The organism is Amycolatopsis sp. NPDC049691 (assembly GCF_040675005.1).
Classification (GTDB): domain Bacteria; phylum Actinomycetota; class Actinomycetes; order Mycobacteriales; family Pseudonocardiaceae; genus Amycolatopsis.
The window spans coordinates 1-115,343 of record NZ_JBFANX010000027.1 but is presented as its reverse complement, the minus strand read 5'-3'; the positions used below and the strand labels follow the sequence as shown (position 1 = coordinate 115,343).

Below are 115,343 nucleotides of genomic sequence, written 5' to 3'. Positions count from 1 at the left end.
GCAGGTCGTGCCGGACACCACCTTCGCCGCCGTGGTGGTCACCGGGGCCGGGCCGCAGGGCGCGGCGGCCCCGTCGGCCGGGCACGGCTGGGACTCCGCCGCGCTGGCTCCCTATTCCCTGGTGGACGGCGCGCAGCCGCGGGCGACCGGCCAGGTCGTCCTGGACGAAGCTTCGGCCGCGGCGGCCGGGGTGCGGGCCGGCGGCCAGGTGCCGATCGCCGTGAACGGCGCGGCGCCCCGGGACTTCGTGGTCACCGGGATCGTGCACGCGGACACGGCCGTGCCCGCGCTGTTCTTCTCACCCGCCGACGCCCAGCAGTTCTCGGTGCACCCCGGCACGGTCGACCTGGCCGGCGTCTTCCCCGCCGACGGGGTCGACGCCGGCGAGCTCGCCGCCCGGATCGCCGAGCAGGTGCCCGGCCTCACCGTGCTGACCGGCGCGGACCGCGGAGCCGCGGAGTTCCCCGGCATCGACGGCGCCCAGCTGCCGCTGATCCTGCTCGCCGGCGTGTTCGGCGGAATGGTCCTGGTGGTGATGGCGCTGGTGGTGTCGGCGACGATCAGCCTCACCGTGCGGCAGCGGCAGCAGGAGCTCGCGCTGCTGCGGGCCACCGGCGCGGTCCCGCGCCAGGTGCACCGCATGGTGCTCGCCGAGACGATGGTCGTGGCGGCGCTCGGTGCGCTCGCCGGGCTGGCCGGCGGTCGCTTCGTCGGCACGGAGATCTTCGGCTTCACCACGGGACACGGGATGCTGCCGCCCCAGCTGGAGTTCCAGCAGGGGATCATCGCCTTCGGCGGCGGCCTGGTGCTGTCGCTCGCGATCTCGTTCGCCGCCGCGTGGTTCGCCGCGCTGCCGGCGGCGCGGGCCCGGCCGCTGCAGGCGCTGGCCGAGGCGGCCATCCCGCCCGCGAAGGTCGGCGACGTGCGCCGCTTCGGCGCGAAGGTGCTGGCGGGCGCCACCGTGGTGCTGGCCGTCGCGAGCCTGTTCACGCCGGTGGACATCACCTCGGCCGTGTGCGGTGCCGCCGTGCTCACCGGCTCGATCGCCGTCGCGCTGATCGGCCCGGAGCTGCTGGCGTTCGTCGCCACCCGGTTCGGCCCGCTGATCCGGCGGGTCGGCGGGCGCGACGCGGTCCTCGCGGTGATCAACTCGCGGACCCGGGCGGTGGCGTTCGCCGCGGTGCTGACGCCGATCACGCTCGCCACCGCGGTCGCGCTCGGCAACGTGTACGCCGAAACCACGCAGCAGCGGGCCATCGTCGACGCCTACGCCGGCCAGCTGCGGGCCGACGCCGTGGTGACCAGCGGGACCGGTGCGGTCTCGCCCGCGCTGGCCGAGGCCGTCCGGCAGGCGCCGGGCGTCGGGTCGGTGTCGCCGCTGGTGACCAGCCAGGGCTGGATCGAAGAGCCCTACGACGGCAACGGCAGCGACCCGGGCCGGCTGCTCGGCCTCGACGTCCGGGACGCGAACGGGGTACTGGCGACGCCGGTGACGTCCGGTTCGCTCGGGGACCTCACCGGCGACACGGTCGCGCTGCCCGAAGGCGTCGCGGACGACCTCGACCTGAAGCTCGGCGACGGGATCACCCTGCGGCTCGGCGACGGCGCGCAGGCGAAGGTGAAGATCGTCGCGTTGCTGGACAGCCCGTCGGGCTACCCCAGCATCGTGCTGCCGGCCGCGCTGCTCGCCCCGCACACGACACCGGGCGTGGCGAACCGGCTGCTGGTGCGGGCGGCGGACGGCCAGGACGCGGACGCCGTCGTCTCGGCGGTCACGACGGCGACGGCGAACTGGCCGGGTGCCGTCGTCGGCGGCTCCGACGCGGTGAAGGAGAGCTTCGCGGCCATCGCCGACATGGAGGCGATGATCCACTACCTACTGGCCGTGCTCGCCATCGCCTACGCGGCGATCGCGGCGGTGAACACGCTCGCCGTGGCGGTGCTTTCGCGGCGCCGTGAGTTCGGCGTGCAGCGGCTCGCGGGCGCGCGGCGGGGACAGGTCCGGTCGATGCTGCTGATCGAGGGCGGCATCCTCGCCGTGCTCGGCCTGGTGCTCGGCACGGCGATTTCGTTGTTCACCATCATTCCCATGGCGATCTCGTCCGGCACGATCGTGCCGGTGGGCCCGGTGTGGGTGTTCCTCGCGGTCGTCGCCGCGGTGTTCCTGATCGTCTGGCCGGTCACCGTGCTCTCCGCGCGGCTGGCGATGCGGCGCAGCCCGATCGAAGCGGTGACATTGCCGGGGCAGTAGCGATTTGTAGGGGTTCGCGGGCCGGACCGGTGTGGATAGTGTCGAATTCGACTATCCGCACCGGGCCGGCCCGGTTTCCTTTTCTGGAGTGGATCCCATGCGCGTACTCCTGGCCGCCCCGTCGTCCCCCGCGCGGCTGCACAACCTGGTCCCGCTGGCGTGGGCGCTGCGGACCGCGGGCCACGACGTGAAGATCGCCGGCGAGCCGTCGTTCGTCGGCGAGATCCTCACGACCGGCTGCGTGGCGGCCGACCTCGGCCTGGCGGAGTTCGCCGAACTGTGGCGGCCCGCGGTGGTGGTGTCCGACGCGACGGTCCCGGCGGGGACCGACGCGGTCCGGCTGCGGGGCCCGCTGGACGAGCCCGGCCCGGGCTTCGACACGGTGCCGCCGTCGCTGCGGGATCCCGTGGCCGATGCCCGCCCGATCCGGCACGTGCCGTACTTCGGGCCGGTCGAGGTGCCGGGGTGGTTGCGGCGCAAGGCAAGGCGGAGCCGGGTACTGCTGTCGCTGACGGACGCGACACCGGCCGGGCCGGTGTTCGAGGCGGTCGCGGGGCTGGACGCGGAGGTCGTGTGGGCGACGGACCCGGCGGGCATCCCGGCGGGGGTGACGATGCCGCCGAACGTGCGCCTGGTCGACGCGGCCCCACCGGCGGCGGTCCTGCCGACGTGCGCGGCGGTCGTCCACGACGGTGACGCTTCGCTCGCCCTCGCGGCAGCGAGTTTCGGCCTGCCGCAGCTGTCCCTGACGGAGACGCCGATCGGCGCGCGCATCGCGGCGGTGGGGGCCGGGCGGGTGGGACCGGCTTCGGCCGTTGCCGAGCTGGCTTCGTTGCGAGGGGCGGCGGAGGCGCTGCGGGAGGAGATCGCGGCGCTGCCGGCACCCCGCGACGTGGTGGCGGAGCTGACCCGCGCGTAGCGAGCCTGCCGCGGCCGCTGGTGGTCCGGTGATTGTGGGGCCGTTAGGGGTGGGTTGGCCGAAAGTCCGTCGGTAGCGTTTTCGGCGTGGCACCTTCCACCCCTTTCGCGGTTAGGTGGTCGATTACGTGAGTACCGTTTTTCCTGCCATTTCCCGGCTGCGCGCCGGAACGGGGGTAATGGCGTGAGCGCCGAAAACGAGCGGAAACTGCTCGACTACCTCAAGCGCGCCACCGCCGACCTGCGCGAGGCCAAGGGTGCCCTGCAGGAGGTCCGGCGGCGTGACACCGAGCCCATCGCGATCGTCGGCATGGACTGCCGCTATCCCGGTGGCGTCGAGAGCCCCGAGGACCTCTGGGAGCTCGTCCGCACCGGGACCGACGGCATCGGCGCCTTCCCGGCCGACCGCGGCTGGCCGCTCGACCGGCTCTACGACCCGGCGGGGGAGAAGCCCGGCACCACCAACACCCGCGAAGGCGGCTTCCTCTACGACGCCGCGGAGTTCGACCCGGAGTTCTTCGGGATCTCGCCCCGCGAAGCGCTCTCCATGGACGCCCAGCAGCGGCTCCTGCTGCAGACGTCGTGGACCGCGCTCGAGCGCGCCGGCATCGTGCCCGAGACCCTGCGGGGCAGCAGCACCGGGGTTTTCGCCGGTGTCATGTACCACGACTACCTCGGCCACGCGGCCGCCGGCAGTGTCGTCTCCGGCCGGGTCGCCTACGCGCTCGGGCTGGAAGGCCCGGCCGTCAGCGTCGACACCGCGTGCTCGTCCTCGCTCGTCGCCCTGCACTGGGCCGCGCAGGCGCTGCGCCGCGGCGACTGCTCGCTGGCCCTCGTCGGCGGCGTCACGGTCATGGCGACGCCCGAGACCTTCGTCTACTTCACCGAGCAGCGCGGCCTGTCCGACGACGGCCGCTGCAAGGCCTTCGCGGCCGGTGCCGACGGCACGGGCTGGGGCGAAGGCGTCGGCGTCCTCGTCGTCGAACGCCTGTCCGACGCCCAGCGCCTGGGGCACAACGTGCTCGCGGTCGTGCGCGGCAGCGCGGTCAACTCCGACGGTGCCTCCAGCGGTCTCACCGTCCCCAATGGACCCGCGCAGCAGCGGGTGATCCGCCAGGCCCTCGCCACCGCCGGACTGTCCACAACGGACGTCGACCTGGTCGAAGGCCACGGCACCGGCACGAAGCTCGGCGACCCGATCGAAGCGCAGGCCCTGCTCGCGACCTACGGGCAGAACCGGGAAGAGCCGCTGTGGCTCGGCTCGCTCAAGTCCAACATCGGGCACACCCAGGCCGCGGCCGGGGTCGGCGGTGTGATCAAGGTCGTGCAGGCCATCCGGCACGGCGTGCTGCCGAAGACCCTGCACGTCGACACGCCGTCGCCGCACGTCGACTGGTCGGCCGGGGCCGTCGAGCTGCTCACCGAGGCCCGCGACTGGCCCGAAACCGACCGGCCCCGCCGCGGTGCGGTGTCGTCGTTCGGCATCAGCGGCACCAACGCCCACGTCATCGTCGAACAGGCCGAGCCCGCCCCCGAAGAGCCCGCCGTTCAGGTTCCCGTGGTCGCGTGGCCGGTCTCGGCGGACGCAGCGGACGCCGTCGCTGCGCAGGCGCAGCGGCTCCTGGACCACGACGGGAACCCGACCGACCTCGGGTTTTCGCTGGCCACGACCCGCTCGGCGCTGGACCACCGTGCCGTCGTCGTCGGCACCGGGCTCGCGGAGCTGCGGGCCGGCGTGCAAGCACTCGCGAACAACGAGGACGCGCCGAACCTCGTCCGTGACCGCCGCGGCACCGGCCGCACGGCCTTCCTCTTCACCGGCCAGGGCGCCCAGCGCGCCGGGATGGGCCGCGCGCTGGCGAAGTACCCGGTGTTCGCCGAAACCCTCGACGCCGCGTGCACCCGGCTCGGCCTCGACCGCGCCGTCCTGGACGACGCCGATGCCCTGGCGCAGACCGGAAACACGCAACCCGCGCTGTTCGCCTTCGAGGTCGCGCTGTACCGGCTCCTCGAGTCGTGGGGCCTGACACCCGACCACCTGCTGGGCCACTCGATCGGCGAGCTGGCCGCGGCGCACGTCGCCGGCGTCCTCTCGCTCGACGACGCCTGCATGCTCGTCGCCGCCCGCGCCCGGCTCATGCAGGCCCTGCCCGCGGGCGGGGCGATGGTCGCCATCCCGGCCGGCGAGGCCGAGGTGACGCCGCTGCTGACGCCGGACGTGAGCATCGCCGCGATCAACGGCCCGGCATCACTGGTCGTCTCCGGTACCGAGGACGCCGTCGCCGCCGTCGCCGCGCACTTCGAGCGCGCCAAGAAGCTGCGTGTCTCGCACGCCTTCCACTCGCCGCTGATGGAGCCGATGCTCGCCGAGTTCGCGGCCGTGGCGAAGAAGCTCACCTACGCGAAGCCCGAAATCCCCATCATGTCCACTGTGGACGCGGGCGCCGACCTGACCTCGCCGGAGTACTGGGTCGAGCAGGTCCGCGCGACCGTCCGGTTCGACGACGGCGTCCGCGCCCTCGCCGAGGACGGCGTCCGGACCTTCGTCGAGATCGGCCCGGCCCCGGTCCTGACGGCGGCCGCGAGCACCGCGCTGGACGACGACACGCTCGCGTTCATCCCGGCGGTGCGTCCGGACCGCGACGAAGCCCAAGCCGTCGTCACCGCGGTCGCGGCCCTGCACGCTCGCGGGATTACCGTGGACTGGCCGGCGTTCTACCCCGGCGCGCGACGCGTCGAGGTGCCGACCTACGCCTTCCGCCGCACCCGCTACTGGCTGCCCGCCACCACCGTGACCGGCGACGCCGGCGACCACGGCCAGCAGGCCGCCACCCACCCGATGCTCAGCGCCGTCGTCCGGGTTCCGGAGACCGACACGATCGTCCTCACCGGCCGCCTGTCGACGGACACCGTGCCGTGGCTGGCCGACCACGTCGTGCTCGGCACGGTCCTGGTCCCCGGCACGGCGTTCGTCGAGCTGGCCCGCGCCGCCGCCGACGAGATCGGCTACGCCGGGCTCGACGAGCTGACGCTGCACGCCCCGCTCGCCCTCACCACGGGTGCGGCACTCCAGGTCACCCTCGAATCCGAAGAGGACGGACGCCGTCGGCTGACCGTCCACTCGCGACCCGACGGCGACGACGCGTGGACCCGCCATGCCGAAGGATTCATCACGACCGAGGCGGCCACGCCGGCGTTCGACCTCACCGAATGGCCGCCCGCCGGAGCCACCGAGGTTCGCCTGGGAGACCCGTACGCGCAGCTCGCGGACCTGGGCTACGACTACGGCCCGGCCTTCCAGGGCCTGCGTGCGATGTGGCGGCGCGGTGACGACGTCTACGCGGAGGTCGAGGTCTCGGAAGACGCCCGTGACTACGGCCTGCACCCGGCGCTGTTCGACGCCGCGATGCACGCCCAGCTGCTCGGCCCCGCGCCCGAGGACGGCGACGCGAAGCCGATGCTGCCGTTCGCGTTCAGCGGCACGACCTGGCACGCCGCCGGAACCGGCGCGGTCCGCGTCCACGTGTCGCCGACCGGCCCGGACACCATCACGCTGCGGATCGCCGACACCACCGGGCTCCCGGTGCTGACCGTCGATTCCCTGGCGGCGCGGCCGATCTCCCTCGACAAGCTGGCCCCGAGTTCACTCTTCCGCATCGCCTGGGAACCCGCTACCGGCCGGGAAGAAACCACAGCGACCGTCCTGGAAGTGTCCAGTGTGGACGGCACAGTGCCGGAACGGGCCCGCGCGGCCACGCGCCAGGTGCTCGCGGCCATCCGGGCCGCCGACGACCGCCTGGCCGTCGTCACCAGTGGCGCGGTCTCGGTCGACGGCGAGGACGTCGACCCGGCTCTCGCGGCGGTGTGGGGACTCGTCCGCGCGGCCGAGGCCGAGAACCCGGGCCGGTTCGTGCTCATCGACGGCGACGACGTCGAAACCGCGCTGGCGACCGGCGAACCCGAGGTGGCCGTTCGCGACGGAAAGGCCTACGTCCCCAGGCTGGTCGCGGCGACACCGTCCGGCGAGCTGGGCTGGAACCCCGACGGTACGGTCCTGATCACCGGCGGCACGGGCGGTCTCGGCGCAGTCGTGGCCAAGCACCTGGTGACGAACCACGGTATCCGCCACCTGCTGCTCTCCAGCCGTCGCGGCGCCGACGCGCCTGGGGCAGCCGAGCTGCACGACGAGCTGACGCGACTCGGCGCCGAGGTCACCATCGCGAGCTGCGACGTCACCGACCGCGCGTCGGTGGCCAAGCTGGTCAAAGGCGTTCCGCTGACCGCGGTGGTGCACGCCGCCGGCGTCCCGTCGGCCGGCCGCGTCGAGAACCTCACCGACGAGGAACTCGAGCGCGTCTTCGCCCCGAAGGTCGACGGCGCCTGGCACCTCCACGAGCTGACCGAAGGCCTCGACGCGTTCATCCTGTTCTCCTCCGCCGCGAGCACCGTGCTGGCCGCCGGGCAGGCCGGGTACGCCGCGGCCAACGCCTTCCTCGACGAACTGGCCCGGCACCGCCAGGCCCACGGCCTCCCGGCGACCTCCCTCGATTGGGGCGCGTGGGCCGACGACGGCGGCATGGCCGGCGAGCTGACCGAAGCCGACTTCCGCCGCCTCCGCCGCCTCGGCACCCCGCCGATGGCGACCGCGGACGCCCTCGCGCTGCTCGACGCGTGCCTCGTCGCCGACGACGCCGTCCTCGCGCCGGTGAAACTGGACCTCGCGGCCCTGCGGTCCCGCGCGGATTCGCTCCCGCCGGTCCTGCGCGGCATGGTCCGCCAGGCGCCGCGCCGCGCGGCGGCGAAGACCGACGGCGCGGTCGCGGCCCGGCTGGCCGCGCTGCCGGAGCCCGAGCGCGAGGCGTACCTCCTCGAAGTCGTGTCCGGGCAGGTCAAAGCCGTGCTGGGCCTCGGGTTCGTCGAGCCGGAGCGCGCGTTCCAGGAGATGGGCTTCGACTCGCTGACGTCGGTGGAGCTGCGCAACCAGCTGGGCGCACTGACCGGCCTGAAGCTGACGGCGACGATCGTGTTCGACCACCCGACCCCGGCGGCGCTGGCCAAACGGCTGCACGCCCTGCTGGGCCCGGCCCGCGGCGCGGCGGACTCCCTGCTGGCCGAGATCGACCGCCTGGAGACGCTCCTGGCGGCCGCGGGCTCACTGAACGGCTCGACGGCGAAGGTCACGGCCCGGCTGGACGCGTTGCTGCGCAAGTGGACCGAGGCGAACACGACCAGCACCGAGTCCGCCGACCTGGACGAAGCCACCGACGACGAGCTCTTCGCCGTGCTCGATGAAGAACTGGGGATCTCATGAGCAACGAAGACAAGCTCCGCGACTACCTGAAGCGCGCGACGGCGGACCTGCAGGCGGCGCGCCGCCGGGTGCAGGAGCTGGAGAGCCGCCACACCGAACCCATCGCCATCATCGGCATGAGCTGCCGCTACCCCGGGGGCGTCCGGACGCCGGACGACCTGTGGGACCTGGTCGACCAGGGCCGGGACGTCATCGGCGAGTTCCCCGCCGACCGCGGGTGGGACCTCGAGGGCATCTACGACCCCACGCCCGACCGGCCCGGCAAGACCTACACGCGCCACGGCGGTTTCCTCTACGACGCCCCGGGTTTCGACGCCGAGTTCTTCGGCATCAGCCCGCGGGACGCCCGCCGGTCCGACCCGCAGCAGCGGATCCTCCTGGAGGCCTCCTGGGAGGCGTTCGAACGCGCCGGGCTCGACCCGCACTCGCTCAAGGGCAGCCCGACCGGTGTCTACGCCGGCGTGATGTACCACGACTACAGCGGCGGCAGCCCCGACGGCAGCCTCGTCTCCGGTCAGGTCTCCTACACCCTCGGCCTCGAAGGCCCGTCCGTCTCGGTCGACACGGCGTGCTCGTCGTCGCTGGTCGCGTTGCACATGGCCGCCCAAGGTCTCCGCGACGGCGACTGCACCCTCGCGCTCGCCGGCGGGGTCGCCGTCATGGGCACCCCCGAGATGTTCGTCGACTTCAGCGGCCGCCGCGGTCTCTCGGCCGACGGCCGCAGCAAGTCCTTTTCGGACGACGCCGACGGGACGTCGTGGGCCGAGGGCGTCGGCGTCCTCGTGCTGGAGAAGCTCTCCGACGCGCGCCGCAACGGCCACCGGGTTCTCGCCCTCCTGCGCGGTTCCGCGATCAACCAGGACGGCGCCAGCAACGGCTTCTCCGCACCCAACGGCCCCTCGCAGGTCCGGGTGATCGAGGCCGCGCTGGCCGACGCCGGGCTGTCGCGGTCCGATGTGGACGTCGTCGAGGCGCACGGCACCGGCACCGCGCTCGGCGACCCGATCGAAGCGCAGTCGCTGATGGAGACCTACGGGCAGCGCACCACGGGCGAACCGCTGCTGCTCGGCTCGATCAAGTCCAACATGGGCCACCCGCAGGCCGCGGCCGGGGTCGCCGGCGTGATCAAGATGGTGCAGGCGCTGCGGCACGGCAAGGCGCCGCGCACCCTGCACGTCGGCACGCCTTCGACGCACGTCGACTGGACGGCGGGCGCGGTCGAGTTGCTCACCGAGCCGCGCGACTGGCCCGAGGTCGGCCGCCCGCGCCGGGCCGCGGTGTCGTCGTTCGGCGTCAGCGGCACCAACGCGCACGTCATTCTGGAGCAGGCACCCGAGACCGACGCCGTCGAGCCGCCGCTGCCCGCGGTCCACCCGCTGGTCCTGTCGGCGAAGACCCCGGCCGCGCTCGCCGAGGCCGCCGGGCAGCTCGCGTCCCACGTGGACGGCAACCTCGTCGACGTCGCCCACACCCTCGCCACCGGCCGCGCACAGCTCGACCACCGCGCGGTGGTGCTGTCGGCCGACCCGAAGCAGGCCTTGGAGACGTTGGCCGCGGGCGGCTCGCGCCCCGACGTCGTCACCGGCACCGCGGACGTCCGCGGCAAGACCGTGTTCGTCTTCCCCGGCCAGGGCGCGCAGTGGACCGGCATGGCGACCGAGCTGCTCACGCAGTCGCCGGCGTTCGCCGCCCGGATGGCCGAGTGCGACGCCGCGCTGCACGAGTTCACCGGCTGGTCGGTCATCGACGTCCTGCACGGCGAGCCGGGCACCCCGCCCGCCGACCGGGTCGACGTCGTCCAGCCGATGCTGTGGGCCGTGATGGTCTCGCTGGCCGCGCTGTGGCGCGCGCACGGCGTCGAGCCGGACATGGTGATCGGCCACTCGCAGGGCGAGATCGCCGCCGCCAGCGTCTCGGGCGCACTGTCTCTTCAGGACGGTGCTCGGGTGGTCGCCCTGCGGAGCAAGGCGATCGGCGACGTCCTCGGCGGCCGCGGCGGTGGCATGCTCGCCGCCGCCCTGCCCGCCGCCGAACTGCTGACCCGCCTCGACGCCTGGGACGGCCGCATCTCGCTGGCCGCCGACAACGGCGCCACCTCGGCCGTGCTGTCCGGCGACGGCGACGCCCTCGACGAACTGCGCGACCGGCTGCTGAAGGAAGGCTTCCGGGCCAAGCGCGTACCGGTCGACTACGCGTCGCACTCCGCGCACGTCGAGCACCTCGCCGACCGCCTGCTGGCCGACCTCGGCCCGATCACCCCGGGCGCCGGGAGTGTCGCGATGACCTCCACGGTGACCGAGGAGCCCGGGGCCACCATGGACGCTCGGTACTGGTTCACCAACCTGCGCACCACGGTCCGGTTCGCCCCGGTCGTCGCGAAGCTCGCCGAGGCGGGCTACACCCGGTTCATCGAGGTCAGCCCGCACCCGGTGCTCGCGATGAGCATCCAGGAAACCCTCGACGAGGGCGGGCACAGCGGATCCGTCACCGGCACCCTCCGCCGCGACGAAGGCGGCCTGACCCGGTTCGCGACGTCGCTGGCCGAGCACTCGGTCCGCGGCGGCGCGGCCGACTGGGCGTCACTGGTGCCCGGCGGCCGGATCACCGACCTGCCGACCTACCCGTTCCAGCACCAGCGCTTCTGGCTCGAAGAGGAAGCCACCCCGGCACCCGTCCCACAGGCCGACCAAGACTTCTGGCACGACGTCACCACCGGCGACGTTGCCGCCCTCGCCGCCCGGCTCGGCGTCGAGGCCGCTCCGCTGGGTGAAATCGTCCCGGCGCTCGCCGTCTGGCACGGCCGCCGCACCGAGCTGTCCACTGTGGAGTCCTGGCGCTACCGCGTGTCCTGGGCGCCGGTGACCGTCACGGGCGGCCTGGCCGGCACCTGGCTGGTCGTCGTCCCGGCCGGCGTCCCCGAGGCGGCCGAACTGGCCGACGCACTCGCCGAGCAGGGCGATGTCGTCCGCGTGATCGCCGAGCACGGCGAACTGGCCGAGGCGCTCACCGAAGCGACGGCGTTGCGGCCGTTCGACGGCGTGCTGTCGCTGCTGGCCCTCGACACCCGCGAACACCCGGAGCACCCCGCGCTCAGCACCGCGGTCGCCGCCACCATCGCGCTGCTGCAGGTCCTGCGCGACAACGACGCCCCGGTGTGGGTCGTCACCCGCGGCGCGGTCGCCGTGGACGCCTTCTCCGACGCCGACCCGGCCGCCGCGGCGGTCTGGGGCCTCGGCACGGTCGCCGCGCTCGACCAGCCGGCCACCTGGGGTGGCCTGGTCGACGTCGACGGCCCCGCCGACGCCGCCCGCCTCGCCGCGGTCGTGTCCGGTGTGGACGGTGAGGACCAGGTCGCGGTCCGGCCGTCCGGCGTGTTCGCCCGGCGCATGGTCCACGCCCCGCTGACCGGCGCCGCCGAACAGTGGCAACCGCGGGGGACCGTCCTGGTCACCGGCGGCACGGGCGCGGTCGGCGCGCACGTCGCCCGCTGGCTGGCCGGCCGCGGGGCGGAAAAGATCGTGCTCACCAGCCGTCGCGGCCTCGACGCCGAAGGCGCCCGGGAGCTGGTCGACGAACTGGGTGCCACGGTCGTGGCCTGCGACGTTTCCGACAAGCAGCAGGTGCGGGCGCTGCTGGCCGAGCACCCGCCGACCGCGGTCGTGCACGCGGCCGGTGTGCTCACCGCCGAGTCGCCGCTGGCCGAGGTCACGCCCGCCGAGTTCGCCGCGGCCACCCGGGCCAAGGTCACCGGCGCCGCGCTGCTCGATGAGCTGCTCGGCGACACCGAGCTGGACGCCTTCGTGCTGATGTCCTCCGGGGCCGCGGTGTGGGGCACCTCCGGCCAGCCCGCCTACGCCGCGGGCAACGCCTACCTCGACGCGCTCGCCCGCCGCCGCCGCGCGGCCGGCCGGAAGGCGACGGCGATCGCCTGGGGTTCCTGGGGCGGCGGTGGCATGGTCGACGCCGAGGCGAGCGACCTGCTGCACCGCATGGGCCTGGCCGAGATGGCACCGGAACTCGCCGTCGAAGCACTGGGCCAGGCCCTCGACCACGACGAGACCCACCTGGTCGTCGCCGACATCGACTGGGCCGCGTTCGCCCCGGTGTACCAGCTCGCCCGCCCGCGGCCGCTGCTGCGCGCGCTGCCCGAGGTCGCCGAGGACAAGGCGGAAACCCCGGCGGCCACCGGCGACCTGGCGGCGAAGCTGGCCTCGCTCACGCCGGCCGAACAGCAGCGGACGCTGCTGGAGCTGGTCCGCGGTGAAGTCGCCGTGGTCGCCGGCTACGACGGCGGCTCGGCGGTCGATCCCGCCCGCGCCTTCAAGGAACTGGGCTTCGACTCCGTCACCGCGGTCGACCTCCGCAACCGGCTCGGCGCGGCCACCGGCCTGAAGCTGCCGGCGACCGTCGCCTTCGACCACGTCAACCCGCAGGCGCTCGCCGAGCACCTGTGGACCCGGCTCGGCGGCGGCGAGGCCGCGGTCCCGCTCGAGGTCGAGCTGGACCGGCTGGAAGGCATCGCGTCCACATTGGACGCCGCCGAGATCGACCGGTCCCGGATCGTCGCCCGGCTGCAGGCGATGGTGACCACCCTGCACAAGACCCTGTCCGGCACGAAGACCACCGAAGTGCTGGAAACCGCGACCACGGATGAGCTGTTCGCCCTCATCGACAACGAGCTCGGCGCCTGAGAGGTATCCCCACGATGACTGACGAAAGCAAGCTGGTCGACTACCTGAAGCGGGTGACCGCCACCCTGCAGGAGACGCGGGAGCGGCTGCGCGAAGTCGAGGCCGCCGACGCCGAGCCGATCGCCATCGTCGCGATGGGCTGCCGGTACCCGGGCGACGTCCGCTCTCCCGAAGACCTCTGGGAGCTGGTGGCGCGGGGCCGGGACGCGATCGGGCCGTTCCCGACCGACCGCGGCTGGGGCCTGGACACGATGTTCGACGCCGACCCCGACAGCCCCGGCACGAGCTACGTGAGCGAGGGCGGCTTCCTCCACGACGTCGCCCAGTTCGACGCGCCCTTCTTCGGCATCTCGCCGCGCGAGGCGCTGGCCATGGACCCGCAGCAGCGGCTCACGCTGGAACTGGCCTGGGAGACCTTCGAACGCGCCGGCATCGCGCCGCACTCGCTGGCCAAGCAGCAGGTCGGCGTCTTCCTCGGCAGCGGCGACCAGGACTACTACGACGAGCTGCCGCAGGCGGTGCTCGCCGGTGAGGTCCAGGACTACCTGAGCACCGGCAACGCCGGCTCGGTCATCTCCGGCCGGATCGCCTACGCCCTCGGCCTGGAGGGCCCGGCCATCACGATCGACACGGCCTGCTCGTCGTCGCTGGTCGCGCTGCACCTCGCCGTGCAGGCGCTGCGCCAGCGCGACTGCGCCCTGGCACTGGCCGGCGGCGTGATGGTGATGTCGCGACCCGGCCCGTTCGTCGCGTTCAGCCGCCAGCGCGGCCTGGCCGCCGACGGCCGCTGCAAGCCGTTCTCCGACAGCGCCGACGGCACCGGCTGGGCCGAGGGCGCGGGCACGCTCCTGCTGGAGCGGCTGTCCGACGCCCGCCGCAACGGCCACCCGGTCCTCGCCGTCGTGCGCGGCACCGCGGTCAACTCCGACGGCGCGTCCAACGGCCTCACCGCGCCCAACGGCCCGTCCCAGCAGCGCGTCATCCGCCAGGCACTGGCGAACGCGCAGCTCTCGGCGTCCGATGTGGACGCCGTCGAGGGCCACGGCACCGGCACCACGCTCGGCGACCCGATCGAGGCGCAGGCCCTGCTCGCCACCTACGGCCAGGACCGCGACCGCCCGCTGTGGCTCGGCTCGATCAAGTCGAACATCGGCCACGCCCAGGGCGCGGCCGGCGTCGGCGGCGTGATCAAGATGGTGCAGGCCCTGCGCAACGGCGTGCTGCCGAAGACCCTGCACGTCACCGAGCCGAGCACCGAGGTCGACTGGACCGCCGGGAACGTCTCGCTGCTGACGGAGGAGCGCCCGTGGCCGGCGGGGGAGAAGCCGCGCCGCGCGGGTGTCTCGTCGTTCGGCGTCAGCGGGACCAACGCGCACGTGATCGTCGAAGAGGCACCGGCCGTCGAGGTCGAGGAGACCACGCCGAGCTGGCCCGCCGAAGTGCCGGTCCCGTGGCCGCTGTCCGGCCACGGCGCCGCCGCGCTGAAGGCCCAGGCAGCGCGACTGTCCGATGTGGACGCTTCGGCGCTCGACATCGGGTTCTCGTTGGCGACGTCACGCTCGCCGCTGAGCCACCGTGCGGTGGTGTTCGACGGCAAGGCGGGTCTTGGAACCGTGGAAGCCGGCGAGCTGGTCGAAGGGCAGACCGCGTTCCTGTTCTCCGGCCAGGGCGCGCAACGCTCCGGCATGGGGGCCGAGCTGGCCGCCGCGTTCCCGGTGTTCGCCGCCGCGCTGGACGAGGTCTGCGCGGAGCTGGACCAGCACCTCGACCGTCCACTGAAGACGGTCGTCTTCGACAAGCCGCGCCTGATCAACCAGACCGGCTACACCCAGCCCGCCCTGTTCGCGATCGAGGTCGCGCTGTTCCGGCTGCTGTCCTCGTGGGGCATCAAGCCCGACTTCCTGCTCGGTCACTCGGTCGGCGAACTGGCCGCGGCGCACGTCGCCGGGGTGCTGTCCTTGGCCGATGCGGCGAAACTGGTCGCTGCCCGCGCCAAGCTGATGCAGGCGCTGCCGGCCGGCGGCGCGATGGTCGCGATCCAGGCCACCGAGGACGACGTCGCGCAGCACCTGACCGACGGCGTCAGCATCGCCGCCATCAACGGCCCGGACGCCGTCGTGATCTCGGGCGCGGCCGACGCCGTCGCCGAGGTGGCGGCGAAGTTCGAGCGCACCAAGCAGCTGAAGGTCTCGCACGCGTTCCACTCGCCGCTGATGGAGCCGATGCTGGCCGAGTTCGCCGCGATCGCCGGCACGCTCACCTTCGCCCAGCCAGAGATCCCCCTGATTTCGAACGTGTCCGGCACGATCGCCGGACCCGAGGTCGCCACGCCGGAGTACTGGGTCTCGCACGTCCGCGCGGCCGTCCGGTTCCATGACGGCCTCACCGCGCTGAGCGCCCAGGGCGTCTCGCGGTTCGTCGAGGTCGGCCCGGACGGCGTGCTGTCGGCGTTGGCTCGCCAGAGCTTCGACGTGGTCGTCGTGCCGGTGCTGCGCAAGGACCGTCCCGAGCCCGCCACCGCGCTCACCGCGCTGGCCGAGCTGTACGTCAGCGGCGTGAACCCCGACTGGGCCGCGGTGTTCGAAGGCCGCGGTGCCCGGCGCGTCGACCTGCCGACGTACGCCTTCCAGCGCAAGCGCTACTGGATCGACGCCCGCGCCAACCGCGACGAGGTCTCCGCCGCCGGTCTCACCTCCGCCGGGCACCCGCTGCTCGGCGCGGCCGTCGCGCTCGCCGACACCGACGGCGTCGTGCTCACCGGCCGCCTGTCCCTGGAAACCCACGCGTGGCTCGACGAACACCGCCTCGGCGACGTCGCGACCGTGCCCGGCACGGCGTTCCTGGAGCTGGCCATCCGCGCCGGTGACCAGGTCGGCTGCGGCCGCATCGAGGAACTGACGCTCGGCAGCCCGCTGGTCGTCCCGGACCGCAGCGGCGTCCAGGTGCAGGTCACGGTCGGGGCGGCGGGGGAGAACGGCGTCCGCGCCGTCAGCGTCCACTCGCGGCTCGAGGACAGTGACGACCCGTGGACGGCGCACGCCGACGGCACCGTCGCCCCGCAGGCGCACCGCGGCACCGAACTGACCGAGTGGCCGCCGGCCGGCGCCGAGCCCGTCGCCATCGACGGCCTGTACGACGACTTCGCCGGCACCGGCCTCACCTACGGCCCGCTCTTCCGCTCGCTGCGCGCGGTCTGGAGCCGCGGCCGCGAGGTCTTCGCCGAGGTCGCCTTGCCCGAGGACAGCGACGCGGAGCGCTTCGGCCTGCACCCGGCGGCGCTCGACGCCTGCACGCACGCCCTGCGCGTCGCGGGCGGCGGCGACGGCGGCGTCGGCCGGGTCCCGTTCTGCTGGACGGGCGTCGAACTGCACGCCACCGGCGCTTCCGCGCTGCGGGTGAAGTTCACGCCGACCACCGAGGACGGCTTCGCGGTCGCGCTCGCCGACTCCACCGGGGCGCCGGTCGCCACCGTGGCCGAGACCGTGTTCCGCGCGTTCACGGCGCCGGTCGCGGCGGAGGCCCCGCTCTACCGGGTCGAGTGGCAGCGCATCCCGGCCGAGTCCACTGTGGACGTGTCGGCGGTCGAGGTCTTCGAGTGCACGGGCACCGACGCCCACGACCTGACCCACCGCGTGCTCGGCGCGCTCCAGAACTGGCTCGCCACCGACCACCCGGAGGACGCGCGCCTGGTCGTCGTCAGCCGGGGCGCCGTCGCGGCCGCCGGAGGCGTCACGGACCTCGCCGCGGCCGCGGCCTGGGGTCTCGTGCGCTCGGCACAGGAGGAGAACCCGGACACGTTCTTGCTCCTGGACCTCGACGCCGAAAGCACCGCGGCCGAGGTTCTGCCGCAGGTCCTCGCCACCGGCGAGACGCAGGCCGCCGTCCGCTTCGGCGCGGTCCTCGTGCCGCGGCTGGTGCGCACCGCGGCGGCCGCCGAACCGGCGTACTTCCACCCCGGCGGCACCGTGCTGGTCACCGGCGCGTCCGGTGCGATCGGCGGTGCGCTCGTCCGGCACCTCGCCGAAAAGCACGACGTCCGGCGGTTCCTGCTGGTCAGCCGCCGCAGCACGCCCGCGCTGGAGAGCTTGGGCGCCGAGCTGGGCGTGCACGTCGACATCGCGCACTGCGACGTCGCCGACCGCGCCGCGCTGGCCGAGGTGCTGGCCGGGATTCCCGCCGAGCACCCGCTCACGTCGGTGGTGCACGCCGCCGGCGTCCTCGACGACGGCGTGGTCACGGCGCTCACGCCCGAGCGCCTCGACACCGTGCTGCGGCCCAAGGTCGACGGCGCGCTCAACCTGCACGAGCTGACTCGCGACACCGCGCTCTCGGCGTTCGTGCTGTTCTCGTCGGTCTCCGGCGTGCTCGGCGCGCCGGGCCAGGGCGGGTACGCCGCCGCGAACGCGTTCCTCGACGGCCTCGCCGCCCACCGCGTGGCCCACGGCCTGCCCGCGCTGTCCCTGGACTGGGGCCTGTGGGGCGAGATCGGCGGCATGGGCGGCACCCTGACCGAGGCCGAGGTCGCGCGCCTGGCTTCGGGCGGCATCGTGCCATTGTCCACATCGGACGCTCTCGACCTGTTCGACCGCGCGCTGGCTTCACGCCAGGCCGCCGTCGTGCCGGTCAAGCTCGACCTCCCGGCGTTGCGGAAGCTGGACCGGATCCCGAAGACCCTGGAGGAGCTGACCGGACGGCCCACCCGGCGCGTCGCGGCGAGTGCGGCCGCGGCCGCCGAGGACTCCTTCGCCGCCCGCGTCCGCGCCCTGCCGGAAGCCGACCGGGCCGACGCCGTGCTGGACCTGGTCCGCGGGCACGCGGCCACCGTCCTCGGCTACGGCGGCGGGCACGAGATCGAGCCGGCCGCGCAGTTCCAGTCGCTCGGCTTCGACTCGCTCACCGCGATCGAGCTGCGCAACGGCCTCACCGCGGCCACCGGCCAGCGGCTGCCGGCGACACTGATCTTCGACCACCCGACGCCGTCCGCGCTGGCCACGCACCTGCTCACCGAGCTGACCGGCGGGGCGGCGGAGATCGCCACGGCGCCGGCCAAGGCGTCCGACGAGCCCATCGCGATCGTCGGCATGGCCTGCCGGCTGCCCGGCGGGGTCACCTCGCCCGAGCAGCTGTGGGACCTCGTCGCCGGCGGCCGCGACGCCATCGGCGACTTCCCGGCCGACCGCGGCTGGGACGTCGACGGCCTGCTCGACCCGACCGGCCGCCGCCCCGGCACCACCTACGTCGCCCGCGGCGGGTTCGTCCACGACGCCGGCGACTTCGACGCCACCTTCTTCGGGGTCTCGCCGAAGGAAGCCCCGGCCATCGACCCGCAGCAGCGGCTGCTGCTGGAGGCGTGCTGGGAAGCCCTGGAGCGCGCGGGCATCGACCCGACCTCGCTCAAGGGCAGCCCGACCGGCGTCTACGCGGGTGTCCAGTACCACGACTACGTGGGCGCGAACAGTGCCGGCTCGATCGTCACCGGCCGGGTGTCCTACACGCTCGGCCTGGAGGGCCCGGCGGTCAGCGTCGACACGGCGTGCTCGTCTTCGCTGGTCGCGATGCACATGGCGGCCCAGGCCCTGCGCGGCGGCGACTGCTCCCTCGCCCTGGCCGGCGGCGTCACCGTGATGGCGACGCCGGAGACGTTCGTCGAGTTCAGCCGCCAGAAGGGGCTGGCCGCCGACGGCCGCTGCAAGGTGTTCTCCGACGACGCCGACGGCACCACCTGGTCCGAAGGCGTCGGTGTGCTGGTGCTGGAGCGGCTGTCCGAGGCCCGCCGCCTCGGCCACCCGGTGCTCGCCGTGCTCAAGGGCAGCGCGGTCAACCAGGACGGCACGTCCAACGGGCTCACCGCCCCCAACGGCCCGGCCCAGCAGCGCGTGATCCGGGCGGCGCTGGCCGACGCCGGCATCACCGCGGCCGACGTCGACGCCGTCGAGGCGCACGGCACCGGCACCAAGCTGGGCGACCCGATCGAGGTCCAGGCACTGCTGGCCACCTACGGCAAGGAGACCTCCGCCGATCGTCCCCTGTGGATCGGCTCGGTCAAGTCGAACCTCGGCCACACGCAGGCCGCGGCCGGCGCGGCCGGGGTGATCAAGATGGTGATGGCGATGCGCCAGGGCGAGCTGCCCGCGACGCTGCACGTCGGCCGCCCGTCGAGTGAGATCGACTGGTCGTCCGGTGCGGTCCGGCCGCTGGTCGAGCCGGTGAAGTGGCTGCCCAACGGGCACACCCGCCGGGCCGGCGTCTCGTCGTTCGGCGTCAGCGGCACCAACGCCCACGTGATCCTGGAGGAGGGCGACCGCCGCGAGGTCACCGGCGGGCACGACTACGAAGGTCCCGTCGCCTGGCCGGTTTCCGGTCGCGGCGCGGCGGCACTGCGCGCACAGGCCGAGCAGCTGATGTCCTATGTGGACGAGGACCCGGACGGCAGCCTCGCCGACATCGGCTTCTCGCTGGCCACCACCCGCGGCGCGTTCGACCGCCGCGCGGTGCTCATCGGTCAGCGGTCGCCGCAGTTCGTGCGCGGTCTCGCGGCGCTGGTCGACGAAGAGGAGGCGCGCGGGGTCGTCAGCGGCATCGCCACCGCGGGTGGACGTACGGCGTTCCTGTTCGCCGGCCAGGGTTCTCAGCGCGTCGGAATGGGTTCGCGGCTTGCCGAGCAGTTCCCGGCGTTCGCCGCCGCGTACGACGAGGTCTGCACGGAACTCGACCGGCACCTCGACCGCCCGATCCGCTCGGTGGCCGAGGAACTGGACGAGACCCGCTACACCCAGCCCGCGCTGTTCGCGCTCGAAGTCGCGCTGTTCCGCCTGGTGCGGTCGTGGGGCGTCAAGCCGGACGTCCTCATCGGCCACTCGATCGGCGAGATCGCCGCGGCCCACTGCGCGGGCGTGCTCTCCCTGGCGGACGCGGCGAAGCTGGTCGTCGCCCGGGGCGCGCTGATGCAGGCGCTTCCCGAAGGCGGCGCGATGGTGGCGATCGAGGCGACGCCGGACCAGGTGCGCGACGACAGTGTCGACATCGCCGCCGTCAACGGCCCGAACGCCGTCGTGATTTCGGGCGCCGCCGACGCGGTGGCCGAGGTCGCCGCGAAGTTCGAGCGCACCAAGCAGCTGAAGGTGTCGCACGCGTTCCACTCCCGGCTGATGGAGCCGATGCTCGACGAGTTCCGCGCGGTCGCTTCGAAGCTGACGTACGCGTCGCCGCGGATCCCGGTGCTCTCGACGGTCACCGAGTCGGCCGACCTGACGTCGCCGGAGTACTGGGTCCAGCAGGTCCGCGAAGGCGTCCGGTTCCTCGACGCGGTCACCCGCGCCGCGGCCGAGGGCGTCAACCGGTTCCTGGAGCTGGGCCCGGACACGACGCTCACCGCGATGACCGCGGGCTGCCTCGACGAGCGACCCGAGGTACTGGCGTCCCTGCTGCACAAGGAGAACGACGAAGCCGTCGCCGCCCTGACCGGCATCGCGCAGCTGCACGTCAGCGGCGTCGACGTCGACTGGGCCGCGGTGTACGAGCCCACCGGCGCCCGGCCGGTCGCGGTGCCGACCTACCCGTTCCAGCGGCAGCGCTTCTGGCTCGAGAGCACCACCGGCTCGGCGAGCCAGGAAGACCACCCGCTGCTCGGGTCGGCCCTCGAACTGGCCGGCGCCGACGGGCTGCTGTTCTCCGGACGGCTTTCCGTGGGCACCCACCCGTGGCTGGCCGACCACGTCGTCGGCGGCTCGATCCTCTTCCCCGGCACCGGGTTCGTCGAGATGGCGATCCGCGCGGGCGACGAGGCCGGCTGCCCGCGCCTGGACGAGCTGACCCTGGAGTACCCGCTGGTCGTCCCGGAGCGGACGGGCGTCCGCGTCCAGTTCGCCCTCGAGGCTCCCGGCGCCGACGGCAGCCGCGCGTTCAGCGTCCACTCGCGACCCGAGGGCGCGAGCGGCGCGTGGACGCGGCACGCCACCGGCAAGCTGGCCAAGACGGCCCCCAAGGCGGACTTCGACCTGACGGCCTGGCCGCCCGCCGGCGCCGAGCAGGTGAACCTGGACGGCACGTACGAGGAGCTGGCGGCCGACGGGCTGGCCTACGGTCCGGCGTTCCGCGGGCTCGTCGCGGCCTGGAAGCGCGACGGCGAGGCGTTCGCCGAGATCCGGCTCCCGGCTTCGGTGTCCGATGTGGACCGGTACGGCGTCCACCCGGCCGTGCTCGACGCGGCACTGCACACCATCGGCGTCTCCGGCGCGGCGGGCAGCGAACCCGCGCTGCCGTTCGCGTGGGAAGGCGTGCGGCTGCACGCCGTCGGCGCGACGACCCTGCGGGTCCACGTCCGCCCGGCGGGCACCGGCGCGGTCGCGCTGGACGTCGCCGACGGGGCCGGAGCCCCGGTCGCGTCGGTGGAATCCCTGCTGCTGCGCCCGATGTCCGCGGTTCCGCAGGCGGCTCCGACGGGCGGCGGGGACTCGCTGTTCCGGGTTGCGTGGGAACCCACCGAGCTCGACGCGGTCGCCGAGGTCACCGACTGGGCCGTGCTGGGCACCGACGCCTTCGGGCTCACCGAAGCGCTGGGCGCCACGGCCGACGCGGCCGGCCCGGCCGTGCTCCCGGTGGCCGGCGACGACCTGCACGCCGAACTGCACCGCGTGCTCGGCCTGCTGCAGTCCTGGCTGGCCGGACCGGGGGAGTCGCTGATCGTGGTGACCCGCGGCGCGGTGGCGGCCGAAGCGGACGAGAACCCCGACCCGGTCGGCGCCGCGGTGGCCGGCCTGGTCCGCTCGGCGCAGGCCGAGCACCCGGGCCGGCTCACCCTCGTCGACCTCGGCGCGGGGACCCCGGCGGGCCGGACGCTCGCCGCGGTCGCGGCCTCCGACGAGCCTCAGGTGGCCCTGCGGGCGGGTGCGGTGCTGGTGCCGCGGCTGGCCAAGGCGGCCGACGCGGTCGCGGCTCCCGTGTGGGACGCGGACGGCACGGTCCTCGTCACCGGCGCGACCGGTGCGCTGGGCTCGGCCGTGGCGCGGCACCTGGTCGCCGAGCACGGCGTGCGGAACCTGCTCCTGGTCAGCCGCCGGGGTGCCGACGCACCCGGGGCGGCCGAGCTGGCCGCCCTCGACGCCGAGGTCACCATCGCCGCCTGCGACGTCGCCGACCGCGACGCCGTGTCGGCGCTGCTGGCCGGGATCCCGGCGGAGGCACCGCTGCGGGCCGTGGTGCACGCGGCCGGCGTCCTCGACGACGGCGTCCTGACGTCGCTGACCCCGGACCGCCTGGACACGGTGCTGCGGCCGAAGGCCGACGCGGCTTCGGTCCTCGACGAGCTGACCCGCGACCTCGACCTCACGGCGTTCGTGCTGTTCTCCTCGGCCGCGGGCGTCCTCGGCGCTCCGGGGCAGGGCAGCTACGCCGCCGCGAACGCGTTCCTCGACGCACTGGCGGCCAAGCGCAGGGCCGACGGCCTCGCCGGCACGTCGCTGGCGTGGGGCCTCTGGGCCGGCGGCATGGGCGAGGCGCTGGAAGACGCCGACGCCCACCGCATCGGCGAAACCGGCATCACCGCACTGTCCACTGAGGACGGACTGGCGCTGCTGGACTCGGCGGCCGGTGGCACCGAAGCGCTGCTGGTGCCGATCGCGCTGGACACCCGCGTGCTGGCGGCGTCGGGCGACGACGACCTGCCCGCGGTCCTGCGCGGCCTGGCCGGCACCCCCGGCCGCCGGGCGGCGCAGGACGCGGCCGAGGACACCGAGTCCCTCGCCAAGAAGCTCGCCGGGCTGCCGGTGGCCAAGCGCGTCCCGACCGTGCTGACCCTGGTGCGCACCCACGCGGCGACGCTGCTGGGCCACGCCGGGCCGGAGGCGGTGGAACCGGACCGCTCGTTCAACGAGGTCGGCTTCGATTCCCTGTCCGCCACCGGGTTCCGCAACAAGCTCAGCCTCGTCACCGGGCTCAAGCTGCCGGTGAGCCTGATCTTCGACTACCCGACCCCGCGGGTGCTCGCCGAGCACCTGGTCGGCGAACTGGCCCCGGCCGAGGTCGAGGTCGTCGAGGAAACCGTTACCGAACAAGGGGTTCGCGACGCGCTGGCGGCCATCCCGCTGGAGAAGCTGCGGGCCGCCGGGCTCCTGGACGGCCTGCTGGAGCTGGCCGGCGTCCGCCTGCCCGAGGAAACCGTGGAGCCCGAAGCCGTCGAAGAGGCCACGATCGACGACCTCGACACCGACGCGTTGATCAGCATGGCGATCGGTGGTGGTGACGACGACTAGGGGTCGGCCGCTATTGCCCGGCCCGGCGCGGCTGTGGCCCACTGGTCGGGAGAGTTTCCCGTGCTCCACCACGATCTTGACCCGAACGAGGAGAGGTAACCCATGGTCACCGGCTACGCGATCGAAGCACGGGGGCTGCGCAAGTCCTATGGCGACGTGGACGTCCTGGAAAGCGTCGACCTGAGCGTGCGGCGCGGCACGATGTTCGCGCTGCTCGGCCCGAACGGCGCCGGCAAGACCACGACGGTGCGGATCCTCAGCACCCTGCTGGAGGCCGACGGCGGAACCGTGACGATCAACGGCCACGACCTCGCCGGCCCCAAGCGGAAGGTGCGCGAGCAGATCGGCCTCACCGGCCAGAACACCGCGGTCGACGAACTGCTCACCGGCCGCGAGAACCTGGAGATGATGGCGAGGCTGTTCCACCTGGCCACGCCCGCGGCGAAAGCCAGGGCCACCGAGCTGCTCACGCAGTTCGACCTGACCGAAGCCGCCGACCGCCCGGTCAAGACCTACTCCGGCGGCATGCGCCGCCGGCTCGACCTGGCGATCAGCCTGATCACCTCGCCGCCCGTGCTGTTCCTCGACGAGCCGACCACCGGCCTCGACCCGCGCAGCCGCTCGGCGATGTGGGACGCGATCCGCGAGCTGCTCGACGGCGGCACCACGATCCTGCTCACCACGCAGTACCTCGAGGAGGCCGACCAGCTCGCCGACCGGATCGCGGTGATCGACAAGGGCCGCGTCGTCGCCGAGGGCACGGCGGCCGAGCTGAAGCGCAAGGTGGGGACCGAGCGGCTGAAGCTCACCTTCGCCACCGCCGCCGAGGCGGCGAGCGCGCACGGCGTCACCGGCGGCGTGCTGACCGACGAGACGGTCAGCGTCGCGATCGACCAGCCCGCCCAGGTCCGGCGGGTGCTCAACCAGGTCGCCGACGCCGGCCTCGAGACCACCGGGCTGGCGCTCTCCGAGCCGACCCTGGACGACGTTTTCCACACCCTTACCGGAACCGCGGGAGAGAAGCGATGACCCAGACTCTGTCCAGGGAGGTCGAGGGGATGCCGCTCTCCGACACCCCGAGCCGTTCGTCGTTCGCGCTGGCGCTGTCCGACTGCCGTGTCCTGATCGGGCGCAACGTCAAGCACATCGCCCGCAACGCGGAGATGCTGATCCAGGCGGTGTCGCTGCCGGTCGTGCTCCTGCTGCTGTTCCGCTTCATGTTCGGCGGCGCGATCAACCTGCCGGGCATGGCCTACATCGACTACCTGGTGCCCGGCTTGGTGGTCATCAGCATCGGCTTCAACGCGACGTCGACCGTGGTCGGCGTCGCCGCCGACCTCACGCAGGGCCTGGTGGAGCGGTTCCGCTCGATGCCGATGGCCGGCCCGGCCGTGCTCGTGGGCCACGTCGTCTCCGGCGTGCTGCGCAGCATGATCTCGCTCGTGGTGATGGTCGCCGTCGGCCTGGCCGTCGGTTTCCGCCCCACGGCCGGCGTGCTCGGCTGGCTCGGCGCGATCGGCCTGCTCGTGCTCTTCGCCTCCGGCGTGTTCTGGCTCGCCACGCTGCTGGGGTCGATCGCCAAGACCGTCGAGGGCGCGGGCGGCCTGGGCATGATCCTCGTGTTCGTCCCCTACGCCACCAGCGCGCTGGTGCCCACGGCGTCGATGCCGTCGGTGCTGCGGGCCGTCGTCGACAACCAGCCGGTGACGGTGCTGATCGACGCCGTCCGCGGCCTGGTGAACGGCACGGACCTGGGCTCGACCGGCTGGCTGGCCGTGGCCTGGTGGTTCGCCATCACCGCCGGCGCCGCGTACCTCGCGATCCGGAAGTTCCACCAGCGCGCCCGCGGCTGAACCCCGTCGGCACCGAGGCGGCTCGTGCTCCCGGGCACGGGCCGCCTCTCGCGTGCGCAAGGTCGACTTTAGGTGGGTCGGGCACTCTGCGTAGAGAGCATCAGACCAGTCCGTGAAGTGAGGGGGCCCGATGCCGATCCGCATCGCCGAGAACCCGGCCGTGAGCCTCGACGCGTGGTCCGCCCCGCTGGCCGCCGACCCGGCGGGCGCGGCGGCGTTCCTCGCCGAGGTCGCCGACCGGGTGGCCCACCGCGCGCGCGTGCTCGTCCTGAGCGCGGGCCCGGTGGCGGACCAGCTCGCGGAGCTGGGGTACGCCGTCGCGGAAGCGTCCTTCGACAGCCCGCCCGGCGGGCGGTTCGACGTCGTCTACACCGGTTCGGACGCCCTTTCCCGGCTGCTCGTGCAGCGGGAGCAGGTGCGCGTGGTCCGCCGGCTGGCGGCGCTGCTGCGCCCCGGCGGTGCCCTCGTCGTGCAGGGCTACCACCCCGACCCGGCCCGCTGGGCCGGGCACCCGCTGGTGACCGGGCACGACTGCGCGCGCCAGACGCTGTTCCTGGCCGACGCCCGGGTGCCGCTGCGCTATGTGTGGCCGTCGGAGCTGGACCTCATGGCCGAGCTGGCCGAACTGGCGCTCGACAGCCGCTGGGGCGGCTGGTACGGCGAGCCCGCCGTGTGCGGCTCGCCGGTCGTCTCCCTTTACCGCAGCTGAAAAGCACGAGGCCCGGTCCCCGCTGGTGGCGGTGGACCGGGCCGTGGGAAGCCGGACGCGGACCGGATCAGACCGCGTCCGACAGCTCGCCGACGAGGATGCTGTGGTGCAGCTTCCGCAGCGAAGTGCCGGGCTCGATGCCCAGCTGCTGAACCAGGTGCTGCCGGGCGGACGCGAAGGTCTCGAGAGCTTCCGCACGGCGGTTCGAGCGCAGCAGGGCGGTCATCAGGTACTCGTAGAACGTCTCGCGCAGCGTGTGTTCCTTCGCCAGCGCGGACAGCTGACCGACGACCTCGCGGTGCCGTCCGATCAGCAGCTCGGTTTCCATCAGCAGTTCCAGGCACTCCAGCCGGCTTTCCGCCAGCAGCGCGGCGTAGGCCTGGACGTCGGGGGAGTCGGTGAAGCCGCCGAACGCCTCACCGCGCCAGAGGTTCGCGGCTTCGCGCAGGACGGCCGCGGCCTCCTTGTAGTTGCGGTCCCAGTACAGCGCCCGGCCGCGTTCGTAGAGCCGGGTGAAGCGGTCGGCGTCGAGCTCGCCGTCCTTGACGTGCAGTGAATAGCCGCGCGGGCTGGTGACGACGGGGCTGTCGTCGGCGTCGTCGCCCGTGCCGCGCAGCAGCTTCCGCAGCTGCGAAACGTAGACGTACAGCGCGGCGCTCGCCCGGGCCGGCGGGTGCTCTCCCCAGAGCTCGCCGATCAGGTGCTCGGTGGTCGCGACCTGGTTGCGCTTGACCAGCAGCACGGCCAGGAGCGTCTCGATCTTGCGTGCCCGCGGGGCGCTCACGCCGGGCCGCCCCCCGACTCTGATCTGCCCCAGTATCCCGTAGTCCATTTCCAGTGCCCTCCGGTGTCCGCGTCGATCGGATCTGCCCGGCCCGGCGCCCCCAGTGTTGTCCTCCAGCGCCCCAATGCCCGGTCCTGCCAGTGCAGCGTACTAAACCGACCTCCCGGTTTTCAAGACAAAACCGGGAGGTCGGTCGGTTTGTTCTGTCCGGAGGTGACAACTTCCTTGTCTGGCGCGGTTTTCTGGGGTCACCCCAGTTGTAAACCGGGCGGTTGGTATGTAACCATGACCGGGACGCGTAGGACTCCTGCGCCGGACGGCTCGAGCGGAGGGGACCGAAGGTGACCAAGCAGGCACGCTCGGAACAGACGCGGCGCCTGTTGCTGGAGGCCGCGGCCGAGCTGCTGCACCGGGACGGGTACGCGGCCACCAGCATGGTGGGCATCGCGCAGGCGGCGGGGGTCACCAAGGGTGGCCTGTACTTCCACTTCTCGTCGAAGGACGAGATCTGCGACGAGGTCCAGGACGCCGCGACGGCGGTGCTGCGCGAGCACGTGAGCCGGCAGCTGGCGGTCCCGCGCCCGGCGCTGCCGCGGCTGGCGGACCTGAGCCGGGCGCTGATGCACTGGCTCGACACGGACCCCAAGGTGGGCGCGAGCTTTCGCATGGCCCGCGAGATGGGGGCGGCGGACGAGCGGTTCGTGGGGTTTTCCCGGGCGTGGCTGGCGCAGGTGCACGAGTACGTGGCGGAGGCGCTGGCGGGCGGGGAGCTGGGCACGGACGTGCCGATCGAGACCGCGGAGCTGCTGGTGGTCGTGACGTGCGTCGGCCTGGAGTCGGTGGTGTCGAGCCGGATCGTGGTCCCGGACAGCGACCTGCCGGCGATGCTGGGCAAGCTGTGGCGGCTGCTGGAGCTGTCCCACCGGCCGGTGGCGCCCCGCCCGGCGCACACCTGAGCGAGGCCGGCTCGGGCCGGCCCGCTCACGGAACCCTCAGACCGCGGCCGTCACCCGCTGCGTCCCCTCCGGGACGAACCGGTGCAGCCTCCGCGGCGGCACCACCGAGCTCAGGATCGTGGTCCACATGAACGTCACGCGCTCGATCAGGTCCGTCCGGCCGGTCAGCACCTGCGAGCTCAGCTGGATTCCGGTGAACGACGCCTGGATGAACATCGCCAGGTCGTGCGCGTTGATCTCCTTGCGCAGATCGCCCGCGGCCTTCGCCGCCAGCAGGCAGCCGTGGATCGTGTCGATCCAGCGCTTGTACGCGTCGCCGGCCGGGGCGATGAACGATCCCTGCTCGATGACCAGCCGGATGCTCGCCCGGACCCGGACGTCGGACTGCAGGCTGGCCGCCATCCCCTGGGTCAGGTCGATCACCGTCTGCAACCCGGGGTCGTCGATCTCGGCGAGCGGGTCCCAGACCGTGAACTGCTCGTCGATCAGGGCGTCGGCGAGGTCTTCCTTCGACTTGAAGTGGAAGTAAAGCGCACCCTTCGTGACACCCGCCTCCGCGAGGATGTCCGAGAGGCTCGCGCCAAGGAAGCCGACGGCGTCGAACCGCGAGGCGGCCGCCTCGAGGATCGCGTTCCGTGTCTGCTCCGCACGCTCTTGGCGAGCCACGCCCAGCCCCTCTCGCTCCGGCCGATCAGTCCACAGTAGACCATTCGGCGGTACCTCCCGGTCCGGAGGACAGTCTACGTCCTCGGACCTGGGAAAGCCACTTAAAAAAACCGCTCGGTTGGTATGGTTTTAGGTCACTCGTTCCGCTAAAACTGAAGCGGGGGAGTACTGGGGTACTGGGGTTGAACTTTCTAGGAGGACCGTCATGGTCGGCACGCTGCTTCAGGAGTCTGTGCGCGAAATACCGGAAACCAAGATCAACGCGATCCCGTCGGCGACTTCGGTCGACTTCCAGCAGACGATCCCGCGGAGCCTCGTGCACCGCGCGGCCGTCTCGGAAGTCTTCGTCACCGACCTGCACATCCTCGGCGAAGGCCGGTTCGAAGTCGGCGCGCAGTGGCCGCGGCGGCACAGCTTCTTCGGGCCGCGGACGCCGGTGTTCCACGATCCGATGCTCTACGCGGAGACGGTCCGCCAGGCCGCGCTGCTGATCGCGCACCGCGCATACGGCGTTCCGCTCAGCCACAGCTTCCTGTCGGACCACAAGGAGTACGCGGTCGAGCAGACCGGGCTGGCCACGCTGGGCCGCCCGGTCGACGTGGTTCTGCGGGTCACCGCGCACGAGGTCGAGTTCCGGGGCAAGAGCGTCGGCGGCATGCGGCTCGACTTCGAGTGCTTCCGCGACGGGCGGCGGATCGGCACGGCGTCGGAACGCTGGCGCTGCGTGTCCTCGGCCGTCTACCGCCGGGTGCGGGGCGACCACTTCGCGGCGACGCCGTTCCAGGCCGCGGCGCTGGCCGCGGTGGCGCCGGCGTCGGTCGGCCGCGACCGCGCGGAAGACGTCCTGCTGGCGGCGACGCCGACGGACGGCACGTGGGCGCTGCGCTTCGACCCGGACCACGCGGTGCTCTTCGACCACCCGGTCGACCACGTGCCGGGCATGGTGCTCATCGAGGGGGCGCGGCAGGCGGCGCTGCTGGCGATCGGCGACCCGTACGCGCTGCCCGAGCGCGCGGACTTCCGTTTCGACTCGTACGTGGAGTTCGACTCCGAGTGCCTGCTGGTGGTCGAGGCGGCCCCGGCCGGGCCGGGCCGCACCCGCACCGTCCGGGTGGACGTCCGGCAGAAGGGCGCCACGGCCGCGAGCGGCACGCTGGGAATGCACTTGTCGTGAGGGCCGTTGAGCCGGACCTGCTGGTCACCGGCGCGACCGGCTTCGTCGGCACGGCGGTGCTGCGCGAGCTGGTCGCCCGCGGCGAGGGCGCGCGGGTCCGCGTCCTCGCCCGCCGCCCCCTGCCGGGGTGGATGACCGACGCGGGCGTGACGGCCTGGCGCGGCGACGTCACCGACGCCGCCGGCCTGGTGGGGCTGTGCACCGGCATCACGACGCTGGTGCACCTCGCCTCACAGGTGGGGGGCGACGCGGAGCTGTGCACGGCCGTCAACGAGGACGGCACGGCCAAGCTCCTGGCGGAAGCCCGCCGAGCGGGGACGACGGAGGTGCTGTACCTGAGCACGTGCGCGGTGTACCGCGACGGAGTGCACCGGGGGGCACGGGAACCCGCGGGTGAGCTCGGGTCATCGCGCAGCCGGGTCGGGCTCGCGGAAGGCGGAACGGGGATCGGGTCCGCTCTGGGGACGGACCCGGGTTCACCGGCCGGTCGCGGGAGTCGCGGGGGCGAAACCGGTCGCGGCGGCAGGGCGTATCCGGGCTCGCAGGCTGGGCGCGGCGGGCTGAGGGGCGAGTCCGGGCCACAGACCGGCCGCCTTTCCGGCCCGCCGCACGACCCGGCCCGGCAAAGCGGTCGCGCCGAGCCGATCGGCAGGTCAGCCCTCGTGACCGGCCCGGCTTCGGCGACCAGCCGCAGCAGGCTGGCCGGCGAGCGGCTCGTCCTCGCCGCCGGCGGGGTCGTCCTGCGGCCGCACCTGATCCACGGCACCGGTGACCGGCACGTCGTGCCCGCACTGGCTCGCTGGATCAGCGCCGTCCCCGCGTGGGCGGCGGGCGGCGCCGCTCGGACCTCGCTCGTCGCGGTCGCCGACCTGGCCGCCGCGATCGTCGTGCTCGCGCTCAACCCCGGCACCGGCGGGGCGGGTGAGGTCTTCCACGTGGCCGACCCCGACCCGGTCCGGCTGCGCGGGTTCATCACCGCCGTGTGCGAGCTGCTCGGCCTGCCGGTCCCGGTCGCGGACCTCACACTGGCCGAGCACCGGGCCCGCACGCGCGCCGCGCTCCCGGCGCTCACCGACCACCAGTACTCGCTGCTGACGCGGGACCACTGGTACGAGAGCACGCGCATCTGGGAACTGACCGGCGTTTCGCCGGGCCCGGGTTTCGGCCCGGGCCTCGCCGCGGCGGCCGACTGGTACCGCGCGTCGCTGGGCACCCGCTGAGCGAGGTGGACCGTCCACTGAGGACGGTCCACCTCGTCGTCAGCTCAGCGTCACCGCCGTGTCGTCGATGCAGAACGACGTCTGCAGCGACGAGTCTTCGGTGCCGGTGAACGTCAGCGTCACGGTCTGCCCGGCGAACGCCGAGACGTCGACCGTGTGCTGCTGGTAACCGGTCGCCTTGTTCAGGTTCGAATACGTCGCCAGCGTCGTCGACCCGGCCTTGACCGTCAGCTTGTCGTACTGCGCCGTGGTCGTGGTCTCCGCCGAATCGACGTGCAGGTAGTAGCTCAGCGAAGCGTGGCAGCCGCTCGGGATGGTCACCGACTGCGAAAGCGTGTCGGTGTGCGTGCTGCCGTAGCCGTCGAGGTAGGCGAGGTACGTGCCCGCGTGCGGCGCCTCACCGTCGGCGGACGTGGTGATCACGCCGCTGGACGCGGTCCACGCCGTCGCCCCGCTTTCGAAGCCGGGGTTGGCCAGCTTCTGGCCCGAGCAGCCGCCGCCGGGGGACGTGATCGTCCACGTGAACGTCGTGCTGCCGGTGGCGCCGGCGGAGTCCTTGGCGGTGGCGGTCACCGAGTACGTCCCCGCCGTGGTCGGCGTGCCGGAGATCAGCCCCGACGAGCTGATCGACAGCCCGGCGGGCAGGCCGGTGGCGGTCCAGGTGTAGCCGCCGCTGCCGCCGGACGCCGAGAGCTGCAGGCTCGCCGCCGTCCCGGTGACGCCGCTCTGGTTCCCCGGGTTCGCCGCGGTGACGCCGCCGGTGGACGTCCCGGCGGTGAAGGCGGCGGTCCCGTTGGGCGTGCCGAGCCCGGTGGGGCCGTCCCAGCCCGCGCCCGCCTTGCACTGCACGGTGGTCGAGCAGCTGCCGTTGCTGCCGGAGGTGACGTCGTAGAGGTTGCCCGCGTGCGAATAGGGGTACGCGGCCGGTGTGTCGGACGCGCCGGGCGTACCGGCGAGCGCGTAGACCGACGCGATGATCGGGGCGGACGCGCTGGTGCCGCCGTAGACGGCCCACCCGCTGCCGCCGTAGGTCTGGTAGACCGCCACGCCGGTCTGCGGGTCGGCGACCGCGGACACGTCGGCGTTGGCGCGCTTGGCGCAGCCGGTCGTCACGTTCTGGAACGCCGGCTTGGCCACACTGGTCGAGCAGCCGCTGCCCGCGCCGCTCCACGCGGTTTCGGTCCAGCCACGGGTACCGCCGCCCTGGGTGAGGGACGTGCCGCCGACGGCGGTGACGTACTGCGACGACGCCGGGTAGCTGATGCCGTAGCCGTTGTCGCCGGTGCTCGCGGTGATCGCGACGCCCGGGTGGTGGAAGTAGCTGGAGTCGTAGGTGGGTTCGCTGCCGTCCTCACCGCCGCCGTAGCTGTTGGAGACGTACTTGGCGCCCATCGAGACGGCGGTGTTCACCGCGGTGCCGAGGTCTTCCATGCTCGGCTGGTTCGCTTCGACGAGCAGGATGTGGCAGTTGGGGCAGATCGCCGAGACCATGTCGACGTCGAGGGAGATCTCGCCGGCCCAGCCGCTGTCCGCGGCGGGCAACGGGCTGCTCTGCCCGTTTTCGTTGACCTTCTTGAAGCAGCCGTTCGCCGTGGTGCAGGCGGGCAGGCCGTAGGTCGACCGGTAGGTGGCGAGGTCGCTTTCGGCGTTGGGGTCGTCGTTGGAGTCCACAATGGCCACTGTGGCCGACGCGCTGCCGCTCGCCGTGAGGTTGTACGCGGAGCGCAGCCCGGACGGCCCGAACCCGCTCGGCAGGGCGTCCGGGGCGAGCGCGGCGTGCATGGTGTCGGTCTGGCGTTCGGCGAAACACGTTGCCATGCCGGGCTTCGCGGTCTGCGCGCACACGCGGGCCGTCGGGTGCACGGTGGTCGTGGCGGTGGCCGCGGTGGCCGGGAGCGCGGGAGTGGTCAATGCCAAAGCCGCGAAACCGGCGACGGCGAGGATTCTTCGGGGTGGACGGCGCACTGAGCCCTCCTGGAGGAATTCATGCGGACGGTGGGGACCCATGGGTGTCCTGTTTATACAGTCCAGGGCCCGCGGTGACCCCCTTTCCGAAGGGGGATAAGCAATTGATGCCGTCCGCCCGCGCCTCGATTCCGCCGAATGGCCCGCGGACCAATCGGCCAAGGCCTCCCGTTCCCGCCCGATCGGGACGAATCGGCGGGTGCGCCCGCCCGACGAAAGTCGCGAACCGCCCCCGACTTTCGTCGGGCCGGGCGCGATGAACCCCGCGGCGCGGCCGTCCGTGTGAGAAGCGGGGTACGGAGCGGAAGTACGGGAGCCTGGTGTGACTGCCATCGACGAAAAGCGGCGCGAGCGACCGGGCTGGAACGCCGACCCGGTCCTCGTGCTGACCCTGGTGCTGCTGACCGGGTTCCTGGCGCAGGGGCCGGTGCGGCGGCTGCTGGCCACCCCGGTGCTGCAGAGCTGGCTGACGGTGTTCGTGGCGGTGGTCGTGCAGGCGCTGCCCTTCCTGGTCGTCGGCGTGCTGCTGTCGGCCGGGCTCGCGGTCTTCGTCCCGCCGTCGTTCTTCGCCCGCGTGCTGCCGAAACGGCCGGCGTTCGCGGTGCCGGTCGCCGGGGTGGCGGGGGCGGTGCTGCCGGGGTGCGAATGCGCGTCGGTGCCCGTCGCCGGGGCGCTCGTGCGCGGTGGGGTGACGCCGTCGGCCGCGGTCGCGTTCCTGCTGTCGGCACCGGCGATCAACCCGGTGGTGCTGACCGCGACGGCGGTCGCGTTCCCCGGGCAGCCGCGGATGGTCGTCGCCCGGTTCGCGGCGAGCCTCGCGGCGTCCTGCGTGATGGGCTGGCTGTGGCAGCGGCTCGGCCGGCCGGACTGGCTGCGTCCCCGTCCCCACGCGCACGGCGACGGCGAAGGCCGCGCGGAGGCGTTCTGGGGTTCGGTCCGGCACGACGTGCTGCACGCGGGCGGGTTCCTCGTGGGCGGCGCGACGGCCGCCGCCACGCTCAAGGCCGTGGTGCCTTCGAGCTGGCTGTACACCGCGGCCGCCGACCCGGTGGTGGCGGTCCTGGCGCTGGCGGTGCTCGCGGTGCTGCTGTCGATCTGTTCGGAGGCCGACGCGTTCGTCGCGTCGTCCCTGACGCAGTTCTCCCTGACGGCCCGGCTGGCGTTCCTCGTCGTCGGCCCGATGATCGACCTGAAGCTGTTCGGCATGCAGGCCGCGACGTTCGGCCGCGGGTTCGCGCTGCGGTTCGCGCCGGTGACGTTCGCCGTCGCCACCGGGACCGCGGTGCTGACCGGGGCGGTGCTGCTGTGAACCGCACGGTGCAGGCGATCCTGCTCTTCCTCGTCGGCGGTGTCCTGCTCCACGCCGGCGTGACCGGGCTGTACCTGCGTTACGTCAAGGCCGGGCTGCGCCCGCTGGTGCTGGCGGCCGGGGTGGTGCTGGTGGTCGCGGCCGTCGCCACCGTCCGCTACGCGCGGCGCCGCCCGGCCGGGCCGCCGGGCCCGCGGATCTCGTGGCTGCTGGTGCTGCCGGTGTTCGCGCTGGTGCTCGCCGCGCCACCGGCGCTGGGGTCCTACAGCGCGCTGCGCACCGGCACGGCGGTGACCGCGCCGCGGATCGTCGCCCCGCTCCCGGACGGCAACCCGGTCCCGCTGACGGTGATCGGCTACGCCGACCGCGCGGTGTACGACCACGGCCGGTCCCTGGCCGGGCGCACCGTCACGCTCACCGGGTTCGTCGCGTTCGGCGACGACGGCGCGCCCTACCTGATCCGCATGCTGCTCAACTGCTGCGCCGCGGACGCGCAGCCGGTCAAGGTCGGCCTGACCGGCCGGGTGCCCCCGGTGCTGCAGCCCGACTCGTGGCTGGAAGTCACCGGCACCTTCACCCCCGCGCAGGCCAAGGACCCGGTGAACGGCGGCACCATCCCGTTCCTCGACGTCGCTCGGGCCCAGCCCGTGCCGGCTCCGGCCGACCCGTACGAAAGCCTCGGCTGACGGTCGGGCGTGATTGATAATCTCTGTTTATCAATCACCGGAAACCAGGTCTTTGTCTTCGATCAGCGACGTACCTACCGTGAGGAGACGAAGCACCGGGAGGAGGCCCGTCGTGGAACTGCGCCATCTGCGCTACTTCGCCACCGTCGCCCAGATGTGCCACTTCGGCCGCGCCGCCGAGCGGCTGCACATCGCCCAGCCGGCGCTGTCGCACACGATCCGCCAGCTGGAGGACGAACTGGGCGTGGCGCTGCTGGCCCGCACGACCCGGCAGGTCCGGGTCACCCCGGCGGGGGAGTTCTTCCTCGGCGAGGTCCAGCGCGTGCTCGCGGCCGTCGAGGCCGGGGTCCGGGGCGTCCGCCGCATCGGCGACGGCCGGCTCGGCCTCGTCCGCGTCGGCTTCACCGGGACCGCCGCGTTCTCCCACCTGCCGCAGCTGGCCCGCGCGCTGGCGCAGCGGGTCCCGCAGGTCGAGCTGGAGGTCAGCGCCGACCTCCTCACGGCCGAGCAGTGCGCGCAGCTGCGGGACGGTTCGCTCGGCATCGGCGTCCTGCGCCCGCCGGTGACCGGCGACGACATCGACTACCGCGTCATCGAGGTCGAGCCGCTGGTCCTCGCCGTCCCGGCCGACCACCGGCTGGCCGCCGAGCCGGTCGTCGCGGTCGCCGACCTGCGGGCCGAGCCGTTCGTCACCTACGACGGGCGCAACTCGGTCGTCCACGAAGCCGTGCTGCGCAGCTGCCGCGACGCCGGGTTCGCCCCGGACCGCCAGCACGAGGCCCCGGGCACCGCGGCGCTGCTCGCGCTGGTCGCCGGCGGCCTCGGCGTCGGGGTGGTGCCCGCGTCGGCCCGGTCGCTGCCGCTGGCCGGGGTCGTCTTCCGGGACCTGGCCGGCGCGGCGACCGTCGAGCTGGCGCTCGCCTGGCACCGCGAAACGTGCTCGCCCCTGGTCACCACCGTCCTCACGGAGCTCGAGGACGTCTTCCCGTCCGCCCGGCCACCGGCGGAGGTCACCGCTGGATCGAAGGAGGTTTCATGACCACCACCCACGAGACTGCGCGGTTCTGATGCTGTACCACGTCCGGATGGACGTCCACCTGCCCCCGGAGCTGGACGCGGCCACGCGCGCCGAGATCGTGGCGCGCGAGAAGGAGTACAGCCAGAAGCTGCAGCGGGAAGGCAAGTGGCCGCAGCTGTGGCGGATCGCGGGGGAGTACGCGAACTTCTCGATCTTCGACGTCGCCGACCACGACGAACTGCACGCGTTGTTGTCCGGGCTGCCGTTGTTCCCCTACCTGGAGATCCACGTGACGCCGTTGGCCGCGCACCCGTCCAAGATCGCGGGGTGAGCCTCGAACCGCGCCGACGACCGCGAGGGCACGGGAGGCGTGGCGCAGGGCGAGCCCGGCGCGGCCGTTGACGGACTCGACGGTCAGCTCGGCGCCGGCCCCTCGGCCCAGCACCGCGATGACCAGCCGGGCGACCTCGGCCGCGCCCCGCACGGGCTCCGCCGGCGCGGGTACCACGCCACCGCCGTCGCACGGTCACCTCGTGCGGGTCGAACACGGATTCCTCCCGCCGGGGGGGTCAGGCCGGGACCGGCACCGCCTTGTTCTTCTCGGGGTTGACCAGCCACAGCACCTGATCGATGCCGTCGCTGGTGGCGCTGACGGTGAGCAGGCCGTAGACGACGCCGTCCTGGACGAGCACCGCGGAGGTCTGGCCGTTCGTGACGGCCCACCGCACGTCCACGTCGTCCCAGAACCAGCTGGAGATCGCCAGCAGGAACTTCGCCACCCGCGTCGCGCCCACGACCGGCGTGCGGGCGACGCCCTTGCGGCCGTTGCCGTCGGACAGGCTGGTCACGTCCGGTGTGAAGAGCCGTTCCAGCGTGGCCATGTCCCCGGAGCGGGCGGCGGTGAGGAACGCGGTCAGCAGTTCCCGTTGCTCGGCCGCGGGCGCGGGGGCGCGTCGTTCGCCGGCGATGTGCTTGCGGGCCCGGCTGACCAGCTGGCGCACCGCGGGTTCGGTCGAGGACAGGATGTCGGCGATCTGGGTGTAGGAGTAGTCGAACGCTTCCCGTAGCACGTAGGCCGCGCGTTCGTTCGCGGTGAGTTTCTCCATCAGCAGCAGGGCCGCGAACGCCAGTGCTTCCCCGCGTTCGGCGCCCAGGTACGGGTCGGCGGCGGTGTCGACCGGTTCGGGCAGCCACGGCCCGATGTAGGTTTCGCGCCGTTTCCGGGCCGACTGCAGGACGTTGATGGCCAGCCGGGTGGTGGTCGTGGCCAGGAAGGCCTCCGGACTGGCCACTGTGGACCGGTCGTAGGTCTGCCAGCGCCGGCAGCCGTGGCCGCGTCGAGATCGTCCGCTCGGGCACTCATCCCGGAATCTGCCACCAAACGCCTTTCGCCGTCCCGCGAGCCACTCTACGAGATCGGGCTGGTGACAGCCCGGCTGTCACAAACCGCGGTGGTGCCCGGTCCTGGCTGACGACACCGACCCGACGAACCGGAGCACCGCATGGACACGATCGACGATCTCCGCCGCCACCTGCAGTGGGCGATCGAACTCGAGCACGCGACGATTCCCCCGTACCTGTGCGCCTTGTACTCGCTGGACCCGGCCCGCAACCCCGAAGCCACTCAGGTCGTGGGCACGGTCCTCGCGGAGGAGATGATCCACCTGGCGCTGGCGGCGAACCTGCTCAACGCCGTCGGCGGCGCGCCCAAGCTCGACACGCCCGAGCTCCTGCCGCCGTACCCGCACCCGCTGCCGCACGGCGACCGGTCGGTGCACGTCCACCTGGCCCCGTTCGGCCCGGAAGCCCTCGAACTGTTCCTGCGCATCGAGCAACCGGCATCGGCGGACGCGCCACCGCAGACCGACGAGTACCGCACGATCGGCCAGTTCTACGCCGCCATCGAGGCCGGCTTGCGCGCGCTGTGCGACGAGCTGGGCGAAGACCGGGTGTTCACCGGCGACCCGGCCCGCCAGATCGGCGAGTTCCACCTCCGCGGCGGGGGCGGCGAGGTGCTGCCGGTCCACGACCTGAAGTCGGCATCGGCCGCACTGGCGGAAATCGTCGAGCAGGGCGAAGGAGCGGCGCGCACGGACGTGTGGGACGGCGACCACGACGTCTTCCACCCTGACCGGGAAGAGGTCGCGCACTACTACCGGTTCCAGGAGCTGAAACTGGGCCGGCGCTACCGGACGGGCGACACCCCGCAGTCCGGCCCGACCGGCGAAAAGATCGCGATCGACTTCGAGGGTGTGCTGCCGATGCGGCACAACCCGCGGACCGCCGACTATCCGGAGGACAGCCCTATCCGTGTCGCCCAGGAAGAGTTCAACCAGACGTACAGTCTGCTGCTCTACCAGCTGGAAGAGGCGTTCAACGGCAACCCGGGCGGGATGACGGACGCGGTCGGCACGATGTTCGGCCTGCGCAAGCAGGGCCTGGCGCTGATGAAAATGCCGACGGGCGACGGAAAGACGACAGCAGGCCCGACGTTCGAGTACGTGCCGCCCGAGCGGCGGAACTGAAGCACGGAGGCTTGGGCGATGTCACCGCTCGGCGCGCGCCGACATGGCCGCGGCGAGGTCGTACTCGACTTCGCCGAAAAGGGAATCCCGGTACCGGCCGTGGCTGACGGGGACGGTGAAGTCCTTGTCGCGCGGGTCGAAGGAGACGGCGATGAGGCCGTCACCGCTGGCGGATTCGCCGACGGTGTGTTCGGCGATGACGTGCGCGCCGGCGTCGAGCAGGCTCCGGAGGGCGTTCTGGTGGGTGAGCGGATCCCCGGAGATGGTGTGGTGGTGGGTCGAGACGACGAGGAACCGCACCCGTCCGGCGTCGAAGATGCCGCGGGCGCGCTCGATCAGGACGGTTTCGGCGCCCTGGACGTCGGCGAGGACGAGGTCGGCGCGAGGCAGTTCGGCGTCGTACATCAGGGAAGCGAGGTCGTACTGGCGGACGGTGTGCGTCCGGCCGTCGCTTTCGGCTTCGAAGTCCAGCGGTTCGCCGGGCCGGTCACCGATGGCGGCGTGGACGAACCGCACGCGGTCGGTGTAGCCGTTGAGCCCGGCGTTGCGGCGGCCGACCTCGAGGTAGGCGGGATCGGGTTCCACCGCGACGACGTGGCCGGCCGGGATGGCGTGGCAGAACCAGAGCCCGTAGTAGGTCCAGAAGCTGCCGAACTCGATCATGGCGGGCGCACCGCCGTCCGCGGCGAGGCGCTCGACGATCCGGTGGAAGACCAGTTCTTCCTGCGGTTCGTGATGGCCACGCAGCGCGCGGATGGCCTCGGTCATCCAGGGGCCGTAGTAGCCGCCTTCTTCGACGAGCAGGCCGTTGTGCATGACCTGCACCCGGCCACCATCGTGGTCCCGGCACTCGCCGGCGTGCGCGACCTTGGGGATGTCATCGGCGTCGGTACAGGCGACGGTGGTCAGCAGCCGACGGGCCAGCGCCGGATCGAGCCCCGTGACGTCGGGAACCAGCCGCTCCACAGCACCTCCAGGTCGGGACAGGGAATTCGAGCCTAACGCCCGGTCAGAGCCGAGCCCCGGAGGGAAGGTGTTGTCGCTGTCGCGGACAGCCTGGTCGAAGTCGACGCGGCTTCGTAAAAAAGTTCCGTGTGGAGTACACGGATCGCGCACGACGGCAGTCTTCATGGTGATGGCTGACTACGAGGACTTCGTCCGGGCGCACCTGCCGCGGCTGCTGCGCTACGCGACGATGCTGACCGGGGAGCGGGAACAGGCCGCCGACCTGGTGCAGGACGTACTGGTCAAGGCGTACCGGCGGTGGTCGCGGATCAGCGACGCCGAGCACCCCGACCGTTACGTCCTGCGGATGGTGACCAACGGATACCTGTCCTGGCGGCGCAGCCGGTCGGCGCGCCTGATCGCCGTGGGCGACGCGCCGGACGAGGCGCGGCCGGATGACTTCGCGTCCGACCACGCGGTACGCGAGGACATGTGGCAGCGCCTCGCGCGGTTGCCCCGGCGCCAGCGCGCGGTCGTGGTGCTCCGGTACTACGAGCAGCTCGCCGACGCCGACATCGCCGACCTGCTCGGCTGCGCCCAGGCCACCGTGCGGGCCCACGCCCGCAAAGCCCTGACGACCCTGCGACACGGCCTGGACATCGACCGGATGGCCCAGGCGAAGGAGAGCTGATGGACCTCGAGAACCTGATCAAGGACACCTTCACCGCCCACGAGCCCGACGCCCCCGACAGCGACCAGGTGCTGGCGGCCGCACGCCGACGCCTCGACCGCAAGCGCGCCGTGGTGAACCTGCCGCTCGCCGCCGGCGCCGGGGTGGTCCTGCTCGTCCTGGCCGCGGTCGCCGTCGTCGCGCTGAACCGGCCCGCGCACGACGACCAGGTGGCCACGGGCGCCGCCCGGACCAGCGGTCCGCCGACGGTCGAGGCACCGGTCGAGGCGGGCATCGCGGACCTGACCATGCCCTTCTCGCTCGGCTGGCTGCCGCCGGGCAAGGCCGACTACCTCGCGCGCCGGATCAACACCGGCGGCAGCGCGGCCGAGCCCGACAAGCCGGTGTACGGCGGCGAGTACATGCTGACCGTCACGTCCGGCCGTCAGGTCCTGCTCGTGGACGTGCAGGAAATGCGGACGATGCCGATCGAGCAGGCCTCCTTCAAGTCCGGACCGGGCCGGCCCGTCACCATCGGCGGGCGGGCCGGCGTGGAGAGCTCGCACTCCGGCGGCCCGGGCGGCTACGAGGTGTACCTGACCCACCCCGACGGCGGCTCGCTGTACGTCAACGTGGCCGCGCAGCCGGGCAGCACGGCGGCCGAGCAGCAGCTGATCGACGCGGGCCGCCGCGTCGCGGAGAACGTCACCTTCCCGGGCAAGACCACCGTCACCCCCGCGTTCAGCCTCGGCAAGCTGCCCGACGGCCTGCGGATGTGCGCGTTCGACGTCGAGAAGGGCCCGAGCGGTCCGCGCACGGGCTACTCGGTGGGCACGTGCGGCACCCGGCCGGCGATCCAGGTGCACAGCGCCGAGTCCGCCCAGGTGAGCGGCACCGCGGGACAGCCGGTCCAGGGACACGCGACCCGCTACCTTGACGAGAACGGTTACCGCACGGTCTGGATCCTCAAGGCCGTCCACGGAGCGCCGATCGCCGTCGCGGGCTCCCGCCCGCAGGAGGAGCTTTACGCGGTCGCCGACCACCTCGTCCTGCCGCAGTGAGGTGGCGCTACCGGAGTGCCGGCTTGCCCGGCTGGTAGAGCCAGGTGCGGAAGAACGAGCCGAGGTCGCGGCCGGTCAGCCGCTCGACGAACTCGATGAACTGCCGCGTCGAGACGGTGCCGTACCGGTGAGCCGTCGGCCACTGCGTGAGCACCCGGAAGAAGGCGCGGTCGCCGATCTCCACGCGCAGCGCCTGCAGCGCCATCGCGCCGCGGTTGTACACCAGGTCGTCGAAGATGCGGTCACGACCGGGGTCGGCGACTGCGCCGCTCCAGTCCTTCTCGTCGGCGTAGGCCTTCGCGAAGGTCTGTTGCACCGGAACGTTGGCGAACTTCTCCTGGTAGAGCCATTCCGAGTAGGTCGCGAAGCCTTCGTTGAGCCAGATGTCCGACCAGTGCACCGGAGTGAGGCTGTCGCCGAACCACTGGTGGCCGAGTTCGTGGGCGAGCAGGTCGCCGTCGACCTCGCTGGTGCTCTGGTCGTAGACCGGACGGCTCTGGGTCTCGAGCGCGTAGCCGACACCGACGTCGGCGAGGATGCCGCCCGTCGAGTCGAACGGGTACGGCCCGTACAGCGAGGATTCCCACTGGACGACCTGCGCCGTGGTTTCGTTGAACACCCGGCCCTGGCCGGGCTCGGTGTCGATCGACTTGCCGATCGCGGTGATGTTCGGCAGGCCGCCGGCCGTCACGCCGCGGGTGACGTCGTAGCCGCCGATCGCGAGCATGCTCAGCTCGCTGGCCATCGGCCGGTTCATGGTCCAGCGGAAGGTCGTCTGGTGATCGTGGGTGGTCCTGGGCCCGGGTTCGCCGTTGGCCAGCACGGTGAGTCCGGCCGGCACGGTGATGGTCTGGGTGTAGGTCGCTTTGTCGTTGGTGGTGTCGTTCACCGGGTAGTAGGTCGCCGCGCCGATCGGCTGGTTGAGCGCGACCGCGCCGTCCTTGGTGGCGACCCAGCCGGAGACGCCGAGTGCGGGGTCGTCGATCTGCTGCGGGACGCCGGAGTAGCTCACCGAGACGACGAACGTGCTGCCCTGCCGCAGTCCGTGCGGCGGGGTGATCACGAGTTCTTGGGCGCCGCTGCGGGTGAAGCCGGCGTTCCGGCCGTTCACCGACAGCCTGCTGATCGTCAGCGGTCCCTGGAAGTCGAGGTCGAACCGCGAGAGATCCTGGGTGGCCGTGGCGAGAATCGTGGTGGTGGCGTCGATCGCCTTGGTTTCGGGGTGGAACGCCAGCCGGATGTCGTAGTGGCTGACGTCGTAGCCGCCGTTGCCCATGTCGGGGAAGTACGGATCTCCGGCGCCGGGTGCACCGGGGGTGTACCGCGGCGCCGCGGCCGCCGCCGGGCTCGCCGCGGCCAGCAGGCCGGCGGACAGCGCACAGGAGATGATCACCCAGCGGCCACGACCAGGGTTGACGCCTCGCATGGGTCCTCCTCGGCAACCATCGACGCTGAAGAGTAGGACCGACCCGACACGCGGATCAAGCCGGGAAACCGGTGGACCGGCACGGGCGACCCGCCTAGCCTTCCGTCGAACCGTATGGCCTTCCGTCCGAAGAGGTGCATTTCATGGGTGTCCGGGTAGCCCGGCCGTCGACGGCCGACCCAGTGCTGATCTCCGTGAACTCCCCTTTGGACGTAAGGAATCCCCGAAGTGGACCTACCCCGTAGCTTCACCGTCCGCGAGAGCGGCCACCGCATCCACAACCCCCTCACCAGCCGGAAACTGGCCGTCCTGGGCAAGGCGCTGAACCCACCACCCGGCCCTCGGGTGCTCGATCTGGCCTGTGGCTCGGGCGAGCTGCTGTGCACCTGGGCCCGCGATCACGGCAGCACCGGGACCGGCGTGGACATCAGCACCGTGTTCGTCGCCGCGGCCCGGGCGCGTGCGATCGAGCTGGAGGTTGCCGGACAGGTCACGTTCCTCCACGGTGACGCGTCGAACCACGTCGCCGGCGACCCGGTCGACATCGCCGCGTGTGTCGGTGCGAGCTGGATCGGAGGTGGCGTCGCCGGCACCGTGGACCTGCTCCGCCGCAGCCTGCGCCCCGGCGGCGTGCTGCTGATCGGCGAACCGTACTGGCGCAAGGAACCCCGCGACGGCCGACCAGGACAGCTGGGACCGCTATGTCGCGGCTCAATGGCTCAGCACCCGCCGCTGGCTGGACGCAAACCCCGACGACGAGCTGGCGGAGGAGCTGCGCGCGGAACTCACCACCGCTCCGGCACGCCACGCCCGGTACCAACGCGAGTACCTCGGCTGGGGGGGGGCTTCGCTCTGATGAACCGCTGACACCAGCGGCTCGCACCGCATGCCTTGCCACTCGTGGGCAAGGCATGCGGCGCGGGGTGGCGATCATCGTGCCGGTGGCTTCCCGGCCGTCAGTGCGGCTCGCCGAACCAGTGGCCGAGTGCCGCCTCGAGGTCGTCCGGGTTGCCTGCCCAGCACACGTAGCCGTCCGGCCGGATGAGCATCGGTTCGGTGCCGGCGCCCTGCCCCGCGCGCTCGACCCGGTCCTGCCAGCGGGCGGCGACCCCGGCGAACCTGTCGAGCGGGTCGATCAGGACGCCGCGGCCGTGCCGCAGCAGCTCGTGCGACCGGACCCGGCCGAGGTCCACGTCCGGCGCGGGCAGGCCGACGAGCGGCCCGTCCCCGGCGCCCGGCATCGGGTAGCGGATGCCCATCCCGGACAGGAGGTCGTCGAGCTGGTACTGCACGTCCCGCAGGTGCGCGAGAGCGGCGAACAGGTCTTTGACGGCCATCACGTCCGGGTCGCCGGTGCCCTGGTGGTCCATCAGCAGGCTCTGCGCCTGGACGTTGCGCAGCACGGCGGCCGCGACCGGATGGCGCTCGGCGTGGTAGGTGTCGAGCAGGTGCTCCGGAGCCCAGCCCCGCACCGCGGCGCCGAGTTTCCACCCGAGGTTGAGCGCGTCCTGGAGCCCGGTGTTCATGCCCTGCGCGCCGATCGGGAGGTGCACGTGGGCGGCGTCGCCGGCCAGGAACACCCGCCCGTGCCGGTACCGCTCGGCCTGCCGGGCCGCGTTGGTGATGCGGCGGGCGTAGCACAGTTCGAGCAGCTGCACCCGGGAGCCGAAGACGGCCCGCAACCCGTCGCGGATCTCGTCCTCGGTGACCGGGACCTCCCGGGGGAGTGACCGGCCCGGCCCACCCAGTGCGAGCCGCCGCAGCGGCCTGCCCTGCTGATCGGTGCCGAGCGGGAACACCGACGCCCAGTGCCCGTCCTCGCCGCGGGCGTGCGTCATCGTCCGGTCGTGGCCGCTCAACCGCACGTCGGCGGCGACCGTGGTCGTCGTGCCCGGCCTGCCGGGGAACGCGGCCCCCAGCAGCGAGCGCACCGTGCTGTGGCCACCGTCGGCCGCGACGAGGTAACGGGAGCGGATCACGCCGCCGTTCGCGAAGGTCGCGGTGACGCCGTCGTCGTCCTGGGCGATGCCGGTCAGTTCGTGGCCGCGTCGCACGGGGATGCCGTGTGCGGCGAGGTGCCGCTCGAGGAAGCCCTCGATCACCACCTGCGGAACCGACCGCCACGGATGGCGGTGCCGGCCCCGGGTGAGCGGGAGCGTGATCCCGGCGAAGTGAGCGGTGCCGGTCGGGAAGTTTCCGTTGGCCAGCAACGGTTCCAGCAAGCCGCGCTGGTCGAACGCTTCCTGCGTGCGGGACTGCACACCGCCCGCCTTCGACAACGTGCTGCGCTGGGACAGCTTGTCGACCAGCACGGGCGGCACTCCCGCCACCCGCAGTTCGTTGGCCAGCATCATGCCGGTCGGGCCCGCGCCGACGACGAGCACATCGGTGTCCATGGGTTCTCCCCTGGTGGTGTCGATCAGGACGGGAGCAACGCTCCGCCCGCCGACGTGGTTCCGCCAGAAGCGCGATCGATTGAGCCGGTATCCGACGCGGACTAGGGTCGGCTCGGTGGAATCCGACTACGACGAGCTGGACCGCCGGCTCGTGCACGCGTTGCAGATCAACGGCCGGGCCCCCTTCAGCACGATCGCCGAGGTGCTCGGCGTCGCGGATCGCACCATCGCCCGCCGGTACGCCCGGTTGCGGTCGGCGGGGGCGGTACGGGTGCTCGGCGGGGTCGACCCGACCGCACTGGGCGCGGTGCTGTGGTTCCTGCGGGTGCGCTGCGCGCCCGCCGCGTCGATCCCGGTCGCCGAAGCGCTGGCCCGGCGCCCGGACACGTCCTGGGTGAGCATTTCCTCCGGAGGCACGGAAATCACCTGCACGGTCCGCACGGAGAGCGAAGCCGACAGCGAGGCGCTGCTGCTGGCGAAGCTGCCTCGCACTCCGCGCGTCGAGGGCGTGACCGCGCACTCCGTGCTGCACGCGTTCTACGGCGGCCCGGACAGCCTGGTCGCCAAGCTCGGTTCGCTGGACGAGGAGGCGATCGAGCGGCTGCGTCCGCCCCCGGTGCCGCATCGACCGGGACCGGTGCGGCTCGACGACGGCGATCGACGGCTCCTCGCCGCCCTGGCCACCGACGGCCGAGCCGAGCTCGAGCGGCTGGCCGCGGTGACGGGCTGGTCGCCGACGACGGTCCGGCGCCGGATGACCGAGCTGCGCGAACGCGGGGTGCTCTACCTCGACATCGACGTCGACGGGAGCATGTTCGGTGTCGGCCAGCGAACCCTGCTCTGGCTGTCGGTCGCCCCCGCGCACCTGGAAGAGGCCGGTGCGGCACTGGCCGGGCACCAGGAGATCGCGTTCGCCGCCGCCACGACCGGGCCGACGAACCTGTACGCCAGCGTGGTGTGCGCGAACCAGCGGGAGCTGTACCGGTACTTGACCACCCGGGTCGCCGCGCTGCCGTCGATCACCCACGTCGAGACCGCACCGGTGATCAAGACCGTCAAGCGGGCCGCGAACCGGATGTAGCGCCTGGGCCTGACGTACCTCCGTGCCTGGCTCAGAGGTAGCTGATGCCGGTGAGTTCCTCGGCCGCGGCCCAGAGCCGCCTGCCGATGGCGGGGTCGGCGGCGTCCCGGCTGAGCCGGGCCTCGGTGACGCGGCCGCGGATCTCCCCGAGCCCGGCCGGCCCGAAGAACTGGCCGCCCCGCACGCCCGCCGCGGTGGCGGCGTACAGCTGCGGCAGTGCGCCTCGTTCCACCGGCTGGGTGACCAGCAGGCCGAGCCGCGCGATCACCCGCCCGGCCCGGCCGCGGTGTTCCCACGCACGCGGAGTCAGGTTGGTGCGGGTGAGACCGGGGTGAGCCAGCACGCTGGCGATCGACGATCCGGCGGAACGCAGGCGACGGTCCAGCTCGACACCGAAGATCGTGGTGGCGAGCTTCGACCTGCCGTAGGCGGTGGCGGCCCGGTAACCACGTTCGGACATCAGGTCCCCGAAGTCGAGGTGGGCGTTCCGGTGGGTGATCGAGCTGAGGCTGACCACCCGGGCTTCGTCTGCCGCGGCCAGGTTGTCGAGCAGCAGGCCGGTCAGGGCGAAGTGGCCCAGCACGTTGGTGGCGAACTGCAGCTCGAAGCCGTCGGCCGAGGTGCGGCGCGGACCGAGCAGCACCACGCCGGCGTTGTTGACCAGCAGGTCGATCGCGGGGTGGTCGACGGTCAGCTTGGCGGCGAACGCGCGTACCGAGTCCAGCGACGCCAGGTCCAGCGCGCGCACCTCGGTGTCGCCGTCGATCCGGCGGGCGGCTCGTTCGCCGGCGGTGGTGTCGCGGACGGCGAGGACGACGTGGGCGCCGTGGCGGGCCAGTTCGGTGGCGGTGACCAGGCCGAGGCCCGAGTTCGCGCCGGTCACGACGGCGACGCGGCCGTGCCGGCCGGGGATGCGGTCGGCGGTCCATCCGGTCATCTGCGGCTCCTGGAAAGGGGTCGGTGCACTGTGCCGACGACGTTAGGAGCTGTCCGGGCGGTCTCGGTGGGTCTGCGAGAACCACCTTGGGCACCCGCGGAGGAGCCACACTGGTGGCATGAGCAGTCCTCATCCCTACGCGCGCGAGCTCGGTGGATTCCTGCGCGCCCGGCGTACCCGGTTGCGTCCCCGCGACGTCGGTCTGGAGCCGGGTGGCCGGCGCAAGGTCACCGGGCTGCGCCGCGAGGAGCTGGCTCTGCTGGCCGGGCTGAGCACCGACTACTACCAGCGGATCGAGCAAGGCCGCGACGTCCGCCCGTCCGACGACGTCCTGGCGGCGCTCGCCGGCGCGCTCGGCCTCGGCGACGAGGAACGCCGTCACCTGTTCACCCTGGGCCGCGCCGCCCGCCGGCCGGCGCCCGGCCCGGTGCGCCGCGAGCCGGAACGGGTCCCCGAGAGCACCCGCCGGCTGCTGCGGGTGACGGACACGCCGGCGGTCGTCCTCGGCAGGCACCTCGACTTGCTCGACTGGAACCCGATGGCCGAGGCGCTGCTCGGCGACCCGGACGGCTACCCACCGGACCGGCTCAACATGCTCCTGCTGTTGTTCGACGACGCGCGGACCGGCCGGCGCGGCTGCCCGGACTGGGAACGGCAGGCGCTGGACTACATCGGCATGATGCGCGCCGCCGTCGCCACCGACCCGACCCACCCCCGCGCGACCGCGATCGTCGGCGAATTGAGCATCCGCAGCGCCGAGTTCCGGCGGTTGTGGGCCCGCCACGACATCCGCGAGTCGGTGTGCGGCACCAAGACCTTCCGGGTGCCCGAGGTGGGCGACATCGTCCTGGACTGGGACACCTATCCGCTGCCCGGCAACCCCGGACCGGTCATGCTGGTCTTCACCGCCGAACCGGACAGCGCCGACGCGGACCGGTTGCGGCTCCTGGCGTCGTTGCACGAAGGGCGCAAGGGTGCCAGTCTGGCCGGAACACTCTAGGCATCGGACACGACATGGAATTGTTGACGCCCTGGGACGGTTCGCGGGTCGGGTTGGACCAGGACGAGATGCGCCGGCACAATCGCGGCGCTTTTCTTCGCCTCGTGCACCTGAGTGGAGGAATCTCGCGGGCTGAACTCGCTCGACGGATGGACCTCAATCGAAGCACGATCAAGACGTTGACGGCGGAACTGACCGCGGCCGGCCTGGTCCGTGAGGTGCCGCAGACGGACAATCGGCACCAGGGCCGCCCCTCGCTCATTGTGCGGCCGGAGACCCAACGTTTCCACGTGTTGGCGTTCGACGTCGCGGTGGACCGGTTGGTCGCCGCCCGGATCGGCCTCGGCGGCGTAATCCTCGACCGCGAGGTTGCTCCCCGGCGCCGGTCCGGAGTCGACCTCGACTACGTGGTGGCGACGCTGGCCGAGCTAGGCGGCCGGCTGACCGAGGCGGCGCCGCCGACGTCGACCTGCGTGGGGCTCGGTGCCTCGTACTGCGGAATGATCCGGCCCGGCGATGGAGTCGTCCGCTTCGGTCCCGACCTCGGCTGGGTGGACCAGGCGTTCGGCGCCGAACTGGCCCGCCGTCTGGGCCTGGAACAGCGCGTGCTGGTGGGAAACGAGGCACATCTCGGAGCGCTCGCGGAGCACCTTCGCGGAGCCGGGCTGGGGGAGCAGAACCTGGTCTACCTGCACGGCGACGTAGGCGTCGGCGGCGGAATCATCGTCGGCGGCACGCTGCTGGACGGCGACGCGGGGTACGGCTGCGAGCTGGGCCACATGATCGTCAACCCACACGGCGGCCGACCGTGTGGCTGCGGCTCCAGCGGGTGCCTGGAGGCAGAAGCCGGTGAAAGAGCATTGCTGGACGCCGCACACCGACCGGCGGAGGTGTTCGGCCGCGACGCGGTACGGGCGGTGGCCGACGCCGCGGCCGCGGGAGAGGCCGACGCGCGAGAAGCACTCGATTACGTCGGGGATTGGCTGGGCATCGGGGTAGCGAATCTCATCAATCTCTTCAACCCGGCCGTGGTCGTCTTCGGTGGAATGCTGCGGGATGTGTACGCCGGCGTATTGCCGCGAGTACGTAGTCGCGTGGCGCGCAATGTGCTCCCGGTGGCGAAGGAGAAAGTGCGCTTGAGCATGTCGGCGCTCGGTGACGACACCACTCTGATCGGCGCGGGCGAGCTCGGATTCTCGCGGCTGCTGCGCGATCCGTTGAAGGAAACACCGTGGGTTTCCCCGACGGCTTGGTGATCCGGCGCGACTCGGCCGCCGCGAAGAACCAGCAGTACGGCTAGCGGTTGCGTCGCACCAGTACGGCCCAGACCACTTTCCCGCCGCTCCACGACCGTGCGCAGCCCCAGCGCCGGCTGGCCCAGACGACCAGCCACAGGCCCAAGCCCGGTTCCGTGCGGGTGAGCCGCTCGTGCAGCACGGCCGGCCGCGGGTCGTCGTCGGCCACCGCCACGGTGAACCTGCCGCGCCGCAGCTCCAGCAGCAGCCGGGGCGCCGATTCCGTGTGTCCGAGCGTGTTCTCCACCAGCTCGGTCGCCACCACGACGGCGTCGTCGGTGTACTGGAGCACCCCCCACGTCGCGCAGACCCGCTGGACGAACGCCCGGGCGTCGGCCGACGCGGAGGAAGTCGGGGCCAGCAGCTGGACGGCTCGCCGGCTCGGCGGCCGGTCGTGGGCTGCTTCCGCCGCGACGACGTCACGGCAGACCAGCACGGAGCGGCGGGCGTCCTGGGCCGCGAAGCCGGCGGCGTGGTCGGCGCGGGCGGTCACGACCGTGAACGGGATCGCCGGCCAGACGACGATCCGGTCGGCGATCACGGAGAACACCGTCATCAGGGTGACGTCGGCGATCTCGAGGCCTTCGATGTCGACGACAACGCTTTCCGGCGCGTCTGCGGCGATCCTGAGCACACCATCGCGCAGCTCCGGGTAGCCGGCCGCGGTGAGCCTGCCGGTCACCACGGCGACAGTCGACTCGGCCCGATACCGCGCCGCTATACGAAGACCACTACCGGTGGTCACTGCTGTGGTTCACCGCATTCGTTCGGGAATCGTGTCCATGGTGTGCAGGAGTTGCACAGCGAGGGCCTGGCAGGCGGTGTCCGACAGTTTCGTGTTCTCTTTCAGAACATCCCGGACCAGCCTGACGCGCAGCTCGTACCGGGACGCGAAGGCGGCTTCCGTGGTCATGGTGTTTCCTTCTCGCGCTCGTCGTGCCCGCCGATGCAGACGCATCCGCGGTTGAACCCACCCGCCACGGTGGCCGTGCAGAACCGGCGCGCGATCGGATCGTGCGCGTGCTGGGCGTGCCGGCAGGCCGCGCAAACAGCTACCTTGCCCGGTGTCACCGGCGGGCGCGGCGTCCGGACGGGTCCGGTGCCCACGTGCTCCCGGCGGAGCGCGGTTGCGGGCCGGGTGCCGTCCCGCCGCCGGTCGGCGGTGCCGGGGTGTACACCGGCTGGAGGAACAGGCTCCCGTACCGGTGGTGCGAGGGGGCGGTTAGCGCTCCGGGGCGGGGCTGCTCGGCGAGGGGATGGCTGAACAGCAAACTGTCCATTGTGGAAGTACTGATCGGGGGATCCTTTCGTGGTGCCGCCGGTGGGCGGCGTGGTTCAGGACCGCGGCTGCCCGGCGGCGGCCGGCAATTCCGTGCCGTCGCCGGTGTTGTCCGGGTCCGCGGCGGTCGTGAGAGCGCGCTGGGCGACGTCGGGATCGGTTTCCGGCGGAACGACCAGCAGGGTCGTTCGCTGCCGGTTCCAGCCGATCGCCGTCAGGCTGCCGGAGGGCTGCGACCGGAATCCTTCGAGCCGGACGACGTTGTCGTCGAAGGTGACGCGCCGAGGTGTGTTCGGCCAGTCGCCGAGGTTATAGGTGACCCGGTCGATGCGGCCCAGCCGAGCGGCCAGCGCGGCGAGCAGCGCGGGCAGTTCGCCGGCCAGATCGCGGGTCGGGGGCCACCACGCACCGTCGACGTGTCCGGTCGCGGGTGCCGCCGGCTTCAGCCGCAGACGTGGTTCGGTGGGGAGGGTGGTGTTCGGGCCCGACGGCATGTCGGTGCTCCCGTCTCCGGCCGCTGATTGCCGGCCGGACTGGGACCGAGGACGGCGCGAGTTCGATCACCTGCGCACGAAATGCTCTCGGTCGACACCCAGCGTACACGACGACTGCGTTGAGTGTGTGAGCAGTGTGACGCAGCCGGTCGACAAGCCGCCGGTGGGCGGAACGGCCCGCTACTCCACGAGGTGCGGATACTCCGCCGCGCGGTGCTGGAAGGCCAGCACAGCGGGATTCCGGACGACGCCGTCGCGGATCTCGACGGCGCGGCGGACAGTGTCGTCACCATCCCAGGTGGACGGTCCGCCGAGCACCGTCCCCAGGAACGGGAGCAGGGCTTCGCTGATCTCCCACGTGGCCGAGTTCCACAGGTAGGACGGGCTGTGGTCGACGGCGTAGTACGTGATGCCGTCGCCGACCACGAACGCCGGGTCGGCGAACGTCGTGGGCCGAGCCCAGCTGAACCCCATGCCTTCGTCGCACGAGACGTCGACGACGAGGCTGCCCGGCCGGAACCGGGCCAGGTCCTCCTCGAGGAGGAACATCAACGGCTCCGCGGTGTTCTGCAGGACGCAGTTGACGACGATGTCGTGCTCGGCGAGGAACCCCGCCAGCGGCACCCGGCCGCGGTCGGTCAGGGCGTGGCTGCGGCGGGGGTCGCCCGGGTGGTTCACGTCGTGGTCGAAGTGCACCATCGTCGCGGAGTGGATCGGCGAGCCGACCGCTGTGATGCCGCGGCCGGTGAGGACGTGCACGTCGCGTATCCCGTGCGCGTTGAGTGCGGTCACCGCTCCCCGAGCCGTCGCGCCGAAGCCGATCACCGCCGCCCGCAGCCGGCGGCCGTAGTCGCCGGTCGAGCCGATCAGCTGCAGGGCGTGCAGCACCGAGGAGTAGCCGGCCAGTTCGTTGTTCTTGTGGAAGACATGTAGGCCGAACGAGCCGTCGCGGTTCCAGTGGTTCATCGCCTCGAAGGCGATCAGCGTCAACCGGCTGTCAATGGCCAGCTGCGTGAGTTCACGGTCCTGGACGCAGTGCGGCCAGCCCCACAGCACCTGGCCTGGGCGCAGTTCGGCGACGTCCTGGTGCAGCGGCTTGGCCAGCAGGATGACGTCGCACTCGGCGATGAGCTGTTCCCGCGTGCGCATCCCGGCGACGGTGCCGGCCAGCTGTGCGTCGGGGACGCCGAAGGCTTCGCCGTAGCCGTGTTCGAGGTGGATGCGGTCACGGATGGCCGCGTCGATTCGTTCGACGTGGCGTGGGTGGATCGGCAACCGGCGTTCGTCCGCTTTCCGGGAATGCGCGATGACGCCGAGGGTGAACTGGTGCACGTGGGCCCCTTTTGCTAGACCACAGTCTAAGCACGCGGCGAGTACGGTGCTCCGCTCGCGGGGTTCCGGCCGCCCACCGTGGGCGTAGCCGCCCGCTGACGGTTCGAACCCGGCGATCTGCTCCGACGGTCGTCCGGCACGGCGGCCGGATGGCCTCTAGCGTGGCGGGCATGGAGCACCCCGAACCCGACGCGCGAACCCTCGAGCGCGGCCTGGGCGACTACGTGGGGGCGGTGGCGGCTGCCGTCGGCGTCCCGGCCGAAAGCATGACGGTGGAGATCAGCGACACGGCCACCGCTTACCTCGGGCTGCCCAGGCGCTGGCGCGACCGGCCCGACCACGACGTCATGCTGGTCTGGAGCGAACGGCGTGGGTGGTCGCTCGCGGTGGAGACCGACCCCGCCGACGACCCGGTCCTCATCGCGCAGTACGGCGGCGACGACCTCGTGCCGCCGCCGGGTGCGGTCGCGCGGTTCGTCGCCGACGCCGTCGCCGGGCACCACCCGGGCCGGGAGCGTCCGGGCCCCGCTGCCGCCCTGACCCGCAAGTCGCTGGCCGAGCGGCTGAAGCCCTACCTCCGCCACCTCGAGTGACGAGTGGCTCCGGACGGCGCCGTGGCCCGCTTTCGTCAACCGACCCGGTGTGGTGTCAGGACTTCGCGGTCAAGTCGGTACGAGGTGCCGCTCGGGGACGCGCCACGGTCCGCTACCGCTCGAAGGGGTCCCAGTGAGCGTCGCGGTCGGCGCGGGCGTCCGCGGCGTTGTCGACCACGGCGATGATCCGGCGGGCCTCGGCCTCCCGGCCGGCCGGGGTTCCGGTGACGTCGAGGTCGTCACGGGCCTGCTCGCGTGGGTAGGCGTGCCACACCTGCAGGATGCCGACTGCCTCGCTCGCCGCCGTCCGCTGCATCAGGTGGCTGAGCAGCCGGTGCGCGGCTTGCTCTTGCCACTGCCCGAAGTCGTTCACGGGAAGCTCACGAGTTCGCCGACCGGCGCGGGGAGGGGCGGCGCGAAGCGGGCTCTTTCGGTTCGACGAGGCCGGGATCGGCCACGATGACCCCGGCGAGGTCGCGGATCTTGCGGTTGGTGCGCTGGGAGAGGTCGGTGAGCCAGCCGAACGCTTCGTCGGCGGTGAGGCCGCGCCGAGCCATCACGATCCCTTTCGCCGTGGCGATCGCGTCGCGGGTGTCCAGCGCGGTGACCAGTTGCTCGGCTTGGATCTGGGCCCGGCGCCAGCGGGCCGCGGTCAGGATCACCCCGGACATGGCCGTGGTGAACAGGGCGATCAGGGCGGCGTGCCCCGGCTCGAAGGAGCCCGGGCGGCGGCTCCACACGTTCAACGCGCCCGAGAGGCGGTGGTGGTTGGCCGCTTCGAGGTTGGCGGCGTTGTCACTGCGGACGAAGAGCGGGCAGGACAGCATGGTTTCGACGCCCGCGTCGGCCGCGGCGTCGGCCAGTGCGGGCCACCGCCGCCGGGCCTGGTCGATGTCGGTCCGCACCACCGTCTCGGTGCGGGCCGCCTCGATGCAGGGTCCGTCATCGAGGGAGTACTGGACCTTGTCGAGGGAAAGCGCGCCCGCCTCGGTGGCCGCGACGGTGGTCGGTTCGCCGCCGTCGAACAACGTCACGCTCGCGGCGTCGGCGCCGGGCAGCAGCGTCACGACCCGGTCAGCCATGCGCGCCAGTGTTTCGTCGCGGGGCTGGTCCGCCCGCAGCGACTCGGCCAATTCCAGCACTGCCGCCGAAACGTCGTGGATGTGGTCCGTCATCGCGCTCTTGCCGGCGCCTTCCTTGTTTTTCCGGTGAAAAGCTCGAGAACGCCGGAGTTCTGTCGTGGCGGAGGGCCGGAGGTAGGCGGCTGTCGCGGCATGGTGCGTCTCCCCGGGGAAGCGGGTGACACAGTCAACAAGTAGGCCCGCGCACGCTACCGCGAAGGTGAACTCGCCACCGCATCGATCCTGAGATGGAATGCGGGCGAACCGTTCACGCAGGGCTGTTTTTCAACCTCACGTGAAGTCGAGTGTAGCTCACGAACCGGATCTTCACCGGCGACCTGATCGGCGTCCACCTCCGGTTAGGACGCCCGGTGCCGGGTATCCGTCGTACACGGTTCGGCCGAGGAACGTGGGATGTGACGCCGCATGAGCCTCGAACTACCGCTGTCGGACGAGCTGGCGGGTGTGTTCGCCCGGATGTCCGGGCTGTTGCTGTCGGAGGAGACCGTCGGTTCGGTGCTGCGGCTGGTGACCAGGCTGGCCCAGGAGACCTTTCCGGACACCACCGGCGCCGGCCTCAGCGTCTTGGACCCCGGCGGGGCGCGGATCACGGCCGCCGCGACGGATCAGCTGGTCGAGCGCGCGGACCGGGTCCAGTACGAGATGGAGTCCGGGCCCTGTTTGGTGGCGTGGGCGGACCGGGTGGTCGTGCGGGTGGACGATCTCGCCCACGACACCCGGTGGCCACGCTGGACCCCGTTCGCCACGGAGCTGGGGTTGCGGGCCTCGTTGAGCGCGCCGTTGGTGGCCGGTGACACCGCGCTCGGCGCCATGAAGGTCTACGGGACCCGGCCCGGGATGTACGGCGCTCGGGAAGAGTCCTTGCTGAGCATGTTCGCCACGCAGGCCGCGGTGCTGGTCGCGAACGCGAAGTCCTACGCCGACGCGCACCGGGTGAGCGCCGGGCTCCAGGCGTCGATGCGGGGGCGGGACCGATCAACATCGCCAAGGGAATCCTGATGGCCCAGGGGCACGTGGACGAGCGCACGGCGTTCCTGCAGCTGGCCAAGACCGCGGAGCGGCGCCGGCAGCCGCTGCTCGAGGCCGCCGAGGATCTGGCGCGGACGATCCTGCGGCCCCGGCGGTGACATGAGCGAGCAGGAAGCCCGGCATCAGCAGCAAGCGGTCGCCTCGGCGTTCGCCCGCACCGAACTGACCGTGGAGGAGCTGTGGCTGCGGTACTTCGCGCTGGGCGGCAACCTCGGGCTGTTCGAGGTGGAGGCCTACCTGCACGGGGTGTCCCCGCTGCCCGGGTTCGACCGCGACGTCGTGGCCCACGTGGTGAACGAACGCCTCGACGAGCTGAGCCGGCACCGCCGTGCTCCCTACAGCCGGATGATCCGGGACGTGGCGCCCCACGGGGCGCCGCTGATCGCGCTGACCACCCTGCTGGACGGCGCGGAACTGGCGCCCCCGGAGCGGCTGCCCGCTCTGGTCGCCGCCGCGGGGGAGGCACTGGGCCTCCGGCTGACCATGTACCTCGCCGACTACGAGCAACGGTCCTTGTGGCCGGCACCGCCGAGCAGCGAGGGCGCCGCGCTCGACGTGGAGACGACGCTGGCCGGCCGGGCGTTCCGGCGGCTCGAGATCCTGCCCGCGGAGGCCGCCCCGCCGCGGCTGTGGGTGCCCCTGCTCGACGGCGCCGAACGGCTGGGGGTGCTGGAAGCGGAGGTGGCGTCGGCGGCCGACCTGTACGACCCCGGCCTGCGTACCCAGTGCCGCTGGGCGGCCCTGCTGATCGGGCACCTGGTGGTGCTGATGACGAACTACGGCGACGGCATCGACCTGGTCCGCCACCGGCGGACGCGGACCGTCACCGGGGAGCTGATCTGGTCGCTGCTGCCGCCGCTGACCGCCGGGGTGGACGGCTTCGTCGTCAGCGGCGTCGTCGAACCGCGGCACGCGGTGGCCGGTGACGCCTTCGACTACTCGTTGTCCGAGGACACCGCCCGCCTGCTGATCCTCGACGCGGTCGGCCACGACCTGCGCAGCGGCCTGCTCGCCGCGACCGCCCTCGCGGCCTACCGGACCGCCCGCCACGCCGGTGGCGGTCTGTACGAACAAGCCCGGCTCATCGACGAGACGATCGGCAGCACCTTCGGCGACGCCGCCTACGTCACGGCCGTGCTGGTCGAGGTCGACCTGCCGAGCGGGCGCCTGCGCTACGTCAACGCCGGGCACCCGCGGCCGTGGATCATGCGCGCCGGGCAGGTGGTCAAGCCGCTGCCCGGCGGCCGGCGGATGCCGCTCGGGCTCGGGCCCGGCCGCGAGTTCGCCGTCGGCGAGGAACAGTTGCAGCCCGAAGACTGGCTGGTGCTGTACTCCGACGGCATCACCGAAGCCCGCGATGGCGCGGGGGAGTTCTTCGGTGAACGGAGGCTGGCGGACTTCCTCGAGCGGGAGGCCGCGGCGAACTTCCCGCCGCCGGAAACCGTCCGCCGGCTCATCCGGGCGGTCTCGGAGCACCAGGACGGCCGTTTCCAGGACGACGCCACCGTGCTGCTCGCGCGGTGGGCCGACCCGGGCCGCATCGCGCCGTGAGCCCGGCCCGGACACGGGGCTACGGCGACCGGCTCGACCGCGCTCACCCGGCGAGGTCGGCCGGAGCGAGGGTGCCGTCGGTGATCGCACGGGTGACCTCGCGCAGCACCCGTTCGTGCTCGATGGCGTACGCCGGCACGAGGGCACGCGCCGCGGCCGGGGTGATCCCGAGGGTGCCCGCGACCAGGCCGACGGCGTGGTCGAACTCGATCCGGTCGTTCAGGGCGGTGAGGGTGGCTTCGAGGAGCCGGTCCGCGCGGCGGTCGCCGCGTTCCTGGACCAAGGCGAGCACCGCCAGGTCCGACACCACCTGCGCCAGGTCCAGCTGCCACTGCCGCGGGACGATCGCGGTGTCGAAGAGCAGGTTGAAACCGCCGATGGCGGCACCGTCCAGCCGCATCGGAATCGCGGTGATCGACCGGTACCCGGCCCGCAGGGCCGCGGGAACGAAACCGGGCCACCGGTTCCGCTCGGCCGCCAAGTCGGCCACCGTGATCACCGTCGCCGTCTCGATGCAGTCCACGCACGGCCCCTGGTCGACGTGGGTCTACAGCAGCTCGACGAACCGGGCGGTTTCGTCCGAGGCCGCCACCACCTCCAGGCTGCCGTGGGCCCCGGTCAGCATCACACCGGTCGCGGTCGCGCCCAGCAGCCCGGTGCCGACTTCGGTGACCAGCCGCAGCACCGCGGCGTTGTCGGGGCTGCCGACCAGGCGCGAAGTGATCGTGACCAGCGCGCCGGTCACATCGGGTGTGCCGGGCTCCCCGCCAACCGGACGGTCGTTCATGGTGTCTCCAGGTGAAGGGGTCATTCGGCCGGCTCGTCCAGGGCGATGCGCCGTTCCAGGACGTCGCGGGCGACGTCGAGGACCGACCGGTTCCGGCTGAAAGCGTGGGCGCGCAGCCGGGCGAACGCGTCGTCGAGGGTGATCTGCAGCTGGGCGGCGAGCATGCCGGTGGCGACGCTGACGTCCTGGTAGGACGCAATGGGGCGGGGCGCGAAGTCGTGACCGGCCTGCTCGGCCTCGTGGCTGTGCCGGAGCAGGGACGCCGTGGTCAGGTCCGCCGCCAGCGCGGCATCCCGCCGCTCGGCGCTGGGCAACCCGCCGGGGCGGCGGCGAAGCAGTTCCAGGGTGCCGAGGCGGATCGCGCCGAGCCGGAGGGGGAACGCGAAGACCGCCGCCGCGCCGACCGCGAGCGCCGCTTCGGCGAACCCGGGCCAGCGCACCTGCTCGACGCTCAGGTCGGGCACCAGTACCGGGCTGCCGCTGCCGAACGCCTCGACCCCGGGGCCCTCGCCGGCGGTGTACTGCAGCTCCGCCAGTTTCGCGGCCCAGCGGTCGCTGGCCCCCAGCACCTCCTCGGACCGGGGGTTGCTCCGCAACGCGAGGATCGCCGCATCGACCTGCTCGAGGGTGTCCACACAAGCCAGGCAAACCAGCTGTGCCCAGCTCTCGCGGCGCCCCGGCACCTCGGCGTCCGCGGCGATCGCGCGCCACAACGGCTCCCGAGGTCGTTCGTCCACCGTGCGCCCCTCCAAGGTGCGGGCCACCGAGCCGACGCCCGGACCACCAGCTTAGGAGACACCGCCGCAACGGGCACCGTGACCGGCCACGAGCCTGGACGAGTGCGCCGGTTCCGCTCGGTATCGACCGCACGAGCCGGACGGTCGAGCACCTGATCGCCCGCCCGGTCCTCGCCGTCGCCCGAGTTCGGCGGCAGGAGGCACGCTGGCCTGCGCGGTAAGCACTTACCGCGCAGGAATCGCGGCCTTGCGGCCGGATGTGCGCGGGTCAGGTGCTCGGCGCAGCGCGCTTCTCGGCACCTCAACCGTGCGCTCGAAGAGGCCGCCCCGCGCGAGCTGCCCGCCCTCCTGCACCCGGGCATCGGCTTCATGACGGGCGACAGCGCTTCAAGGAGTACGACCCCGAATGGGCTCAGGCGTGGGCCACGGACACCGCGAACGCCGGGCGCGACCACGCCGGCCTGCACCGGCAGTGACGGCGTCGGTATCTATACCGTCGCCCTTGCACCCAGCGCCGTCGCCGCCGCTACCGGCAACTGCCCAGGGACGGGTTTGGGTCAGTCCCGTGCGGGTGGCGGGGAATGGCCGAGGTAGGACTCCACCGCGGCTCGTAGTTTGTCGGCAGCGCGGGCGATGGTGTCCAGTTGCGCTGCCGTGAACTCGCCGAGCAGTTTCTCGAGCTGCTGCTGCAACGGATCGAAGAACTCGTCGGCGGCGGCGTTGATCGCTGCGGTCGAGTGCAAGGTCACGATCCGCCGGTCGCTGCCTTCCCTGGTGCGCTCCACGTACCCGGCTTCTTCCAGGCGTCCGAGCAGGATCGAGGTGGCCCCGGGAGAGAGGCCCACGCGTTCCGCGAGGCGTGCGGGTGTCAGTGGCCGGCCGAGCTCCTCGGCTTCGATGATCTGCACGACCGCGGCGGCGTCGGTCGTGTGCATGCTCATGCTCCTGGCGAAGAACCGCGACAGTTCGTTCTGCGTAGCGCTGAACGCGGTGAAGCTCCGCAACACGCGCGCGCACGCGTCGGCCGGCACGGCCTCGGTCATCTCCGGCTCCCTCCGTTGTGTGACACAGACTACCACTTGACACAAAATAGTTTTGTAGCAAAATAACTTTAAGGCAGCAGGTTGTTGTGCGACGCAGCCGGGCGCGTCGCGACGTTCACGACAAGGTGGGAGCAACACATGAACCGCTCGATCACGATCATCGGAGCCGGCCTGGCCGGGTTGACCCTCGCCCGGGTCCTGCACGTCCACGGCATCCCCTCGACCATCTACGAGGCCGAAGCCTCTCCGATGTCCCGTACGCAGGGCGGCCAGCTCGACATCCACGACTTCAACGGCCAGGTCGCCCTCGACGAATGCCGGCTTCTCGACGAGTTCCGCTCGATCATCAACTTCGGCGCGGAATCCATGAGGTTCCTGAGCCCGGGTGGAGAACTGGTGGGCGAGATCCCCGATGACGGGAAGCTGAGCAACCCGGAAGTCCTGCGCGGGGACCTGCGTCGCATCCTCATCGAGTCACTGCCGGACGGAACGATCCACTGGGGCCGCAAGGTCGCCTCGATCGACACTCCCGACGGTGGCGTGCCGTTCGCGGTCACGTTCGCCGACGGGTCGACGGTCGGCACCGACGTCCTGGTCGGCGCGGACGGCGCTTGGTCGCGCGTACGGGCGTTCCTTTCCGGGGCTTCGCCGGAATACCTGGGCACCGTGTGGGTGGAGACCTTCCTGCACGACGTCGACCGGCGCCACCGGCGAAGCGCCGCGTTGGTCGGCCGAGGCGCGATGCTGGCGATGGAACCCGGGCGAGGGATCTTCGGCCACCGCGAAGCCAACGACGTGATTCACACGTACGTCGTCATGAAGAAGCCGCTCGACTGGGCGCACTCGACCGATTTCTCGGACCGCGAACAGGCGCTGACCGACCTCGCTGCAGAACTGGGCGACGGGTGGGCTCCCGAACTCCTGGAACTGATCACGAGCGGCGAGACCACGCCGGTCGTCCGGCCGATCTGGGGACTGCCACTCGGGCACACGTGGAACCGGGTGCCGGGGGCCATGCTCATCGGTGACGCCGCCCACCTGACACCGCCGGATGGGGACGGAGCGAACTGGGCCCTCTACGACGGCGCCCAACTCGGGAAGGCAATCGCTGCGTCACCGGACGACATCGAGTCCGCTTTCGCGGGGTTCGCCGCCGAGATGCTGCCGCGTAGCGCTGCCTCATCGAGGGAGGGATACCAGTCGTTCGAGCAGACCTTCGGCTACAACGCACCCGAGAACCTCCGGAACATGATGGACCGCGCGGCGACATACGGTCGCCGCCACCACCGCTGACTCACTGCCCGGCGCAGCCACGGAACGGATCGGCAGCCGACACCGCAAGCCCGATTACTGCCCATCGCCCGATGCAGCCCTGAGCCCTGGCCAACCTGATCACGCGTCGGCGACCATGAGGGTCCGAACCGCGGCGACGAGCTCGCCGGCGGTGTTCGGGCTGGATCGGATCTTGCGCAGGATCCGCCAACTCGAGCTCGGCGTCGACGTCGCGCTGGTTCTGAGACAGGCGGCGGTAGCGGCCGGTGTCGGGATGAAGGCGGCGACGCGGCTGGCGGGACCGCGACCGTGGGCTCGGCGCTCTGGTAGGCGGTGTCGGCGGTGTGGAGGTCGTTGTGGCGTGGGTGAAGCAGTGCGGCAGCAGGTCGTGGCGGGTGAGGTATCGGCGGCGAGGTTTCGGTGTTCGGTCGGTGTCTGGGTTCGGTTCGCGGCGTGATGCCGTGGCCTAAGCCGCCGGATTGGAGGTAGATCGGCGCCGTGGGGTGTGGATCGATCCGGCCAGGTTGCCGGTGGAGTGAACTGGCCGGTCTGTATCGGGTCATCACCTGGACAACCGGGTCATCGAGACCTACTCCCACGTCGCTCCGGAGGTCGAGCAGCGGCTGCTGGATGACCCGCGACCAGCAGGAACACCGCGCCGACGCCATATCAAGGCTGGGGTGGTGCTTCAATTCTGCCCCGCCAAGAGCACAAGATCAGGTCGTAAGCTGATCACCGAAGATCGAACCCGGAATGCAGAAACCCCTTCGGCCAGCCACAACGGCTGAAACGAAGGATTCCTTGCGATGTGGAGCTAAGGGGACTCGAACCCCTGACCCCCTCGCTGCCAGTGAGGGTCGATCATGGTGCTGACCTGCGGCGATAGAGAATCGCCTCATGAAATGAGGCGCTCCGGTGCCGTTGTTGGCAACTCTGTGTTGCAGTTGTGGCAAGGGGGGTTTGCCCCAGCTGCGCCCCAGTGAAATCAGTGAGAGGACGGCGCCGCCGGCGTGTCGAACATCTGGGGCATTCGGCAAGCGGCGTGGACTTGGATCTGGCCGATCAGGATCGCCCAGCCGGTGTCGTGCAGCCGGACCAGCGTAACGAGCGACCTTGGCTATTGAACCCGTCTCGAGCCGAGGTGCCGCTGAGGTTGGCTCGCCAGGGTGCGCCATGCGGCAGAAGAGGATGTTCACCCGGCATGCTGTCGAGCCACTCATACCATCCGGGATGAGTGGTGGGGTCATCTGAGGAGCAGTTCAGCGTGGTGAGGCGCGCCAGCCGTGTTCGAGGATGGCGAAGGCGGCTTCCACGGTGCGGGCCGGATCTTCGGCGCGGATCGCGAGTGCCGAGGTTTCCAGCGCGAAGTGCGCCAGTGCGGCGCATCCGGGGTCGGCTTCGGGTGCGCCGGTTTCGGCGGCGAGGACGCGGCTGAGCGCGTCCTCGTGCCGCATCCACATCCGGTGCCAGTACTCGCTCAGCGCCGGCGTGCCGCGCACGAGTGACATGAACTCCGACACCCCGTCGGCGGCGGCGCCGCGCTCGACGCGGGCCAGCGTGTGGTCCCGCAGCGCGTCCAGCACCGAAGTGTCCGGCGCGCGGTCGCGCACAGCGGCGATCAGGGCCTCCTCGATGTCGGCGTCCCGGTCGAAGACGAGGGATTCCTTGCTGGGGAAGTGTTTCTGCAGGGTCGTGGTGGACACGTCGGCGGCGTCGGCAATCTCGCGGACGCCCACGTTGTCGTAGCCACGTTCCAGGAACAGCCGCAGCGCCGCGTCGGCCAGCGCCTGGTGGGTAGCCGCCTTCTTGCGCTCCCGCCTGCCCATCCCGGTCGTCATGCCTTGACGATACCATTAGTTGTACGGTGTACTCAGTTGTACCGTATCACTTTTGGGTCGAGGAGTTCCGATGACGGTTCGTGTTCCTGTTCTGATCAGCGGTGGCGGGATCGCCGGACTGACCGCCGCCCTGCTGCTGCGGCGCGAAGGGGTGTATCCGGTGCTGGTCGAGAAGCACGCAGGTGTGTCGCCGCAGCCGAAGGCGCGCCGGTTCAACCCGCGCAGCACCGAAGTGTTCCGCCTGCTCGGCCTCGCGTCCGAGGTCGCCGAGGCCAGTGCGCCGCTGGCGTCGTTCACCGAGGTCCTGGTCGGTCCGACGCTGGCCGCCGCCCGGGTACGGGAACTGGACGGCACCATGCGGCAACGGCGGCTGCAGCAGGCGAGGATTCCCGAGCTGAGCCCGGGACCGAACGTCTTGTGCCCGCAGGTCGTGCTGGAACCGATCCTGCGCCGGGCCGCCGGAGAACGGGGCGTGTCCGTGCGGCTTGGCACCGAACTGGTGTCCTTCACCCAGGACGACGACGGGGTGACCGCGCGGCTGAAGCCCGCGGACGGCGAGCCGTACGAGCTGAGCGCGGACTACCTGATCGCCGCCGACGGCGCCCGCAGTCCCATCCGCACGGCACTGGGTATCCCTCGCGGCGGCCACGGCCACCTCGCCGACAACCTCGACCTCTACTTCCGCGCCGATCTCACGGATTTGGCGCGAGAAAAGCCGTTCAACCTGTGCGAGATCGACAACCCGGTCGCCTCGGGCGCCTTCCTCTCGGTCAACGGCACCGACCTGTGGCTGTTTTCGACGGCCGACTTCCCCGAGGCGTCCATGCTGGGCGACGGCGACTGGCACGACCTCCTGCGCATCGTGCTCGGCATGCCGGATTTGGACGTCGAACTGATCAGCCGGTCGCCCTGGGAGTCGGCGATGCGCGTGGCCGACCGGTTCCGCGACGGCCGCGTGTTCCTGGTGGGCGACGCCGCGCACATGATGCCCCCGATGGCCGCGGCCGGCGCCAACACCGCCATCGCCGACGCGGCCAACCTCGCCTGGAAGCTCGCAGCCGTACTGGCCGGACAGGCGACGCCCGCCCTCCTCGACACCTACCACGCCGAACGCCGTCCGGCCGGCTACGCGATCGCCGAAGCTTCCAGCACCGTCCGCGGGCACGTCGGCGACATGCTCGCCGCCTACACCAAACCCGACACCGAACACGACGACCTGCTGGCCACGATGTTCGGCACCCAGTACCCCGAAGGCGCGTTCGTCCCGGACGGCCGCGGTCCCGCCCCCGTCGACCACTACTCCCCGGCGGGCCGTCCCGGCACGCGCGTGCCCCACGCCTGGCTCGACGCCAACACGTCCACTGTGGACTTGGCGGGCCCCGGCCTGACCCTGCTCACCGGCCCGGACAACGGACGCTGGACCACTGAGGCAGATCGTCTCGGGTTGCGCCTGGCCACGGTGTCACACCAGCATTGGCTGGCCGAGGTCTGCCTGCCCGCCGACGGCGCTCTGCTGCTACGTCCAGACGTCGTCGTCGCCTGGCACTCGGCATGCGGCACGCCACTCGCCGAGGCAGTGACCCGAGTGCTCGGCACCGCGGCCATTCCCGCATGACGGGCAAATGAGCTCCAGCGGAATCAGCCGCCGGTTGCGATGTGCGGTGCGGTCCGGATTCAGTCGTGCAAGTAGCGCCTCTCGATGGCCGCGGCGCGAATTCCTGCTCATCGGCATGAGAGTGCATACGGACCGGTCGTCGCGGTGTGCGCCTCTGGATGCCGGCCGGCGCCTGCATCGCCGTTGAGGGCGGACGCTGGAGATGTCTGTGCCGGGGAACTCCACTGTTGGGGCCAACGCCTCGTTGGTCTCATCCAGGTGTGGAGGTCGTTGTGGCGTGGGTGGAGCAGTGCGGCAGCAGGTCGTGGCGCGTGAGGTATCGACGGCAAGGTTTCGGTGTTCGTTCGGTGTCCGGATTTGGTTCGCGGCGTGATGCTGTGGCCTATGCCGCCGGGTTGGAGGTGGATCGCCGTCGGCGGGTGTGGATTGATCCGGCCGACAGTGCGGTCACGGTGGCCGAGTGGACAGGGCGGTGGTTCCGGTCGCTGGATCTGGATCTGCGGACGATCGAGAGCTATCGGAGCCGGCTGCGGTGTCACATCCTGCCGAAGTTCGGGGACCTGTCGCTGGGTGCGATCACGGCGCTGGGTGTGACCGAGTGGACCCGCGAGCTGGAGCGGGCAGGACTCGCCCCGTCGACGGTGAGCTCGCAGCTGAACCTGTTGTCGATGCTGCTGACCGATGCGGCCGACGAGCGGCTGATCCCGTTCAACCCGGTACACCGGCGGAGGCGTCGTGGCCGGCGGTCACGACGGGCGGTGCCGGAGAGGATCTGGGCGACGCCGGAGCAGGTGGTGCGGATCGCCGAGCAGGCCGGTCTGCATCGGGACAACGTCGATCTCAGGCGCGGCGTGCTGGTGATCGATCCGCTGGTGGGTGCGCTGCACGAGTCGGGGGCGATGCGGTGGCTCGGGCCTCGAAGACCCGAGCCTCGGCGCGGACGATCGCGCTGCCGCCGTTCCTGGTCGCGTTGCTGCGGGAGCACCTCGCGCGGCACCGGTATGAGTTCGTGTTCACCACGCCGAGCGGGACGTGGCTGTGGCGTTCGACGTTCCTCCGGCGCGTCTTCCGCCCTGCGGTCGACGGCAGTAAGGCGTCCGGGGCGAAGGCGGGCTGTGCGGCGGTCCGGCCGGGGTTGACCTTCCACGGGCTGCGGCACAGCCACAAGACCTGGCTGATCGCCGGCGGTGCACCGGAGATCGCGCAGGCTCGACGGCTTGGCCATCATTTGGACAACCGGGTCATCGAGACCTACTCCCACGTCGCCCCGGAGGTCGAGCAGCGGCTGCTCGACGATCTCGAGCGCCGCTGGCACGCGGCGGCCCCGCCACCACTGACACCGTCTCCGAGTGTGGTCGACAGTAGGCGGGTGGCGCCGGTTGTCCCCCTCTTCGCCACGGTGGGAGTCACCGGTCGGCCGGGCCCGCGAACAGCAGGAACACCGAGCCGACGCCATATCGAGGGTGGGGTAGTGCTCCAGTTCTGCCCCACCAGGAGCACAAGATCACGCCACACAACGATCACCGATGATCGAACCCGGAACGCAGAAAACCCCTCCGGCCAGCCACAACGGCTGAAACGAAGGGGTTCCTTGCGATGTGGAGCTAAGGGGACTCGAACCCCTGACCCCCTCACTGCCAGTGAGGTGCGCTACCAGCTGCGCCATAGCCCCGGAGCGAAGTTCAACTCCGCATCTCGTGTGTCCATACATTACACCCCGCCCAACACCCCTCCACGCGGGGGTCCCCACACTCGCCGCAACCCGCTGACCAGCGGTTTTACACCTTATTTTTAGTCGTGTATTGACTCCGGGTGTGGCCGCCGTTACATTTTGCGCGGTTGTGACGCCGAGGTCCCCGCCCGTTACGCCGCGTCTACCCAGACCGGGCACGCCTCTGCCGTTTCCTGCTCTACGTACGCCGCTCGCGCGGCAGAGGAGGTTTCGCATGAAGAGGGTGATGACGTTGCTCGCGGCAGCGTCTGTCCTGGTCGGAAGCACTACAACTGGCGCCCAAGCGGCAGTGACGCCCGATGGCTGGTACACCGTGACCGCCGCCAACAGCGGCAAGTGCGTCGACGCCCGGGCCGCCGGGACCGCCAACGGCACCGTCGTCCAGCAGTACTCCTGCAACCAGACCGCCTCGCAGCAGTGGCAGTTCCAGTCCACCGGCGACGGCTACTTCCGCGTGAACGCGCGGACCAACCCGGCCGCCGCCTGGGATGTCACCGACGTTTCGACCGCCGATGGCGGGCTCGTCCAGCTCTGGACCTACGGAGGCGGCGCCAACCAGCAGTGGCAGGCCGTCGACGAAGGCAATGGCCGCTACCACTTCGTCAGCCGCAACAGCGGGAAGTGCCTCGACGTGCCCGGTGCCTCCGCCGCCGACTCCGTTCAACTCCAGCAGTACGCCTGCAACGGCACCGCCGCCCAGTCCTTCACCCTGAACCCCGTGAACACGACCCAGCCCGGCCAGCCCGACTTCGGCCCGAACGTCGTCGTCTTCGACCCGTCCATGTCGAGCTCGACCATCCAGAGCCGGCTCAACAGCATTTTCAGCCAGCAGGAACGCAACCAGTTCGGCAGCCAGCGCTACGCCGTGATGTTCAAGCCGGGCACCTACGCCAACGACGTCAACGTCGGCTTCTACACGCAGGTGCTGGGCCTGGGCCTGAGCCCGGACGCCGTCACCATCAACGGCGCCGTGCACGTCGAAGCCGACTGGTTCCCGCCGCAGAACGCCACCCAGAACTTCTGGCGGGGCGCCGAGAACCTGTCCGTGACCCCGAACGGGGGAGCCGACCGGTGGGCCGTCAGCCAGGCCGCGCCCTACCGCCGCATGCACGTCCGCGGTGACCTGCAGCTCGACGACGGCGGCTGGGCCAGCGGCGGCTGGATCTCCGACAGCAAGATCGACGGCCAGGTCCGCTCCGGCTCGCAGCAGCAGTGGATCTCCCGCAACTCGCAGTTCGGCAGCTGGAACGGCTCGAACTGGAACATGGTCTTCGCGGGCGTCCAGGGCGCCCCGGCCAACACGTTCCCGAGCCCGCCCTACACCACCGTCGCCCAGACGCCGGTCGTGCGCGAGAAGCCGTTCCTCTACATCGACGGCTCCGGCAACTACCAGGTCTTCGTCCCGAGCGTGAAGACCAACGCGGCCGGCACGAGCTGGGCGAACGGCGCCGCGCCCGGCACGTCGATCCCGATCGACCAGTTCTACATCGCCAAGCCCGGCGCCACCGCCGCGGACCTGAACGCCGCGCTCGCCGCCGGCAAGAACCTGCTGGTCACCCCGGGTGTCTACCACCTGAACCAGGCACTGCACGTCACCCGGCCGGACACCGTCGTGCTCGGGCTCGGCATCGCCACGCTGGTGCCGGACGGCGGCGTCACCGCGATGAACGTCGACGACGTCGACGGCGTCAAGGTCGCCGGCCTGCTGATCGACGCCGGCACGACCAACTCGAACACCCTCATGCAGGTCGGCCCGGCCGGCTCGGCCGCGGACCACGCGGCGAACCCGACGTCGCTGCACGACGTCTTCTTCCGGATCGGCGGCGCCGCCGTCGGGAAGGCGACGAACAGCCTGGTGGTCAACAGCAACAACGTCATCGGCGACCACATGTGGATCTGGCGCGCCGACCACGCCGACAACAACGCCTACGTCGGCTGGACCACCAACACCGCCGACACCGGGCTCACGGTCAACGGCAACAACGTGACGATGTACGGGCTGTTCGTCGAGCACTACCAGAAGACGCAGGTCGTCTGGAACGGCAACGGCGGCCGGACGTACTTCTTCCAGAACGAGATGCCCTACGACGTGCCGGACCAGGCCGGCTGGATGAACGGGTCGACCAAGGGCTACTCCGCCTACAAGGTGGGCCCGAACGTCACCAGCCACGAGGCGTGGGGGCTGGGCAGCTACTGCTACTTCAGCACCAACCCGTCCGTCGCCAGCGCTCACGCGTTCGAGGCGCCGAACACCCCGGGTGTCCGGTTCCACGACATGGTGACCGTGTCGCTCAACTACCAGGGCACGATCACGCACGTCATCAACAGCACGGGTGATCCGACCCCGACCGGCACCAAGCCGGTCAACCTGGTCAGCTACCCCTGAGCAACCGGCGTGCGCCGTGGTGGCGGCCGCGGCGCACGCCGGTCCTAAGTGTCCGGACACAGTGGACGCATGGCCCGAACGGGTGGTGGATCGCGCCAATCAGAGGTTTTGCCGCGATACTGGGTGCCCCGACACCCGAGGAGCGACTCATGACCTCCTTCGCAGCGTTCTCCGTCGTCGAGCCCCGCAAGGCGTGGCCCATCGCCGCCGTCCGCGGCGTGTTCGCCGTGCTGTTCGGGCTCTTCGCGCTGATCTGGCCGGGCGCCACGGTGCTCGTGCTGGCGATCCTGTACGGCGTGTACGCGATCGTCGACGGCATCGGCGGCCTCATGCAGGCCTTCCGCGGAGGTGACGCCGCGCACCGCGCCGCGTACGGAATCCTCGGCGCGCTCGGCATCATCGCCGGAATCCTCGTCCTGGTCTGGCCCGGCATCACGGTCCTGCTGCTGGCCCTGCTGGTCGGCCTGTGGGCGATCGTCACCGGCGTCGCGGAGATCGCCGCCGCCATCCGGCTGCGCAAGCAGATCCGGGGTGAGGCGTTCCTCATCGCCGCCGGTGCGCTCTCCGTGATCGCCGGCGTCCTCATCGTGATCAACCCGATCGCCGGCGCGTTCGGCATCGCGCTGCTCGTCGGCATCTACGCCCTGCTCTACGGGATCATGCTGCTGGTGCTGGCCTTCCGGTTGCGCAAACTGGGGGACACCACCCCCGCCGCCTGAGTAGCGTGCGGGGGTGTCGACCCGCGAACTGGTGGTGCTGGGCACCGCGTCCCAGGTGCCCACGCGCCACCGCAACCAGAACGGCTACCTCCTGCGCTGGGACGGCGAGGGCATCCTCTTCGACCCCGGCGAGGGCACCCAGCGCCAGATGCTGCGGGCGGGCGTGGCCGCCACGGACATCACCAAGATCTGCGTCACGCACTTCCACGGCGACCACAGCCTCGGCCTCTCCGGCGTGATCCAGCGCCTCTCGCTGGACAAGGTCCGGCACCCCGTCCACGCCCACTTCCCGGTCTCCGGCGCGCACTACTTCGCCCGGCTGAGGCACGCGACGGCCTTCTACGAGACGGCTGACCTGCGCGAACACCCGATCGCCGACGACGGCCCGATCGCCACGGGGAAGTTCACCCTCGAGGCCCGGCGGCTGAGCCACCCGGTCGAGGCGTTCGGCTACCGCCTGGAGGAGCCGGACGGCCGCACGATGCTCCCCGAGAAGCTGAAGGAGCACGGCATCGCGGGCCCGGACGTCGGCCGGCTCCAGCGAGCGGGACAACTCAAGAACACGCGCCTCGAAGACGTCAGCACGCCGAGGCCCGGCCAGCGGTTCGCGTTCGTCATGGACACCCGCCTCTGCGACGCGGTGTACGCGCTCAGCGAAAACGCCGACACGCTCGTCATCGAGTCGACGTTCCTCGCCGAGGACACCTCCCTGGCGCGGGACTTCGGCCACCTGACCGCTCGGCAGGCGGCCCGCGTCGCCGCCGAATGCGGTGTCCGGCAACTGGTCCTGACGCACTTCTCGCAGCGCTACCCCGACCCGGCGCGCTTCCTGGAGGAGGCGAAGGCCGAGTTCGACGGCGAGATCGTCGTGGCCGAGGACCTGGAGCGGGTCCAGGTGCCGAAACGCCGGTCCTCCCCAGCGGAGCACCGGGCGCCGTAGGCTGCACCTCGTGAGCCAGCCGATCCTGATGACCGTCGACGACGATCCCGCCGTGTCCCGCTCGGTCGCCCGCGACCTGCGGCGCCGGTACGGGAAGGACTACCGCGTCATCCGCGCCGACTCCGGCCCGGACGCCCTCGACGCCCTGCGCGAGATCAAGCTGCGCGGCGACGCCGTCGCGGCCATCCTCGCCGACTACCGGATGCCGCAGATGGACGGCATCGCCTTCCTCGAGAAGGCGATGGACCTGTTCCCGCACGCCCGCCGCGCCCTGCTGACCGCCTACGCCGACACCGACGCCGCGATCCAGGCGATCAACGTCGTCGACGTCGACCACTACCTGCTCAAGCCGTGGGACCCGCCGGAGGAGAAGCTCTACCCGGTGATCGACGCGCTGGTCGAGACCTGGAAGGCGGTCGGTGACAAGCCGGTCGAAGAGGTCAAGCTGATCGGCCACCGGTACAACTCGCCCTCGTTCCACCTGCGCGACTTCCTCGCGCGCAACGCCGTGCCGTACCGCTGGTACTCGGTCGAGGACGACGAAGGCTGCCGGATCCTGCAGGCCGCCGAGGCGACCGACAAGGACATCCCAGTGGTCGTCACGCCGGACGGCACCGTCCTCAAGAACCCGAGCGGCAGCGAGATCGCCGACGCCGTCGGCCTGTCGACGCGGCCCGCGCAGGAGTTCTACGACCTCGTCGTCATCGGCGGCGGACCCGCCGGCCTGGGCGCCGCCGTCTACGGCGCGTCGGAGGGCCTGCGGACCGTGCTCGTCGAGAAGAAGGCCACCGGCGGCCAGGCCGGCACCAGCTCCCGCATCGAGAACTACCTCGGCTTCCCCGACGGCGTCTCCGGCGCGCAGCTGACCGACCGCGCGCGGCGCCAGGCGCAGAAGTTCGGCGCCGAGGTGCTGACCGCGCGGGACGTCGTCGGCCTCGAAGCCCGCGGTTCGTCCCGGGTCGTCACCTTCGGCGACGGCAGCGAGATCGCCGCCCACTCGGTGATCCTGGCCAGCGGGGTCACCTACCGCGCGCTGGAAGCCGAGGGCATCGAGGAGCTGACCGGCCGCGGCGTCTACTACGGCTCGGCCGCGACCGAGGCGCCCGAGTGCAAGGGCGAGCACGTCTACATCGTCGGCGGCGCCAACTCCGCCGGCCAGGCCGCGGTGTTCTTCTCCCGGCACGCGAGCGACGTCACGATCCTGGTGCGCGGCGCGTCCCTGGAGGCGTCGATGTCGCACTACCTGATCGAGCAGATCGCCGGCATCGAGAACATCCACGTCCGCACGCACACCACGGTCAAGCAGGTCCACGGCAGCGACCACCTCGAGCGGATCACGCTGTGCGAGAACGGCGTCACCGAGACGGTCGAGTCCGGCCACCTGTTCATCTTCATCGGCGCCGCCCCGCGCACCGACTGGCTCGGCGAGGACATCCACCGCGACGAGCACGGCTTCGTCTGCACCGGCCCCGACCTCCTGAGCGCCGGGCAGCGGCCGGCCGGGTGGACCCTCGACCGTGATCCGCACTACCTCGAGTCGTCCATCCCGGGCGTGTTCGTGGCCGGTGACGTGCGGGCGCAGTCGGTCAAGCGGGTGGCGTCCGCGGTCGGCGAGGGCGCGATGGCCGTGACGCTGGTACACCGGTACCTGGAGGAACAATGAGCGCACTGCCGCGGGAAGAGCTTCGCGGGCTCTTCCTTTTCGAACACCTTTCCGAGGCGCAGCTCGACTGGGTCGCCGCCAACGCCGTGCTCGAGGAGTACGAAGGCGACTCGACGATCATCAGCGAGGGCGGCGAGGCGACCTGCTTCTACGTCCTGCTCGGCGGCGCCATCCGGATGACGCGCCTGGTCAGCGGCACCGAGGTGGAGACCAACCGGTCCGACCAGCGCGGCGCCTACTTCGGCGCGACGCAGTTCTTCGTGCACCAGGACGACGACCACCGCTACGGCGCGACCGTGCGCGCGCTGTCCGACGTCACGCTGCTCGCGCTGCCGTCGAAGGAGTTCTCCGTCGAGTTCCGCCAGTGGTTCCCGATGGCGACGCACCTGCTGGAGGGCATGTACCTGGGGTGGCGCAACAGCGACACCGTGATCGGGTCGCGCCGCCGGTTGCTCGCCCTCGGCGAACTCTCGGCGGGCCTGACGCACGAGCTGAACAACCCGGCCGCGGCCGCCGTTCGGGCCACGTCCGCCCTGCGCGAACGCGTCGCCGGGATGCGCCACAAGCTCGCCTTCCTGGCCAAGAAGGACATCGAGCCGGAGCTGCTCTACCAGCTCATCGACGTCCAGGAACGCCTGGTCAAGCAGGTCGCGCAGGCCGAGAAGCTGTCCGCGATGCAGCAGGCCGACCGCGAGGACGAGATCACCGACTGGTTCGAAGACCGCGGCATCGACCAGGGCTGGGACCTCGCCGACATCTACGTCCGCGCCGGGCTGACCACGGCCGACCTGGACAACGTCCTCGAGCAGGTCGGCGACACCTTCATCGACGGCGCCGTCCGCTGGCTCGCCTACGCGCTCGAGACCGAGATGCTGATGGGCGAGATCGAGGACTCCACCACGCGCATCTCCGCGCTGGTCGGCAAGGCCAAGCAGTACTCCCAGATGGACCGGGCGCCGCACCAGTGGGTGGACGTCCACGACGGCCTCGACTCCACGCTCGTGATGCTGTCCGGCAAGGTCGGCACCGGGATCCGCGTCGTCAAGGAGTACGACCGGAGCCTGCCGAAGATCCCGGCGTACCCGGCGGAGCTGAACCAGGTCTGGACGAACATCATCGACAACGCCCTCGGCGCGATGAAGGGCGAGGGCACGCTGATGCTGCGCACCTGGCGCGTCGACGACCAGATCCGTGTCGAGATCGGCGACACCGGGCCCGGCATCCCGGCGGACATCAAGCCGCGGATCTTCGAGCCGTTCTTCACGACCAAGCCGGTCGGCGAGGGCACCGGGCTGGGCCTGGACATTTCGTGGAAGATCGTCGTCGAACGCCACCAGGGCGACCTGCGCGTCGAGTCCGAGCCCGGGAACACCCGGTTCGAGGTCTGCCTGCCGACGGTCGAGCAGGCCTCGCTCTGATGGCTTCCGTCCCGACGGTCACGACCGAGCTCGGGGCGCTGGTGGGGCTGGCGGGCGACGGCGTCCGCGTGTGGCGCGGGATCCCGTACGCCCGTCCGCCGGTCGGCGAGCTGCGGTGGAAGGCGCCGCAGCCGCCCGCGTTGTCCGGCGGGGTGCACGTCGCGACGGAGTACGGGCCGCACGCGATGCAGGCGCCGGACCCGATGAACCCGGCCGCGGTGTGCGACGAGGACTGCCTGTACCTCAACGTCTGCACCCCGGACGGCCCCGCGCCCGACGGCGGGTGGCCGGTGCTGTTCTGGCTGCACGGCGGCGGTTACCGCGTCGGGCACGGCGAGCAGCTGGGCGACGGCGAGGAGTTCGCGCGCGCCGGGATCGTCGTCGTCACCATCAACTACCGGCTCGGCTCGCTGGGCTTCCTGCACCTCGCCGGCGTCTTCGGCTCGGCTGAACCGGACGCCGGTGTCTGCGGGTTCCTCGACCAGGTCGAGGCCCTGAAGTGGGTGCGGCGCAACATTTCCGCGTTCGGCGGCGACCCGGAGCGGATCACCGTCTACGGCGTCTCGGCGGGCGCGAAGAGCGTCGGCAACCTGCTGGGCAGCCCGCTCGGCCAGGGGTTGTTCGCGCGGGCGATCAGCAGCAGCGGCGGCGCGGACCACGTGGCGACACCGGAAGCCGGGACGGCGCTCGCGGAGCGGCTCTTGGACGAGGTCGGCTGCCACGACATGACTTCGCTCAGGGCCTTGCCCGCCAAGGAGTTCGTCGAGGCGCAGGAACGGATCCTCACCGGCTTCCAGGCGTTGTGGCTGTGGCGCCCGACGCTGCACCCGCGCGTGCTGCCGGAGGTGCCGATCGAACCGATCCGCCGGGGGAGCGCGGCCGGGATCCCGTTGCTGGTCGGCTGCAACAGCAACGAAGGCAGCACGTACGCGCTGATGCTCGGCGACGACGTCGCGACGGCGCCGGCTTCCGGTGTGCTCGAGGGCATCCTTGGCAGCGAAGGCGCTTCGCACCTTCTCGAGACGTACCTTCGCCGCGTCCCCGACCTGAAGTCCGCGAAGATCGCCGCGATGGGCGACGAGCGGTACGGCATCCCGACGCAGCGGCTCGCCGACGCGCAGTCCGCGCACGCGCCCGTTTACCGCTACCGCATCGACATCGCCGCGCCCGGCGTACCCGAACAGCTCGACGGTGGCCACGGCACCGAAACGACGATGGCGTGGAAGACGCCGTTGCCGCTCGCCTCGCAGGGTTCCGCCGTCAACCCGAAGCGGGAACGAGCGGCGTTGCTCATCCACCGCGCCTGGGTGCGGTTCATCCGGGACGGCGTCGCGGACGCGGACGGTCCCGAGTGGCCGCCGTACGGTCCCGAGCTGCGGCCGGTGCTGGTGTTCCGGGAAGACACCGATCTGGTCCTCGATCCACGCTCCGACGAGCGAAAAGCCTGGGGCGACACGGAATGGGCGTCCGGGACCTGGTTCCTACCCGTGTGAGTGATGACGTTCGAACGCCCGTTCGAGTACCTTCGCCTTCATGGACGCGAACCGAGTTTCGGCAGGGTCAGGGTCACCGCTGCGGTGGTCAACCAGCTCAACAGATCGGCGAGAGGAATGCGGGAAAGCCGTTCCGGCCACTCTTCCGCGACGGTGTGCAGCACGAGTTCGTCGTGCCGGGGTTCCACCTTCGTCAGCTTTATCCCGGGCGGCAGTTCCGGCAGGGGAAGCACAATGGGGTGAAAGCGCTTCGGCGGGCGAAGCTGTCGTTGTCCTATGTGGAGGGTCCGCGGCACGAGTACGACAGCGTCGGCGTCCACCTGGGCCTCGAGGGTCAAGTGGCCCCAGTGGGGTTTCTTGGCCCAGTGGATCTGGAGCAGCCCGCTACCCGCGGGCGCGGCCACGATCCCGGGCCGGACCTTCGCCACCCTTTCGCGGAGCACGTCCGCGGAGACAGCGATCCGCAGGTCCACACGGGCCGGTTTGGCGGCGGGAGCCGGGAGCGAGCGGAGGCGGACGTCTTCGGCGAGCACGGTGACCCGGCGCAGCGGAATGCTGCCCCCTTCGGGCTCGGGCCAGTTGACGTCTTCGGCAACGATGCGCACGTCGCCGACACGCCCGGTGGCCAGCCGGAGACTGTCGGCGGGATAGTCGAGTTCGGCGAGGGTCAGGTGAACCTCCCGGTCCTGGACTTTGGCGGTCAGCCGCCGCCCGACAAGCTGCTCGGTGACGGTCCGCACAAGGGCACCGGGCGTGACGGGAACGTTGGGCAGCAGCGAACGCCCAGCAGCGGCCAGCCCGGCCAGCTCAGGCCAGGGCGACCAGCCGTCGAACCACCTGCCGTCAGTCATCGGTCCAGTGTCGCGCAGGAAGGGCAAGGCCGCCGAGGCCAGGTAACGCAAAAGGAGGTTTCTCACGCGGCGGCAGTCGGGAGAAGCAGGCTGCAGTCCCAGCGCGGCGGCCGTCGCCCGGGCAGGTCATCTGGCGCGGCGGATGCGGCTCTGGCGGCGGTGGTTCCGTTGCGGATGTTTCTGTGTAGTGGCCGTTGGTCAAGGAGGCCGAGCTGTCTCGCACGGGTGGATGGGCTCTGCCGGCGGTGGTTCCGGCGCAGGAGCTTCCGTGTGGCGGCCGTTGCCCGAGGCGGCAGGTCTACCTAGCGCGGTGGGTGCGGCTCTGCCGTCGGTGGTTTCGGCGGATGGTTCCCGTGATGCGCTGGCGCTGCGCTACACGGATTACCCCAATCCGGCACGCCGGTCTGGCCGTCTCACGGCTGGTACAGCTCCTCGGGCGGATGATCGTCCGGCGGGCGCCGGCTCATCGGCGGCCCGAGCGGCGACCGGCGGTGGTCCGTTGCGGGCGCTTCCGCGTGGTGGCCGTGGCTACCTCGCGCGGGGAGCGGTGTTGCGCGGGAATCCGGCCAGCGGTTCCCGGCGCCAGCCCAGACCGCGGCGGCCGCCGTCCACGGCGACCCAGCGGCGGGTTTCCCTATCCCACACCGGCAGCGCGAAATCTCGCACCCAAGGCCCGCATTCCGTCCCGGCATCAAGAATCGATCCGCCGACAGCTGGCGAATCGTGAGCCACCTGCCGTCACCGGAGGGGGCAGTGACGGCAGGTGGCAGCTCGGAGGGCGACGTCGCCCGGCGGTCACCGGCCTGCGAAGCGGGCGATGATGCCGGTGACGACCAGCCAGAACACCGCGGCCAAACCGAAGTCGAGAATGACCTGCAGGCTGGCGTTGTCCACGTTGAACAGCCCCGGCCAGAACAACGCGAGAGGAACCGCCAGTGACTTGATGAAGATGAAGAAGGCGTTGCCGGCATTGGCGCCGGCCAGCACCATGATCATGTAGAGAACTTCGATCCCCGCGAAGATCGCGCCGATCGCCGTGATGACCCGCACGGCCGTGTTCCGTCTGGTGGTGGTTCGCCAAGGAGACATGTCCGGAAAATTCCCGGATCGGGTGACCGATCAAACGCTCAATCCGCAAGATTGCGCCGTTCGGCCGCTCCTCGTTGCTCTCCGCCGCCCCATTCGGACGCTCCGTGAGCCCCCAGCAGCCGGGCGATGGCCCAGTCCTGCACCGCCAGGCCCACCGACTTGAACACCGTCCGCCCGCTCACCGGCGGCGGCGTGCGCAACGCATCACCCAGCTCGATCAACGAAGACCGCTCCACCAACCCACTCTCGACCGCGTGGATCACCTCGCCGGCCTCCTCGAGCGCCGCCTCGACCTGATCCACCACCACGCACGCGGCGTCCTCGAGCAACCCGGCCGGGAGCTCCCGCATGGAAGGCAGGTACGGCCCGATCGCATTGACGTGAACCCGCGCAGGCAAGTCGTCCACATCGAACAGAGGAGTCGACGATGACGTAGCACAGCAAACGATCTCCGCGTCGGACACCGCGTCCGCGGCCGACGAGGCCACCCGCGTCACCACGCCCGGGAACTCGGCGCCCATCCGCTCCGCGAAGGCGAGGGCCCGCGACCGGGAGCGGCCGAACACCGCCAACTGGGTCATCGGCCGGACCGCGGCCACCGCTCGGACCTGGTCGGCGGCCTGCGCGCCCGTGCCGAGGAGCGCCAGACGGCCGGCGGACGGCGGAGCGAGCAGGTCCGTCGCGACGCCGGAGGCCGCGCCCGTGCGCAGCGTCGTCACCTCGACCGCGTCGGCGACCAGCTGGCCCTCGGCGGTGTTCCACACGAGCGTCCCGAGGATCATCGGGGTGCGGCCGGTGGCCAGGTTGAGGGTCTTCACGACCGTTGTCGACGTCGGCGTGTGGCACGCGCTCATCACCAGCGTCGTGCCGTCGCCGAACGACAACCGTTGCGGCACCGCGAAACGGCCGGCCGCGAGGTCGAGGAAGGCCTCCCGGACCGCGGCGACGGCGGCCGTCATCGGCACGGCGGCCCGGACGGCGTGGGCATCGAGCATGCGCGGACCCCTTCGGCGTCGGAGACTGCCGCTAGCCTGGCGGGGTGCCCGATGCCACGCAAGATCCACCCGTCGAAGAGCAGCGGTTCGTCCGCGACGACTGGTACGGAGAGGAGATCACCGGACGGCACTACGTGCGCTGCGAGTTCCTCGAGGTCGACCTCTCGGAGGCGCAGACGCGGAACGCGGTCTTCGCCGACTGCGTCTTCGGGAACGTGCGCTTCAACGCGTCCCGCCACACGGACACGGCGTTCACCGGCTGCACCTTCAAGCGGTGCAACTTCTTCGACGCCGAGTTCACCGGGTGCAAGCTCGTCGGCGCGACGTTCAGCGAGTGCGAGCTGCGGCCGCTGCGGGTCACCGGTGGCGACTGGTCGTTCGCCGGGCTGGCGGGCGCCGACCTGCGGTCGGTCGCCTTCCACGGGGTGCGGATGCGCGAAGCCGACCTCACCGGGGCGAACTGCGGCGACGCCGTGTTCGCCGACGTCGACCTCTCGGCCGCGATGCTGCACGCCGTCAAGCTGCCGCGCGCGGACCTGCGGGGCAGCGACCTGTCGGCGCTCGACCCGGTGAACGCCGACCTGGCGGGGGCGATCGTGTCACCCGAACAGGCTGCGGTGCTCGTCACGTCGCTCGGGCTGCACGTCCGGGCGTAGGCTCGGGCCGACCGGGAAGGAGGGCCGCATGGGCGTCGTGACACCGGGGTTCCGCGGCCGGGCTCGCAGCGGCAACCCGCGCCTGCCACCCGGGCAGTACCTCGCCGACGACTTCCCCGTGCTGTCGGCGGGACCGACTCCGCGCGTGCGCACCGAGACGTGGGAGTTCACGATCACCACCGAAGCCGGCGAGAAGCACTCCTGGAGCTGGGCCGAGCTGATGGCCCTGCCCAGCGAGACGCCCACAGTGGACATCCACTGCGTCACCCAGTGGTCCAAACTGGACACCCGCTGGCGCGGCGTCGCGGTGGACACGCTGGTCGGCGGGCTCGACACGGCTGCCGACTACGTCATGGTGCACTCCTACGGCGGCTACACGACGAACCTGCCGCTGGCCGACCTGCTCGACGGCCAAGCGTGGATCGCCTACGAATACGACGGCAAGCCGCTCACCCCCGAGCACGGCGGCCCGGCGCGGCTGCTCGTGCCGCACCTGTACTTCTGGAAATCCGCGAAGTGGGTGCGCGGCCTGGAACTGAAGACCCGGGACGAGCCCGGCTTCTGGGAGAACGTCGGCTACCACGACTACGGGGATCCATGGCGCGAACAGCGGTATCAAGGCGACTAGCCTGGCGGGTCGCCCGCCTGGCCGGAATCCGCGACGAGACGCCGACGGCGCGCACGCTCGTCTTCGACCTGCCCGGCTGGCCGGGTCACCTGGCGGGTCAGCACGTCGACGTCCGGCTGACCGCCGCCGACGGCTACCGCGCGCAGCGCAGCTACTCCCTCGCCGCGCCCGCCGACGGCGATCGGGTCGAGCTGACGGTGCAGCGCGTCGCCGACGGCGAGGTGTCCGAGCACCTGACCGGTCCGTACGCGGTCGGCGACCCGGTCGAGATCCGCGGCCCCGTCGGCGGCTGGTTCGTCTGGCGTCCCACGGACCCCGAGCCGGTCCTGCTCGTCGCGGGCGGCTCCGGCATCGTGCCGCTGATGGCGATGATCCGCGCCCGGCGCGCGGCGGGCGTGCGCACGCCGTTCAAGCTGATCTACTCGCTGCGCACCCCGGCCGAGCGGTACTACGCCGACGAACTGCGCACGCCGGTGGCGGGGCTGGACATCACCTACGTCTACACGCGCGAGCTGCCGGAAGGCCGTCCCGGCATCCCCCGGCGCATCGACGTGGCCACGCTCAACACCGCGGGGTGGCCGGCGGAGTTCGGTGCGTCGTGCTTCGTCTGCGGCCCGACGGGCTTCGTCGAGACGGTCGCGGACATCCTGGTCGCACTCGGCCACGACCCGCACCGCATCCGCACGGAACGGTTCGGTCCCAGCCGCGACTGACGAAACAAGCATCCGATGAATAGGTGATAAGACGCCCCGCTGAGCGGGAACTTGTCGACATCGGCGACCAGAGATCCTATGTTTCGTCCCATGCTGACGAAGTGGGGCTCGAAGCGGCGCCGCACCGTGGTGACCGTTCTGCTGGGCGCGGGCGCGCTGCTCGCCACGACCGGCCCGGCCGCCGCCGCGGATCCGGACGCCGCCGCCGACCGTGATGTCTACGTCTCGCCGGCCGGCTCCGACCACGCCCCGGGCACCGCGCACCGGCCGGTGCGGACCCTGGGCAAAGCGCGTGACCTCGTGCGCCAACGCGCGCCGCACCTCACGCGCGACCTCACCGTGCACCTCGCGCCCGGCGTCTTCCGGCTGACGGAGCCGCTGCGCCTCGACGCCCGGGACTCGGGCGGCAACGGCCACCGCGTCATCTGGCAGGGCAGCGGCGACACCGAGCTGAACGGCGGTGTGCGCGTCACCGGCTGGCGGCCGGTCCCGGGCCGTCCGGGCCTCTTCGCCGCGGCCGCGCCCGCCGGGCTCGACAACAGCCGGCAGCTGTACGTCGACGGTGTCCGCGAACAGCGCGCCCGCGGCCCGCTGCCGGTGACCGTCAAGGCGACCGACACCGGCTACACCGCGAGCGCCGACACCCTCACGCACTGGCGCAATCCGAAGGACATCGAATTCGTCTACACCGCCGGTGAAGCGCTCTGGAACATCCAGCGCGACGGCCTCGGCCAGTGGACCGAGCCGCGCTGCCCGCTCGCCGCGGCCGAGGCCACGACCATCACGATGGCCCAGCCGTGCTGGGACAACTCGACCAAACGCGTGCTCTTCCCGGACATCCCCGGCCGCAGCATCAACATGGTCGGCCCGGCCGACCTCACCAACGGGCGGCACCCGACCTACGCGGAAAACGCCTTCGAGCTGCTCGACACCCCCGGCGAGTGGTACCTCGACCGGTCGGCCCACGTCGTCTACTACCTGCCGAAGCCGGGCCAGGACCTGCGCCGCGCGGACGTCGAGGTGCCGGTGCTGGAAAAGCTCGTCGACGCGCGAGGCATTCACGACGTCGCCTTCCGCGGACTGCGCTACTCCTACGCGACGTGGCTGACGCCGTCGTCGCCGGAGGGCTTCTCCGAAATCCAGGCGGGCTACACGATCACCGGCGCGAACGGCTGGGCCACCCAGGGACTGTGCCAGTTCGTGCCCGGCGGCACCTGCCCGTACGCGGCGTGGACGCGCGAGCCCGCGAACGTCGCCGTGTCGCACGGGCAACGCGTCGAGTTCAGCGACAGCGTGTTCACGCACCTGGGCGGCGCCGCGCTGGATCTCATCGAAGGCACCAAGGAGTCCCAAGTACGCGGCAACGTCTTCACCGACATCTCCGGCAACGGCGTGCAGGTCGGCGGCGTCGACAAACCGACGACGGACACCGACGCCGACGTCGTGCGCGACGTCGCGGTGACCGACAACCACCTCTACGGCCTGCCGCGCGAGTTCCACGGCGGTGTGCCGATCGTCAACGGCTACACCGTGCGGAACACGTTGTCGCACAACCAGATCGACCACGTCGGCTACTCGGCGATCTCGGTGGGCTGGGGCGGCTGGCCGGACAAGATCAAGAAGCCGGCGACGCCGAACCTGTCGCACGACAACGCCGTCTCGGACAACCTGATCTTCGACTACATGCTGATGCTCGACGACGGCGGCGGCATCTACACCCAGGGCATCACCGGCACCTCGCTCGACGACGGCGAGAAGGTCACCGGCAACGTGATCCACGACCAGTGGGGGCTGGGCAAGGGCGTCTACACCGACAACGGCAACACGTACGAGACGATCCGCGGCAACGTCCTCTACCGGACGGCGTACTTCAACGTCGGCACGGCGCACGTCGACTACCGCGACGACCTGGGCAACAACGACCCGACGCTGACCGAGGACAACTACTGGGAGCAGGGCGACCGCGACAAGGTCGACAAGGGCGCGATCACGCGCGGCAACAAGCTCCTGGCGAACCCGTCCGACGCGCCGGCGGCGATCGTCGCGAACGCGGGCCTCGAACCGGCCTACCGCGGCCTCCTCACCCGCCGGGTGGGCGGTGCGGCACCGGCCGAAGCACCATCCCGGGTGGGCACGTTCGCGACCCAGGGAAAGCTGTACGCGACCTGGAACCCGACATATGCGTTCAACAACGCCCCGGTGACGGACTACGTGGTGACGGCGACGGGCGGCGGCCGCACCGTCACGGCGACGATCTCGGCGGCCGACTTCGCGAAGCGCGCGTACGCGGAGGTCCCCGGCTTGACGGACGGAACGGCGTACACGGTGACAGTCGCGGCCCGCAACGCGTACGGCACAAGCGAACCCTCCCTGGCCGCGGCCCCGGTGACGCCGGGTCCGATGCCGGGAGTGCTGCCCGGAGTCCCGACGAGCGCCCGGGCGTTGCCGAGCGCGACGGCGGCCTCGATTCGCTGGAACCCACCGGCGGCCACGGGCGACACCCCGGTCCTGGGCTACACGATCACGGTGTCCGACGGCCGCACGATCACGGTCGAGGGCCGCGACGCCCTGGTGACCCAGCCGACGATCAAGGGCATGACAAGGGTGGTGGACAACCTGAAGCCGTCGACGACGTACACGTTCACGGTGGCGGCGGTTACGGCAACGGGAACCGGCCCGGCCGCCACCTTCACCGCGACGACCAGCGGCTGAGCCAATGATCCACAGGCCGGCCGTGATGTGGACAAAGCGGCCCGGCCGACGGTCTCCACAAGGTTTTGGTCGGGCGCCCCCGATACGCTGGACGCGGGGCCGGCCCCCAGGGGAGGGTGGGGGTTGCTTTAGGGGGCGTCCGGCCGCGAAAGCAGTTCGCGCAGGGTTGCGAGCAGCTCGCGGCGGTCCGACGCCCCCAGCTTGCCGCGGATGCGGGCCATGTGGTGCTCGACCGTCTTTCCCGAAATGAACAGCTTCGACCCGGCCTGCTTGTACGTCAGCCCCTCGACCACCAGCCGGGCTACCTCCAGCTCTCGCTCGCTCAACGCCGCCAGGCCGGTTCCCGCCGCGGCCGGCTCGGAAGTACCCGGCTCGCGGCGGGCCGCCGTGCCCTGGAACTGGCGGGCCGCTTCCAGCAGCTGGACCATCGCCTTGCGGTCGGACGTGCGGATCGCCGCCTGGCCGGCCAGACGCGCCGCGTCCCAGCGCAGGCCCAGGTCGTGCATCTCCGCCGCCGCGGCGGATATCGCGTCCGGGTCGAACTGGCCGCCCAGCACGGACAACCAGCACTGGGCCGCCGTCGCCAACGCGCTCGGGTAGCGGCCGCAGTGGGCGTGCGTCGTCAACGTCGCCAGGTGCGCCTTCGCCGCTTCCGCGTCCTCCAACGTGATCGCCGCGTGCAGCTCGTGCCACACCAGTGAGACCGTCCACAGTGGAGGCTCGCCGAGGCGGGCCAGCAGTGCGTGGGCGCGTTCCAGCTGGCCCGAGATCTTCGCGAACGCCCCCGTGCGGGCCGCCGCGATCGCGAGCTCGCCCAGGGGCAGCAGGCCGAACAGGTCCGTCTGCTGCCGCATCGACGCCTGGTACGCGCGGTTCCACGACCGCTGCAGCCCGACCAGGTCGCTCGCCCGCCGCGCCAAGCCGAGCTCCAGCGTCGCGAAGAACAGTTCGTCGCGGGCCTCGAGGGTGCGGCCGGCCACGGCGTCGCGGTGCTCGGCCGCCGTCGCGAGGTCGCCCGCCGTCATCGCCACCCAGCCCAGCAGCAGCCGGTGACGGGCCGCCAGGAGGTCGCCGCCGATGCCGCCGTCGAGGGCCCGCGTCAGCACCGACTCCGCGAGCGCCAGCTCGCCCGTGTGCAGCGCCGCGAGCGCGGCCAGCGCCGCCGGGCTGTCCGGGAGCAGCGTGCCGCCGAGGGCCGGCTCCAGCATCGCCGCCGCGCCGAGCAGCGTCGACAACGTCTCGGTCGCGCAGCCGGACACCGAATCGGCGATGCCGCGGGCCATCCGGGTGGCCGCGCCGGCGAACAACGTCGGCGCCACGCCGGGGGCGGGGGAGTCGAGGAGCCGCTGGGCGCCGGCCAGGTCGCCGGTGCCGACCAGCGCGATCGCCGCGAACGCGTCGGCCCCGGCCCAGGTGCCGGCTCCGTCGGGGGAGGTGCGGGAGGCCCAGTGGTACAGCTCCGCGCTGCGGGCCAGCTCGCCGCGGTGCGCCAGCACGGTCGCCGCGATCGCCGCGCCGGCCGCGCGGGTGCCGGCGTCCGGGTCGCCGAGCATGCCGTCGCCGAGGCGCAACGCCGTGTCGAGGTCGCCCGACAGCGCCGTTGCTCGGGCCCAGCCGGTCGTGACGGCGGAGGAGCGGTCGCCCGCTTCGGCCGCCGCTTCGAACAGCCGCGTCGCCAGCCGGGCGTCCGACGGCAGGGCTTCGGCGGCCGCGGCGGCAAATGCGGCCGCGGCGGACGTGCCGGAGCTGCCCGTGCCGAGCAGCGACCGCGCCAGGTCGAGCACCGGCAGGCCGTTCGCCAGCTGCAGCTCGACCAGCCGCTGCACCGTAGTCAGCCGGCGCGCGGGCGGCCCGAAGTCGCGGACGGCGGCCGCGGCCAGCGGCGGCAGCGTGTCGTCCGGGCCGAGCAGGCCGGTCGCGCGGGCGGCGTCGACGATCGCCGGCAGCCGGTCGGGCCCGCGGTCCAGCAGCGCGCACAGCAGGTCGAGGTTGCGCCCCGCCCCGGCTTCGGCCGCGATCAGGTAGCGCAGGACGTCGTCGTCGAGCTCGTCCAGCTCCGGCCGGAAGTCCTCCAGCCGCCCGAGCAGCTCCCGCTCGGCCAGCCGCGGCACACCGCCGCTGCGCGCGTGCAGCTCGGCCGCCGCGGCGGGGTCGGCGGGCTTGCCCGTCACGGCCGTCATCAGCCGCGCGATGTCGTCGACGCCGAGCGGGCCGAGCTGCAGCAGCGTCCAGCCGGACGCCACCGCGGCCGGCCGGTGCGCGACGACGATCGGCCCGTCCGCGCCGGTGAGCAGCTCCTCGAGCTGGTCGGGGGCCAGCCGGTCGGCGTCGTCGACGAGCAGGGCTTCGACGCCGGCTTCGCGGTAGCAGCGGTCGAGCGCGGCGAGCAGCACGCTCTTGCCGTACCCGCCGGGCGCGACGACGGCGAGCCGCAGCGGCGTGGCCGGGGCGGCCGCGACCTGGTCGAGCAGCTGCCGGGCGGCCGGGTGCACGGGGACGAGCGGGGAGACCTGCGTGAGCAGAGTGTTCAACAGTGACCTTCACCGGAGGGGGCGCCGGGGCGGGCGCAGTGGCTCGGAGCGGGGGACGAGTCGGGGCCGGCGGTGGCTTCGCGGGCGGTGAGGGTGATCACGACGGCCGAAATGGCCGCCGCGAACACGAGGACCGCGGCGGCGAGGGGGCGCCGCCGCCGGAACAGGTTCAGCGGGGTGGCGCGCTCGGGCAGTTCGAACGGCGTGATGTCGACCGGCGGCCGGGGCGGCCGCTCGCCGAGGTCACCGAGCGTGTCCACCTGGGGGAGCAGGGTGGTCTCGACGGCGGGGGGTTCGTGCGGGGCACCCCGGTGGTCGACGCGCAGCGCCGCGAGGGCGGCCGCGCCGAGCGCGGCGGCCGCAGGCGGAACCGGTCCCGCGAACACCGGGCACGGCGGCCGGGCCGGCAGCGCGTGCGGCGGGACGTCCCCGCAGAACACCACACCGGCGAGCCCCTTGGGGGACGCCGAAGCCGCGCCGGCGAGGGCGAACAGCGTGCTGAGCGCCGCGGCCGGGGCCACGCCTTCGGCACTGGACGCGGGCTGCCACCCGCTCGCGCCGGTGGCCGTGGCCAACGTGACGTTCACGCCGTCGGCGCCGAACTCGCACACCCCGGCGAACTGCGCGCCGGGGCCGGGGAGGGGCAGGTGCGCGCCCAGCGCGGCGACCGAGCCGGGGACCAGCGTGACCGCGGTGAACCCGGCGTCGGCCAGTGCGCGGCGCAGCACGTCACGGCGGTAGCCGCCCCAGTCGCCGGGGTGGGTCAGGACCAGGTGCTGCGGGGGTCCGCCGAACAGGTTCGCGGCGTGCTCGGCGATGCCTTCGACGAGCACGGTGGTCAGCGTCTCGGGCGGGAAGGGCTCGCCCTCGACGAGCATCGGCACGTCGTCGCCGATCCGCCGGTGGAAGCCGGTGAGCAGCCGGGACGGGACCCGGGCGCCCGCCTGCGCGGCCGCGTCGCCGGTGAGCAGGTACCCCTCGTCGTCCAGGAACAGCGCGGACGCGGCGGCCGGGGTCCGTTCACCCAGCCAGAGGGGTTCGGGCTCGCCCCAGCCGGGGCCTTGCCGGCGGCAGGTCGCGGCGTGGGTCCGCCCCTGTGCCACATCGATCCCGAGGACGTAGGGCAACGGCGCTTCCTCCTCACCTCGCGGGGCCGATCGGGGGTGCGGAATCCCCCTAGGGCTCGGGGCATCCTCACCCAAACGGGTTAGTCAAGCAAGTAGTTGGAAGGATTTAATCCAACTGAGTGCGTCTCGGATGAGCCCCTAACTCCCTAACGATGACATATCGATCCCCTATTGGCTGACTGGACTGCGACTCGGAGTGATCCCCGATGTGCGTGGGGGTACCGGCTCCCTAGCTTGATCACGGAGCACCGGTCCCTGCGGCCGATGCTGTCCCCCGAACCACCGGACCAGGAGAAATCCCCATGGACTCCGTGCAGACGTTGCACGACTTCGCCCTCAACCTGCTCAACGACCCGACCGCGCTCGCGGCCTTCGGGACGGACCCGCAGGGCGCCCTCGCTGCCGCCGGTCTCGGTGACGTCAGCGCCGCCGACGTGCACGAGGTCATCCCGCTGGTGCTCGACTTCGTCCCGGTCGACAGCCTCCCGGCCGTCGGTGGCCTCCCCGCCGTCGGCGACCTGGCCCCGGTCGGCACCGACGCCCCCGGCATCCAGGGCGCGATCGACCAGCTCACCGCCCTCACCGCGGGCCTCGGCCTGCCGGCCGCCCCGGAGCTGCCGGGTGTCGGCGACCTCGGCGTCGGCGAGCTGCCCGCCGTGGGCCAGCTGCCCGCCGTCGGCGCGGTCCCGGGCGTGAACGACCTCACCAACGTCGGCAACGTCACCGCGCTGGCCGGCAACGTGCTCGGCGGCGACCTGGCCAACGGCCTCGACTCGGCCGCGCTGACCAACCTGACCGCCGCCCCGGCGTACCTGACCGACGCCAACGACGGTGTCGTCGCCGGCGCCGTCGACCAGGGCTACCAGGCCGTGGGCGGGGCCGTCGACCAGGCGCACCAGGCCGTCGGCCTGGCCAACGCGCAGGTCCACGAGGTCACCGGCGACGTCCACGACGTCACCAGCGGCCTCGGCGTCGGCGACCTGGCGGGCAACGTCACCGGCCACATCGGCGACTTCACCGGCATCATCAAGGGCGCGGCCGACCTCGACGTGAAGCACGTCACCGGCGAGATCTCGCACAACGTCGGCGACGTGACCGGCGCCGTGACGAACGCCACCGGCATCAGCGTGGACCACAACGTCGCGGGCGCCGTCGGCGACATCGCCAGCGGCAACAGCGCCGGCACGGCCGTCCACGACGTGGTTTCCGACGTGGCGGACGTCAGCCACAACGCGCTGGGCAACCTGCACATCGGTGACATCGCGTCGAACGACATCCACCTCGGGCACTGATCCCCGAACCGGTCACCGGTGCCCGTCCCGCGGTCTGGGTGCAGCCGCGGGACGGGCACCCGGTGTGCGCACGGGGAGTAAACCGGGGACACTCGTCCGCTGTGACCGCACCGGCTTGGCTCGAAGTGCTCAACGAGACGCTGGACGCGTGCCGCACGCACGGCCGCGCAGATCTCGCCGAGCGCCTCCGCAGACGTCGCGACGCGCCCGAGGGGCAGATCCGCCTCGGCGTGCTCGGCTTCCCCAAACAGGGCAAGGGATACCTGCTCAACGCGGTGCTGAACGCGCCCGTGTGCGCCGTCGGCGACGCCGCGACCCCCGAGGTCCCCACCGAAATCGGCTACGCCGCCGAACCCGCCGCCACCCTGGTCGGCCGCTCCCGCGAACGGACCCCCGTCGCGGTCGAACGGCTCAGCGGCGAGCTCGGTGCCCGGCCCGCCGGCACGCTCAGCCGCGTCGAGGTCGGCGTGCCGCGCGAACTGCTTTCCGCCGGGCTCGTCCTGGTGGACACCCCGCCGGTCGGCGACCCGCGGTCGCCGCGCACCGCCGCCGCGCTCGACCTGCTCGCCGAAGCCGACGCGGTGATCCTCGTCTCCGACGCCACCGCGCCGCTCAGCGCGGCCGAGCTCGCGCTCGCCCGGCACGTGCGCACCTGGTGCCCGCACGTCGTGCTGGCGCTCACCAAGATCGACGCCTCGCCCGGCTGGCGCGCCGTCGCCGAACGCAACCGCGGGATGCTCGCCGAGGCGGGGATCGACGCGCCGGTCCTGCCGGTTTCGGCCGTCGTGCGCCAGGCCGCCGCGAAGGCCGGTGACGCCGAACTCAACGCGCGTTCGGGCTTTCCGGAGCTGCTCACGTGGATCGCCGAGCAGGCCGCGCGGCCGCCGGAGCAGTCCCGCGCGCTGCTCGCCGCCGTCGGTATCCGCGCCGCCGCCGCGGAACTCGTCGAGTCGCTGCGCGACCGCGTGGAGGCCGCGGGCCAGGACGCCGGGCTCGGCCAGGCCGCGCTGCTGCAGCGCGCGCAACGGCGGGCCGACGACCTGCGCCGGCAGAACACCCGGTGGCAGAACCTGCTTTCCGACGAGATCACCGACCTCATGGGTGACGTCGAGTACGACCTGCGCGAGCGGACGCGCAAGATCGTCAGCACGATCGACCAGACCTTCGACGAGGGCGACCCGGCGAAGGTGTGGGACGAGTTCGCGCCGTGGCTGGACAACGCGCTGGCCGAAGCGATCGAGACGAACTACGCGTGGCTGACCGAGCGGGCGCAGTGGATCGCGCAGGCAGTAGCGGCGTGCTTCGGCGCGCAGTACGACCACGCGCTGCCCGACCTGCCGCTCGACGGCTCGGGCGTGGAAAGCCTCGACGACGTCCGGCGGCCGAAGATCGAGAAGTTCAAGATCGGCCAGCAGGCCTTCACCGGCCTGCGCGGCTCGTACGGCGGCGTGCTGATGTTCGGCCTGGTGACCAGCCTGCCGTGGCTGGGCCTGCCGCTGATCAACCCCGTGTCGATCAGCGCCGGCGCGGCGTTCGCGGTGAAGACGATCCGCGACGAGGGCGGGATGCGGCTGCAGCGCCGGCAAGCCGTCGCCAAGCAGGCCGCGCAACGGCACGTCGACGACGTGTTCCTGCGGTTCAGCAAGGAAAGCCGCGACGCGATCCGCGTGGTGCAGCGGCGGCTGCGCGACCACTTCACCGGCCTGGCCGAGGATCTGGCCGACGAGTTGACCCGCGAGCGCGAGACGATCATGGCCGGCTCCGCGGAGCGGGAGCGCCGGACCGTCCACATCAGACGCGAGATCGACCGGCTGGCCGCGCTGCACCAGCGCGCGGGCGAGCTCGGCACGATCGCCGGGCGGAAGCGGCGGGAGCTTTCGGCGTGACCCGGGACGTCCGCGACCTGCTGCACGCCGCGGCCGGGCTCTACCGCGACGACCCGCGCGCGTCGGCGCTGCTGCACGACTGCCTGAACCGGCTGGAGCAGCCGCTGCGCGTCGCGTTCACCGGGGCGCCGTCGTCGGGGAAGACGACGCTCGCCGCCGCGCTCGGCGAATGGCCGACGCGGGCGCTGCGCGACCTCGTGCTGCTCGACGATCCCGGGCCGGCCGACGACTTCCCGGACGCGACCGTGCGGCTCGTGCGGCACCTCGAGCCGGACGAGCTCGCGGCGGCGCACGCACCGGGGGGCTCGGCGTTCGCGCGGCAGAGCGCGGTCAACTCGGTGCTGGTGCTCTCGCGGGCCGACGAGGTCGGCGCCGGCCGGATCGACGCGTTGCTGACCGCGAAGCAGCTCGCGCGCCGAGCGTGGCGCGAAGACCCGCTGTGCACGGGGTTCCTGGGAGTGATCGCCGTCGCCGGCCAGCTGGCGTATGGCGGCCGGTCCCTGCGCGACGACGAGTTCGACCTGCTCGCCGCGTTCGCCGCGGTGCCGCGCGAAGAGCTGGAACGGCACGTGCTTTCGGTGGACTCGTTCACCGACCCGGCGTTCCCGGGCCCGATCCCGGTCGAGACGCGGCGGTCGCTGGTGGTGCGGTTCGGGATGTTCGGCGTCCGGCTGGCGCTGACGCTGATCCGCACCGGCTGCGACGACCGCCTCAAGCTGTCGGCGGAGCTGGTCCGCCGCAGCGGTCTCGGCGAGCTGCGGGACACGCTCGCGGGGTGTTTCGTGGCGCGCGCCGAGGCGTTGAAGGCGCGCACGGCGGTGATCCGGCTGGAGGCGTTGCTGGCGGCCCAGCCCCGCCCGGGCGGCGACCGGCTGGTGGCCCGGGTGGAGCGCTTCGCGGCGGCCGCGCACGACTTCCGCGAGCTGCGCCTGATCGCGGACATCACGGGCGGCCGCACGGCGTTGTCGGGCGAGCCCGCGGAAGAGGCGATCCGGCTGCTGGGCGCGCAGGGCACGTCCCCGGCGGACCGGCTCGGCCTGGACCCGGACGCGGACCCGGCCGACATCTACGACGCCGGCCTGGACGCGTTGCGGCGGTGGCGCCACGAGGCGGAGCGACCGGACCGGCCGCACGCCGAGCGGACGGCGGCGCACGTCGTGGTGCGGTCGACCGAGGGACTCTTGGCGTTGTTCGCCTAGAGGACCGCGGTGGCCTCGACCTCGACCAGGTGCTCGGGCACGTCCAGCGCGGCCACGCCGATCAGCGAGGCGGGCGGCTTGGCGGTGGTCCCGAGTTTGTCCGCGGCGCGCGCGATCCCGGCGAGCAGTTCCGGCATCTTGTCCGGCGTCCAGCCGACGACGTAGCACGTCAGCTTCGCGACATCGTCGAACGAACCGCCCGCCGCCGCCAGCGCCGTGGCGACGTTGAGGTAGCACTGCTCTACCTGTGCCGCGAGGCCGGTGCCGGCCGCCCAGTCGACTTGCCCGGCGACGAAGACGAGTTTCGTCCCCGACGCGATCGCCACCTGGCGGTACACGTCGATCTCGGGCAGCTCTGGGGGATCCACCAAGGTGACAGCCACTTTTCCTCCGTGGTCTCTTGTGGTTACCCAGGAACCGTAGGAGAGTGCTGGGCGGTACGGAAGAAGGCACTTTTCGGTGACGGGGGAACCAGATGGTGACCAAGCAGGACGCGGACCTCTCCCGCGCGGATTCCCTGGCGCGCGAGATCTTCTCCGACGTCGCCAACAAGTGGGCGTTCCTGATCATCGAGACCCTCGGCGACCGCACCCTGCGCTTCAGCGAGCTGCGCGACGCCGTCGAGGGCATCAGCCACAAGATGCTCACCCAGAACCTGCGGATGCTGGAGCGCAACGGCCTCGTCGAGCGCGAGGTGCACCCGACCGTGCCGCCGCGGGTCGAATACACCCTCACCGAACCGGGGCAGGGGCTGCGCGCGACCGTGGACGCCATGTGCGGGTGGACCCAGCGGTTCCTCGGCGACATCGAGACGGCCCGGCGCCGGTTCGAAGCCTGAGGCGTCGAGAAGAAACCGGCAATCCGGACGCCGTGGTCATCGTTGCCCGGTGTTGACTCGCGTCCGGCCGCGACGCACCATAGACCGGTCTATGGTCAGCGCCGGCCGAAGGAGCACCGCCATGCCCGAAGACGTCCGCCCCCGCGTCCGGCTGTTCGGCGAGCTCCTGGCGCACTGGGCGCGGGAACGCCCCGCCGACACCGCGCTGATCTTCGGTGACCGGCGGTGGACCTGGGCGGAGTTCGACGAGCGCGTCCGGCGGCTCTCGGGCGCGCTGAGCGTCGCCGGCATCGGGAAGGGCGACCGCGTCGCCTTCGTCGACAAGAACCACCCCGCCTGCCTGGAAACGACCTTCGCCGCCGCCGGGGCCGGTGCCGCGAACGCCGTGGTCAACTGGCGACTCTCCGGCGACGAACTCGCCTACGTCCTCAAGGACGCCGGCGCGAAGGTCGTCTTCGTCGGCGCCGAACTCGTGCCCGCGCTCGACGCCATCCGCGACCGGCTGCCCGCGCTGGAGCGCGTGGTCGTCGTCGGCGGGGACCACGACGAGTACGAGGACTTCCTGACGAGCGCGGCGCCGTACACCGCGTCCGATCTCGACGAGGACGACGGCGTCCTGATCATGTACACCAGCGGCACCACCGGCTTCCCCAAGGGCGCGGTGCTGACCCACCACAGCGTCATCGCGCACGGCCTCGCCGCGGGGACCGCGTTCCCGATCGGCCCCGGCGACGTGAACCTCGTCGCGATGCCGCTGTTCCACGTCGGCGGCAGCTGCTACGCCGTTTCCGGGTTCCTCTACGGCGAACCGTCCTACCTGACGCGCGAGCCCGACGCGGCGTCGCTGTTCGCCGCGCTGCAGGCCGGGATCACGCACGCCTTCCTGGTGCCCGCCGTGGTCGCCGGGATCGCGCAGGCCGGCGAGGCCGCGCTCAAGGCGTTCTCCCGGTTGAAGTACCTGTGCTACGGCGCTTCGCCGATGCCCTTGCCGTTGCTGCGCACGGTGCTCGCGGCCTGGCCGGACGTCCGGTTCGCGCAGGTCTACGGCATGACCGAGCTGTCCGGCGCGGTGACCGCGCTCGACCCGGAGGCGCACCGGGACGCGACGCGCCCCGAACGGCTGGCGTCGGCGGGTACCGCACTGTCCGGTGTGGACATCCGGATCGTCGACCCCGTCACGCGGGAAGATGCCGAGGTCGGCGAAGTCTGGGTCCGCACCGAACAGCGGATGGCGGGTTACCTCGGCAAGCCCGAGGCCACCGCGGAGACCATTGTGGACGGCTGGGTGCGCACCGGTGACGTCGGGCGCCTCGACGACGGCGGGTTCCTGTTCCTCGAGGACCGCGTCAAGGACATGATCATCACCGGTGGCGAGAACGTCTACTCGCCGGAGGTCGAGCGCGTCGTCGCGGAGTTCCCCGGCGTCACCGAGGTGGCCGTGATCGGCGTGCCGGACGAGAAATGGGGCGAGCAGGTCAAGGCCGTCGTCGCCGGCGACCAGCTCGACGCCGACAAGCTGATGGAGTTCTGCCGCGAACGGCTGGCCCACTACAAGTGCCCGCGCAGCGTCGACGTCGTGGCAGCGTTGCCGCGCAACGCGACCGGCAAGATCCTCAAGCGGTCGCTGCGCGAGCCGTACTGGCGGGACCGGGACCGGAACGTCTGATGCCCGCGGTCACGCGGCAGGCGTACTTCGAGGCCGCGCTGGACGTGCTGGCGGAGCACGGGTTCACCGAGCTGAACGTGGGACGGCTGTGCCGCGCGCTCGGGGTCACGAGCGGGTCGTTCTACCACCACTTCGGCGGCTGGCCGGGGTTCGTCGAGCGGCTTCTGGAGCACTGGGAGAACCGGCAGGTGCTGATCCTGCGCGCGCGGAACTTCGGCACCGGCGGGCCGTCGGCGGACTTCGCCGCGCTGATGGACCTGACGCTCGGGCTGCCGCACGAGGCCGAGGCGGCGATCCGCGCGTGGGCCGCGAACGACGAAACCGTGCGGGCGGCGCAGAAACGCGTCGACTCCGCCCGGCTGCGGACGGTCGGGGCGGCGGTCAAGGGCATCGTCGGCGACGGCGACCTCGCGCGGACGCTGACGTCGCTGGGCATGGCGATGCTGGTCGGGCACCAGCAGCTGGCGTCGGCGGGGGAGCACAGCGAACTGGCGACGCTGCTGGCCGAGTACACGCGGCTCGTGCACTCGCGGCGGGCTTAGGCGTTGCCGAGAACCCGCGTGACCGCGATCTCCAGGACCACGCGCTGCGGGTTCGGCTTGGGCCGCCGGTACCGCGCGGCATAGCGGTTTTCCGCGTCCCGCACCGACTCCGGGTCGTCGCGCAGCACCGCGCGTCCCTCCAAAGTGGACCACTTCGGGCCCTCCAGCTGGCAGACCGCGACGGGCACGCCCGCGTCGCCCGCGGCCCGGATCATCCGCGCCTTGACGGACGTGCCGAAGGTGATCACGCGCGCGATCCCGGCCTCGAAGTCCACGGTCACGCCGACCGCGACGACGTGCGGGGTGCCGTCCGGCCGGACCGTGGTGAGGGTGGCCAGCCGTCGCTCGGTCCAGAACGCGCGGAAGTCGGGGCCGCGGTCGTCGATCGTCATGGGTCCACGCTAGTCCGTCCGGGTGGCCGGGGCGCCCGTGGGACCACTCACGGTCATAGTAAGGAAAGTTTCCTAACAGTCTTGACCTGGTCTTGAACCTTCTGTCAGGCTCTGATCACCCTCGCCGCAGCCAACGATGACTGTCTTTACGGAGGACCGATGAAGAAGATCGTCCGGGCGGTGGTGGCCACGGCCGCGCTCGCCGCCGGGCTGCTGAGCGTGCCGGCGACCGCGTCCGCGACCGGTACCCCGTACGTGCCGGGGACCCTGCGGCCGTCCGTTTCGCAGGCCACGCAGGATGCCGCGCTGCAGAAGTACTACGACTTCTGGAAGCAGAACTTCCTGACGACCAAGTGCGGCAGCGGAACGTACGCCGTGCTGTCCAAGGACGCCGACCACTCCTTCGTCGCCGAGGGCGAGGGCTACGGCATGACGATCTCGGCGATGATGGCCGAAAAGGACCCGCAGGCCCGCGCGATCGTCGACGGGATACTGAAGTTCGTGAAGGCGCACCCGTCGGTCAACAACAAGGACCTGCACGCGGCCGAGCAGGACGCGAACTGCAAGAGCGTCAACGGCAGCGACTCCGCCACCGACGGCGACCTCGAGATCGCCTACGGCCTGCTGATCGCGGACAAGAAGTGGGGCAGCGCCGGCTCGGTCAACTACAAGGCCGAAGCCGTCCGGATCATCAACGCGATCAAGAAGAGCGAGGTCAACGGCACCACGAAGTTCACGCTGCTCGGCGACTGGGGCAACGACGCGGAGTACCGGAACAGCTCGCGCTCGTCGGACTGGATGCCCGGCCACCTGCGCGCGTTCGCGAAGGCGACCGGCGACAGCTTCTGGGACCAGGTGCGGACCCGCTCGGAGACGGCGGTCAGCCAGCTGCAGTCGTCGTACGCGCCGAACACGGGATTGCTGCCGGACTTCGTGGTCAACACGAACTCGACACCCAAGCCGGCGCCGGCGGACTTCCTCGAGGGCCCGTACGACGGCAAGTACAGCTGGAACGCGTGCCGCGACCCGTGGCGCCTCGGCGCGGACGCGATCTCGTTCTCCGGGAGCGCGGCGGCCAACCAGGTCCGCAAGATGAACACGTGGATCAAGTCCGCGACGGGCGGCGACCCGGCGAAGATCCAGAGCGGCTATTCGCTGTCGGGCTCGAAGACCGAAAGCGGGCAGCACCCGTGCTTCACGGCGCCGTTCGCGGTGGCGGCGATGACGGACGCGGGCAGCCAGGCGTGGCTGGACAAGCTGTGGACGGCGATCTCGACGTGGTCCCCGGACGCGACGGACTACTACGGAACGGGCATCACGATCCAGGTACTGCTGATCCTGAGCGGGAACTACGTGGCCGCTTAGGTTCGCCCCGGCCGCCCTGTTCCGGTGCGGGGCGGCCGGTTCGCGCTCGTCGACTTCCGGGCTCAGCTGGGTTCGCGGACCGGCAACCCCGCCGCGCGGTAGATCTCGTCGATCACGGTCATCGTCTCGACGGCGTCGGCCGCCGAGGTCTTCACCGGTGCGCCGTCCAGGACTGCCGCCGCGAAGGCGTCCAGCTGGTAGGCGTACGACGCCCGGCGCGGGAACTTCTCCGTGCGGCGGTGGCCGTTCACGCGGACCGTGAGCCGGTGGTAAGCCTGCGGGCCCACCGGGTTCAGCACCGCCAGCGACCCCCGCGAGCCGGTCACCTTCGCGCTGATCTTGAGCAACGACGACGACCACATCGAGCACTCGATCCGCCCCGTGTGCCCGGACGGGTACGCCAGTTCCGCCGTCATCGCCCGGTCGACCCGGGGTGACCGCAGCTTCGCCGAAGCCGAGACGACCGACGGCGTCTCGCCGCCGAAGATGCGGGCCATGTGGACCGCGTAGCAGCCCGCGTCCATCGTGGCGCCGCCCGCCAGGTCGTAGTTGTAGCGAATGTCCGAGAACATCGGCAGCGGGAAGCACAACGCGGTCTCGACCCGCTCCGGCGTGCCCAGCTCGCCCGAGGCCACGATCTCCTCCACCCGCAGCGACAGGGGGTGGTAGCGGTAGTGGAACGCCTCCATCACCACGCGGTCCGACTCGGCGGCCAGCGCCGCGATTTCCCGGGCTTCCGCCGCGTTCGCCGTGAACGGCTTCTCGCACAGGACGTGCTTCCCGGCCGCCAGGGCTGCCCGGGTCCAGCGGCCGTGGAGGCCGTTCGGGAGCGGGTTGTACACCGCGTCGATTTCCGGATCCGCCAGGAGCGCTTCGTACGACTGGTGCACGACGGCGATCCCGTGCTTGGCCGCAAACGCTTGCGCGCGCTCGGGTGACCGCGCCGCGACGGCCGTGACCGACACCGAAGGGTTGGCGGCGGCGGGCTTGACCAGGGCCGCCGGGGCGATACGAGCCGCCCCCAGGATGCCGATCCGCAGGCTCATGGGCGCGAAGTTAGCACCAAACCGGATTTCAACAGCCAGTTGACCTCTTCAACAACGAGTTGTAGCGTTCCGGCCAGCCGAACAGTGGAGGTCCGTTATGTCCCGTTCCCGCGCCGCTCAGGCGGTGTTGCTCGCGAGCCTGGCCGTGCTGGTGACCGCGTGCGGTGGTGGTCCGGACGGCGCGGGCGGGACGTCGCAGGCCGCCGGCGCACCCGCGTCCGGCATCCCGGACACCGCCGCCATCGTCCAGGCCGTGCAGAAGGACGCCCAGCTCAACGCGGCCCTGCCGGGCAACGTCAAGTCCGCGGGCCTGCACCTGGCCTCGAACCTGCAGTCCGCGCCCAACAACTTCTACGCCGCCGACGGCAAGACGCCGATCGGCTACGAGGTCGACCTCGCCAAGGCCATCGCCGCCAAGCTCGGCGTCACCGTCACCCACCAGGACATGGCGTTCGGCTCGCTGATCACCAGCCTCCAGTCCGGCCGCATCGACCTGACCATGGCCGGGATGAACGACACCAAGGCCCGCCAGGCGCAGATCGACTTCGTCGACTACTTCACCTCGGGCATCACGATCATGATCCGCAAGGGCAACCCGGACGGCATCACCGGCCCGGACACCCTGTGCGGCAAGAACGTCGCCGTCGTGCAGGGCACCAGCCACCAGAAGTTCGCCGAAGCGCAGAGCACCAAGTGCACGCAGGCCGGCAAGCCCGCGCTCACCGTCACCGCGACCGACAGCGACAACCAGAACCAGAACCAGCTGCGCACCGGCCGCGTCGCCGCGATCCTCAACGACCTGCCCAGCGCCGTCTACATCTCGCGGACGGCGGGCGACGGCAAGTTCTTCGAGGTCGTCCCGGGCGAGCCGATCGAGGGCGGGCCGTACGGCATCGGCGTCAACAAGGCCAACACGCCGCTGCGCGACGCCGTCCAGAAGGCGCTGCAGGCCCTGATCGCCGACGGCACCTACGGCAAGATCCTGCAGGCCTGGGGCGTCGAGCAGGGCGCGATCAAGGAGGCCACGGTCAATGGCGGGTCCTGAACCGCTCCCGATCGTCCGGTTGCGGCACTGGGGACGCTGGGTCGCCGCCGCGATCATCATCGCGCTGCTCGTCCTGCTGGGCATCGCGCTCGGCAACGCGCAGATCGCGTGGAACCAGGTCCCGGACTTCGTCTTCTACAAGGTGATGGCGACCGGCCTGCTCAACACCGTCGTCCTCGCCGTGCTGTCCCAGGCCGTCGCGATCGTGCTCGGCATCGTCATCGCCCTGCTGCGCCGCAGCGCCAACCCGGTCGCGCGGTGGTTCGCCGCCGGCTACATCTGGATCTTCCGCGGCCTGCCCGTGCTGCTGCAGATCCTCCTCTGGTACAACCTGGCGCTCGTCTTCCCCGTGATCGACATCCCGTTCCTGGTCCACGAGCAGACGAACGTGCTGATCAGCGCGTTCACCGCCGCCTTCCTCGGCTTGGCGCTCAACGAAAGCGCCTACATGGCCGAGATCGTCCGAGCGGGACTCAACAGCGTCGACAACGGACAGACCGAGGCGGCGAAGTCGATCGGCATGACGCCGGCCGCGACGCTGCGCCGGGTCGTGCTGCCGCAGGCCATGCGCGTGATCATCCCGCCGACCGGCAACGACTTCATCAACATGCTCAAGGGCACGTCGATGGCGTCGGTGATCGGCGTGACCGAGCTGATCCACGCGGCCAACAACATCTCGTCGAACAACCTGCTGGTGATGGAGACGCTGCTGGCCGCGGCCGTCTGGTACATGGTCGTGGTGACCGTCGCCGGCGTCGGCCAGCACTACCTGGAACGCGCCTTCGGACAGGCCGATCGCGGGCCGCTTTCCCGTGCCGGCAAGGCGTTGCGCGGCGTGCCGCTGGTGAGGAGTGCCCGTGTCTGAACCACTGCTGCGCGCCGTCGGCGTCCGGAAGTCCTACGGTCACACCGAAGTACTCGGCGGCATCGACCTGGAAGTCCACAAGGGACAGGTCGTCTGCCTGCTCGGCCCCTCCGGCGCCGGGAAGAGCACGTTCCTGCGCTGCATCAACCACCTCGAGACGATCGACGCCGGCCAGATCTGGGTCGACGGCGAGCCGATCGGGTTCCGGCAGCGCGGCGGCAAGCTGTACGAACTGCGCGAACGCGAGGTCGCCCGGCAACGCCGGGACATCGGCATGGTGTTCCAGCGGTTCAACCTGTTCGCGCACCGGACGGCCCTGGAGAACGTCGTCGAAGGACCGATCCGGGTGCTCGGGATCAAACCGGACGAAGCCCGCAAGCAGGGGTTGGCGCTGCTCGACCGCGTCGGCCTCGCGCATCGCGCCGACGCGTACCCGGCGCAGCTGTCCGGCGGGCAGCAGCAGCGCGTAGCGATCGCGCGGTCGCTGGCGATGAAGCCGAAGCTGATGCTGTTCGACGAGCCGACGTCGGCGCTCGACCCGGAGCTGGTCGGTGAAGTGCTGGAAGTGATGAGTACGTTGGCGGGGGAGGGGATGACGATGGTCGTCGTGACACACGAGATGAGCTTCGCCGCGGAGGCCGCCGACGAGGTGGTGTTCCTGGCCGACGGCGCGGTCGTCGAGACCGGGCCGCCGGCTGAGGTGCTGAGCGCGCCGAAGCACGAACGCACCCGGCAGTTCCTGGCGAGGATCCTCGCGTGACGCGGATTTCGCCCCGGTACCTGCTCCAGTTCGACGAGCCCGCCGGCTACCTCGACTTCGCCCGGTTCGGCCCGCCGTCGCACGCGGTGCTCGACACCACGGCCGCCCTGCTCGACCAGGCCACCACGGCCGGTCCGTCCACTGTGGACGAGCTGATGCGGCAGGAGGTCCGGGCCAAGGCCGCCGCCGCGCGGCTGTCCGGTTCGGACACCGACCACACGGTGCTGCTGCCGCACACCAGTCTCGGGTTGTTCCAGGCCGCGTTCCACAGCTCCGGCGAGGTGCTCGTGTCGGCGGCGGAGTTCCCCGCCAACACCTACCCCTGGGCGCGCGCCGAGCAGGCCGGCCGGCTGCGGGTCCGCCGCCTGACCGGCGGTTATGTGACGCCTGAGCGGGTCGCCGAAGCGTTGACGCCGGAGGTCACCACGGTCAGCGTCAGCGCGGTCGACTTCCGCACGGGCTACCGCGCCGACCTCGCCGCGCTGCGCGACGCGGTGGGCGACCGGCTCCTGGTCGTCGACGGCATCCAGGGCTTCGGCGTGGTCGAGGAGCCGTGGGAGGTCGCCGACGTGCTGGTCGTCGGCGGGCAGAAGTGGCTGCGCGCGGGCTGGGGGACGGGCTTCGCGGTGCTTTCGGACCGGGCCCTGGAGCGGATGGACCCGATCCTGTCGGGCTGGACCGGCGCGCGCGACCCCGGCCTGTTCGACGACGAGATCCACCCGCCGGACGCGACCGCGCAGGCCTGGTCGATCTCCAACCTCAGCCCGATCACGTCCGGCGCGTTCGCCGAGGCCCTCGAACTGGTCGAGGACGCCGGCGTCGGCGCGATCGCGGCGCGGATCGCCGAGCGGCTGGGCGCGTTCGAAGAGGTGCTCGCGTCCTGCGGCGCCGAGGTCGTCTCGGCGGTCGATCGCCGCGCGGGGATCCTGGCGTTCACGTTGCCCGGCCACCCCGCGGAGCAGGTCGGGGCGGCACTGGCGAACGCGGGGATCGCGGCGACCGTGCGGCCCGAGCACGTCCGGCTGTCGCCGCACGCGTCGACTCCCGCGGCGGCCGCCGACCTGCTCCGGGAAGCGTTGGAGACGCTGACGAAGCCGCGCGAACCGCTGGTCGTCCCGGCCGCGGGCGCGACGACGCACGAGGTGCTGACGGCGCTGGTGCCGGCGATCCCGGGGCTCGCGGCGATGCTCGGGCCGGGCAACGAGGTGCTGCTGCACGACCTGAGCAGGCTGCCGGACTCGATCATCGCCATCGCGGGCGACCTGACCGGCCGCAGCGTCGGCGGGCCGATGACCGACCTGCTGCTCGGTCTGGTCCGCCGCGGCACGACCCAGGACCTGACGAACTACCGCACGCACGGCCCCGACGGCCGCGCGATCCGGTCGTCGACGCTGTTCCTGCGGGACGCCGACGGGGTCGCGGTCGGGTGCCTGTGCGTCAACAGCGTCGACGCGTCGGCCGCGGCGGGTGGCAACGGCGAGCCGGAGACTTTCCCCCCGGACGTCGACAGCCTGCAACGGTTCCTCGTCGACCGCGCGGTGGCGAAGGCCGGGATCCCGGTGGACCTCATGAAGAAGCGGCACAAGGCGGCCGTGGTCCGGGAACTCGACGAAGCCGGTTATTTCCTGATCAAGGACGCGGTCGACCACCTGGCAGGCCGCTTGGACGTCACGCGGTACACGATCTACAACTACCTCAACGAAATCCGCGCCTGATCGGGGCATTGCCCGCACGCGTTCCGGAGCGGACCATGGCGCGCATGACCGAACCGGACACGCGGCGGGCCCTGGTGCGGCTCGAAGCGGACGACGAGGCGGACGCGGAGGAGCTGGACCGCCTCGCCCGCCGGCTGCGCGCCGAGCTGGGCGAGCTGGACGTCGACCTGCGCGCGCTGCCGGCGGAGGCCCCGGCGGGCGCGAAGGCGGCAGACCCGGTGACGGTGGGGTCGCTGCTGGTGGCGTTCAGCGCGGCGGGCGGCGTGTTCCCCGGGCTGGTGGAGACGCTGAAGGAGTGGCTGGGCCGCCAGGCGGGCAGGCACAAGATCAAGGTGACGATCGACGGCGACACGGTGGAGCTGGAGCGGGCGACTTCGGCGGAGCGGCAGCAGCTGATCGAGGCCTTCGTCCAGCGGCATGCTCAGGGATAGGCGCCGATCGGGCACCGCCAGCCGGATTCGGCGTCGGTCCAGCAGGCCGCGCCGTCGACCACGGCCGCCACAGCGGTGCCGGGAACCGGCGGAAGCCCGACGCGGAGGTTGTCGGCCACGAAGTCCTGGAACCGGTCGGCGACGTCGCACAGCGCGAGGGCCGGGGTGTCCCGCCGGGCCGCGAAGCCGAAAGCGGTTCCGTCGGCCGCGGTCACCAGCACGCGGTACGCGTTCCCGCCGTCGGACACCGACCACGTCACCGCGCCGATCCACGCGGCGGATTCCCGATCCGGTGCGGCCGCGGCGAAGTCGCGGACCACGTCGCCGAACATCGAGGCTCCTCTCGGCAGCTCTCTCCACTTAGGACTTCCCTGCCGAGCGTACGGCGTCCCGGACGCCCGGTGCATCCGGTTTCCGCCTTTCGTAGGGCATTCCCGGTCGCCACCCCGTTTGCCCTGCCCGAAGGTCCGCGACGGGGTCTAGGGTTCTCCCGCCCGAAGTCGCAGGGGAAAGGGAGGAAACAGTGAGACGTGTCTTGATCGCCGCGGTCGCCGCCGCGGTGGCGACCGCGCTCGTGAATGCGCCGGCGGCGAACGCCGCGCCCGCGCCGGCCGCGCCGCACGCCGGGACGATCGCCTGGGGGCCGTGCACCGATCCCACGCTCGTCGCCGCCGGTGCCGAATGCGGGTTCCTCAGCGTGCCGCTCGACTACTCGAAGCCGCACGGTGACCGGATCCAGCTCGCCGTCGACCGCGTCAAGCACAACGTCCCGGACGCGCAGTACCAGGGCGTCATGCTGACCAACCCCGGTGGCCCCGGCGGTTCCGGGCTGCTGCTGGCCACCCGCGGCCCGCGCGTGCCCAACCACGCCGGCGACGCCTACGACTGGATCGGCTTCGACCCGCGCGGGGTCGGCTCCAGCAAGCCCGCGCTCAGCTGCGACCCGAACTACATGGACTACAACCGGCCGGTGTACGCGCCGGTCACCCCGCAGCTCGAGAAGACCTGGCTCGCCCGCTCCAAGGGCTACGCCGAGGCCTGCGCGAAGAACAACCCGAAGGCCTTGCTGGAGAACATGAAGACGACCGACACGGTCAAGGACATGGACTCCATCCGCCAGGCGCTCGGGGCGAAGCAGCTGAACTTCTACGGCTACTCCTACGGCACCTACCTCGGCCAGGTCTACGGCACGCTCTTCCCGCAGAACGTCCGCCGGATGGTGCTCGACTCGACCGTCGACCCGCGCGGGGTCTGGTACGGCGACAACCTCAACCAGGACGTCGCCTTCGACAAGAACATCCTGATCTGGTTCGGCTGGCTCGCCCAGCACGACGACGTCTACCACCTCGGCAAGACGCAGGCCGCGGTGCAGCGCGTCGTCAACGAACAGCTGCTCAAGACGACCTTCAACCCCGCCGGCGGCGTGATCGGCCCGGACGAGATCCTCGACGTCATCCAGCAAGCGAGCTACTACCAGCTGCGGTGGACGCTGCTGGGCGACGCGCTGTCCCGGTTCGTCAACCAGGGCGACTGGCAGAACTGGAAGACGCTGTTCGAGGCCTTCGGCGGCCGCGGCGACGACAACGGCTACGCGGTCTACCTCGCCGTCCAGTGCACCGACGTGCAGTGGCCGCAGAGCTGGAACCAGTGGAAGCGCGACAACTGGCAGACCTTCGCCAAGGCGCCGTACTTCACCTGGCAGAACGCGTGGTTCAACGCACCCTGCCTGTACTGGCCCGCGAAGGCCGGCAAGCCGACCAAGGTCGACGGCAGCGGCGTCCAGAGCGTGCTGATGATCGACGAAACGCTCGACGCGGCGACGCCGTACCCGGGCAGCCTCGAGGTCCGCAGCCGCTTCCCGGGCGCTTCGCTGATCGCGGAGCCGGGCGGCACCAGCCACGCGATCACCCCGCGCGGCAACGCCTGCGTCGACACCAAGATCGCCGACTACCTGGCGACGGGCGCGCTGCCGGCCCGCAAGCCGGGCCGCACGGCCGACGTCGAGTGCGCCCCGCTGCCGCAGCCGACGCCCCCGGCGCCGACCGCGGCCAAGGCGGACGCCGCGGCCACCCAGGGTCTCGTGTCCGGGCGGTTCACCGGCTGACCTGCGAAAACTGCTCCTGGACGGGGTGTCGGGCCCAGTGCCCGGCACCCCGTTTTTCGTGCTTTCCGACGCCGGGAGCTTTGAATCCGCGCGGACTTTGTGTTACAAAGTGCACGTCGAGTTTGCGGTTCAAAGTCGAGAGAGGGGAGGGACGCCATGACTGGGGGACCGGCGTTCGCACTGCGGGGCCTGACCAAACGGTTCGGCCGCGTCACCGCCGTCGACGGGGTGTCCGTCGAAGTCGCCCGCGGGGAGGTCGTCGCGCTGCTCGGGCCGAACGGCGCGGGCAAGTCGACCACCGTCGACATGCTGCTCGGGCTCACCAAGCCGGACGCGGGAACCGTCACGGTCGAGGGCGGCAGCCCGCGCGAGGCCGTCGACCGGGGGCTCGTCGGCGCCATGATGCAGAACGGCGCGCTGCTGGGCGACGTCACGGTCGGCGAGATCGTCGACCTGATCGTCTCGACGCACGCGAACCCGCTGCCGGCGAGCGAGGTGATCGCCCGCGCGGGCCTGGAGACCCTCGTGAAACGCCGCTGCGGCAAGCTGTCCGGCGGGGAACGCCAGCGCGTCCGGTTCGCCCTCGCGCTGGCCGGCGACCCGAAGCTGCTCGTGCTCGACGAGCCCACGGCCGCGATGGACGTCGACGGCAGGCGCGCGTTCTGGGCGGCCATCCGCGAGTTCGCCGCGACGGGGAGGACCGTGCTGTTCGCGACGCACTACCTCGCCGAGGCCGAGGACTACGCCGACCGCGTGGTGCTGATGCGCCACGGCGTGGTCGTCGCCGACGGGCCGGTCGCCGAGGTCCGCGCCGCGGTGTCCGGGCGGGTGCTCAAGGCCGCCGTCCCGGGCGCGACGGAAAGCGATCTGGCGCGGCTCGACGGCGTCACGAGCGTCCAGCTGCGCGCCGGCCGCGCCGAGCTGGCCTGCGCCGACTCCGACGCCGCCGTCCGGGCGCTGCTGGGGCGGTTCCCGCAGGCGTCCGACATCGAAATCACCGCGCTCGGGCTCGAAGAGGCCTTCCTGGCGCTGACCGCCGAGGAGGCCGCCGCGTGAACACCACCTACCTGAGCCTGGAGATCAAGCGGATCGTCCGCAGTCCCCAGTTCACGATCTTCACCATCGGCATGCCGCTGGCCATGTTCCTGCTCTTCGGCTCGATCTTCGGCAAGCTCGTCGCGCCGAACGGCCTGGCCTCGAACGTCCAGACCATGATCAACCTCGCCGCGTACGGCGCGAGCGGCGGCGCGCTGTTCACCGGCACGCGGGTGGCGCAGGAACGCACCGACGGCTGGCAGCGCCAGCTGCGCCTGACGCCGATGCGCGGCCCGGGCTACCTGGTCGTCAAGGTCATTTCGGCGATGGCCGTGGCGCTGCCGGTGCTCGTGGTGCTGTTCGCCGCGGGCCTGGCGATGGGTGTCGAGATGACGGCGGCCCAGTGGGGCCTGGTGCTGGTGTCGCTGTGGCTCGGCGTCCTCCCGTTCGCCGTGCTGGGCCTGGCCATCGGCCTGTTCGGCAAGGGCGACACGGTCGGCGCGGTCACCGGCGCGCTGATGATGCCGCTGGGCATGCTCGGCGGCCTCTGGATCCCGCTGTACGTCCTCCCGGACTGGATGGCGACGCTGGCGCACTTCTTCCCGACGTTCTGGCTCGGCCGGGTGGGTCTCGAACCCCTCGCGCACGCCGGCGGGATGGGGCTGGCGGTGCTCGTCCTGGCCGGCTGGCTGGTCGTGCCCGCGCTGATCGTGGTGCGCCGGTTCCGGCTGGACACGGCGCGGCTGTAAGTGCTTGTTAACCTCCGTGCGGTACTGAGGGGTCTGCACGGACGAAGGGCGGAGAGGGTGGACGACGAGCCGTTGTCGGCGGAGGAGTCGCTGAACCTGATCGCCCAGCAGAACCGGCGCAACCGCCGGGAACTGGGCGGGGGCCCGGCGCGGATGCTCGCGGCCTGGGCCCTCGCCTGGATCGCCGGCTGGGGCTTCACCTACTACGCGACGACCACCGGCAGCGTCCCCGGCTGGGTCGGCGGCGTGGTCGTGGCGGTGCTGTTCCTCGCCGCGATGGGCTACACCGGCTACGTCAGCGCCCGGGCGGGGCGGGGGATCCGCGGCCCGTCGAAGACCGTCGGCGCGATGTACGGCTACAGCTGGGCGCTCACGTCGATCGGCCTGATGGTCGTCGACATCCGGATCACGTCGTTCCAGTCGCTTTCCTCCGACCAGGTGTCGCTGCTGTGGTCGGGCACCTGGCTGCTGCTCACCGGGGCGATGTACCTGGCGGGCGGCATGGTCTGGCAGGACAAGCTCATGTACGGCCTCGGCGCGTGGATGATCGTGTGCTCGGGCTTGAGCGTGCTGGTCGGGTTCCCGGCCAACTTCCTGGTGCTGGCGGTCTGCGGCGGCGGCGGGTTCCTGCTGGGCGCGATCGTGTACTTCGTGCGCGAGAAGAAGTCCCGATGAGCGAGCTGCCGCAGCTCGACCCGGTCATCCACGCCCAGGCGCGGCTGCGGGTCACGGTCGCGCTCGCCGGCCTGCACGCCGGCGACCAGATCACCTTCCCGCGGCTGCAGCAGCTGCTGGACATGACGGCCGGCAACCTCTCGACGCACCTGCGCAAGCTCGAGGACGCCGAGTACGTCGAGATCACCAAGGCCTACGAGCACCGCACGCCGGTCACGCTGGTCAAGCTGACCGCGGCCGGCCGGGCGGCGTTCGAGAACTACACCAAGGCGCTCCACCGGCTGCTGGACGCCACCGGCGGGGACTGACGTGGCCCGCTGGGTGATCCACCTCGACCTGGACGCCTTCTACGCGTCGGCCGAGCAGCTCACCCGCCCGACGCTGGCGGGACGTCCGGTGCTCGTCGGCGGGCTCGGGCCCCGGGGCGTCGTCGCGGGCGCGAGCTACGAGTCGCGGGCGTTCGGCATCAAGTCCGCGATGCCGATGGCGCAGGCGCGGCGGCTGCTCCCGGCGAACGGCGTGATCGTGCCACCGCGGTTCCGCGTGTACGAGCGGCTCAGCCAGGAGGTGTTCGCCGTCGTCACGTCGGTGGCGCCCCTGCTGGAGAAGATCTCCCTCGACGAGGCCTTCGCCGAACCGCCGTCGCTCGCCGGCGCCTCCTTCGACGAGGTCACGGCGTTCTGTGCGTCGCTGCGGGCCCGGATTCGCGAGGAGACCGGGCTGGTGGCGTCGATCGGCGCGGGCAACGGCAAGCAGATCGCGAAGATCGCCTCCGACGAGGCCAAGCCGGACGGCCTGCTGGTGGTCCCGCAGGGCACCGAACGCGAGTTCCTCGCCCCGCTGCCGGTGCGCGCGCTGTGGGGGATCGGCCCGGTGGCGGAGGGGAAGCTGCGGTTCATCGGCGTCCAGACGCTCGGGCAGCTGGCGGCACTGTCCGAACAGGACGCGGTGGCCACGCTGGGCGGCGTGGTCGGCCGCGACCTGCGTCGCCTCGCGTCGGGCTTCGACGACCGGCCGGTGGCCGACCGCGGCGAGACGAAGCAGGTCAGCGCGGAAACGACGTTCGACACGGACATCATCGACCTGGCGACGTTGCGCGCCGAGGTCCGGCGGATCGCGGTGGGGGCGCACCAGCGGCTGGTGAAGGCCGAGCGGGTGGCCCGCACGGTCGTGATCAAGCTGCGGCACACGGACATGCACACGGTGACCCGCTCGGAGACGATCTCCGCCCCGACCGACGACCTGGCGGAGCTGTCGGCGGTGGCGGAGCGGCTGCTGCTCGACCCGGCGGAGTTCGGCGGGATCCGGCTGGCGGGGGTGGCGTACAGCGGGCTGTCGGTGCCCCACCAGGACGCGCTGTTCACCCTGGCCGCGCCTTCGGTGCCGTCGACGTCGACGGTGGTCGCGGCGCCGGCGCCGGCGGCGGCCCCGCCGTCGGAGTGGCGCCAGGGCGACGACGTGGTCCACGCCGAGTACGGGACCGGCTGGGTGCAGGGCGCGGGCCACGGCCGGGTGACGGTGCGCTTCGAGCACCGTTCCTCCGGACCTGGCGTGGCCCGCACCTTCCCCCAGGACGACCCGGCCCTGACCCGCGGCGATCCCGGCGACTGCCTGAAGTAGGCCTACTCCGCCGAGCAGCCCTGCAGCTTCGCCACCTGCTGGCCCGCCAGCAGGAACGCACCCACGCCGAACGCCGAGGTGTCGGTCGCCTGCGCCGTCGCCGGGCGGTCGCCCACCGGCTGGACGTAACCCACCAATCCGCTGGGCTGCAACGCCTTCGTCGACAGCGCCGTCCACGCCCTGTCCACCACCGGGCGGTAGCGCTTCGCGTCCAGGATGCCCGCCGTGATGCCCCAGCCGATGCCGAACGTGAAGAACGCCGTGCCGCTCGTCTCCGGGCCGCCGTGGTCCCACGGGTTCAGCAGGTCCGCGTTCCAGAAGCCGTCACGCCGCTGCAGCAAGGACAACGAGAACGCCATCTTCTTGAACACCCGCAGGTACTCCGGCCGGTGCGGGTCGTCCGCCGGCAGCACCTGCAGCACCTTCGTCAGCGCCGCCAGTGCCCAGCCGTTGCCGCGCGACCAGAACACGCCCGAGCCTTTGAACCGCTCGTCGCGGTACCACAGACCGGTGAACTCGTTGAACAGCTTGTGTTCCGACGTCCGGTAGAGCTGGTCCATCGCGTCCGAATAGGACGGATCGTGGTCGATCAGGCTCATCCGCGCGAACGACGGCATCGCCATGTTCAGCGCGTCGACGTAGTTCCAGTAGTCCCGGTGCCCCGCCCGCACGGACGCGACCTCGTCCTTGATGCGCGTGCGGATCGAGTCGAGCGGGATCTCCGGGTGGAAGTACGTGTACAGGTCCAGGTACGCCTCGCCGGCCGCCTGGTTGTCCGGGAAGAACGGCCGCTTCGGGTCGAGCGGCAGCTGGTAGCCGTTGGCCTGGGCCCACGGGTACGTCTTGTGGTTGGACTGGCCGGTGGTCCGGACCAACGCCAGGTTGCCGACGTGGAACGTCGCGTTCTGCCAGTCGGCCGGGCCGGGGTTCGTCCCGTTCGCCGCCCAGTAGTTGCCCGCGGCGACCATTTCGTCCGCGACGGCGCAGGAAACGGCCGCCGAAGCGACCGGCGCCGTCACAAGACTGCCCGCCACGGCCGCGGCCGCGAGCACGCCGAAACCACGAATACCCCGGAAACGCATGGAAGCGTCCTCCTCAGCACCTCATGGCGGCGGGTCGGTCGCAGCGAGTGAAGCGCTTCCCGCTGGACGTGTCAAGGTGCCGGTGAGCGGTACGGTGCAACGGTTTCCAGCAGCCGGCGGGCCGCCGACTCGGCCCCGTCGGCGTTCTTCGCGAGCACCAGTGTCAGCACGCGGGAATGCGCCACCAGCTCCATCGGCTCGCCGTTCGCCCGCAGCGCCGCCACGACCGGGACCTGCAGCTGCGCGATCAGCGCGTTGCCGGACGCGCGGATCAGCGCCGCGTGGAACCGCGAATCGGCGTCCCGGAACGCTTCCGGGTCGGCCCGCTCGACCGCGTCCGCCATCGACTCGTAGGCCGCGGCCATCGCCGACAGCTCGTCGGGCCGCCGGTGCTGCGCGGCCATCCGCGCCGCCTGCGGCTCGATCGCCAGCCGCAGTTCCGCCAGCTCGCGCAGGTGCCGGGGCCGGTCGGGCCCGTTGACGCGCCAGGCGATGACGTCCGGGTCGATGGCGTCCCAGGCGTCCGGCGGCAGCGTCCACGTGCCGACCCGCGGCCGCGCGGTGACCATGCCCTTGGACTCCAGCACGCGCAGCGCCTCGCGCACGACGGTCCGGGACGCGGCGAAGCGCCGGCCCAGTTCCTCGGGGACGAGCGGCTGCCCGTCCCCGAGGACGCCTTCGACGATGAGCCTGCCCAGTTCGTCGACGATCCGGGCGTGGAGGTTCACTCCGGCAGGCCGACGCGGCGCTCCCCGCTGCGCAGTTGCTGCAGCACGACCGCGATCACGAGCAGGGCGCCGTGGGCGACGTTCTGCCAGAACGGGTTGATGCCCAGCCCGGACATGCCGTTGTCGAGCACGCCCAGGATGATCACCGCGAGCACCGTCGAAATGATCGACCCGCGGCCGCCCTTGAGCATCGTGCCGCCGAGCGCGGCACCGGTGACGGCCTGCAGTTCCAGGCCCTCGGACCCGGACACCGGCTGGCCGGAGCCGGTGCGCGCGGTGATCAGGATGCCCGCGACCGCGGCGACCACGCCGGCGAGCGCGTAGACGCCGATGATGTAGCGGTTGATGTTGATGCCGGCCAGCCGGGCCGCGGTGTCGTTGCCGCCGATGGCGTAGACGTTGCGCCCGATGTCGGTGTACTTGAGCAGGAAGTGCAGCAGCGCCGCGACGATCAGGAACACCCACACCAGCGACGGCAGCCCGAGCACGGACCCCTTGGCCAGGAAGATGAACAGGTCGTCGCCGCCGGTGTAGCCCTGCGACTTGCCGTCGGAGATGACCTGCGCGACGCCCTTGTAGGTGGCGAGCATCGCCAGCGTCGCGACGACCGGGTTGACCCGGCCGAAGATGATGATCATGCCGTTGATCAGGCCGCAGACGATGCCGATGCCGATCGCGGCGAGGATGCCGACCTCGGCGTTGCCGGTCGAGGTGAACACCATCGCGGAGATGACCGACGCGAGCCCGGCCATCGAGCCGACCGAGATGTCCAGCGCGCCCAGGATGATCACCAGCGTCTGGACCAGGGCGAGCAGCCCCATGATGGTGATCGCGCTGCCGATGAGCAGCAGGTTGTTGGTGCGCAGGAAGTTGTCGTTCAGGATGCTCAGCAGGACGATCAACGCGATCAGCGTGATGATCAGGCTCGAGTTCTGTACGCCGATGCCGGTGAGCACGCGGCGCGCGGCGCTCGGTGGCGCCGGGGCGGCAGGGGCCGACGTTTCCTTGGTTGGGGTGCTCATGCGCCGATCTCCTGGGCTTCTTCCACGGCTGGTTCGGTTTCGGGGATGGCGAGGGTCAGCACGGCTTCCTCGGTCGCGTCCTCGCGGCCGATCTCGCCGGCCAGGCGCCCGGCCCGCATGACGAGGATGCGGTCGGCGAGCGTCAGCACCTCGGGTAGGTCGGAGGAGATGACCAGCAGCGCGATGCCTTCCGCGGCGAGGCCGTCGATGATCCGGTAGATCTCGGCCTTCGCGCCGACGTCGACCCCGCGCGTCGGCTCGTCGAGGATCAGCAGCTTGGGCCGCCGCGCGAGCCAGCGCGCGAGGACGGCCTTCTGCTGGTTGCCACCGGACAGCTTGCGGACTTCCTGCTCCATCGACGGCGTCCGCACGCGAAGCTCGCGTACGTACTCCTCGACGAGCGCGCGCTCCTTCGCCCGCTTCACCACGCGGAAGCGGCGAAGGCGGTCGAGAACGGCGATGGAGACGTTGTCGCGTACGGACCGCTGCATCAGCAACGCGTCCGTCTTGCGCTCTTCGGGCGCGAAGCCGATGCCCGCCTTCACGGCGTCACCCGGGTTGTGCGCGCGCAGCCGCTTCCCGTCGAGCGTGACGGTCCCCGACCGGATCGGCAGGTCGCCGACGATCGCGCGGGCCAGCTCGGAGCGCCCGGCGCCGACCAGGCCGGCCAGGCAGACGACCTCGCCCGCGCGGACCCGCAGGGAGATGCCGGTGACGTCGTCGGTCGTGACGTCGTCGAGCTCCAGCACGACGTCGCCGGTGTCCTGCGTGACGCGGCGCTGGAGGGCCGACAGGTCGCGGCCGATCATCATCCGCACCAGGCCGGGCTCGTCGGTCTCCGCGACCGGCTGGACGCCGACGAGCTTGCCGTCGCGCAGCACGGCGACGCGGTCGGCCAGCTGGAAGATCTCCTTCATCCGGTGCGAGACGTAGACCACTGCGACACCGCTGTCGCGCAGCCGCCCGATCAGCCGGAACAGCGCCTCGACCTCGTGTTCCGACAGCGACGACGTCGGCTCGTCGAACGCGATCACCTTCGGCGGCGTGGCCGCGGTGAGGACGCGCAGGATCTCGACGAGCTGGCGCTGCGCGGCGGAGAGGGCGACGCCGAGCGTGGCCGGGTTGAGGACGCCTTCGAAGCCGTACTCGACGAGCGCGTCGTGCGTGGCCTTCATGAGCGTGCGGCGGTTGAAGACCCGGCCCTTCGCGGGCAGCTCGCCGACGAAGACGTTCTCCGCCACCGAAACGTGCGGGATGATCTCGGGTTCCTGGTAGATCACGCGGACCCCGGCGGCCATCGCCGCGCGCGGGGTGTCGAACGCGACCTCGGTGCCGTCCAGGAGGAGCCGGCCGTCGTCGGGGCCCTGGTCGCCGGAGAGGACGCGCAGCAGCGTCGACTTCCCGGCGCCGTTCTCGCCCATCAGCGCGAGCACCTCGCCGGAGCGGAACTCCAGCGAGACGTCGTCGAGGGCGGTGACGCCGGAGAAGCGCTTGCCGATGCCCTCGACGGCGAGCGCGGGTGAAGAGGAGGACATGGTCGCCTTCCGTACGGCGGTCGTGAGTGCGTAACAGTGTTAGAACACTGTTACGCACTCACGAGGGGGTCGGTCAGGTGCAGTTGACGCCGGCCTGCTTGTAGTTGTCCTTGTTGACGATCGTGGTCTTCGCGATCGTCTCCGCGGGCAGCTCCTTGCCGTTCTTCACCTTGTCGACGAGCACCTGGATCGCCGAGCGGCCGACCTCGGCGCCGGAGATGTAGAGCGCGGCCTTGTTGCCGGTGTCCTTGCCCGCCGCCCAGTCCTTGCAGTCGAGGTAGGCACCGAGCCCGACGCCGATGATGTTGTTCGCCTGCACGCCGGAGTTCGCCAGCGCGGTCACGACGCCGGTCTCGTTCTCGTCGTTGCAGCCCCAGACCACCCAGTGCTTGACGCCGGGGTTGGAGCCGATCACCGCGCCGGACTTGTTCTGCGCGTCGACCGGGGAGTTGTCGGTGCCGACGTCGATCACCGGGACGTCCGCGCCCGCGGCCTTGGCGAACGCGCTCTTCGCGGCGGTGACGCGGTCGGTGCAGACGGTCAGGTCCTGCTTGTAGGCGCTGATGATCTTCGTGTCGGCGGCGGTCCAGCCGGCGGCCTTGAACAGCTTCCCGGCTTCGGTGCCGACCGAGTCGCCCATCTGGCTGCCGTTGAAGCCGACGAACGGGGCCTTCGCGCCGGTGCCGTCCTTGATGACGTCGTCGGAGGCGATCAGCGGGATGCCCGCGCTCTTGGCCTTGTCGATCACCTGCGGGCCGATGGCCTGGTCCGGGACGACGATGGCGACGCCGTTCGCGCCCTGCGCGACCGCGGCGTCGAGTTCGGTGATCGCCTTGTTGGCGTCCTGGCCGAGGTTGACGACCTTGAGCTCGACGCCGAGCTCCTTCGCCTTCTCCTGCGCCCCCTGCGCCTGCTCGACGAAGTACTGCTGGTCGCCCTGTTTCTGCAGGTAGTACAGGGTGATCTTGCCGTTGGCGGGTGCCTGCTGCTGCGGCGCCGCGGTGTCCTTGCCGGAGGAGCACGAAGCCATCAGGACGCCGGAAATCAAACAACAACCAACAACGCTCCAGGTGCGGAACCTGTGCGACTGTGGGGACATCGTTGCTCCCAAGGAGGCCGGGGTTTGAGTGGCGCGTGGGGACGCCGGTGGGTGACTGGTATTACAAAACACCCGTTCGTGGAGCGTCAAGCCGCAGTTAGCGGAGCGAGACCTACTCTCCGTAGTTGCATCGTGGCATGACTGGCTGCCATTTATCGTATTTTTTCCCTGCTGTCCTGCGCGTTGTCCGGTTTTGTCCTGTGCGAATGTTCTGATCGGTGTTGTCGACTGTGGTGGAAGTTTTTGGTGACCGGGATGCCGTCTCTGCCGGTTTCGCCCGGCTGGCAGGATGGCCGGACCACGTTAGGGGGACCCGATGAGGAAGCACCGCGTCGCCGCGCTCGCCGGGGTCGCCGTCCTGGCGGCCGCGTGCAGCTCCCCGCCGCAGTCCGGCCCGGCGCCGACGCCGTTCCCGGAGACGCCGTCCTCGCCGGCGGCTCCGGACGGCTCCTTCAGCGTCGTCGCGACCGGCGACGTCCTGATCCACCCCGCGCTGACCGAGCAGGCCGAGGCCGACGGCGGCGGGAAGATCGACTACCGGCCGCTGCTGGCCGGGATCAAGCCGCTGATCTCCGGCGCCGACCTGGGGATCTGTCACCTCGAGACGCCGCTGGCGCCGGAAGGCGGCCCGTACAGCGGGTACCCGTCGTTCAACGCGCCGCCGGAGATCGCGGACGCGCTGAAGGACACCGGCTACGACACCTGCTCGACGTCGTCCAACCACACGATCGACCAGGGTGCGGAAGGGGTGTCGCGCACGCTGGACAAGCTCGACGCCGTCGGAATCAGGCACACCGGCTCGGCGCGGTCGGCCGCGGAGGCGGCGAAACCGCTGATCCTCGACGTCCACGGCGTGAAGGTCGCGCAGGTGTCGTACGCGTTCGGGTTCAACGGCATCAAGGTTCCGGCGGGCAAGCCGTGGCTGGCGAACCAGATCGACGTCGGCGACGTCCTGGCGGCGGCCCGCAAGGCGCGTGAGGCTGGGGCGCAGGTCGTGATCGCGAGCCTGCACTGGGGTGTGGAGTACCAGCACGACCCGACGGCCGAGCAGCGGTCGCAGGCGAAGAAACTGCTGGCGTCGGACGACATCGACCTGATCGTCGGCCACCACGCGCACGTGGTGCAGCCGTTCGAGAAGATCGGCGGCAAGTGGGTGGCGTACGGGCTCGGCAACAGCGTGGCCCGCCACTCGGAGCCGCGCGGCGACACGGAGGAGGGCGCGGCGGCCCGCTTCCGCTTCGTGCGCGACGGGGACCGGTGGAAGGTCGACAAGGCCGAGTACATCCCGACGCTGATCAAGCTGGACGCACCGATCCGGCTGGTCGACTTGTCGACATCGCAGCCGTCGGCGCAGGTGACGAAGGCGCTGGGGGACACGGACAAGAACATTTTGAGCTTGGACGCGGACAAGGACGGCTTGACCCGGCCCGGGAAGTGACGCTTCGGCGGGGTAGCGCGAGCCGCCTCGCAGCGGCGGGTAGCGCCGGCACCGCCCGCTTGCGCGCGCACAGCCGACCAGGGCAGCCCCGCTCCGGCCGGTGAGGGCTGGTCCGCCGAGCCGGCGGGCCGGCGGGTGGCGCCAGCTCCGCCCGCCGGCCCGCCGATCAGGCGTGGTGGGTGGCGCTGCCCGCCGGCCCTCCCCGCAGACCCGCCCTCCCTCAGTGCGTCCTGGTCGTGATCAGCCGAGCCAACGACGCCAACTCTGCCGCCGGCCGCGGCACCGGGTTCACCGCCGCCAGCTCCCGCAAGCCCTTCGCCACCAATGCCGCCGCCTGGGCCTGGCTCCACTGGCGGCCGCCCGCCTCGTCGACCAGCTCCGCCGCTCGGGCCAGCTCCGCGTCCGTGAACGGGTCCGTCCCCGCGTACAACTCCGCCAGCTCCGCGCCCGCCGCCGTGCCCGAGGACAGCGCCGTCACCACCGGCAGCGACTTCTTGCGGTTCTGGAGGTCCGAAAACACCGGCTTTCCCGTCGACGCCGGGTCGCCCCAGATGCCGAGCAGGTCGTCGACGTGCTGGAACGCCAGCCCGACCGCGCGGCCGAACTCCCCGAACCGTGCCACCGCCTCCGGCCGCCCCGCGAGCAGGGCGCCCAGCCGGCACGCCGCCCCGATCAAGGCCGCCGTCTTGCCGTTCGCCATCCGGACGCACTCCGCCGGCGTGACGTCGTCGCGCTGCTCGAAGTCCACGTCGGCCGCTTGGCCCTCCAGCAGGTCCAGCACGCCCTGGGACAGCAGCTTCGCGCCCTCGGGGGTCAGCTGCTCGAACGCCACGCTCAGCAACGCGTCCCCGGCGAGCACCGCGGGCCCGGTGCCGAACACCGTCCACGCCGTCGGCCGGTGGCGGCGGGTCGTGTCGCCGTCCATGACGTCGTCGTGCAGCAGCGAGAAGTTGTGCACCAGCTCGACCGCGACGGCGGCGGGCACGGCGGCCGCGGGATCGCCGCCCGCGGCTTCCGCGCAGAGCAGCACGAGAGCCGGCCGCAGCGCCTTGCCGCCGTCCGCGGACGACGGCTCGCCGCGCGCGTCCTCCCACCCGAAGTGGTAGCCCGCGATCCGCCGCATCGCGTCGGGCAGCCGGTCGGCCGCGGTGCGCAACGCGGGGTCGACCAGGCCCTTGCTCCACGCGAGGACGTCGGTCAACGGCCGGGCGGCGGTCCGGGAGTCCATGGTCGTCATGAGCGGCCGACCTCGACGTCGTCGAGCACGCCGAGCGCGTCCGGTACCAGCACCGCGGCCGAGTGGTAGGCGCTGACCAGATAGGACGTCACCGCGCGGTCGCTGATGCCCATGAACCGGACGTTGAGCCCGGGTTGGTACTGGTCGGGTAGCTCCTTCGGGCGCAGGCCGATGACGCCGGCGTCGTCTTCGCCGGTGCGCATGGCGAGGATCGACGTGGTGCCGGTATCGGTGATCGGAATCTTGTCGCAGGGCAGGATCGGGACGCCGCGCCAGGCCGTGACGCGTTTGCCGTCGAGCAGCGTCGTGTCGGGGTAGACGCGTGCCCGCGTGCATTCGCGGCCGAAGGCGGCGATGGCGCGGGGGTGGGCGAGGAAGAACTTGGTCTTGCGGCGCCGGGTGAGGAGGTCGTCGAGGTCCAGTGGGGTGGGTGGTCCGGTGCGGGTGGTGAGCCGGTGTTTGAGGTCGGCGTTGTGCAGGAGCCCGAAGTCGGTGTTGTTGACCAGTTCGTGTTC

At 71.8% G+C, this 115,343-nt stretch carries 92 protein-coding genes, 1 tRNA gene and 3 pseudogenes (1 of these 96 running past the window's edge); 59 read left to right on the top strand and 37 right to left on the bottom strand.

Going from position 1 to position 115,343, the window contains the following annotated elements; translation table 11 throughout:
- The 8 genes from AB0J40_RS41200 to AB0J40_RS41165 all read left to right on the top strand — a co-directional run.
- Positions 1–2,251, top strand: partial view of an FtsX-like permease family protein gene (locus tag AB0J40_RS41200; protein ID WP_364464949.1) — the 3' portion only. 305 nt of this gene lie to the left of the window's left edge; the window shows 2,251 of its 2,556 coding nt (coding positions 306–2,556); the start codon falls outside the window, past its left edge; the stop codon is at positions 2,249–2,251.
- A 97-nt stretch (positions 2,252–2,348) separates the two neighbouring features.
- A complete protein-coding gene (locus AB0J40_RS41195; protein ID WP_364464947.1) occupies positions 2,349–3,170 on the top strand; it encodes a nucleotide disphospho-sugar-binding domain-containing protein in 822 nt (273 codons plus the stop codon).
- Positions 3,171–3,353: 183 nt separating this feature from the next.
- Positions 3,354–8,480: a type I polyketide synthase gene (locus tag AB0J40_RS41190; protein WP_364464945.1), complete on the top strand. Its 5,127-nt coding sequence runs from the start codon at positions 3,354–3,356 to the stop codon at positions 8,478–8,480.
- A complete protein-coding gene (locus AB0J40_RS41185; RefSeq protein WP_364464943.1) occupies positions 8,477–13,171 on the top strand; it encodes a type I polyketide synthase in 4,695 nt (1,564 codons plus the stop codon). The genes AB0J40_RS41190 and AB0J40_RS41185 overlap by 4 nt, the downstream gene beginning before the upstream one ends.
- A 14-nt stretch (positions 13,172–13,185) precedes the next feature.
- The gene (locus tag AB0J40_RS41180; protein WP_364464941.1) at positions 13,186–23,421 is read left to right on the top strand and encodes a type I polyketide synthase; all 10,236 of its coding nucleotides are present in this window, start codon (positions 13,186–13,188) and stop codon (positions 23,419–23,421) included.
- A gap of 102 nt (positions 23,422–23,523) precedes the next feature.
- Positions 23,524–24,450 (top strand): ATP-binding cassette domain-containing protein, encoded by a 927-nt coding sequence (locus tag AB0J40_RS41175; protein ID WP_364464939.1) that lies wholly within the window; start codon positions 23,524–23,526, stop codon positions 24,448–24,450.
- Positions 24,447–25,274: an ABC transporter permease gene (locus AB0J40_RS41170; RefSeq protein ID WP_364464937.1), complete on the top strand. Its 828-nt coding sequence runs from the start codon at positions 24,447–24,449 to the stop codon at positions 25,272–25,274. Before AB0J40_RS41175 ends, AB0J40_RS41170 begins: the two co-directional genes overlap by 4 nt.
- Positions 25,275–25,404: 130 nt before the next feature.
- Positions 25,405–25,983 carry a hypothetical protein gene (locus AB0J40_RS41165; protein WP_364464935.1) on the top strand — a complete coding sequence of 193 codons (579 nt, stop codon included), beginning with the start codon at positions 25,405–25,407 and terminating at the stop codon, positions 25,981–25,983.
- A gap of 67 nt (positions 25,984–26,050) precedes the next feature.
- Here AB0J40_RS41165 and AB0J40_RS41160 read toward each other — a convergent pair whose 3' ends face one another.
- Positions 26,051–26,767, bottom strand: coding sequence for an AfsR/SARP family transcriptional regulator (locus AB0J40_RS41160; protein WP_364464933.1), 717 nt, complete (start codon positions 26,765–26,767; stop codon positions 26,051–26,053).
- Positions 26,768–27,108: 341 nt separating this feature from the next.
- Here AB0J40_RS41160 and AB0J40_RS41155 point away from each other — a divergent pair, with 341 nt between their 5' ends.
- Positions 27,109–27,723 carry a ScbR family autoregulator-binding transcription factor gene (locus tag AB0J40_RS41155; RefSeq protein ID WP_364464931.1) on the top strand — a complete coding sequence of 205 codons (615 nt, stop codon included), beginning with the start codon at positions 27,109–27,111 and terminating at the stop codon, positions 27,721–27,723.
- 36 nt (positions 27,724–27,759) lie between these two features.
- On the opposite strand, the gene AB0J40_RS41150 is transcribed toward AB0J40_RS41155, so the two are convergent.
- Entirely contained in the window at positions 27,760–28,389 is a 630-nt protein-coding gene (locus AB0J40_RS41150; protein WP_364464929.1) for a ScbR family autoregulator-binding transcription factor, read from the bottom strand.
- A 205-nt stretch (positions 28,390–28,594) separates the two neighbouring features.
- Between AB0J40_RS41150 and AB0J40_RS41145 the strand changes: the two genes are divergently transcribed.
- Together AB0J40_RS41145 and AB0J40_RS41140 are read left to right on the top strand one after the other, a co-directional pair.
- Complete coding sequence (locus AB0J40_RS41145) at positions 28,595–29,563, top strand: ScbA/BarX family gamma-butyrolactone biosynthesis protein (RefSeq protein ID WP_364464927.1); 969 nt, start codon at positions 28,595–28,597, stop codon at positions 29,561–29,563.
- Positions 29,560–30,783, top strand: coding sequence for an NAD-dependent epimerase/dehydratase family protein (locus tag AB0J40_RS41140; RefSeq protein WP_364464925.1), 1,224 nt, complete (start codon positions 29,560–29,562; stop codon positions 30,781–30,783). Before AB0J40_RS41145 ends, AB0J40_RS41140 begins: the two co-directional genes overlap by 4 nt.
- 39 nt (positions 30,784–30,822) lie before the next feature.
- On the opposite strand, the gene AB0J40_RS41135 is transcribed toward AB0J40_RS41140, so the two are convergent.
- Positions 30,823–32,601, bottom strand: coding sequence for a S53 family peptidase (locus tag AB0J40_RS41135; RefSeq protein WP_364464971.1), 1,779 nt, complete (start codon positions 32,599–32,601; stop codon positions 30,823–30,825).
- Positions 32,602–33,070: 469 nt separating this feature from the next.
- Between AB0J40_RS41135 and AB0J40_RS41130 the strand changes: the two genes are divergently transcribed.
- The 4 genes from AB0J40_RS41130 (at position 33,071) to catC (ending at position 36,092) form a co-directional block, all read left to right on the top strand.
- Entirely contained in the window at positions 33,071–34,057 is a 987-nt protein-coding gene (locus tag AB0J40_RS41130) for a permease (RefSeq protein ID WP_364464923.1), read from the top strand.
- The gene (locus tag AB0J40_RS41125; RefSeq protein WP_364464922.1) at positions 34,054–34,743 is read left to right on the top strand and encodes a TIGR03943 family protein; all 690 of its coding nucleotides are present in this window, start codon (positions 34,054–34,056) and stop codon (positions 34,741–34,743) included. The genes AB0J40_RS41130 and AB0J40_RS41125 overlap by 4 nt, the downstream gene beginning before the upstream one ends.
- Before the next feature lie 112 nt (positions 34,744–34,855).
- Positions 34,856–35,782: a LysR substrate-binding domain-containing protein gene (locus AB0J40_RS41120; protein ID WP_364464920.1), complete on the top strand. Its 927-nt coding sequence runs from the start codon at positions 34,856–34,858 to the stop codon at positions 35,780–35,782.
- A gap of 28 nt (positions 35,783–35,810) precedes the next feature.
- Positions 35,811–36,092 (top strand): muconolactone Delta-isomerase, encoded by a 282-nt coding sequence (catC, locus tag AB0J40_RS41115; RefSeq protein ID WP_364464918.1) that lies wholly within the window; start codon positions 35,811–35,813, stop codon positions 36,090–36,092.
- A 238-nt stretch (positions 36,093–36,330) separates the two neighbouring features.
- Here the strand turns inward: catC and AB0J40_RS41110 are convergent, their stop codons facing one another.
- Positions 36,331–37,053, bottom strand: coding sequence for a sigma factor-like helix-turn-helix DNA-binding protein (locus AB0J40_RS41110; protein ID WP_364464916.1), 723 nt, complete (start codon positions 37,051–37,053; stop codon positions 36,331–36,333).
- A 210-nt stretch (positions 37,054–37,263) separates the two neighbouring features.
- Here AB0J40_RS41110 and AB0J40_RS41105 point away from each other — a divergent pair, with 210 nt between their 5' ends.
- The gene (locus AB0J40_RS41105; RefSeq protein ID WP_364464914.1) at positions 37,264–38,286 is read left to right on the top strand and encodes a ferritin-like protein; all 1,023 of its coding nucleotides are present in this window, start codon (positions 37,264–37,266) and stop codon (positions 38,284–38,286) included.
- Positions 38,287–38,307: 21 nt separating this feature from the next.
- Here AB0J40_RS41105 and AB0J40_RS41100 read toward each other — a convergent pair whose 3' ends face one another.
- Positions 38,308–39,252, bottom strand: a complete 945-nt coding sequence (locus AB0J40_RS41100; RefSeq protein WP_364464912.1) for an FkbM family methyltransferase — start codon at positions 39,250–39,252, stop codon at positions 38,308–38,310.
- A gap of 169 nt (positions 39,253–39,421) precedes the next feature.
- Here AB0J40_RS41100 and AB0J40_RS41095 point away from each other — a divergent pair, with 169 nt between their 5' ends.
- Both AB0J40_RS41095 and AB0J40_RS41090 read left to right on the top strand, forming a co-directional pair.
- Positions 39,422–39,922: a SigE family RNA polymerase sigma factor gene (locus tag AB0J40_RS41095; RefSeq protein ID WP_364464910.1), complete on the top strand. Its 501-nt coding sequence runs from the start codon at positions 39,422–39,424 to the stop codon at positions 39,920–39,922.
- Positions 39,922–40,962, top strand: coding sequence for a hypothetical protein (locus tag AB0J40_RS41090; RefSeq protein WP_364464908.1), 1,041 nt, complete (start codon positions 39,922–39,924; stop codon positions 40,960–40,962). Before AB0J40_RS41095 ends, AB0J40_RS41090 begins: the two co-directional genes overlap by 1 nt.
- Before the next feature lie 7 nt (positions 40,963–40,969).
- On the opposite strand, the gene AB0J40_RS41085 is transcribed toward AB0J40_RS41090, so the two are convergent.
- A complete protein-coding gene (locus tag AB0J40_RS41085) occupies positions 40,970–42,388 on the bottom strand; it encodes a M1 family metallopeptidase (protein ID WP_364464906.1) in 1,419 nt (472 codons plus the stop codon).
- 228 nt (positions 42,389–42,616) lie between these two features.
- Between AB0J40_RS41085 and AB0J40_RS41080 the strand changes: the two genes are divergently transcribed.
- Positions 42,617–43,255 carry a class I SAM-dependent methyltransferase gene (locus AB0J40_RS41080; protein ID WP_364464905.1) on the top strand — a complete coding sequence of 213 codons (639 nt, stop codon included), beginning with the start codon at positions 42,617–42,619 and terminating at the stop codon, positions 43,253–43,255.
- Positions 43,256–43,344: 89 nt separating this feature from the next.
- Here AB0J40_RS41080 and AB0J40_RS41075 read toward each other — a convergent pair whose 3' ends face one another.
- Positions 43,345–44,784 (bottom strand): FAD-dependent monooxygenase, encoded by a 1,440-nt coding sequence (locus tag AB0J40_RS41075; protein WP_364464903.1) that lies wholly within the window; start codon positions 44,782–44,784, stop codon positions 43,345–43,347.
- A gap of 115 nt (positions 44,785–44,899) precedes the next feature.
- Here AB0J40_RS41075 and AB0J40_RS41070 point away from each other — a divergent pair, with 115 nt between their 5' ends.
- The gene (locus AB0J40_RS41070; protein WP_364464901.1) at positions 44,900–45,865 is read left to right on the top strand and encodes an Lrp/AsnC family transcriptional regulator; all 966 of its coding nucleotides are present in this window, start codon (positions 44,900–44,902) and stop codon (positions 45,863–45,865) included.
- A gap of 31 nt (positions 45,866–45,896) precedes the next feature.
- On the opposite strand, the gene AB0J40_RS41065 is transcribed toward AB0J40_RS41070, so the two are convergent.
- A complete protein-coding gene (locus tag AB0J40_RS41065) occupies positions 45,897–46,802 on the bottom strand; it encodes an oxidoreductase (RefSeq protein ID WP_364464899.1) in 906 nt (301 codons plus the stop codon).
- A gap of 118 nt (positions 46,803–46,920) precedes the next feature.
- Here AB0J40_RS41065 and AB0J40_RS41060 point away from each other — a divergent pair, with 118 nt between their 5' ends.
- Together AB0J40_RS41060 and AB0J40_RS41055 are read left to right on the top strand one after the other, a co-directional pair.
- Positions 46,921–47,802, top strand: a complete 882-nt coding sequence (locus tag AB0J40_RS41060) for a helix-turn-helix transcriptional regulator (protein ID WP_364464897.1) — start codon at positions 46,921–46,923, stop codon at positions 47,800–47,802.
- 14 nt (positions 47,803–47,816) lie between these two features.
- Positions 47,817–49,058 carry an ROK family transcriptional regulator gene (locus AB0J40_RS41055; RefSeq protein WP_364464895.1) on the top strand — a complete coding sequence of 414 codons (1,242 nt, stop codon included), beginning with the start codon at positions 47,817–47,819 and terminating at the stop codon, positions 49,056–49,058.
- Positions 49,059–49,098: 40 nt separating this feature from the next.
- Here AB0J40_RS41055 and AB0J40_RS41050 read toward each other — a convergent pair whose 3' ends face one another.
- The 5 genes from AB0J40_RS41050 to AB0J40_RS41030 form a co-directional block, all read right to left on the bottom strand.
- A complete protein-coding gene (locus tag AB0J40_RS41050) occupies positions 49,099–49,779 on the bottom strand; it encodes an ATP-binding protein (RefSeq protein WP_364464893.1) in 681 nt (226 codons plus the stop codon).
- A 72-nt stretch (positions 49,780–49,851) separates the two neighbouring features.
- Positions 49,852–50,010: a DUF6307 family protein gene (locus tag AB0J40_RS41045; protein WP_364464892.1), complete on the bottom strand. Its 159-nt coding sequence runs from the start codon at positions 50,008–50,010 to the stop codon at positions 49,852–49,854.
- Positions 50,007–50,168, bottom strand: a complete 162-nt coding sequence (locus tag AB0J40_RS41040; protein WP_364464969.1) for an RGCVC family protein — start codon at positions 50,166–50,168, stop codon at positions 50,007–50,009. The genes AB0J40_RS41045 and AB0J40_RS41040 overlap by 4 nt, the downstream gene beginning before the upstream one ends.
- A gap of 264 nt (positions 50,169–50,432) precedes the next feature.
- The gene (locus AB0J40_RS41035) at positions 50,433–50,870 is read right to left on the bottom strand and encodes a DUF5994 family protein (RefSeq protein WP_364464890.1); all 438 of its coding nucleotides are present in this window, start codon (positions 50,868–50,870) and stop codon (positions 50,433–50,435) included.
- Positions 50,871–51,050: 180 nt separating this feature from the next.
- Complete coding sequence (locus AB0J40_RS41030) at positions 51,051–52,202, bottom strand: N(5)-(carboxyethyl)ornithine synthase (RefSeq protein WP_364464888.1); 1,152 nt, start codon at positions 52,200–52,202, stop codon at positions 51,051–51,053.
- Between the two features lie 170 nt (positions 52,203–52,372).
- Between AB0J40_RS41030 and AB0J40_RS41025 the strand changes: the two genes are divergently transcribed.
- Positions 52,373–52,795 (top strand): DUF6292 family protein, encoded by a 423-nt coding sequence (locus tag AB0J40_RS41025; protein ID WP_364464886.1) that lies wholly within the window; start codon positions 52,373–52,375, stop codon positions 52,793–52,795.
- Positions 52,796–52,907: 112 nt separating this feature from the next.
- Here the strand turns inward: AB0J40_RS41025 and AB0J40_RS41020 are convergent, their stop codons facing one another.
- Together AB0J40_RS41020 and AB0J40_RS41015 are read right to left on the bottom strand one after the other, a co-directional pair.
- Positions 52,908–53,168 carry a hypothetical protein gene (locus AB0J40_RS41020; RefSeq protein WP_364464884.1) on the bottom strand — a complete coding sequence of 87 codons (261 nt, stop codon included), beginning with the start codon at positions 53,166–53,168 and terminating at the stop codon, positions 52,908–52,910.
- Positions 53,169–53,175: 7 nt separating this feature from the next.
- Positions 53,176–53,970: a GAF and ANTAR domain-containing protein gene (locus AB0J40_RS41015; protein WP_364464882.1), complete on the bottom strand. Its 795-nt coding sequence runs from the start codon at positions 53,968–53,970 to the stop codon at positions 53,176–53,178.
- A 372-nt stretch (positions 53,971–54,342) separates the two neighbouring features.
- Here AB0J40_RS41015 and AB0J40_RS41010 point away from each other — a divergent pair, with 372 nt between their 5' ends.
- From AB0J40_RS41010 to AB0J40_RS41000, 3 genes are read left to right on the top strand one after another with little or no spacing between them, the layout of a single operon-like run.
- A complete protein-coding gene (locus AB0J40_RS41010) occupies positions 54,343–54,936 on the top strand; it encodes a GAF domain-containing protein (protein WP_364464880.1) in 594 nt (197 codons plus the stop codon).
- Entirely contained in the window at positions 54,936–55,064 is a 129-nt protein-coding gene (locus tag AB0J40_RS41005; RefSeq protein WP_364464878.1) for a hypothetical protein, read from the top strand. Before AB0J40_RS41010 ends, AB0J40_RS41005 begins: the two co-directional genes overlap by 1 nt.
- Position 55,065: 1 nt before the next feature.
- On the top strand, positions 55,066–56,517 hold the full coding sequence (locus AB0J40_RS41000; RefSeq protein WP_364464876.1) for a PP2C family protein-serine/threonine phosphatase: 1,452 nt from the start codon (positions 55,066–55,068) through the stop codon (positions 56,515–56,517).
- 43 nt (positions 56,518–56,560) lie between these two features.
- Here the strand turns inward: AB0J40_RS41000 and AB0J40_RS40995 are convergent, their stop codons facing one another.
- The 4 genes from AB0J40_RS40995 to AB0J40_RS40980 form a co-directional block, all read right to left on the bottom strand.
- The gene (locus AB0J40_RS40995; RefSeq protein WP_364464874.1) at positions 56,561–57,040 is read right to left on the bottom strand and encodes a hypothetical protein; all 480 of its coding nucleotides are present in this window, start codon (positions 57,038–57,040) and stop codon (positions 56,561–56,563) included.
- A gap of 24 nt (positions 57,041–57,064) precedes the next feature.
- Positions 57,065–57,304, bottom strand: a complete 240-nt coding sequence (locus tag AB0J40_RS40990; RefSeq protein ID WP_364464873.1) for a hypothetical protein — start codon at positions 57,302–57,304, stop codon at positions 57,065–57,067.
- Positions 57,305–57,324: 20 nt separating this feature from the next.
- On the bottom strand, positions 57,325–58,041 hold the full coding sequence (locus AB0J40_RS40985) for an ANTAR domain-containing protein (RefSeq protein ID WP_364464871.1): 717 nt from the start codon (positions 58,039–58,041) through the stop codon (positions 57,325–57,327).
- Positions 58,042–58,598: 557 nt separating this feature from the next.
- Positions 58,599–59,084: a MarR family transcriptional regulator gene (locus AB0J40_RS40980; protein ID WP_364464869.1), complete on the bottom strand. Its 486-nt coding sequence runs from the start codon at positions 59,082–59,084 to the stop codon at positions 58,599–58,601.
- Between the two features lie 138 nt (positions 59,085–59,222).
- Between AB0J40_RS40980 and AB0J40_RS40975 the strand changes: the two genes are divergently transcribed.
- Entirely contained in the window at positions 59,223–60,377 is a 1,155-nt protein-coding gene (locus AB0J40_RS40975; RefSeq protein WP_364464867.1) for an NAD(P)/FAD-dependent oxidoreductase, read from the top strand.
- 1,238 nt (positions 60,378–61,615) lie between these two features.
- On the opposite strand, the gene AB0J40_RS40970 is transcribed toward AB0J40_RS40975, so the two are convergent.
- Positions 61,616–62,194 carry a helix-turn-helix domain-containing protein gene (locus AB0J40_RS40970; protein ID WP_364464865.1) on the bottom strand — a complete coding sequence of 193 codons (579 nt, stop codon included), beginning with the start codon at positions 62,192–62,194 and terminating at the stop codon, positions 61,616–61,618.
- 70 nt (positions 62,195–62,264) lie between these two features.
- On the opposite strand from AB0J40_RS40970, the gene AB0J40_RS40965 reads away from it, so the two are divergent.
- The 3 genes and pseudogenes from AB0J40_RS40965 to AB0J40_RS40955 all read left to right on the top strand — a co-directional run.
- A complete protein-coding gene (locus AB0J40_RS40965) occupies positions 62,265–63,809 on the top strand; it encodes an FAD-dependent monooxygenase (protein WP_364464863.1) in 1,545 nt (514 codons plus the stop codon).
- Between the two features lie 158 nt (positions 63,810–63,967).
- Positions 63,968–64,408 (top strand): annotated as a pseudogene (locus tag AB0J40_RS40960) (hypothetical protein); the annotation flags it as partial.
- Positions 64,342–65,019, top strand: a pseudogene (locus tag AB0J40_RS40955) (hypothetical protein); the annotation flags it as partial. The pseudogenes AB0J40_RS40960 and AB0J40_RS40955, both read left to right, overlap by 67 nt.
- 389 nt (positions 65,020–65,408) lie before the next feature.
- Here AB0J40_RS40955 and AB0J40_RS40950 read toward each other — a convergent pair.
- Positions 65,409–65,481, bottom strand: a tRNA-Ala gene (locus tag AB0J40_RS40950).
- Between the two features lie 286 nt (positions 65,482–65,767).
- On the opposite strand from AB0J40_RS40950, the gene AB0J40_RS40945 reads away from it, so the two are divergent.
- From AB0J40_RS40945 to AB0J40_RS40920, 6 genes are all read left to right on the top strand, one after another.
- A complete protein-coding gene (locus AB0J40_RS40945) occupies positions 65,768–67,927 on the top strand; it encodes an RICIN domain-containing protein (RefSeq protein ID WP_364464967.1) in 2,160 nt (719 codons plus the stop codon).
- A 149-nt stretch (positions 67,928–68,076) separates the two neighbouring features.
- Entirely contained in the window at positions 68,077–68,646 is a 570-nt protein-coding gene (locus AB0J40_RS40940; protein WP_364464861.1) for an HdeD family acid-resistance protein, read from the top strand.
- A 13-nt stretch (positions 68,647–68,659) separates the two neighbouring features.
- A complete protein-coding gene (locus AB0J40_RS40935) occupies positions 68,660–69,586 on the top strand; it encodes a ribonuclease Z (protein WP_364464859.1) in 927 nt (308 codons plus the stop codon).
- Between the two features lie 10 nt (positions 69,587–69,596).
- The gene (locus AB0J40_RS40930) at positions 69,597–71,249 is read left to right on the top strand and encodes an FAD-dependent oxidoreductase (RefSeq protein WP_364464857.1); all 1,653 of its coding nucleotides are present in this window, start codon (positions 69,597–69,599) and stop codon (positions 71,247–71,249) included.
- Entirely contained in the window at positions 71,246–72,667 is a 1,422-nt protein-coding gene (locus AB0J40_RS40925; RefSeq protein ID WP_364464855.1) for an ATP-binding protein, read from the top strand. Before AB0J40_RS40930 ends, AB0J40_RS40925 begins: the two co-directional genes overlap by 4 nt.
- Positions 72,667–74,160 (top strand): carboxylesterase family protein, encoded by a 1,494-nt coding sequence (locus AB0J40_RS40920; RefSeq protein WP_364464853.1) that lies wholly within the window; start codon positions 72,667–72,669, stop codon positions 74,158–74,160. The genes AB0J40_RS40925 and AB0J40_RS40920 overlap by 1 nt, the downstream gene beginning before the upstream one ends.
- 38 nt (positions 74,161–74,198) lie before the next feature.
- On the opposite strand, the gene AB0J40_RS40915 is transcribed toward AB0J40_RS40920, so the two are convergent.
- From AB0J40_RS40915 to AB0J40_RS40905, 3 genes are all read right to left on the bottom strand, one after another.
- Positions 74,199–75,011, bottom strand: coding sequence for a hypothetical protein (locus tag AB0J40_RS40915; protein ID WP_364464851.1), 813 nt, complete (start codon positions 75,009–75,011; stop codon positions 74,199–74,201).
- Between the two features lie 795 nt (positions 75,012–75,806).
- The gene (locus tag AB0J40_RS40910; RefSeq protein ID WP_284749574.1) at positions 75,807–76,061 is read right to left on the bottom strand and encodes a hypothetical protein; all 255 of its coding nucleotides are present in this window, start codon (positions 76,059–76,061) and stop codon (positions 75,807–75,809) included.
- 77 nt (positions 76,062–76,138) lie between these two features.
- Complete coding sequence (locus AB0J40_RS40905; protein WP_364464848.1) at positions 76,139–77,095, bottom strand: ornithine cyclodeaminase family protein; 957 nt, start codon at positions 77,093–77,095, stop codon at positions 76,139–76,141.
- A gap of 44 nt (positions 77,096–77,139) precedes the next feature.
- On the opposite strand from AB0J40_RS40905, the gene AB0J40_RS40900 reads away from it, so the two are divergent.
- The 4 genes from AB0J40_RS40900 (at position 77,140) to AB0J40_RS40885 (ending at position 81,804) form a co-directional block, all read left to right on the top strand.
- The gene (locus AB0J40_RS40900; RefSeq protein WP_364464846.1) at positions 77,140–77,751 is read left to right on the top strand and encodes a pentapeptide repeat-containing protein; all 612 of its coding nucleotides are present in this window, start codon (positions 77,140–77,142) and stop codon (positions 77,749–77,751) included.
- A gap of 28 nt (positions 77,752–77,779) precedes the next feature.
- Complete coding sequence (locus tag AB0J40_RS40895) at positions 77,780–78,379, top strand: sulfite oxidase-like oxidoreductase (protein ID WP_364464844.1); 600 nt, start codon at positions 77,780–77,782, stop codon at positions 78,377–78,379.
- Positions 78,349–79,092 (top strand): ferredoxin reductase, encoded by a 744-nt coding sequence (locus tag AB0J40_RS40890; RefSeq protein ID WP_364464842.1) that lies wholly within the window; start codon positions 78,349–78,351, stop codon positions 79,090–79,092. Before AB0J40_RS40895 ends, AB0J40_RS40890 begins: the two co-directional genes overlap by 31 nt.
- A 90-nt stretch (positions 79,093–79,182) precedes the next feature.
- Positions 79,183–81,804, top strand: a complete 2,622-nt coding sequence (locus AB0J40_RS40885) for a fibronectin type III domain-containing protein (RefSeq protein WP_364464840.1) — start codon at positions 79,183–79,185, stop codon at positions 81,802–81,804.
- Positions 81,805–81,932: 128 nt separating this feature from the next.
- On the opposite strand, the gene AB0J40_RS40880 is transcribed toward AB0J40_RS40885, so the two are convergent.
- Together AB0J40_RS40880 and AB0J40_RS40875 are read right to left on the bottom strand one after the other, a co-directional pair.
- Positions 81,933–84,335 (bottom strand): helix-turn-helix transcriptional regulator, encoded by a 2,403-nt coding sequence (locus AB0J40_RS40880; RefSeq protein ID WP_364464838.1) that lies wholly within the window; start codon positions 84,333–84,335, stop codon positions 81,933–81,935.
- Positions 84,332–85,462 carry a molecular chaperone DnaK gene (locus AB0J40_RS40875; RefSeq protein WP_364464836.1) on the bottom strand — a complete coding sequence of 377 codons (1,131 nt, stop codon included), beginning with the start codon at positions 85,460–85,462 and terminating at the stop codon, positions 84,332–84,334. The genes AB0J40_RS40880 and AB0J40_RS40875 overlap by 4 nt, the downstream gene beginning before the upstream one ends.
- 302 nt (positions 85,463–85,764) lie before the next feature.
- On the opposite strand from AB0J40_RS40875, the gene AB0J40_RS40870 reads away from it, so the two are divergent.
- The 3 genes from AB0J40_RS40870 to AB0J40_RS40860 all read left to right on the top strand — a co-directional run bounded on the left by AB0J40_RS40870 (position 85,765) and on the right by AB0J40_RS40860 (position 89,839).
- Positions 85,765–86,754, top strand: coding sequence for an IniB N-terminal domain-containing protein (locus tag AB0J40_RS40870; protein ID WP_364464834.1), 990 nt, complete (start codon positions 85,765–85,767; stop codon positions 86,752–86,754).
- Positions 86,755–86,855: 101 nt separating this feature from the next.
- Complete coding sequence (locus tag AB0J40_RS40865) at positions 86,856–88,640, top strand: isoniazid inducible protein IniA (protein WP_364464833.1); 1,785 nt, start codon at positions 86,856–86,858, stop codon at positions 88,638–88,640.
- A complete protein-coding gene (locus AB0J40_RS40860; protein WP_364464831.1) occupies positions 88,637–89,839 on the top strand; it encodes a GTPase in 1,203 nt (400 codons plus the stop codon). Before AB0J40_RS40865 ends, AB0J40_RS40860 begins: the two co-directional genes overlap by 4 nt.
- Here the strand turns inward: AB0J40_RS40860 and AB0J40_RS40855 are convergent.
- Entirely contained in the window at positions 89,836–90,222 is a 387-nt protein-coding gene (locus AB0J40_RS40855; protein ID WP_364464829.1) for a RidA family protein, read from the bottom strand. The genes AB0J40_RS40860 and AB0J40_RS40855 overlap by 4 nt on opposite strands.
- Positions 90,223–90,314: 92 nt before the next feature.
- Here AB0J40_RS40855 and AB0J40_RS40850 point away from each other — a divergent pair, with 92 nt between their 5' ends.
- The 3 genes from AB0J40_RS40850 (at position 90,315) to AB0J40_RS40840 (ending at position 92,885) form a co-directional block, all read left to right on the top strand.
- Positions 90,315–90,677 (top strand): helix-turn-helix domain-containing protein, encoded by a 363-nt coding sequence (locus AB0J40_RS40850; protein WP_364464827.1) that lies wholly within the window; start codon positions 90,315–90,317, stop codon positions 90,675–90,677.
- 121 nt (positions 90,678–90,798) lie between these two features.
- Entirely contained in the window at positions 90,799–92,343 is a 1,545-nt protein-coding gene (locus AB0J40_RS40845) for a long-chain fatty acid--CoA ligase (RefSeq protein WP_364464825.1), read from the top strand.
- Positions 92,343–92,885, top strand: a complete 543-nt coding sequence (locus AB0J40_RS40840; RefSeq protein ID WP_364464823.1) for a TetR/AcrR family transcriptional regulator — start codon at positions 92,343–92,345, stop codon at positions 92,883–92,885. The genes AB0J40_RS40845 and AB0J40_RS40840 overlap by 1 nt, the downstream gene beginning before the upstream one ends.
- Here AB0J40_RS40840 and AB0J40_RS40835 read toward each other — a convergent pair.
- Entirely contained in the window at positions 92,882–93,277 is a 396-nt protein-coding gene (locus AB0J40_RS40835; RefSeq protein WP_364464821.1) for a TIGR03618 family F420-dependent PPOX class oxidoreductase, read from the bottom strand. The genes AB0J40_RS40840 and AB0J40_RS40835 overlap by 4 nt on opposite strands.
- A gap of 159 nt (positions 93,278–93,436) precedes the next feature.
- On the opposite strand from AB0J40_RS40835, the gene AB0J40_RS40830 reads away from it, so the two are divergent.
- A complete protein-coding gene (locus AB0J40_RS40830) occupies positions 93,437–94,642 on the top strand; it encodes a glycosyl hydrolase family 8 (RefSeq protein WP_364464819.1) in 1,206 nt (401 codons plus the stop codon).
- Between the two features lie 62 nt (positions 94,643–94,704).
- Here the strand turns inward: AB0J40_RS40830 and AB0J40_RS40825 are convergent, their stop codons facing one another.
- Positions 94,705–95,688 (bottom strand): Gfo/Idh/MocA family oxidoreductase, encoded by a 984-nt coding sequence (locus tag AB0J40_RS40825; protein WP_364464817.1) that lies wholly within the window; start codon positions 95,686–95,688, stop codon positions 94,705–94,707.
- A gap of 97 nt (positions 95,689–95,785) precedes the next feature.
- On the opposite strand from AB0J40_RS40825, the gene AB0J40_RS40820 reads away from it, so the two are divergent.
- The 5 genes from AB0J40_RS40820 to AB0J40_RS40800 are packed head-to-tail and all read left to right on the top strand — an operon-like array spanning position 95,786 to position 100,504.
- On the top strand, positions 95,786–96,733 hold the full coding sequence (locus tag AB0J40_RS40820; protein WP_364464815.1) for an ABC transporter substrate-binding protein: 948 nt from the start codon (positions 95,786–95,788) through the stop codon (positions 96,731–96,733).
- Positions 96,720–97,598: an amino acid ABC transporter permease gene (locus AB0J40_RS40815; RefSeq protein WP_364464813.1), complete on the top strand. Its 879-nt coding sequence runs from the start codon at positions 96,720–96,722 to the stop codon at positions 97,596–97,598. The genes AB0J40_RS40820 and AB0J40_RS40815 overlap by 14 nt, the downstream gene beginning before the upstream one ends.
- On the top strand, positions 97,591–98,358 hold the full coding sequence (locus AB0J40_RS40810; protein ID WP_364464811.1) for an amino acid ABC transporter ATP-binding protein: 768 nt from the start codon (positions 97,591–97,593) through the stop codon (positions 98,356–98,358). Before AB0J40_RS40815 ends, AB0J40_RS40810 begins: the two co-directional genes overlap by 8 nt.
- Positions 98,355–100,073: an aminotransferase class V-fold PLP-dependent enzyme gene (locus AB0J40_RS40805; protein WP_364464809.1), complete on the top strand. Its 1,719-nt coding sequence runs from the start codon at positions 98,355–98,357 to the stop codon at positions 100,071–100,073. Before AB0J40_RS40810 ends, AB0J40_RS40805 begins: the two co-directional genes overlap by 4 nt.
- A gap of 44 nt (positions 100,074–100,117) precedes the next feature.
- Positions 100,118–100,504, top strand: a complete 387-nt coding sequence (locus tag AB0J40_RS40800; protein WP_364464807.1) for a hypothetical protein — start codon at positions 100,118–100,120, stop codon at positions 100,502–100,504.
- On the opposite strand, the gene AB0J40_RS40795 is transcribed toward AB0J40_RS40800, so the two are convergent.
- On the bottom strand, positions 100,495–100,836 hold the full coding sequence (locus AB0J40_RS40795; RefSeq protein WP_364464806.1) for a hypothetical protein: 342 nt from the start codon (positions 100,834–100,836) through the stop codon (positions 100,495–100,497). The genes AB0J40_RS40800 and AB0J40_RS40795 overlap by 10 nt on opposite strands.
- A 191-nt stretch (positions 100,837–101,027) precedes the next feature.
- Between AB0J40_RS40795 and AB0J40_RS40790 the strand changes: the two genes are divergently transcribed.
- The 6 genes from AB0J40_RS40790 (at position 101,028) to AB0J40_RS40765 (ending at position 106,687) form a co-directional block, all read left to right on the top strand.
- On the top strand, positions 101,028–102,608 hold the full coding sequence (locus AB0J40_RS40790) for an alpha/beta hydrolase (RefSeq protein WP_364464804.1): 1,581 nt from the start codon (positions 101,028–101,030) through the stop codon (positions 102,606–102,608).
- Positions 102,609–102,764: 156 nt separating this feature from the next.
- Entirely contained in the window at positions 102,765–103,664 is a 900-nt protein-coding gene (locus AB0J40_RS40785; protein ID WP_364464803.1) for an ABC transporter ATP-binding protein, read from the top strand.
- Complete coding sequence (locus AB0J40_RS40780; protein ID WP_364464801.1) at positions 103,661–104,392, top strand: ABC transporter permease; 732 nt, start codon at positions 103,661–103,663, stop codon at positions 104,390–104,392. Before AB0J40_RS40785 ends, AB0J40_RS40780 begins: the two co-directional genes overlap by 4 nt.
- Before the next feature lie 57 nt (positions 104,393–104,449).
- Positions 104,450–105,067 (top strand): hypothetical protein, encoded by a 618-nt coding sequence (locus AB0J40_RS40775; protein WP_364464799.1) that lies wholly within the window; start codon positions 104,450–104,452, stop codon positions 105,065–105,067.
- Entirely contained in the window at positions 105,064–105,375 is a 312-nt protein-coding gene (locus AB0J40_RS40770; protein ID WP_364464797.1) for a transcriptional regulator, read from the top strand. The genes AB0J40_RS40775 and AB0J40_RS40770 overlap by 4 nt, the downstream gene beginning before the upstream one ends.
- A gap of 1 nt (position 105,376) precedes the next feature.
- Entirely contained in the window at positions 105,377–106,687 is a 1,311-nt protein-coding gene (locus AB0J40_RS40765) for a DNA polymerase IV (protein ID WP_364464795.1), read from the top strand.
- A 2-nt stretch (positions 106,688–106,689) separates the two neighbouring features.
- Here AB0J40_RS40765 and AB0J40_RS40760 read toward each other — a convergent pair whose 3' ends face one another.
- The 5 genes from AB0J40_RS40760 to AB0J40_RS40740 form a co-directional block, all read right to left on the bottom strand.
- Positions 106,690–107,769, bottom strand: a complete 1,080-nt coding sequence (locus AB0J40_RS40760; protein ID WP_364464793.1) for a glycoside hydrolase family 88 protein — start codon at positions 107,767–107,769, stop codon at positions 106,690–106,692.
- 71 nt (positions 107,770–107,840) lie between these two features.
- The gene (locus AB0J40_RS40755) at positions 107,841–108,497 is read right to left on the bottom strand and encodes an FCD domain-containing protein (protein ID WP_364464791.1); all 657 of its coding nucleotides are present in this window, start codon (positions 108,495–108,497) and stop codon (positions 107,841–107,843) included.
- Positions 108,494–109,519: an ABC transporter permease gene (locus AB0J40_RS40750; RefSeq protein WP_364464789.1), complete on the bottom strand. Its 1,026-nt coding sequence runs from the start codon at positions 109,517–109,519 to the stop codon at positions 108,494–108,496. Before AB0J40_RS40750 ends, AB0J40_RS40755 begins: the two co-directional genes overlap by 4 nt.
- Positions 109,516–111,054: a sugar ABC transporter ATP-binding protein gene (locus AB0J40_RS40745; protein ID WP_364464787.1), complete on the bottom strand. Its 1,539-nt coding sequence runs from the start codon at positions 111,052–111,054 to the stop codon at positions 109,516–109,518. Before AB0J40_RS40745 ends, AB0J40_RS40750 begins: the two co-directional genes overlap by 4 nt.
- Before the next feature lie 73 nt (positions 111,055–111,127).
- Positions 111,128–112,102: a substrate-binding domain-containing protein gene (locus tag AB0J40_RS40740; protein WP_364464785.1), complete on the bottom strand. Its 975-nt coding sequence runs from the start codon at positions 112,100–112,102 to the stop codon at positions 111,128–111,130.
- Positions 112,103–112,469: 367 nt separating this feature from the next.
- On the opposite strand from AB0J40_RS40740, the gene AB0J40_RS40735 reads away from it, so the two are divergent.
- Positions 112,470–113,591 carry a CapA family protein gene (locus AB0J40_RS40735; RefSeq protein WP_364464783.1) on the top strand — a complete coding sequence of 374 codons (1,122 nt, stop codon included), beginning with the start codon at positions 112,470–112,472 and terminating at the stop codon, positions 113,589–113,591.
- Between the two features lie 220 nt (positions 113,592–113,811).
- On the opposite strand, the gene AB0J40_RS40730 is transcribed toward AB0J40_RS40735, so the two are convergent.
- Both AB0J40_RS40730 and AB0J40_RS40725 read right to left on the bottom strand, forming a co-directional pair.
- Positions 113,812–114,828 carry a family 2 encapsulin nanocompartment cargo protein polyprenyl transferase gene (locus tag AB0J40_RS40730; protein WP_364464781.1) on the bottom strand — a complete coding sequence of 339 codons (1,017 nt, stop codon included), beginning with the start codon at positions 114,826–114,828 and terminating at the stop codon, positions 113,812–113,814.
- Positions 114,825–115,343: pseudogene (locus AB0J40_RS40725) on the bottom strand (Crp/Fnr family transcriptional regulator); the annotation flags it as partial. The gene AB0J40_RS40730 and the pseudogene AB0J40_RS40725, both read right to left, overlap by 4 nt.

Bases quoted from the DNA above. Each gene is read 5' to 3' on its own strand.
- AB0J40_RS40745 (WP_364464787.1), bottom strand. From the start codon at position 111,054: ATGTCCTCCTCTTCACCCGCGCTCGCCGTCGAGGGCATCGGCAAGCGC.
- AB0J40_RS40975 (WP_364464867.1), top strand. From the start codon at position 59,223: ATGAACCGCTCGATCACGATCATCGGAGCCGGCCTGGCCGGGTTGACC.
- AB0J40_RS41035 (WP_364464890.1), bottom strand. From the start codon at position 50,870: ATGCCGTCGGGCCCGAACACCACCCTCCCCACCGAACCACGTCTGCGG.
- AB0J40_RS40990 (WP_364464873.1), bottom strand. From the start codon at position 57,304: ATGAACGACCGTCCGGTTGGCGGGGAGCCCGGCACACCCGATGTGACC.
- AB0J40_RS41175 (WP_364464939.1), top strand. From the start codon at position 23,524: ATGGTCACCGGCTACGCGATCGAAGCACGGGGGCTGCGCAAGTCCTAT.
- AB0J40_RS41075 (WP_364464903.1), bottom strand. From the start codon at position 44,784: ATGGACACCGATGTGCTCGTCGTCGGCGCGGGCCCGACCGGCATGATG.
- AB0J40_RS41010 (WP_364464880.1), top strand. From the start codon at position 54,343: ATGAGCCTCGAACTACCGCTGTCGGACGAGCTGGCGGGTGTGTTCGCC.
- AB0J40_RS40885 (WP_364464840.1), top strand. From the start codon at position 79,183: ATGCTGACGAAGTGGGGCTCGAAGCGGCGCCGCACCGTGGTGACCGTT.
- AB0J40_RS41045 (WP_364464892.1), bottom strand. From the start codon at position 50,010: ATGACCACGGAAGCCGCCTTCGCGTCCCGGTACGAGCTGCGCGTCAGG.
- AB0J40_RS41135 (WP_364464971.1), bottom strand. From the start codon at position 32,601: ATGGCAACGTGTTTCGCCGAACGCCAGACCGACACCATGCACGCCGCG.
- AB0J40_RS41145 (WP_364464927.1), top strand. From the start codon at position 28,595: ATGGTCGGCACGCTGCTTCAGGAGTCTGTGCGCGAAATACCGGAAACC.
- AB0J40_RS41165 (WP_364464935.1), top strand. From the start codon at position 25,405: ATGCCGATCCGCATCGCCGAGAACCCGGCCGTGAGCCTCGACGCGTGG.
- AB0J40_RS40925 (WP_364464855.1), top strand. From the start codon at position 71,246: ATGAGCGCACTGCCGCGGGAAGAGCTTCGCGGGCTCTTCCTTTTCGAA.
- AB0J40_RS40730 (WP_364464781.1), bottom strand. From the start codon at position 114,828: ATGACGACCATGGACTCCCGGACCGCCGCCCGGCCGTTGACCGACGTC.
- AB0J40_RS40825 (WP_364464817.1), bottom strand. From the start codon at position 95,688: ATGAGCCTGCGGATCGGCATCCTGGGGGCGGCTCGTATCGCCCCGGCG.
- AB0J40_RS40850 (WP_364464827.1), top strand. From the start codon at position 90,315: ATGGTGACCAAGCAGGACGCGGACCTCTCCCGCGCGGATTCCCTGGCG.
- AB0J40_RS40770 (WP_364464797.1), top strand. From the start codon at position 105,064: ATGAGCGAGCTGCCGCAGCTCGACCCGGTCATCCACGCCCAGGCGCGG.
- AB0J40_RS40945 (WP_364464967.1), top strand. From the start codon at position 65,768: ATGACGTTGCTCGCGGCAGCGTCTGTCCTGGTCGGAAGCACTACAACT.
- AB0J40_RS40920 (WP_364464853.1), top strand. From the start codon at position 72,667: ATGGCTTCCGTCCCGACGGTCACGACCGAGCTCGGGGCGCTGGTGGGG.
- catC (WP_364464918.1), top strand. From the start codon at position 35,811: ATGCTGTACCACGTCCGGATGGACGTCCACCTGCCCCCGGAGCTGGAC.
- AB0J40_RS41195 (WP_364464947.1), top strand. From the start codon at position 2,349: ATGCGCGTACTCCTGGCCGCCCCGTCGTCCCCCGCGCGGCTGCACAAC.
- AB0J40_RS40760 (WP_364464793.1), bottom strand. From the start codon at position 107,769: ATGCGTTTCCGGGGTATTCGTGGTTTCGGCGTGCTCGCGGCCGCGGCC.
- AB0J40_RS40830 (WP_364464819.1), top strand. From the start codon at position 93,437: ATGAAGAAGATCGTCCGGGCGGTGGTGGCCACGGCCGCGCTCGCCGCC.
- AB0J40_RS41015 (WP_364464882.1), bottom strand. From the start codon at position 53,970: ATGACGGACCACATCCACGACGTTTCGGCGGCAGTGCTGGAATTGGCC.
- AB0J40_RS40785 (WP_364464803.1), top strand. From the start codon at position 102,765: ATGACTGGGGGACCGGCGTTCGCACTGCGGGGCCTGACCAAACGGTTC.
- AB0J40_RS41085 (WP_364464906.1), bottom strand. From the start codon at position 42,388: ATGCGAGGCGTCAACCCTGGTCGTGGCCGCTGGGTGATCATCTCCTGT.
- AB0J40_RS41000 (WP_364464876.1), top strand. From the start codon at position 55,066: ATGAGCGAGCAGGAAGCCCGGCATCAGCAGCAAGCGGTCGCCTCGGCG.
- AB0J40_RS40905 (WP_364464848.1), bottom strand. From the start codon at position 77,095: ATGCTCGATGCCCACGCCGTCCGGGCCGCCGTGCCGATGACGGCCGCC.
- AB0J40_RS41055 (WP_364464895.1), top strand. From the start codon at position 47,817: ATGGAATTGTTGACGCCCTGGGACGGTTCGCGGGTCGGGTTGGACCAG.
- AB0J40_RS40820 (WP_364464815.1), top strand. From the start codon at position 95,786: ATGTCCCGTTCCCGCGCCGCTCAGGCGGTGTTGCTCGCGAGCCTGGCC.
- AB0J40_RS41090 (WP_364464908.1), top strand. From the start codon at position 39,922: ATGGACCTCGAGAACCTGATCAAGGACACCTTCACCGCCCACGAGCCC.
- AB0J40_RS40970 (WP_364464865.1), bottom strand. From the start codon at position 62,194: ATGACGACCGGGATGGGCAGGCGGGAGCGCAAGAAGGCGGCTACCCAC.
- AB0J40_RS40840 (WP_364464823.1), top strand. From the start codon at position 92,343: ATGCCCGCGGTCACGCGGCAGGCGTACTTCGAGGCCGCGCTGGACGTG.
- AB0J40_RS40895 (WP_364464844.1), top strand. From the start codon at position 77,780: ATGGGCGTCGTGACACCGGGGTTCCGCGGCCGGGCTCGCAGCGGCAAC.
- AB0J40_RS41065 (WP_364464899.1), bottom strand. From the start codon at position 46,802: ATGACCGGATGGACCGCCGACCGCATCCCCGGCCGGCACGGCCGCGTC.
- AB0J40_RS40835 (WP_364464821.1), bottom strand. From the start codon at position 93,277: ATGACGATCGACGACCGCGGCCCCGACTTCCGCGCGTTCTGGACCGAG.
- AB0J40_RS41185 (WP_364464943.1), top strand. From the start codon at position 8,477: ATGAGCAACGAAGACAAGCTCCGCGACTACCTGAAGCGCGCGACGGCG.
- AB0J40_RS40980 (WP_364464869.1), bottom strand. From the start codon at position 59,084: ATGACCGAGGCCGTGCCGGCCGACGCGTGCGCGCGCGTGTTGCGGAGC.
- AB0J40_RS40750 (WP_364464789.1), bottom strand. From the start codon at position 109,519: ATGAGCACCCCAACCAAGGAAACGTCGGCCCCTGCCGCCCCGGCGCCA.
- AB0J40_RS40890 (WP_364464842.1), top strand. From the start codon at position 78,349: ATGGCGCGAACAGCGGTATCAAGGCGACTAGCCTGGCGGGTCGCCCGC.
- AB0J40_RS41060 (WP_364464897.1), top strand. From the start codon at position 46,921: ATGAGCAGTCCTCATCCCTACGCGCGCGAGCTCGGTGGATTCCTGCGC.
- AB0J40_RS41005 (WP_364464878.1), top strand. From the start codon at position 54,936: ATGGCCCAGGGGCACGTGGACGAGCGCACGGCGTTCCTGCAGCTGGCC.
- AB0J40_RS41170 (WP_364464937.1), top strand. From the start codon at position 24,447: ATGACCCAGACTCTGTCCAGGGAGGTCGAGGGGATGCCGCTCTCCGAC.
- AB0J40_RS41095 (WP_364464910.1), top strand. From the start codon at position 39,422: ATGGCTGACTACGAGGACTTCGTCCGGGCGCACCTGCCGCGGCTGCTG.
- AB0J40_RS40845 (WP_364464825.1), top strand. From the start codon at position 90,799: ATGCCCGAAGACGTCCGCCCCCGCGTCCGGCTGTTCGGCGAGCTCCTG.
- AB0J40_RS41180 (WP_364464941.1), top strand. From the start codon at position 13,186: ATGACTGACGAAAGCAAGCTGGTCGACTACCTGAAGCGGGTGACCGCC.
- AB0J40_RS40735 (WP_364464783.1), top strand. From the start codon at position 112,470: ATGAGGAAGCACCGCGTCGCCGCGCTCGCCGGGGTCGCCGTCCTGGCG.
- AB0J40_RS41105 (WP_364464914.1), top strand. From the start codon at position 37,264: ATGGACACGATCGACGATCTCCGCCGCCACCTGCAGTGGGCGATCGAA.
- AB0J40_RS40815 (WP_364464813.1), top strand. From the start codon at position 96,720: ATGGCGGGTCCTGAACCGCTCCCGATCGTCCGGTTGCGGCACTGGGGA.
- AB0J40_RS40800 (WP_364464807.1), top strand. From the start codon at position 100,118: ATGACCGAACCGGACACGCGGCGGGCCCTGGTGCGGCTCGAAGCGGAC.
- AB0J40_RS40870 (WP_364464834.1), top strand. From the start codon at position 85,765: ATGGACTCCGTGCAGACGTTGCACGACTTCGCCCTCAACCTGCTCAAC.
- AB0J40_RS40940 (WP_364464861.1), top strand. From the start codon at position 68,077: ATGACCTCCTTCGCAGCGTTCTCCGTCGTCGAGCCCCGCAAGGCGTGG.
- AB0J40_RS40915 (WP_364464851.1), bottom strand. From the start codon at position 75,011: ATGACTGACGGCAGGTGGTTCGACGGCTGGTCGCCCTGGCCTGAGCTG.
- AB0J40_RS41025 (WP_364464886.1), top strand. From the start codon at position 52,373: ATGGAGCACCCCGAACCCGACGCGCGAACCCTCGAGCGCGGCCTGGGC.
- AB0J40_RS40965 (WP_364464863.1), top strand. From the start codon at position 62,265: ATGACGGTTCGTGTTCCTGTTCTGATCAGCGGTGGCGGGATCGCCGGA.
- AB0J40_RS40795 (WP_364464806.1), bottom strand. From the start codon at position 100,836: ATGTTCGGCGACGTGGTCCGCGACTTCGCCGCGGCCGCACCGGATCGG.